Annotated in this window: 99 protein-coding genes, 4 tRNA genes, 3 pseudogenes and 1 riboswitch (1 of these 107 running past the window's edge); of the genes and pseudogenes, 51 read left to right on the forward strand and 55 right to left on the reverse strand. The window is 71.2% G+C overall.

Annotation, left to right across the window (positions count from 1 at the left end):
* A pseudogene (locus AB0H32_RS06820) lies at positions 1-463 on the reverse strand (hypothetical protein); the annotation flags it as partial.
* A 466-nt stretch (positions 464-929) separates the two neighbouring features.
* Between AB0H32_RS06820 and AB0H32_RS06825 the strand changes: the two are divergent.
* From AB0H32_RS06825 to AB0H32_RS06850, 6 genes are all read left to right on the forward strand, one after another.
* A complete protein-coding gene (locus AB0H32_RS06825; RefSeq protein ID WP_361115370.1) occupies positions 930-2966 on the forward strand; it encodes a thioredoxin domain-containing protein in 2037 nt (678 codons plus the stop codon).
* A gap of 215 nt (positions 2967-3181) precedes the next feature.
* Positions 3182-4450, forward strand: coding sequence for a glycosyltransferase (locus AB0H32_RS06830; protein ID WP_361115373.1), 1269 nt, complete (start codon positions 3182-3184; stop codon positions 4448-4450).
* On the forward strand, positions 4447-6099 hold the full coding sequence (locus tag AB0H32_RS06835; RefSeq protein WP_361115376.1) for a phospholipid carrier-dependent glycosyltransferase: 1653 nt from the start codon (positions 4447-4449) through the stop codon (positions 6097-6099). The genes AB0H32_RS06830 and AB0H32_RS06835 overlap by 4 nt, the downstream gene beginning before the upstream one ends.
* A 182-nt stretch (positions 6100-6281) precedes the next feature.
* The gene (locus AB0H32_RS06840; RefSeq protein WP_361115379.1) at positions 6282-7103 is read left to right on the forward strand and encodes a YceI family protein; all 822 of its coding nucleotides are present in this window, start codon (positions 6282-6284) and stop codon (positions 7101-7103) included.
* A gap of 168 nt (positions 7104-7271) precedes the next feature.
* Positions 7272-7619 carry an STAS domain-containing protein gene (locus AB0H32_RS06845; RefSeq protein ID WP_361115382.1) on the forward strand — a complete coding sequence of 116 codons (348 nt, stop codon included), beginning with the start codon at positions 7272-7274 and terminating at the stop codon, positions 7617-7619.
* A gap of 55 nt (positions 7620-7674) precedes the next feature.
* Positions 7675-8142, forward strand: coding sequence for a PPOX class F420-dependent oxidoreductase (locus AB0H32_RS06850; protein WP_361115385.1), 468 nt, complete (start codon positions 7675-7677; stop codon positions 8140-8142).
* On the opposite strand, the gene AB0H32_RS06855 is transcribed toward AB0H32_RS06850, so the two are convergent.
* The 9 genes from AB0H32_RS06855 to AB0H32_RS06895 form a co-directional block, all read right to left on the reverse strand.
* A complete protein-coding gene (locus tag AB0H32_RS06855) occupies positions 8143-8898 on the reverse strand; it encodes a TetR/AcrR family transcriptional regulator (RefSeq protein ID WP_361115388.1) in 756 nt (251 codons plus the stop codon). It abuts the gene before it with no gap.
* Between the two features lie 149 nt (positions 8899-9047).
* Positions 9048-10433 (reverse strand): MFS transporter, encoded by a 1386-nt coding sequence (locus AB0H32_RS06860; RefSeq protein WP_361115391.1) that lies wholly within the window; start codon positions 10431-10433, stop codon positions 9048-9050.
* 84 nt (positions 10434-10517) lie between these two features.
* Positions 10518-12758 carry a glycosyltransferase family 39 protein gene (locus tag AB0H32_RS06865; RefSeq protein WP_361115394.1) on the reverse strand — a complete coding sequence of 747 codons (2241 nt, stop codon included), beginning with the start codon at positions 12756-12758 and terminating at the stop codon, positions 10518-10520.
* The gene (locus tag AB0H32_RS06870; protein WP_361115397.1) at positions 12755-14329 is read right to left on the reverse strand and encodes a bifunctional glycosyltransferase family 2/GtrA family protein; all 1575 of its coding nucleotides are present in this window, start codon (positions 14327-14329) and stop codon (positions 12755-12757) included. Before AB0H32_RS06870 ends, AB0H32_RS06865 begins: the two co-directional genes overlap by 4 nt.
* Positions 14330-14342: 13 nt before the next feature.
* Positions 14343-16007 (reverse strand): HAMP domain-containing sensor histidine kinase, encoded by a 1665-nt coding sequence (locus tag AB0H32_RS06875; protein ID WP_361115400.1) that lies wholly within the window; start codon positions 16005-16007, stop codon positions 14343-14345.
* The gene (locus AB0H32_RS06880; protein WP_361115403.1) at positions 16004-16744 is read right to left on the reverse strand and encodes a response regulator transcription factor; all 741 of its coding nucleotides are present in this window, start codon (positions 16742-16744) and stop codon (positions 16004-16006) included. The genes AB0H32_RS06875 and AB0H32_RS06880 overlap by 4 nt, the downstream gene beginning before the upstream one ends.
* A gap of 100 nt (positions 16745-16844) precedes the next feature.
* On the reverse strand, positions 16845-17207 hold the full coding sequence (locus AB0H32_RS06885) for an antibiotic biosynthesis monooxygenase (RefSeq protein WP_361115406.1): 363 nt from the start codon (positions 17205-17207) through the stop codon (positions 16845-16847).
* Between the two features lie 110 nt (positions 17208-17317).
* A complete protein-coding gene (locus AB0H32_RS06890) occupies positions 17318-18190 on the reverse strand; it encodes a DUF2797 domain-containing protein (RefSeq protein ID WP_361115409.1) in 873 nt (290 codons plus the stop codon).
* A gap of 132 nt (positions 18191-18322) precedes the next feature.
* Positions 18323-18697, reverse strand: coding sequence for an HGxxPAAW family protein (locus AB0H32_RS06895; RefSeq protein WP_361115412.1), 375 nt, complete (start codon positions 18695-18697; stop codon positions 18323-18325).
* Between the two features lie 84 nt (positions 18698-18781).
* On the opposite strand from AB0H32_RS06895, the gene AB0H32_RS06900 reads away from it, so the two are divergent.
* On the forward strand, positions 18782-19273 hold the full coding sequence (locus AB0H32_RS06900) for a helix-turn-helix domain-containing protein (RefSeq protein WP_361115415.1): 492 nt from the start codon (positions 18782-18784) through the stop codon (positions 19271-19273).
* A 224-nt stretch (positions 19274-19497) separates the two neighbouring features.
* Here the strand turns inward: AB0H32_RS06900 and AB0H32_RS06905 are convergent.
* Both AB0H32_RS06905 and AB0H32_RS06910 read right to left on the reverse strand, forming a co-directional pair.
* Positions 19498-19570 (reverse strand) — tRNA-Arg (locus AB0H32_RS06905).
* A 229-nt stretch (positions 19571-19799) separates the two neighbouring features.
* Positions 19800-19890, reverse strand: a tRNA-Ser gene (locus tag AB0H32_RS06910).
* Between the two features lie 183 nt (positions 19891-20073).
* Between AB0H32_RS06910 and AB0H32_RS06915 the strand changes: the two genes are divergently transcribed.
* Complete coding sequence (locus tag AB0H32_RS06915) at positions 20074-20553, forward strand: SSI family serine proteinase inhibitor (RefSeq protein WP_361115418.1); 480 nt, start codon at positions 20074-20076, stop codon at positions 20551-20553.
* 418 nt (positions 20554-20971) lie between these two features.
* Positions 20972-25639 (forward strand): PAS domain-containing protein, encoded by a 4668-nt coding sequence (locus AB0H32_RS06920; RefSeq protein ID WP_361115421.1) that lies wholly within the window; start codon positions 20972-20974, stop codon positions 25637-25639.
* Between the two features lie 79 nt (positions 25640-25718).
* Here the strand turns inward: AB0H32_RS06920 and AB0H32_RS06925 are convergent, their stop codons facing one another.
* A complete protein-coding gene (locus AB0H32_RS06925; protein ID WP_361115424.1) occupies positions 25719-26300 on the reverse strand; it encodes a TetR family transcriptional regulator in 582 nt (193 codons plus the stop codon).
* A gap of 126 nt (positions 26301-26426) precedes the next feature.
* Here AB0H32_RS06925 and AB0H32_RS06930 point away from each other — a divergent pair, with 126 nt between their 5' ends.
* A complete protein-coding gene (locus AB0H32_RS06930) occupies positions 26427-27650 on the forward strand; it encodes an MFS transporter (RefSeq protein ID WP_361115427.1) in 1224 nt (407 codons plus the stop codon).
* Positions 27651-27720: 70 nt separating this feature from the next.
* Here the strand turns inward: AB0H32_RS06930 and AB0H32_RS06935 are convergent, their stop codons facing one another.
* From AB0H32_RS06935 to AB0H32_RS06970, 8 genes and pseudogenes are all read right to left on the reverse strand, one after another.
* On the reverse strand, positions 27721-29376 hold the full coding sequence (locus AB0H32_RS06935) for a long-chain fatty acid--CoA ligase (protein ID WP_361115430.1): 1656 nt from the start codon (positions 29374-29376) through the stop codon (positions 27721-27723).
* A 98-nt stretch (positions 29377-29474) separates the two neighbouring features.
* Positions 29475-30068 (reverse strand): SigE family RNA polymerase sigma factor, encoded by a 594-nt coding sequence (locus AB0H32_RS06940; RefSeq protein WP_361115433.1) that lies wholly within the window; start codon positions 30066-30068, stop codon positions 29475-29477.
* A 159-nt stretch (positions 30069-30227) separates the two neighbouring features.
* Positions 30228-31394 (reverse strand): lipid-transfer protein, encoded by a 1167-nt coding sequence (locus tag AB0H32_RS06945; protein ID WP_361115436.1) that lies wholly within the window; start codon positions 31392-31394, stop codon positions 30228-30230.
* Between the two features lie 293 nt (positions 31395-31687).
* A pseudogene (locus AB0H32_RS06950) lies at positions 31688-32092 on the reverse strand (MaoC family dehydratase); the annotation flags it as partial.
* Complete coding sequence (locus AB0H32_RS06955; protein ID WP_361115439.1) at positions 32082-33113, reverse strand: acyl-CoA dehydrogenase family protein; 1032 nt, start codon at positions 33111-33113, stop codon at positions 32082-32084. The gene AB0H32_RS06955 and the pseudogene AB0H32_RS06950, both read right to left, overlap by 11 nt.
* 1 nt (position 33114) lies before the next feature.
* Entirely contained in the window at positions 33115-34074 is a 960-nt protein-coding gene (locus AB0H32_RS06960) for an OB-fold domain-containing protein (protein ID WP_361115442.1), read from the reverse strand.
* Positions 34071-35222, reverse strand: a complete 1152-nt coding sequence (locus AB0H32_RS06965) for an acyl-CoA dehydrogenase family protein (RefSeq protein WP_361115445.1) — start codon at positions 35220-35222, stop codon at positions 34071-34073. The genes AB0H32_RS06960 and AB0H32_RS06965 overlap by 4 nt, the downstream gene beginning before the upstream one ends.
* Positions 35223-35502: 280 nt before the next feature.
* Positions 35503-35823, reverse strand: coding sequence for a hypothetical protein (locus AB0H32_RS06970; protein ID WP_361115448.1), 321 nt, complete (start codon positions 35821-35823; stop codon positions 35503-35505).
* Between the two features lie 367 nt (positions 35824-36190).
* Here AB0H32_RS06970 and AB0H32_RS06975 point away from each other — a divergent pair, with 367 nt between their 5' ends.
* On the forward strand, positions 36191-37057 hold the full coding sequence (locus AB0H32_RS06975) for a bifunctional DNA primase/polymerase (protein ID WP_361115451.1): 867 nt from the start codon (positions 36191-36193) through the stop codon (positions 37055-37057).
* A gap of 136 nt (positions 37058-37193) precedes the next feature.
* Here the strand turns inward: AB0H32_RS06975 and AB0H32_RS06980 are convergent, their stop codons facing one another.
* Positions 37194-38711, reverse strand: a complete 1518-nt coding sequence (locus tag AB0H32_RS06980) for a serine/threonine-protein kinase (protein WP_361115454.1) — start codon at positions 38709-38711, stop codon at positions 37194-37196.
* A gap of 395 nt (positions 38712-39106) precedes the next feature.
* Positions 39107-39193: transfer RNA gene (locus tag AB0H32_RS06985), tRNA-Ser, on the reverse strand.
* A gap of 336 nt (positions 39194-39529) precedes the next feature.
* On the opposite strand from AB0H32_RS06985, the gene AB0H32_RS06990 reads away from it, so the two are divergent.
* Positions 39530-40051: a hypothetical protein gene (locus AB0H32_RS06990; RefSeq protein WP_361115457.1), complete on the forward strand. Its 522-nt coding sequence runs from the start codon at positions 39530-39532 to the stop codon at positions 40049-40051.
* Between the two features lie 100 nt (positions 40052-40151).
* Here the strand turns inward: AB0H32_RS06990 and AB0H32_RS06995 are convergent, their stop codons facing one another.
* Positions 40152-41630: a trypsin-like peptidase domain-containing protein gene (locus AB0H32_RS06995; RefSeq protein WP_361115460.1), complete on the reverse strand. Its 1479-nt coding sequence runs from the start codon at positions 41628-41630 to the stop codon at positions 40152-40154.
* A gap of 314 nt (positions 41631-41944) precedes the next feature.
* On the opposite strand from AB0H32_RS06995, the gene AB0H32_RS07000 reads away from it, so the two are divergent.
* From AB0H32_RS07000 to AB0H32_RS07010, 3 genes are all read left to right on the forward strand, one after another.
* Entirely contained in the window at positions 41945-42772 is an 828-nt protein-coding gene (locus AB0H32_RS07000; protein ID WP_361115463.1) for a glycerophosphodiester phosphodiesterase, read from the forward strand.
* A 204-nt stretch (positions 42773-42976) separates the two neighbouring features.
* Positions 42977-43615: an ATP-binding protein gene (locus AB0H32_RS07005; RefSeq protein WP_361115467.1), complete on the forward strand. Its 639-nt coding sequence runs from the start codon at positions 42977-42979 to the stop codon at positions 43613-43615.
* A gap of 182 nt (positions 43616-43797) precedes the next feature.
* On the forward strand, positions 43798-44760 hold the full coding sequence (locus AB0H32_RS07010; protein ID WP_361115471.1) for a DUF5926 family protein: 963 nt from the start codon (positions 43798-43800) through the stop codon (positions 44758-44760).
* Positions 44761-45003: 243 nt separating this feature from the next.
* On the opposite strand, the gene AB0H32_RS07015 is transcribed toward AB0H32_RS07010, so the two are convergent.
* Positions 45004-45615, reverse strand: coding sequence for a hypothetical protein (locus AB0H32_RS07015; RefSeq protein ID WP_361115475.1), 612 nt, complete (start codon positions 45613-45615; stop codon positions 45004-45006).
* A gap of 55 nt (positions 45616-45670) precedes the next feature.
* Positions 45671-46336, reverse strand: coding sequence for a bifunctional DNA primase/polymerase (locus AB0H32_RS07020; RefSeq protein ID WP_361115478.1), 666 nt, complete (start codon positions 46334-46336; stop codon positions 45671-45673).
* Between the two features lie 612 nt (positions 46337-46948).
* Here AB0H32_RS07020 and AB0H32_RS07025 point away from each other — a divergent pair.
* The 4 genes from AB0H32_RS07025 (at position 46949) to AB0H32_RS07040 (ending at position 52935) form a co-directional block, all read left to right on the forward strand.
* The gene (locus AB0H32_RS07025; protein WP_361115481.1) at positions 46949-48361 is read left to right on the forward strand and encodes a PP2C family protein-serine/threonine phosphatase; all 1413 of its coding nucleotides are present in this window, start codon (positions 46949-46951) and stop codon (positions 48359-48361) included.
* Positions 48362-48531: 170 nt separating this feature from the next.
* Positions 48532-50019 (forward strand): aminopeptidase P family protein, encoded by a 1488-nt coding sequence (locus AB0H32_RS07030; protein ID WP_361115484.1) that lies wholly within the window; start codon positions 48532-48534, stop codon positions 50017-50019.
* A gap of 138 nt (positions 50020-50157) precedes the next feature.
* Positions 50158-51522 (forward strand): PLP-dependent aminotransferase family protein, encoded by a 1365-nt coding sequence (locus tag AB0H32_RS07035; RefSeq protein ID WP_361115487.1) that lies wholly within the window; start codon positions 50158-50160, stop codon positions 51520-51522.
* Between the two features lie 69 nt (positions 51523-51591).
* Positions 51592-52935: an MFS transporter gene (locus tag AB0H32_RS07040; RefSeq protein ID WP_361115490.1), complete on the forward strand. Its 1344-nt coding sequence runs from the start codon at positions 51592-51594 to the stop codon at positions 52933-52935.
* A 187-nt stretch (positions 52936-53122) separates the two neighbouring features.
* On the opposite strand, the gene AB0H32_RS07045 is transcribed toward AB0H32_RS07040, so the two are convergent.
* Positions 53123-53701, reverse strand: a complete 579-nt coding sequence (locus AB0H32_RS07045; protein ID WP_361115493.1) for a GNAT family protein — start codon at positions 53699-53701, stop codon at positions 53123-53125.
* Positions 53702-53739: 38 nt separating this feature from the next.
* A complete protein-coding gene (locus AB0H32_RS07050) occupies positions 53740-54186 on the reverse strand; it encodes an ATP-binding protein (protein WP_361115496.1) in 447 nt (148 codons plus the stop codon).
* Positions 54187-54450: 264 nt separating this feature from the next.
* On the opposite strand from AB0H32_RS07050, the gene AB0H32_RS07055 reads away from it, so the two are divergent.
* The 9 genes from AB0H32_RS07055 (at position 54451) to AB0H32_RS07095 (ending at position 64317) form a co-directional block, all read left to right on the forward strand.
* Entirely contained in the window at positions 54451-55278 is an 828-nt protein-coding gene (locus AB0H32_RS07055; RefSeq protein WP_361115498.1) for a hypothetical protein, read from the forward strand.
* A 175-nt stretch (positions 55279-55453) separates the two neighbouring features.
* Entirely contained in the window at positions 55454-56185 is a 732-nt protein-coding gene (locus AB0H32_RS07060) for a YcnI family protein (RefSeq protein ID WP_361115501.1), read from the forward strand.
* Positions 56186-56275: 90 nt separating this feature from the next.
* Positions 56276-56929 (forward strand): SCO family protein, encoded by a 654-nt coding sequence (locus AB0H32_RS07065; protein ID WP_361115504.1) that lies wholly within the window; start codon positions 56276-56278, stop codon positions 56927-56929.
* 38 nt (positions 56930-56967) lie between these two features.
* Positions 56968-57432 carry a copper chaperone PCu(A)C gene (locus AB0H32_RS07070; protein WP_361115652.1) on the forward strand — a complete coding sequence of 155 codons (465 nt, stop codon included), beginning with the start codon at positions 56968-56970 and terminating at the stop codon, positions 57430-57432.
* 13 nt (positions 57433-57445) lie between these two features.
* On the forward strand, positions 57446-59380 hold the full coding sequence (locus tag AB0H32_RS07075) for a copper resistance protein CopC (protein WP_361115507.1): 1935 nt from the start codon (positions 57446-57448) through the stop codon (positions 59378-59380).
* Positions 59381-59388: 8 nt separating this feature from the next.
* A complete protein-coding gene (gene efeB / locus AB0H32_RS07080) occupies positions 59389-60672 on the forward strand; it encodes an iron uptake transporter deferrochelatase/peroxidase subunit (RefSeq protein ID WP_361115510.1) in 1284 nt (427 codons plus the stop codon).
* Positions 60673-60754: 82 nt separating this feature from the next.
* Positions 60755-61687 carry a prephenate dehydratase gene (gene pheA, locus AB0H32_RS07085; RefSeq protein WP_361115512.1) on the forward strand — a complete coding sequence of 311 codons (933 nt, stop codon included), beginning with the start codon at positions 60755-60757 and terminating at the stop codon, positions 61685-61687.
* 552 nt (positions 61688-62239) lie between these two features.
* The gene (serS, locus tag AB0H32_RS07090) at positions 62240-63517 is read left to right on the forward strand and encodes a serine--tRNA ligase (RefSeq protein WP_361115515.1); all 1278 of its coding nucleotides are present in this window, start codon (positions 62240-62242) and stop codon (positions 63515-63517) included.
* Positions 63514-64317 carry an HAD-IIB family hydrolase gene (locus AB0H32_RS07095; protein WP_361115518.1) on the forward strand — a complete coding sequence of 268 codons (804 nt, stop codon included), beginning with the start codon at positions 63514-63516 and terminating at the stop codon, positions 64315-64317. The genes serS and AB0H32_RS07095 overlap by 4 nt, the downstream gene beginning before the upstream one ends.
* 532 nt (positions 64318-64849) lie before the next feature.
* Here AB0H32_RS07095 and AB0H32_RS07100 read toward each other — a convergent pair.
* From AB0H32_RS07100 to AB0H32_RS07125, 6 genes are all read right to left on the reverse strand, one after another.
* A tRNA-Ser gene (locus AB0H32_RS07100) sits at positions 64850-64934 on the reverse strand.
* 260 nt (positions 64935-65194) lie between these two features.
* Positions 65195-65449 carry a hypothetical protein gene (locus AB0H32_RS07105; protein ID WP_361115521.1) on the reverse strand — a complete coding sequence of 85 codons (255 nt, stop codon included), beginning with the start codon at positions 65447-65449 and terminating at the stop codon, positions 65195-65197.
* A gap of 78 nt (positions 65450-65527) precedes the next feature.
* On the reverse strand, positions 65528-66247 hold the full coding sequence (locus AB0H32_RS07110; protein WP_361115524.1) for an ABC transporter permease: 720 nt from the start codon (positions 66245-66247) through the stop codon (positions 65528-65530).
* 10 nt (positions 66248-66257) lie between these two features.
* Positions 66258-67169, reverse strand: coding sequence for an ABC transporter ATP-binding protein (locus tag AB0H32_RS07115; RefSeq protein ID WP_361115527.1), 912 nt, complete (start codon positions 67167-67169; stop codon positions 66258-66260).
* A complete protein-coding gene (locus AB0H32_RS07120) occupies positions 67166-68083 on the reverse strand; it encodes an ABC transporter permease (protein ID WP_361115530.1) in 918 nt (305 codons plus the stop codon). The genes AB0H32_RS07115 and AB0H32_RS07120 overlap by 4 nt, the downstream gene beginning before the upstream one ends.
* Positions 68073-69035 (reverse strand): ABC transporter ATP-binding protein, encoded by a 963-nt coding sequence (locus tag AB0H32_RS07125; protein WP_361115655.1) that lies wholly within the window; start codon positions 69033-69035, stop codon positions 68073-68075. Before AB0H32_RS07125 ends, AB0H32_RS07120 begins: the two co-directional genes overlap by 11 nt.
* Before the next feature lie 240 nt (positions 69036-69275).
* Here AB0H32_RS07125 and AB0H32_RS07130 point away from each other — a divergent pair, with 240 nt between their 5' ends.
* The 6 genes from AB0H32_RS07130 to AB0H32_RS07155 all read left to right on the forward strand — a co-directional run bounded on the left by AB0H32_RS07130 (position 69276) and on the right by AB0H32_RS07155 (position 75562).
* Positions 69276-70118 (forward strand): M24 family metallopeptidase, encoded by an 843-nt coding sequence (locus AB0H32_RS07130; RefSeq protein ID WP_361115533.1) that lies wholly within the window; start codon positions 69276-69278, stop codon positions 70116-70118.
* Positions 70119-70129: 11 nt separating this feature from the next.
* The gene (locus tag AB0H32_RS07135; protein ID WP_361115658.1) at positions 70130-71881 is read left to right on the forward strand and encodes an SDR family oxidoreductase; all 1752 of its coding nucleotides are present in this window, start codon (positions 70130-70132) and stop codon (positions 71879-71881) included.
* A gap of 40 nt (positions 71882-71921) precedes the next feature.
* Positions 71922-72869, forward strand: coding sequence for a MerR family transcriptional regulator (locus tag AB0H32_RS07140; RefSeq protein ID WP_361115536.1), 948 nt, complete (start codon positions 71922-71924; stop codon positions 72867-72869).
* A gap of 121 nt (positions 72870-72990) precedes the next feature.
* Entirely contained in the window at positions 72991-73539 is a 549-nt protein-coding gene (locus tag AB0H32_RS07145) for an RNA 2'-phosphotransferase (RefSeq protein WP_361115539.1), read from the forward strand.
* A gap of 148 nt (positions 73540-73687) precedes the next feature.
* Positions 73688-74590 carry an LLM class flavin-dependent oxidoreductase gene (locus AB0H32_RS07150; RefSeq protein ID WP_361115542.1) on the forward strand — a complete coding sequence of 301 codons (903 nt, stop codon included), beginning with the start codon at positions 73688-73690 and terminating at the stop codon, positions 74588-74590.
* Positions 74591-74674: 84 nt separating this feature from the next.
* Entirely contained in the window at positions 74675-75562 is an 888-nt protein-coding gene (locus AB0H32_RS07155; protein WP_361115545.1) for an HAD hydrolase family protein, read from the forward strand.
* Between the two features lie 217 nt (positions 75563-75779).
* Here the strand turns inward: AB0H32_RS07155 and AB0H32_RS07160 are convergent.
* The 4 genes and pseudogenes from AB0H32_RS07160 to AB0H32_RS07175 form a co-directional block, all read right to left on the reverse strand.
* Positions 75780-75980: pseudogene (locus AB0H32_RS07160) on the reverse strand (GAF domain-containing protein); the annotation flags it as partial.
* A gap of 102 nt (positions 75981-76082) precedes the next feature.
* Positions 76083-79664 carry a thiol reductant ABC exporter subunit CydD gene (cydD, locus tag AB0H32_RS07165; protein ID WP_361115548.1) on the reverse strand — a complete coding sequence of 1194 codons (3582 nt, stop codon included), beginning with the start codon at positions 79662-79664 and terminating at the stop codon, positions 76083-76085.
* Between the two features lie 59 nt (positions 79665-79723).
* The gene (cydB, locus tag AB0H32_RS07170; protein WP_361115551.1) at positions 79724-80743 is read right to left on the reverse strand and encodes a cytochrome d ubiquinol oxidase subunit II; all 1020 of its coding nucleotides are present in this window, start codon (positions 80741-80743) and stop codon (positions 79724-79726) included.
* Positions 80744-80758: 15 nt separating this feature from the next.
* Positions 80759-82267, reverse strand: coding sequence for a cytochrome ubiquinol oxidase subunit I (locus tag AB0H32_RS07175; protein WP_361115554.1), 1509 nt, complete (start codon positions 82265-82267; stop codon positions 80759-80761).
* 209 nt (positions 82268-82476) lie between these two features.
* Between AB0H32_RS07175 and AB0H32_RS07180 the strand changes: the two genes are divergently transcribed.
* On the forward strand, positions 82477-82851 hold the full coding sequence (locus tag AB0H32_RS07180; RefSeq protein ID WP_361115557.1) for a cyclophilin-like fold protein: 375 nt from the start codon (positions 82477-82479) through the stop codon (positions 82849-82851).
* Positions 82852-82873: 22 nt separating this feature from the next.
* Here the strand turns inward: AB0H32_RS07180 and hisC are convergent, their stop codons facing one another.
* Positions 82874-83953 carry a histidinol-phosphate transaminase gene (gene hisC / locus AB0H32_RS07185; RefSeq protein WP_361115560.1) on the reverse strand — a complete coding sequence of 360 codons (1080 nt, stop codon included), beginning with the start codon at positions 83951-83953 and terminating at the stop codon, positions 82874-82876.
* 429 nt (positions 83954-84382) lie between these two features.
* Between hisC and AB0H32_RS07190 the strand changes: the two genes are divergently transcribed.
* The 3 genes from AB0H32_RS07190 (at position 84383) to AB0H32_RS07200 (ending at position 88076) form a co-directional block, all read left to right on the forward strand.
* A complete protein-coding gene (locus tag AB0H32_RS07190) occupies positions 84383-85495 on the forward strand; it encodes a LacI family DNA-binding transcriptional regulator (RefSeq protein WP_361115563.1) in 1113 nt (370 codons plus the stop codon).
* A gap of 436 nt (positions 85496-85931) precedes the next feature.
* The gene (locus AB0H32_RS07195) at positions 85932-87011 is read left to right on the forward strand and encodes a metallophosphoesterase (protein WP_361115566.1); all 1080 of its coding nucleotides are present in this window, start codon (positions 85932-85934) and stop codon (positions 87009-87011) included.
* Between the two features lie 192 nt (positions 87012-87203).
* Positions 87204-88076, forward strand: coding sequence for a hypothetical protein (locus AB0H32_RS07200; protein ID WP_361115569.1), 873 nt, complete (start codon positions 87204-87206; stop codon positions 88074-88076).
* A 348-nt stretch (positions 88077-88424) separates the two neighbouring features.
* On the opposite strand, the gene thiC is transcribed toward AB0H32_RS07200, so the two are convergent.
* Entirely contained in the window at positions 88425-90227 is a 1803-nt protein-coding gene (gene thiC, locus AB0H32_RS07205; protein ID WP_361115572.1) for a phosphomethylpyrimidine synthase ThiC, read from the reverse strand.
* Positions 90220-90393, reverse strand: a riboswitch (TPP riboswitch). Its footprint overlaps the gene before it by 8 nt.
* Positions 90394-90464: 71 nt before the next feature.
* Between thiC and AB0H32_RS07210 the strand changes: the two genes are divergently transcribed.
* Complete coding sequence (locus tag AB0H32_RS07210) at positions 90465-91952, forward strand: YibE/F family protein (RefSeq protein WP_361115576.1); 1488 nt, start codon at positions 90465-90467, stop codon at positions 91950-91952.
* Between the two features lie 94 nt (positions 91953-92046).
* Here AB0H32_RS07210 and AB0H32_RS07215 read toward each other — a convergent pair whose 3' ends face one another.
* The 4 genes from AB0H32_RS07215 to AB0H32_RS07230 form a co-directional block, all read right to left on the reverse strand.
* The gene (locus AB0H32_RS07215) at positions 92047-92484 is read right to left on the reverse strand and encodes an SsgA family sporulation/cell division regulator (protein WP_067000511.1); all 438 of its coding nucleotides are present in this window, start codon (positions 92482-92484) and stop codon (positions 92047-92049) included.
* Positions 92485-92584: 100 nt separating this feature from the next.
* Positions 92585-93472 carry a helix-turn-helix domain-containing protein gene (locus AB0H32_RS07220; protein WP_361115580.1) on the reverse strand — a complete coding sequence of 296 codons (888 nt, stop codon included), beginning with the start codon at positions 93470-93472 and terminating at the stop codon, positions 92585-92587.
* A gap of 201 nt (positions 93473-93673) precedes the next feature.
* Positions 93674-93886, reverse strand: coding sequence for a DUF5326 family protein (locus tag AB0H32_RS07225; protein ID WP_361115583.1), 213 nt, complete (start codon positions 93884-93886; stop codon positions 93674-93676).
* 166 nt (positions 93887-94052) lie between these two features.
* Positions 94053-94370: a cupin domain-containing protein gene (locus AB0H32_RS07230; protein ID WP_100827154.1), complete on the reverse strand. Its 318-nt coding sequence runs from the start codon at positions 94368-94370 to the stop codon at positions 94053-94055.
* Positions 94371-94430: 60 nt separating this feature from the next.
* Between AB0H32_RS07230 and AB0H32_RS07235 the strand changes: the two genes are divergently transcribed.
* The 5 genes from AB0H32_RS07235 (at position 94431) to AB0H32_RS07255 (ending at position 98141) form a co-directional block, all read left to right on the forward strand.
* Complete coding sequence (locus AB0H32_RS07235) at positions 94431-94808, forward strand: phage holin family protein (protein ID WP_361115588.1); 378 nt, start codon at positions 94431-94433, stop codon at positions 94806-94808.
* A gap of 7 nt (positions 94809-94815) precedes the next feature.
* Complete coding sequence (locus AB0H32_RS07240) at positions 94816-95307, forward strand: low molecular weight protein-tyrosine-phosphatase (RefSeq protein WP_361115591.1); 492 nt, start codon at positions 94816-94818, stop codon at positions 95305-95307.
* Entirely contained in the window at positions 95304-96449 is a 1146-nt protein-coding gene (locus AB0H32_RS07245; protein WP_361115594.1) for a cystathionine gamma-lyase, read from the forward strand. Before AB0H32_RS07240 ends, AB0H32_RS07245 begins: the two co-directional genes overlap by 4 nt.
* Before the next feature lie 215 nt (positions 96450-96664).
* Entirely contained in the window at positions 96665-97570 is a 906-nt protein-coding gene (locus tag AB0H32_RS07250; protein WP_361115597.1) for a LysR family transcriptional regulator, read from the forward strand.
* An 88-nt stretch (positions 97571-97658) separates the two neighbouring features.
* Positions 97659-98141 (forward strand): NUDIX hydrolase, encoded by a 483-nt coding sequence (locus AB0H32_RS07255; protein ID WP_361115600.1) that lies wholly within the window; start codon positions 97659-97661, stop codon positions 98139-98141.
* Positions 98142-98153: 12 nt separating this feature from the next.
* Here the strand turns inward: AB0H32_RS07255 and AB0H32_RS07260 are convergent, their stop codons facing one another.
* Both AB0H32_RS07260 and AB0H32_RS07265 read right to left on the reverse strand, forming a co-directional pair.
* Positions 98154-99296 (reverse strand): globin domain-containing protein, encoded by a 1143-nt coding sequence (locus AB0H32_RS07260; protein ID WP_361115603.1) that lies wholly within the window; start codon positions 99294-99296, stop codon positions 98154-98156.
* Between the two features lie 585 nt (positions 99297-99881).
* Positions 99882-100514, reverse strand: a complete 633-nt coding sequence (locus tag AB0H32_RS07265) for an HAD-IB family phosphatase (protein WP_361115606.1) — start codon at positions 100512-100514, stop codon at positions 99882-99884.
* Positions 100515-100665: 151 nt separating this feature from the next.
* Here AB0H32_RS07265 and AB0H32_RS07270 point away from each other — a divergent pair, with 151 nt between their 5' ends.
* Positions 100666-101532 carry a GNAT family N-acetyltransferase gene (locus AB0H32_RS07270; protein ID WP_361115609.1) on the forward strand — a complete coding sequence of 289 codons (867 nt, stop codon included), beginning with the start codon at positions 100666-100668 and terminating at the stop codon, positions 101530-101532.
* Between the two features lie 71 nt (positions 101533-101603).
* Here AB0H32_RS07270 and AB0H32_RS07275 read toward each other — a convergent pair whose 3' ends face one another.
* Together AB0H32_RS07275 and AB0H32_RS07280 are read right to left on the reverse strand one after the other, a co-directional pair.
* Positions 101604-102023, reverse strand: a complete 420-nt coding sequence (locus AB0H32_RS07275; protein WP_361115612.1) for a heme-binding protein — start codon at positions 102021-102023, stop codon at positions 101604-101606.
* A 159-nt stretch (positions 102024-102182) separates the two neighbouring features.
* Positions 102183-103391 carry an MFS transporter gene (locus AB0H32_RS07280; protein ID WP_361115616.1) on the reverse strand — a complete coding sequence of 403 codons (1209 nt, stop codon included), beginning with the start codon at positions 103389-103391 and terminating at the stop codon, positions 102183-102185.
* Between the two features lie 143 nt (positions 103392-103534).
* On the opposite strand from AB0H32_RS07280, the gene AB0H32_RS07285 reads away from it, so the two are divergent.
* Positions 103535-103993 (forward strand): MarR family transcriptional regulator, encoded by a 459-nt coding sequence (locus AB0H32_RS07285; protein ID WP_361115619.1) that lies wholly within the window; start codon positions 103535-103537, stop codon positions 103991-103993.
* A gap of 9 nt (positions 103994-104002) precedes the next feature.
* The gene (locus tag AB0H32_RS07290; protein WP_361115622.1) at positions 104003-104455 is read left to right on the forward strand and encodes a GNAT family N-acetyltransferase; all 453 of its coding nucleotides are present in this window, start codon (positions 104003-104005) and stop codon (positions 104453-104455) included.
* A gap of 48 nt (positions 104456-104503) precedes the next feature.
* Here the strand turns inward: AB0H32_RS07290 and AB0H32_RS07295 are convergent, their stop codons facing one another.
* Positions 104504-105889, reverse strand: coding sequence for a serine hydrolase domain-containing protein (locus AB0H32_RS07295; protein WP_361115625.1), 1386 nt, complete (start codon positions 105887-105889; stop codon positions 104504-104506).
* A 62-nt stretch (positions 105890-105951) separates the two neighbouring features.
* On the reverse strand, positions 105952-107430 hold the full coding sequence (gene dnaB, locus AB0H32_RS07300; RefSeq protein ID WP_361115628.1) for a replicative DNA helicase: 1479 nt from the start codon (positions 107428-107430) through the stop codon (positions 105952-105954).
* Positions 107431-107889: 459 nt separating this feature from the next.
* On the opposite strand from dnaB, the gene AB0H32_RS07305 reads away from it, so the two are divergent.
* On the forward strand, positions 107890-109227 hold the full coding sequence (locus AB0H32_RS07305; protein WP_361115631.1) for an MATE family efflux transporter: 1338 nt from the start codon (positions 107890-107892) through the stop codon (positions 109225-109227).
* Between the two features lie 138 nt (positions 109228-109365).
* On the opposite strand, the gene rplI is transcribed toward AB0H32_RS07305, so the two are convergent.
* From rplI to rpsF, 4 genes are all read right to left on the reverse strand, one after another.
* Complete coding sequence (rplI, locus tag AB0H32_RS07310; protein ID WP_361115634.1) at positions 109366-109812, reverse strand: 50S ribosomal protein L9; 447 nt, start codon at positions 109810-109812, stop codon at positions 109366-109368.
* 18 nt (positions 109813-109830) lie between these two features.
* Positions 109831-110067 carry a 30S ribosomal protein S18 gene (gene rpsR / locus AB0H32_RS07315; RefSeq protein ID WP_003949403.1) on the reverse strand — a complete coding sequence of 79 codons (237 nt, stop codon included), beginning with the start codon at positions 110065-110067 and terminating at the stop codon, positions 109831-109833.
* Between the two features lie 57 nt (positions 110068-110124).
* Positions 110125-110709, reverse strand: coding sequence for a single-stranded DNA-binding protein (locus AB0H32_RS07320; protein ID WP_361115637.1), 585 nt, complete (start codon positions 110707-110709; stop codon positions 110125-110127).
* Between the two features lie 81 nt (positions 110710-110790).
* On the reverse strand, positions 110791-111081 hold the full coding sequence (gene rpsF, locus AB0H32_RS07325; protein ID WP_005482942.1) for a 30S ribosomal protein S6: 291 nt from the start codon (positions 111079-111081) through the stop codon (positions 110791-110793).
* A 274-nt stretch (positions 111082-111355) separates the two neighbouring features.
* Between rpsF and AB0H32_RS07330 the strand changes: the two genes are divergently transcribed.
* The 3 genes from AB0H32_RS07330 to AB0H32_RS07340 all read left to right on the forward strand — a co-directional run bounded on the left by AB0H32_RS07330 (position 111356) and on the right by AB0H32_RS07340 (position 114117).
* A complete protein-coding gene (locus AB0H32_RS07330; protein ID WP_361115640.1) occupies positions 111356-111676 on the forward strand; it encodes a hypothetical protein in 321 nt (106 codons plus the stop codon).
* Between the two features lie 204 nt (positions 111677-111880).
* The gene (femX, locus tag AB0H32_RS07335) at positions 111881-113002 is read left to right on the forward strand and encodes a peptidoglycan bridge formation glycyltransferase FemX (RefSeq protein ID WP_361115643.1); all 1122 of its coding nucleotides are present in this window, start codon (positions 111881-111883) and stop codon (positions 113000-113002) included.
* An 83-nt stretch (positions 113003-113085) separates the two neighbouring features.
* Positions 113086-114117 (forward strand): alanine racemase, encoded by a 1032-nt coding sequence (locus AB0H32_RS07340; RefSeq protein WP_361115646.1) that lies wholly within the window; start codon positions 113086-113088, stop codon positions 114115-114117.
* 97 nt (positions 114118-114214) lie between these two features.
* On the opposite strand, the gene AB0H32_RS07345 is transcribed toward AB0H32_RS07340, so the two are convergent.
* A protein-coding gene (locus AB0H32_RS07345; protein ID WP_361115649.1) for a glycosyltransferase 87 family protein crosses the window boundary here: on the reverse strand, positions 114215-115343 show its 3' portion. Its footprint extends 404 nt past the window's final position; the window shows 1129 of its 1533 coding nt (coding positions 405-1533); its start codon lies beyond the right edge, outside the window; its stop codon occupies positions 114215-114217.

The raw sequence follows: 115343 nt of genomic DNA on the forward strand, positions 1-115343 counted from the left end.
CGGAGAGGTCGGTGATCATGATTTCGTGGTACGTCGGCATCCCGGTCGCCCCCGCGCGGTGGTGGGCGGCGGGCAGGTGGGACCCGGCCACCTTCACCACGGTGGCGGCGGCGCCCACCACGCCCGCGGTGACGCCCGCGCCGAGGGCCGTGCCGGCTCCCGTGCCGAGGGACAGGTCGGCGACGGCGGCGCCGGCCGCGGCAACGGCGGCCACCAGCAAGGCGGTTCCGGCGCCCTGGCGCGCATAGCGCTGGCCGAAGGTGAGGCGGCCGGCCTCGGTGACGGCGAGCGCGCGCGTGTAGGCCTCGTACTCCTCGGCGGCCGGCTGTGCGATGGCGTCCAGTGCGCCGCGGGCCCGCGACAGCAGCAGCCGTCCGTCGGCCCGCCCGCCCAGGCGGCGCACCTCCTCCTCCACGGCCCGCGCCAGCAGCCGCTCGGCCTCCGCCCGATGGTCGTCCCGCATGTCACGTCCCCCTCCGGCGGCATCCATTGCTTATGAGTGTGCTTCGGGGGTGACGCGAAGGCGAGGGGTCGGCGATCACCGGGTGGTGCCGGGGGAGGGCGGGGTTCCGGGCGGAAGTGACCTGTGGGCTTGTCGACCGTTGTTCCGCTTGTGGAGCAAGTGGTCGACGAATGGGAGGCTTGTGCACGGCCATGTCGTGTCAGAGACGCACGGAACGATCCCGGTCGCGTCGTACGCCAGGACGTCCGACGATGGCCGGCGGCGCGACGGTCACGGCGTTCGGTACCAGTTACGGATCAACGAGCGGACCGCACGGCAGCGGGGCTGTCACATCGTCGCCGTCGCTCGCTGAGTCGTGCGCCCGGGCGTTAAGGGGCGGCAGACCTGGGACCACTCCAGGGTGCACCCCGTGTGGAAGACCGAGCCGTCGGGGGACTGACCGGTACTGGTGGGGCAGGATGGAGGTATGCCGAACCGACTGGCTCACGAGACGTCCCCGTACCTGCTCCAGCACGCCGACAACCCCGTCGACTGGTGGCCCTGGTCGGGTGAGGCGTTCGATGCAGCACGGACGGCGGGCAAGCCCGTTCTGCTGAGCGTCGGGTACTCCAGCTGCCACTGGTGTCATGTCATGGCCCACGAGTCCTTCGAGGACCAGGCCACCGCGGACTACCTCAACGAGCACTTCGTCAGCGTCAAGGTCGACCGTGAGGAACGCCCCGACGTCGACGCCGTCTACATGGAGGCCGTCCAGGCGGCCACCGGTCAGGGCGGCTGGCCCATGACCGTCTTCCTCACCCCGGACGCCGAGCCCTTCTACTTCGGGACGTACTTCCCGCCCGCCCCCCGGCACGGCATGCCCTCCTTCCGGCAGGTGCTGGAGGGCGTCCGGCAGGCCTGGGACGACCGGCGCGAGGAGGTCGCCGAGGTCGCCGGGAAGATCGTGCGCGACCTCGCCCAGCGGGAGATCAGCCACCACGGGGACGAGGCGCCCGGCGAGCAGGAACTCGCCCAGGCCCTGCTCGGGCTCACCCGGGAGTACGACCCGCAGCGCGGCGGGTTCGGCGGTGCGCCGAAGTTCCCGCCGTCCATGGTGCTGGAGTTCCTGCTGCGACACCACGCCCGCACCGGCGCCGAGGGCGCCCTGCAGATGGCCCGGGACACCTGTGAGCGCATGGCCCGGGGCGGGATCTACGACCAGCTCGGCGGCGGCTTCGCCCGCTACTCCGTCGACCGCGACTGGGTCGTGCCCCATTTCGAGAAGATGCTCTACGACAACGCCCTGCTGTGCCGGGTGTACGCGCACCTGTGGCGGGCCACCGGATCCGACCTCGCCCGCCGCGTCGCCCTGGAGACCGCCGACTTCCTGGTGCGGGAACTGCGCACCGGGGAAGGCGGGTTCGCCTCGGCCCTGGACGCCGACAGCGACGACGGGAGCGGGCGGCACGTCGAGGGCGCGTACTACGTGTGGACCCCCGAGCAGCTCCGCGCCGCCCTCGGCGACGAGGACGCCGACCTCGCCGCCCAGTACTTCGGGGTGACCGAGGAAGGCACCTTCGAGCACGGGCAGTCCGTCCTTCAGCTCCCGCAGAGCGAGGGTGTTTTCGAAGCCGGGAAGGTCGCTTTTGTCAAGGAGCGGCTGCTGGCGGAGCGGGCCGGGCGTCCGGCCCCCGGCCGGGACGACAAGGTCGTCGCCGCCTGGAACGGGCTCACGATCGCCGCGCTCGCGGAGACCGGCGCCTACTTCGGCCGCCCCGACCTCGTCGAGGCCGCTCTCGGCGCCGCCGACCTCCTCGTACGCGTGCATCTCGACGAGCACGCCCGGCTCGCCCGCACCAGCAAGGACGGCCGCGTGGGCCCCAACGCGGGCGTGCTGGAGGACTACGCCGACGTCGCCGAGGGCTTCCTGGCGCTGGCGTCCGTGACGGGGGAGGGGGTGTGGCTCGACTTCGCCGGGCTGCTCCTCGACCATGTGCTCGCCCGCTTCGCCGACCCGGACAGCGGCGCCCTGTACGACACCGCCTCCGACGCCGAGCAGCTCATCCGGCGCCCCCAGGACCCGACCGACAACGCCACCCCGTCCGGCTGGACCGCGGCGGCCGGCGCCCTGCTGGGCTACGCCGCCCACACCGGCTCCGAACCCCATCGCACCGCGGCGGAACGGGCGTTGGGTGTCGTCAGGACCCTCGGGCCGCGCGTTCCCCGGTTCATCGGCTGGGGGCTGGCCGTCGCGGAGGCTCTGCTCGACGGGCCCCGGGAGGTCGCCGTCGTCGGGCCGTCCCTCACCGAGGAGCGGACAACTGCCTTGCACCGCATCGCGCTTCTGGGCACCGCGCCGGGCGCGGTCGTTGCCGTGGGGACTGCGGACAGTGATGAGTTCCCGCTGCTCACGGGCCGTTCGCTCGTGGCCGGTGAACCATCGGCGTACATCTGCCGTAATTTCACATGTGAGGTGCCGACGACGGATCCGGAACGACTTCGCGCGGCACTGAACACCCGCTGACCTCGGGTGGTTCGCGGGGAGCGGAGCGCGCGAACTGTCCCGATGTGAGCAGGTGTCCGGATAGGTCCCGCTACCCGCACCCCCGTTCCGAAACACGCAATTTATCGGAAGAACTCCCGCGCTTCACGGGTCACACCTAGCCTCTCCACAGCGGCGCGACGGGTGTGACTCACCGTTGTGCGCACAGGGGGTAATGGGGATCTGGGGGGATCTTTTTGCTGACGTCTGTCTTCGTCGCTGCCGTTTCACTGGCTCTGTTCTGGATGGCCGCCTTCACTCTGTGGTGGCAGATGCACGCGTGGCGCACGCCCGAGGTGCTGGCCTCCACCCGGTTCAGCAGACCGGACGGGGACGAGCACGTCTCCTTCTCGCTGCTGCTGCCGGCCCGGCACGAGCAGGCCGTGCTCGACCACACCATCCAGCGGCTGCTGGAGTCCACGCACACCGACTTCGAGATCATCGTGATCGTCGGGCACGACGACCCCGAGACCACGGCGGTGGCCGAGCAGGCCGCCGCCCGCGACCCGCGGGTACGGGTGGTCGTCGACACCCACGAGAAGAAGAACAAGCCCAAGGCCATGAACACGGCGCTGCCGCACTGCCGCGGCGACGTCGTCGGGGTCTTCGACGCCGAGGACCAGGTCCACCCGGAGCTGCTCGCCCACGTCGACCACGCCTTCAGGACGACCGGAGCGGACGTCGTCCAGGGGGGCGTCCAGCTCATCAACTTCCACTCCAGCTGGTACAGCCTGCGCAACTGCCTGGAGTACTTCTTCTGGTTCCGCTCCCGGCTGCACCTGCACGCGCAGAAGGGGTTCATCCCGCTCGGCGGCAACACCGTCTTCGTGCGGACCGACGTCCTCAGGGAAGCGGACGGCTGGGACCCCAACTGCCTCGCCGAGGACTGCGACCTGGGCGTCAGGCTCTCCAGCGTCGGCAAGAAGGTCGTCGTCGCCTACGACTCCGACATGGTCACCCGTGAGGAGACCCCGGGCTCGCTGATGTCGCTGCTCAAGCAGCGCACCCGCTGGAACCAGGGCTTCCTGCAGGTGTACCGGAAGAAGGACTGGAAGCAACTGCCCGCCCTCAGGCAGCGGCTGCTCGCCCGGTACACGCTGATGACGCCGTTCCTGCAGGCCTTCTCCGGCGTGATCATCCCGCTCAACGCGGCCGTCGCGCTCTTCCTCGACGTGCCCGTCGCAGTCGCCTTCCTCACCTTCCTGCCGCTGGTCACGGCCGCTGTCACCTTCGTCTTCGAGGTGGTCGGACTGCATGACTTCGGCAAGCAGTACGGCCTCAGGGTCCGCCTCGTCCACTACGTGAAGCTCGTCGTGGGCGGCCCCTTCTACCAGGTCCTCCTCGCCGGTGCCGCGATCCGCGCAGTGTGGCGCGAACAGCGCGGCCGGAACGACTGGGAGTTGACCACTCATGTCGGCGCGCACCTCACCGCGGCCGAGCCCATCCGAGAGGACGTTCCTGCGTGACCTCCACTCTTCCCGCGGTGACCGCCGAGACGGTCCCCGCGCAGAGCCGGCCTGCGCCTGAGGGGCGTTCGACCGGCCGAACAAGTCCGCCGGAGCGGCTCCGCTCCTCGCGCTCCGACCTGCTGCTGTGCGGTCTTGTGCTGGTGGCGATCCTCGTCGTCCAGGGCTGGAACATCGCCGACTACCCGACCCTCAGCGACGACGAGGGCACCTACCTCGCCCAGGCCTGGGCCGTCCAGCAGGGCAGGGGCCTGGCCCACTACACCTACTGGTACGACCACCCGCCGCTCGGCTGGATCCAGATAGCCCTGCTCAGCTGGATACCCTCGGCGCTGAGCCCCGGCTCGATGACCGTCGGCTCCATGCGGGTCGTCATGCTCGTGATCAGCGCCGTCAGCGCGGTCCTGGTCTACGTCCTCGGACGGCGGCTGTCCCTGCCCCGCTGGGCCGCGGGGCTCGGCATGGCCTTGTTCGGGCTCTCCCCGCTCGCGGTCGTGCTCAGCCGTGAGATCTTCCTCGACAACATCGCCGTGCTGTGGCTGCTGCTGGCGTTCTGCCTGGCCGCCTCGCCCAGCCGCCATCTGTGGCATCACTTCGGCGCGGGCCTCGCGGCCGCCGCGGGCGTGCTCACCAAGGAGACGATGCTCGTCGTCCTGCCCGCCCTGTTCGTCACCATGTGGCGGCACAGCCACCGAGACACCCGCAAGTTCGCGCTCACCGGAGCCGTCACCGCCTGCGTGCTGATCGGCTTCTCCTACCCGCTCTTCGCCCTGCTCAAGGGCGAGCTGCTCCCGGGCGCCGGGCACGTCTCGCTGTGGGACGGCATCAAGTACCAGATGTCCAGGCCGGGTTCTGGCTTCATCCTGGACGCCTCCTCCGGCTCCCACGGCGTGCTGCACTCCTGGCTGTACTACGACCGGGTGCTGCCGCTGGGCGGCCTCGCCGGAGCCCTGCTGCTGATCGTCACCTGGCGCTGGTCGGTCACCGCCCGCGCGCTCGCCGGACCGGCCCTGACCGTGGCGATCCTGGCCGCCGTGGCCATGCGGCCGGGCGGCTATCTGCCCGCCATGTACATCATCGGCGCCCTGCCCTTCCTCGCCCTGGTCCTGGCGGGCGGCGCCGCCTCCGTCGCCCACGCGGTGCTGCGCCGGTGGCGCGCCGAGGGCGAGAAGCGGTACGTCACCGGCGGGCGGTACGTACTCGCCGCCGTCCTCGCCGTGGCCGCCGGCGCCTACGTCCTGCCGCACTGGTACGACGGCGACCGCACCGCCGTCACCGCCGACGCCAACAAGCCCTACCGGCAGGCCTCCACCTGGCTGAGCACGCGGGTCGAGAACCCGCAGCACACCCGGGTCCTCGTCGACGACGCCCTCTGGCTGGACCTCGTGCACGCCGGATACCGGCCCGGGCTCGGCGCCATCTGGTTCTACAAGGCCGACCTCGACCCGGCCGTCACCAAGACCATGCCGCACGGCTGGCGGGACCTCGACTACGTCGTCGCCTCACCGACCGTGCGCCGCGACGCCAAGGACCTGCCGAACGTCAGGGCCGCCATCCGGCACTCCGAGCCGGTCGCCACCTTCGGCACCGGGGACGACCGCATCGAGATCCGGCAGATCCGGACGGCAGCCGCGGGAGGCGCGCGATGAGCAGCCACGAGTACACCGCGCCCGTCCCGGGCCCGGACGCCGTCACCGCGAGTGAGCCGGAGGGGCGCGCCGGTGTCGAGGGGCCGAGCGCGCGGAGGCCCGAGGGGCCGAGCACGGTCGGGCCTTCCACACCGGCTGGAGCGCCCCGGAGGCGAACGAGCATCTGAATGGAGAGAAACGGGATGGGACTGACCGCGAAGATCCGTACCCGGGACGGATGGGCCGTGTCGCATGCGGTCGTCACGGTGACCGACACGACCGGCAGCCAGGTGCTGCGCGCCGAGACGGACCCCGAGGGGACCGTGCGGGACGCCACCGAGCTGGTACCGGGGGCGTACACGGTGATCGTGACGGCCGTCGGGTACGCGCCCGCCGCCTCCAGCGCGATCGTCACCGCCGGCGGACGGGCCGAGGTCGGCACGGTGACGCTGGCCCGGCAGGGCGGCACCGAGCTGCCGCCGCCCGGCTCCTGGACCATCGACCCGGTGCACTCCTCCGTCGCCGCCGTCGCCCAGCACCTGGGGATCTCCAGCGTGCACGGCCGGTTCTCGGAGTTCGCCGGGAGCATCGAGATCGCCCCGGACGACGTCACCGAGTCCCGCGTGGAGGCGGTGATCCGGGCCGCGTCGGTCGACACCGGCAACGCGATGCGCGACACGCACCTGCGGTCCGCGGACTTCCTGGACGTCGAGCGGCACCCGGAGATCGCCTTCCGCTCGACCGGCCTGACCCAGGCCGGACCGGACCGCTGGACGGTCCACGGCGAGCTGGCGATGCACGGGGTCGTCCGGCCGGTCGACCTGGACCTGGCCTACCTCGGCACCGGCTCCGACCCGTGGGGCGGCACCCGCGCCGCGTTCCGCGCCACCGCCGAACTGCACCGCGAGGACTTCGCGATGAACTACAACCAGGTCCTCCAGGCGGGCATCGCCGCCATCGGCACGACCCTGAGGGTCGAGCTGGACATCCAGGCGGTCCAGGGCGACTCCCTGCCCGCCGTCTGACATCCGCGGGCCGCCGGGCGGGCACCGTCCTGCTCCATTGCGGTGAAGTGGCGATCATCCGGCGCCGGCCCACCGGGCTGCTTCCACCGCCCGGTGGGCCATGGTCAAATGGGACCGTCGCAAGCGGAACCCGAGACCACCGTCCGCCCGCCAGGTGAAAGTGCCGCCGTGACCTTCCTCCCGTCCTCGTGCGCGGCCCGCGACCTGCCCGGCCGCAGCCTGCTCACGCTTCCGCCGGAGATCGACGTGTGCAGCGCACCCCTCCTGTACGCCCGCATCGTCTCGGTCGCCCACGCCCGCCGGCTGCGTCTGCTGGTGCTGGACCTGACCCGCACCGGGTTCATGGACTCCCAGGGCGCCCACCTGATCCACGACGTCCGACGGCTGCTGTGCCCGCACACCGAGGTCCGGGTGGCCGCCCGCCCTGAGGGCCTGCCGAGCCGCGTCCTGACCCTGACCGGAGTGCGCCGGGACGTCCCGGTGTACGACGACCCGGCCGAGGCCCTGACCGTCTGAGCCTGTGCCCGACAGGGTCAGGCTCAGAGAGCCGTCCTCGCCCTAGGCTGCGCCCATGGCACCGAACATCGCGACGAACACCCGTGTATCGCAGGCCGGCCTGCTGGACTTCGTACGCCCCCGCCACCGCGCCATCCTGCTCACCCGGCGGGCCGACGGCAGCCCCCAGGGCTCCCCGCTGACCTGCGGGGTCGACGACTGTGGCCGGATCGTGGTCTCCACCTACCCCGAGCGCGCCAAGACCCGCAACGCCAGGAGGGACCCGCGGGTCAGCCTGATCGTCCTGAGCGACGAGTGGAACGGCCCCTGGGTCCAGATCGACGGCACCGCCGAGGTCGTCGACAGCCCCGACTCCGTCGAGCCCCTGGTGGAGTACTACCGCAACATCGCCGGCGAGCACCCCGACTGGGACGAGTACCGCGAGGCGATGGTCAAGCAGGGCAAGTCCATCATCCGTGTGACACCCGAGCGGTGGGGACCGGTGGCGACCGGCGGCTTTCCGGCGCGGCCGGCCGCCGAGTAGTCAGCCCCGCTCGACCATCGCCTCGATCCCGGCGACCAGCAGGTCCAGGGCGAAGGTGAAGTCCCGGTCCATCATCTCGGCGACCGTGTCCCCGCCGCGGGCGTCCATGATCTCCTGGGACTCCTGGAGAACGTCCGCGGCCTCGGGGTCCTCCCGCGCCGACCTCATGGCCTGCTGGAAGTAGTCGTCCGGGGTCAGACCGGAGTCCGCGATCCGGGACATGAACTGGCCCTCCAGCGTGCCGTAGCCGTACACGAACTGGAACACGGCCGAGATCGCGCCCATCACCCGGTGCGTCGGCAGCCCGGCGCGCCGGATGACGCGCTGCACGCTGCGGGAGAAGGCGAGCGCGTTGGGGCCGATGTTCAGGTACCGGCCGGCCAGCGGCGACAGCCAGGGGTGGCGCACCAGCAGCGCCCGGTACTCGGTGGCCAGCGCCCGCAGCTGCTCCCGCCAGTCGCCCCCGTCCCCGGCCACGGGCAGCCGCAGCTCGCCGAAGGCCGCGTCCAGGGCGAGTTCGAGCAGGTCCTCCTTGGTGTCCACGTACCAGTACAAGGACATCGCGGTGACGTTCAGCTCGGCGGCCAGCCGCCGCATGGAGACCTTCGCCAGCCCCTCGGCATCCAGCAGCCGCACGCTCACGGCGGTGATCCGCTCCCGGTCGAGCCCCGAGGGCTGCGCACTGCGCCCGCCGCGCCGCGCCTCCCCCGCCAGCCACACACTGGCCCGCACCGACTGCGCATCGTCCTTCGCCATCGGCGCACCTTTCTCGAAAACCACGGCCACTTTTCAAAGATGCTAGACACCGAAGGGGCGCGGGACCGTGCTCGATGCGCGGCTCCGCCGCGTGGGCGCGATCAACCACGGACGACCCGCAGCCGCACACATACCCATCCCCCGGACTCCTAGGCGACACTCCGCTCAGCCCGTCGCAAAAGCCCCGCCGCGACAGCCCCGCCCACCAGCACGGCAACCGCCCCCACCAGCTGCCCCGCTCCGAGCCCGGCCGACAACGACTTCCCGGACGCCACCGAAGAGCTGAGCACGGCCCCCAGAACGGCAACCCCGAGCCCGTTGCCGAACTCGGCGAGCGTGCCGTTGATCCCCGCCCCGACCCCCGCCTTCTCCGGAGGAATCGCGCTCATGATGGCGTGCGCCATGGCCGGGTTGGCGACAGCGCATCCCGCCCCCATCAGCAACAGCCCGACCAGCGTCCCCGCGTAGCCACCGGAGGCGACCTCGGCGATGGAGACCAGCCCCGCCGCCATCAGCACCATCCCGAGCGCTATCGACACCGGCGTGCCCAGCCGCCGGACCCACCTCGCCGACAGCCCGGTGAAGTTGAGCAGCACGACCGACAGCGCCAGCGGAGCGGTCCGCAGCCCCGCCTCCAGCGGCCCGTACCCGAGCACGAACTGCAGGTGCTGGGTCAGCAGGAACAGCGCCCCGCCCATCCCGAAGGTGATGAGCACCGCACCCGCGACCGCTCCGGTGAACCTGCGGTCCCGGAAGAAGTGGAGATCGAGCATCGGCTCCTCGACCCGGCTCTCCCAGTACGCGAACAGCGCGAGCACCACGACCGCCACGGCCGCGGTACCGAGCACGCGCGGCGAGGTCCAGCCATGACCGGGGCCGGAGATGACCGCGAAGACCAGAGCGGCCATGCCGATGGTCGACAGCAGCGCACCCAGCAGGTCCGGGCGGTCGCCGCGCGGGCTCTTCGACTCGGGTACGAGGATCGCCACCGCGACCAGCCCGAGCGCCGCGACCGGGATGTTGACCAGGAAGATCGCGCCCCACCAGAAGTGGTTCAGCAGGAAGCCGCCGATGAGCGGGCCGACCGCGAAGCCCAGCGCGTTGACCGCGCTCCAGATGCCGATCGCCTTGGGCTGTTCCCCGGGCGCGAAGATCTGCATCGCCACGGCGAGCGTGGTGGTGATCAGCAGGGCCCCGCCGATCCCCATGCCCGCCCGGGCGGCTATCAACTGGCCGGTGGAGTGGGCGAGTCCGGCCACCAGGGAGCCGACGCCGAACAGCGCGAGCCCCGCGAGCAGCATCTTCCTGCGGCCGTAGCGGTCGGCGGCGCTGCCCGCGGTGAGCAGCAGGCCGGACTGCACCAGGGAGTAGGCGTTGATCATCCACTGGATGTCGGAGGTGGCCGCGTGCAGCTCGCGGGTGAGCGAGGGGATGGCCACGTTCAGGACGGTGTTGTCGAGCAGCACGGTGAGCTGGGCGAGACAGATGACGCCGAGGATCAGCCAGCGCTGGGGGTGGCCTTGGGAGGTGGACATGCTGTACACCGTATAGCGGCTGCTATACGGTGTACATCGACTTTCGGCCGGGCTACTCGGTCAGCCGGTCGGTCGCTTGCCCGGTCAGCTGCTCGCCTTCCGGGTGAGGTCGTAGAAGGTGGCCGAACCGACCGTCACCTTCTTGAAGTTGCTCTCGACCCACGACGAGATCCGGGACCCGGTGCCGCTGTTGCCACCACCGCCCCCGCCCCCGCCGAAGCCACCGCCGGCGATGAAGTAGTGGATCTTTCCTTCCGCCACGTACTTCTTGAACTGGGCCAGGGTCGGGGACGGGTCGGTGCCGTTGAAGCCGCCGATCGCCATGACCGGATCACCGGTGGCCAGCTGGTAGCTCGCGGCGTTCTGGGAGCCGACGGACGCGGCGACCCAGGTGTACTTCCCCGCGTCCTTCTCCAGCAGCTGCTTCGCCGCGGAGCTGACGTTCGCGCCGTTCAGCAGGCCGCCGGCACCTCCGCCGCCCATACGGCCGCCTTCGCCCATACGGCCGCCTCCGGGGAAGCCGTTGCCGTTCTGCTGCCCCTGGCCCTGCCCCTGGCTGTTGCCGTTCTGCCCCGGCATGCCGCCCCCGGGCAAGCCCCCGCCCGGGAAGCCCTGGCCCTGGCCGCCCGGCAGGGTCCCGTTGCCGTTCTGCCGGCCCTGGCCTTGACCCTGGCCCGGCATTCCGCCGCCGAAACCGCCGCGCGTTCCGCCGCCCTGGCCGCCACCCGGACGGCCGCCGCCGAAGCCCATCATGCTCGCGCCCGCCGGGCCGGCCGTCGGGATGGAGCCGGTGTGCGCGGAGTTCACCGTGCTGAGGGTGTACGCCGTCGGACCGGCCAGCGCCGCCAGCAGGCCCACCGCCGCCGCGCCGAGGGCGAGCTGCCGCGAGAGGCGGCCGGCGAAGACCAGGCCGAACGCGGCCGCGAGCCCGCCGACCAGGACCAGCCACTTCAGCCAGGGCAGATAGCCGGAGGTGCGGTTGAGCAGGACGTAGCCCCAGGCGGCCGCGGCCACCACGGCGGCGGCCAGCACGATCGACGCCCAGGTCTCCTTGCGCTTCTCCCACAGCAGCCCGGCGCCCATGCCGGTGACGGCCGCGAGATAGGGGGCGAGGGCCACCGTGTAGTACTGGTGGAAGATGCCCGCCATGTAGCTGAAGACGACCATCGTGATCAGCAGCGAGCCGCCCCACACCAGGAACGAGGCGCGCGTGACGGACGTACGCCGTGCCTTCCGGGTCGCCCACAGGCCCGCGGCCAGCAGGATCAGCGCGGCCGGGAGCAGCCAGGAGATCTGGCTGCCGATCTCGTCGCTGAACATCCGCTCCCAGCCGGTGGCGCCCCAGCGGCCGGTGCCGCCCGCGCCGCCACCGCCACCGCCACCGCCGCCGCCCACGCTGCCGGTCTCGTCGCCGTTGATCCGGCCGAGGCCGTTGTAGCCGAAGGTCAGCTCGAGGAAGCTGTTGTTCTGCGAACCCCCGATGTAGGGGCGGGAGGAGGCCGGCCACAGTTCGACGATCGCGACCCACCAGCCGCCGGCCACGACGAGCGCGACGGTCGCCAGGCCCAGCTGCGCCAGCCGCCTCCGCAGCCTCACCGGACCGCACACCGCGTAGACGACGGCCAGCGGCGGCAGGATCAGGAACGCCTGCAGCGTCTTGGCGAGAAACGCGAAGCCGATCGCGACCCCCGCCCACACCAGCCACCTCGTCCGCCCGTCCTCGACGGCCCGTACGACGAAATAGCAGGCCAGCGCCATCAGCAGGGCCAGCAGCGCGTCCGGGTTGTTGAACCGGAACATCAGCGCGGCGACGGGGGTGAGCGCGAGCACCGCGCCCGCGACCAGACCGGCAGCGGGGCTGAACCGGCGCCGTACCCCCGCGTACACGACCGCCACCGTGCCCACGCCCATGAGGACCTCGGGGGTGAGGATCGCCCAGGAGTTCAGGCCGAAGATCCTGACCGACAGCTCCATCGGCCACATGAAGGCCGAGGGCTTGTCCACGGTGATGGCGTTGCCGCCGTCCAGCGAACCGAAGAAGAACGCCTTCCAGGACGTGCTGCCCGCCTGGACGGCCGCCGAGTAGAAGGAGTTGGCGTAGCCGGAGGCGCTGAGGTTGTACAGGTAGGTGACGAGAGTGACGGCGAGCAGGCCGAGGAAGGCCGGGCGCGCCCAGCGCGGGTCCTCGGGGCGGCCGCGCCACACTCTGCGGGCGAAGGGCCGCCCGGGCCCGGCGGGCTCCGGGGCCCGCGGGGGTGCCGTGGGCGGCGGGCCCCAGGCGGCGGGGTCGTCCTGCTGGGCCGGCCGGTCGTAATGGGTGGTCATCGGGGCTCCCCCGGGTCGGTGTCGTGAGGGCGCACCGGCTGCAGCCGCATGGTGGCGTCCCTCCAGTTGCCGTCCGCGGCCTCACCGGCGCGGACCTGGGTGGTCTGGTACGGCTGCTCGTACTCCTGCTCGTACTCCTGCTCGTACTCCTGCCGGTACTCCTGCTCGTACTCCTGCTCGTACTCCTGCCGGTGCTCCTGCCGGTACTGGTGCTGGTGCTCCTGCCCGTACGGCATCGGGCGCTGCGGGAGCGGTCCGTACGGAGCCGTCGTGCGGTGGGCGGGCGCGGCGGGGTGGTGCGCCGCGACCACCGCCGAGTCCCGGCCGGGCTCCTGGCGGTCCGGGAACACCCAGGCGCGGAAGAGCAGGAAGCGCAGGACGGTCGCCGCGAGGTTGGCGGCGATGAGGACGGCCAGCTCGGTGGAGTGCGCCGGGTTGCCGGTGGCCGCGTTCAGGGCGGCCAGGGAGCCACTGGTCAGGGCGAGTCCGATGCCGAAGACGACCAGGCCCTGCGCCTGGTGCCGCACGGCGCCGCCCCGGCCGCGCACCCCGAAGGTCAGCCGGCGGTTGGCTGCCGTGTTGGCGACCGCCGAGACGAGCAGGGCGAGCGCGTTGGCGACCTGCGCGCCGGAGAGCTGCCGGAAGGCGCTGTAGAGGAGCAGGTAGAAGAGGGTGGACAGGCCGCCTACCACGCAGAACCCGACGAGCTGGCGGGCGAGCCCCTTGGGCACGTCCTGGATCTCGCGGTCGCGCGGGTCGTCGCCGAAGGGCCGGGTGAGCCGGTCCAGCGGCAGTGAACCGGTGGCCAGGGCCTTGCCGATGCGCCACACGCCCCTGAGGTCGTCGGTCGCGGTCCTCACGATGTGCACGGTGGAGTCCGGGTCGTCGACCCAGTCGACCGGCACCTCGTGGATCCTGAGCCCCGCCCGTTCGGCCAGCACCAGCATCTCGGTGTCGAAGAACCAGCCGGTGTCCTCCACCAGCGGCAGCAGCACCTGGGCGACATCACGGCGTATCGCCTTGAAGCCGCACTGCGCGTCCGAGAAGCGGGCCTGCAGCGAGCCGCGCAGGATCAGGTTGTAGGCCCGGCTGACGAACTCCCGCTTGGGGCCGCGTACGACCCGGGACGCGCGGGCGAGCCGGGAGCCGATCGCCAGGTCCGAGTGGCCCGAGATCAGCGGCGCCACCAGCGGCAGCAGGGCGTTGAGGTCGGTGGACAGATCGACGTCCATGTAGGCGAGGATCGGCGCCGCGGACGCGGACCACACGGTCCTGAGGGCGCGCCCGCGGCCCTTCTGGTCCAGCCGGAAGGCGGCGACCTCGGGGATCTCCGCCTCCAGCCGCGCCGCCACCAGCGGGGTGGCGTCCGTCGACGCGTTGTCCGCGATCGTGATGCGGAAGGGGTACGGGAAGGTGCGCGCGAGGTGCTCGTGCAGTCTGAGCACGCACGGCTGGAGGTCCTTCTCCTCGTTGTAGACGGGGATCACTACGTCCAGGACAGGCGTACCGGCGTCTGTGGCCGGGAGGTGCTCCCGCGCCGGCAGGGTGCCGGGAGAAGAGTCGGTTCGCATGAACCGACTCTCGTCAGGCGCCCTGTTGCACCGATGTGGTGGCGCTGTGCTGTGCCTGTGAGTGCACCTGCCAGGCGCTTTCGGGCGCGGGGTGCGGCAGGGCCGGGGCGAGCGCGGGCAGATGCACGGTGAACACCGTGCGGCCCGGAACGCTGTCCACGGTCACGGCACCGCCGTGCGCGGCCGCGACGGCCTGCACGATGGCAAGGCCCAGGCCGGTGGAACCGGTGGCCCGGGAGCGCGCGGAGTCCCCGCGCGCGAACCGCTCGAAGACATGCGGCAGCAGGTCCGGCGGGATCCCCTGCCCGTTGTCCTCGACGTCGATGCACATCCAGGGCCCGCGCCGCTGCACGCGCGCGGTGACGGTCGTCCCCGGCGGGGTGTGGTTGCGGGCGTTGCCCAGCAGGTTGACGAGCACCTGCTGCAGGCGTGCCGCGTCCGCGGACACCGGTGCGGGCTCGTCGGGCAGGTCGAGCCGCCAGTTGTGGTCCATGCCGGCCGCACGGGCGTCGCTGATGGTGTCCACGACGAGCGGGATGAGGTCGGTCTGCTCGAACTGCAGCGGGCGCCCGGCGTCGAGCCGGGCGAGCAGCAGCAGGTCCTCCACCAGGAAGGTCATCCGGCCGGCCTCGGACTCGATCCGCCCGAGGGCGTGCCGGGTGTCGGGCCCGACCTGTTCCCGCCCGCGCCGGGTCAGCTCGGCGTATCCGCGGATGGAAGCGAGCGGGGTCCGCAGTTCGTGGCTGGCGTCGGCGACGAACTGCCGCACCCGCGTCTCGCTCTGCTGGCGGGCGTGCAGGGCGCCGTGCACATGGTCGAGCATGCGGTTGAGGGCGGCGCCCACCTGGCCGACCTCGGTGTGCGGGTCGCACTCGGACTCCGGGACGCGCTCGCTGAGGTTCACCTCGCCGGTGTGCAGGGTGAGTTCGGAGACCCGGGTGGCGGTGGCGGCGACCTTGCGCAGCGGGCGGGTGGCGACACCGACGAGGACGTACCCGGCGATACCGGCGGCGACGAGCCCGGCGGCGGTGACGCTGATCTCGACGAGGATCAGCGTGTTGATGTTGTCGTCGGTCTCCTTGGTCGGGATGGCGACGTAGTAGGTGCCGTTGGGCCCGCTGACGTACTGCGCGCGGTAACTGCCCAGGCCGGGGATGTCCACGGTGTGCTTGCCGTTGTCACGGGGGACGGTGTCCAGAGCCGCGAGCTGCGCCTTGGTCAGCGGCTTGGCGCTCATCGAGAAGTCGTCGTCGGACTTGTGGCCGACCTTGCCGTCGGTCGTGTCGCCGTTCTCCACCTCGGCCACGAGCGTGTGCTGCGAAGGCTGCGGCGCGCGGCTGACGAACTGAGTGAGATCGACCGGATGGCCGCTCTGCTGTCCGCTCGGCCGACCGCCGGGCCCGATGGCGTCCTTGCCCTGGCCGGGCGGACCGAACTGCCCGGACGCCCGGGCCCCGACCTCGCGCAGCTGGCCGTCCAGCTGCGCGTACAGATGCGTGCGCAGCGCCAGCGTCGTCACCGTCCCGATCACCGCGCACACCACGGCGATCAGCACCACGGACGCGACGACGAGCCGGGTCCGCAGGGTGCGCGGCTGTCCCTTCCCCACTCTCGGCTTCACTCGATCGGGGGGACCCCCATGCCGCTTCTGCGGACGCGGCCGTCGTCGCCCTGTCATGAGGCGGCGGGCTTGATCAGATAGCCGGCGCCACGCCGGGTGTGGATCATGGGCTCCCGGCCGGCGTCGATCTTCCGCCGCAGGTAGGAGATGTACAGCTCGACCACGTTGGCCTGGCCGCCGAAGTCGTACGACCACACGCGGTCCAGGATCTGCGCCTTGCTGAGCACACGCCGTGGATTGCGCATGAGGAAGCGCAGCAGTTCGAACTCGGTGGCGGTGAGGTGGACGGACTCCCCGGCCCGCGAGACCTCGTGGCTGTCCTCGTCCAGGGTCAGGTCCCCGACGACGAGCACGGAGTCGGACCGGCGGTCGGCGGCCCCGGACCGGCGGATGAGCCCGCGCAGCCGCGCCACGACCTCTTCCAGGCTGAAGGGCTTGGTGACGTAGTCGTCGCCGCCCGCGGTGAGTCCGGCGATACGGTCCTCGACGGCGTCCTTGGCGGTCAGGAAGAGGACGGGCACGTCCGGCAGTTCGCGGCGCAGCCGGCCGAGGACGGTCAGCCCGTCCATGTCGGGCAGCATCATGTCCAGGACGACGGCGTCGGGCCGGAACTCGCGGGCGGTCTGCAGGGCGCCCTGCCCGTCCCCCGCACTCCTGATCTGCCAGCCCTCGTAACGAAGAGCCATGCTCAGCAGTTCGGTGATCGACAACTCGTCGTCCACCACAAGCACTCGGACGGGGCTCCCGTCCGGCCTCAGCAGTTCGGTGCGCCCCTGGGGCGAGGTCGTGGTCATGGTGGACACCTTGTCGGGGCCCTCTGAGAGCGCCCTTTCACATGTCTGTGATTTCCCTGAGAAACACACAGGCGCTTCTCAGGGAACGCCTGGGAGGTGCTCACGTACGCGTGAACCCGTGGCTGTGCTCGACCCGGGCGATGTGGATCACGTACTGCTCGTACCACCGTTCCCGCCCGCGCTCTTTGGCGGCGAGGTGCTCGGGGTGCCGGCGCCACTCCTCGATCCCGGCGAGATCCCGGAAGTAGGCGACGGAGACGGCCAGTCCGCCGGGGGTGTGGGCGAAGTCCTCTCCGAGGAAGCCGGGGACGTCCCGCACCAGCTCGGAGAGGCGGCGGGCGGAGTCGGCGTATCCGTCTGGGTCGCGGCCGGTGCGGGTGGAGGTGAACACGACGGCGTAGTAAGGGGGTTCGTGGGCGGAGGCGGGGGCGGGGCCGACAGGGGCAACGGGCTGATCGCTCATGTCGGCCACGATGACCGAAGGCGCCCGCGCGGGTCCATGGGCCTTGCCCAAAGGGATCCGTACGGGATCCAAGTCTTGACCTTCGCTCTTCGGGCCGTGGCGCGTGCGCGTCAGAACAGCCCGTCCTGCTCCCGTCTGAACCCCCGCACCGGGACGGTGAACGCGTCGGCCGCCTCGGGCAGCGGGGCGAGCCCCCACCCGGTCATCAGCCGGGTGTCGAGGACGACGACCCCGCGCCCGGCGACGGCCAGATGCAGATCGGGTCCCGCGGCCGCGACCAGCTCACCGCCGACGGCCCCGCCCGGTACCAGCTCGACGACGTCACCGACGGCCGCCGGCACACCGGAGAGCCCGAAGCGGCCCGCATGATCGACCGGTCGGCACGGCTCCCGGGTCAATGACTCGGGCCATGCGTCGAGCGCGACGGCCCGCGCGTGCAACTCCCGTACCTCGGCGGACCGCTCGGTCTGCGTCCCCGGCAGCGCCGCCCGCACGGCCCTCTTGTCGGCGTACGCGATCCGGTCCGGGACCCCGAGGGCGGCCCGCAGCAGTTCCTCGGTCCGGCGTGCGGCCATCAGCGGACCCGTGCCCAGCCAGGTGAAACAGACGGCGCCCTGCTCCAGCAGCCGCGCCGGCCCCCGCTCGACGGCGGTGATCCCGACCTTGACCATGCCGGGGCCGAACCAGGCCAGATAGACGCGGTAGGGCCGCGGATCGTCGGCGAGGGTGTCGGCGGCCACGGAGTGCGCCCGGTCCAGCCGCGCGCACTCCTCGCACCGGGCCCCCGTGCTCCGCCCCGGCACCGTGGCCCGCACCGGGCAGGCATGCCCCCGCGCCCCGGCACACCGTCGCACCGAGCCGTCCGCCACGGCGAACGCGACCCGCTTCCCCCACGGCAGCGCGCTGCGCCGCCCGCCGTCCCACACCAGCGCGGGGCCGTCCGGCGTCCAGCGCAGCCCCGAGCATGTCCACACGTGTGCCATCACCCATGAGCCTAGGAGGCGGGTCCGACAACGAAGTACGGACGGCCCGTCCGACAACGAGGTACGCACGGCCCGCAGGCACGGCCGGGGGACGCGATCCGCCCTCGGTCCGGCCCGCGGCCGGCGGTACGTTCACTCGATGGACGACACGGCCACCGATTCGGCGCCCGTCTCCCCCGGGACCGCGGGCCGCCGCGCCGCGGTCACCGCAGGCCGCCCCCGCCCGGCCAGCCGGCAGCCGACGCACCCGGCGTGTCCCTGCCGAACCTGAGTGTCCCGGACGCGCATCCCCCACTGCTCCCGCGGCCGCACCCCCGGCGGCTTGCCCCAGCCGGACAGATGAAGGGCCCAGGTGACCAGGACGCTCACGCCCACGATCGCCAGCCCGCCCACGAGGGCCGGCACGGAGACCGTGCACACGCCCAGACCCACCACAGCGCTTCCGACGGTCGCGATACCGACGCCGGTCCAACCGGCGACCGTGTGACCCTCGTCGTACAGACTCATGGAGCCGCCTCCAGGGACAAGATTCCCTCACGGACTAAGCAATTTACTCAACCGAATATCTCACGAGCTAAGGGATTTGAACAGATGGACGGCACGCCCCGACCGCCCGCCACCCCGGCACAGGCGCTGTCGGCGATGGACCACCTCATCGCCGCCCACGTGATCGGACAGCAGGAACTGGCCCGGCGGCTGGGACTGAACGTCACCGACCTCACCTGTTTCGCCTTCGTCCTGGAGGCCGGGGAGAACCTGCTCACGGCCGGCGACCTCGCGGCCCGCGCGCACGTCACCACGGGCGCGGTGACCGGCATCCTCAACCGCCTCGAACGCGCCGGCTACGTCACCCGCCGGCCCGACCCCGCCGACCGCCGCCGGGTCCGCGTGGCCGCCGTGCCGGCCGCCGTGACCCGTGTCGAGGCGGTGTACGCGGGCCACTACAAACGCCTCACGGCCCTGTTCGCCGACTACGGCCCCGGGGAACTGGCCGTCATCACCGACTGGTTCACCCGCGCCACCGCCCTGGCCCACGAGTACCTGGAGAAGCTGAACAGGAACGACCCGGAAGAGGAGTGCTGACCCCGAACGCCAAAGGCCCCGGACCGCTCCAGGGCCTTTGTCCGATCCGGATCCTCCGGGCCGTTCCGCACCACGCGTGAGCCGCTTCGGGCCGACCGGTCACGCGTGGTGCCGCGTCACTCTGCGCAGCACAGCTCGCTCCCGGCCGCCGGGAAAGCAGGCTCTCTCCGAGCCGCCCCGAAAACGCCAGAGGCCCCGGATTTCTCCGGGGCCTCTGATCTCTGTGCACTCGGCAGGATTCGAACCTGCAACCTTCTGATCCGTAGTCAGATGCTCTATCCGTTAAGCTACGAGTGCTTGTTCTTTTGTTCTTGTCTTTCCGCTCCCGGCCCTTCCGGCCCGCTCGCGGCGACAGGAAGAACATTACATGACTGCCGCCGTCATGTGAAATCCGATTCGCATACCCCTTGCGACCTGCGGAAACGCTGATGAGGCCGGGGATGGAGCGCGGAGGCAGCGGCGAGGCGCGCGGGTCGGAACAACGCCGAAGCCCCGGTCCTGAGGACCGGGGCTTCGGTATCAAGTGCGGAGGCGGAGGGATTTGAACCCTCGATGGGATTTGCGTCCCAAACCGCATTAGCAGTGCGGCGCCATAGACCGGACTAGGCGACGCCTCCAGCACAACCACTCACGCGAGCGCGCGATTGGTGCGTGCAGATGATGACACAGTCGAGCGCGGTGTCACCAATCGCCCCCCACGGTACTAGGCGCAAGGCCCGCAGAGCAAAGGGCTTCGCCCGGCGAGGCGGCGGACGGCAGGCCGGGCGCAACGTCCGGGTGCCGTGGGCGTTGGGCAGGGCATGGTCTCTGTCCTGTCGGCCGTCGCGCGCGGCGCCCTGAAGCCGTCCCTCGCCGCCGTCTCGGTCTCGTCCCTGATCGCCCTCGCCGCCGTACCCGCCGCGGCCGCGCCCGCCGGCCCCCCGCCCGTCCGGCCCGAGGACCGGGCCGGTGATCACCTCACCGTCGTCGTGCGGAACGCCGGCGCCGGGCTGGACGGGACGTACGACGTGTCCTGTCACCCCGCGGCCGGGGATCACCCGGACGTGGCGGGCGCCTGCCGGGTCCTCGACGAGCACACGCGGTGGGGGCGGGACACCTTCGCCCCGGTGGCCCCGGGCAGCACCTGCACCATGCTCTACGGCGGTCCGGCCACCGCCCATGTCACCGGCGTCTGGGCGGGGCGGCCGGTCGACGCCTCGTACGACCGCAGCAACGGGTGCGAGATCGGGCGGTGGGACCGGATGGTGCCCTACCTGCCGAGGATCGGCTCGCCCGTGTAGACCCGGCGCGGGCCCGGCGGCGCGGGCCCGACGGCGCAGGCCCGGCGCGGGCCCCGACGGCGCGGGCCCGGCAAGAACCCGGCAAAGGCCCGGCAAGAGCACGGCATGGGCGGCACCCGGGCACCGGCGATTTTCGGCCGTACACGGTGCGCGGTCCAAGGCGCCTCCGGCGGGGTCACCGATGTCGTACAGGTCCCGCAAAGGTCCGGCGAAGGTCTCGCGGAGCTGGGACGGGGCCGACCGCGGAAGGGGCGGATACGGTCACATGTTCGTCGTCACTTCCCCGTGCGACCTCCCTCTCATCCGGCGTCGCGAGCGCAACCCGTGCCCTTAGACTCCCTCGCGTGACACGCTGCGGGCCGCTTGGCAAGATGGCCCGAGCGGTCGGCAAGGTGCGGTAACAGGGAGGAAGCGTCTCGTGAGCAGCAGGCCATCCCGAGGCGCTGCTCGCCTCGCAGCCATACTCGACGCGCTGCCCGACGCGTTGGTCCTGGTCAACGCCAACGGAACCGTCGTCAACGCGAACACCATCGCCCTGGAGGCCTTCGAGGCGCCGGGGACCGCGCTCGTCGGGCGCGGCCTGCTCGACCTGCTGCCGCAGTTCGACTCCAGGCTCATCCCCGGCTCCATGCGGCGCCCCGATCACATGGACCCGGGCGGCCGGACCAAGCCGACGCGGATGATCGCGCGGCGGACGGACGGGACCGAGTTCCCGGTCGAGGTCACGAGCGCGAACCTGGAGAACGGTCAGCAGGCGTACGACGGTTACGGCTACACCGGGGACGAGCTGCTGATGCTCGTCGTCCGCGACCTGTCCGGGACCGTGGACACCGAGGCCGAGCTGGCCCGTTCGCAGCGGCAGACCGAGATGATCCTGCGGGCGGCCTCGGAGGGTGTCGTGGGGACCGACACCGACGGGCGGATCGTGCTCGTCAATCCGGCCGCCGCCCAGATACTGGGGTACCGGGCCGGTGAGCTGGGCGGCAAGGAGCTGCACACCCTCGTGCTGCACTCCCGCGCCGACGGCTCCCCCTTCCCGTACGAGGAGTCGCCGCTCGCCGACACCCTGCGCTCCGGGCGCAAGCACCGGGTGCGCGGGCAGGTGATGTGGTCCAAGGGCAAGGAGAAGGTCGCGGTCGATCTGACCACCGCGCCCGTGCGCGACGGCGACCAGCTCGTCGGCGCCGTCATGACCTTCACCGACCGGCGGCCCTACGACGCCCTCGCCGAGGAGAAGGCCGCGCTGGAGAAGGCGCAGGCCGAGGAGGTGGAGCGGCTCACCGAGGAGCACGCCTCCGACCTGACCGCGCTGCGCCAGCAGCACGTCACCGAACTCGACGAACTGCGCGAGCGGCACCAGGAGGAGCTGGCGTCCGGCGAGGAGCGGTACGCCGCGCTCGGCGAGCGGGAGAAGGACCGGTACGAGGCCCTCGCCGGGCGCCACGAGCAGCTGCTCACGCTGCTCGGCCGGTCCCTGCGCGGGCCTCTGGACGAGCTGCGGCGCGACCTGTCCGCCCTGGCCGCGGACGACGCCGGGCAGCTGTGGCCCGAGGCCAACCAGGTGCTGCACCACCTCTCGGCCGGGTACTCGCGCATCACCACCCTCATCGACAACGTCCTCGGCTATCAGCGCCTGGACACCGGCACCGAGGACATCACCCGTACGAAGGTGATGCTCGACGCCGTCGTGGCCGCCGGTGTGGACGGGGCCGTCGAACTGATCGGGCCGGGGCGCGTGCAGTTCGCCGTGCACGCGCCGCCCATCGAGGCCGAGGTCGACCCGCAGCGGCTCGCGACCGCGCTCGCCCATCTTGTGGCGGACGTGGCGGGCGTGGACGCCACCGGCAACGCTCCCGTCTCCGCGGGCGGTTATCTGGACAACACCGTCGTGGTCGCGGCCGCGCAGCGCGGTGAGGTCGCACGGATCGAGGTGCGCGGGCCGTACGCCGGGGGAGACCCGGTGCACGAGCCGATCGTGCGCGGGATCGTGCGGGCGCACGGCGGTGTGCTCCAGACCCACGAGGTGCCGGGCATGAGCGGCAGCGCGTACGTGCTCGAAGTACCGCTCGGCGGCGGAGCCGGCGCGGTCGCCGACCTGGTGCCGGACGCCGAGGACTCCTCCGCCGAAGGCACCGAGGGCGCCGGCCTCGCCGAACAGGGTTCCGGCGGTGGACGGCGGCGGGCCCGGCGGGCCTCCACGGACGCCTTCCTGGAGAGCGACGTTCCCGGTGAGTCCGGGGAGCCCGGTGGCGGCGAGGCGGAGGCGTCCGCGCCGACCGGCCGGCGCCGCAGGCGTGCGACGGCGAGTGGCGAGGCGGCGGATCCGGTCCCGGGCGAGGGCGCGGAGACCGCGCCGACCGGCAACACCGGGACCGGGCGGCGGCGCGGACGCCCCGCCGAGAGTGACGCCGGTGGCGCCGGTGACGGTGAGGACGTGGCCGAGGGCGCCGTGGTGACGGCGGCGGAGCATGCCGCGGGAACGGCCGCCGCGGGCAACGGGCTCGGCGCCGCCGTACCGCCGCAGGGCGTGCCCGCACCCGCCACGGGACGCCGGGCCCGGCGCGCCGACGAGCCGCAGGCCGCCCTGCCGCCCGCACTGCCCGCGGCCGGCACCGAGTCGGCACAGCCCGATACGGCCGAGGGCGCCCAGCCGACCGGACGGCGCCGGCGTGCGCTGGCCGCCGCGGCCGAGCGTGCCGCGGCGCAGGAGCCGGGGGCCCGTACGGTCTTCGCCCTGCCGCCGGCCGCGGCCGACCGCTCGCCCGACTCCGCGGACCCGGCGACGGGCGCGGGCACCAGCACGGCCATGGGTGCGGGCGCAGGTACGGCTCCGGCGGACACGGCTCCGGTGGCTCCCGGCGGTGCCGCTCCGGGGGCGCAGGTCCCTGGTCAGCTACAGGTGCCCGGGCCCGGTCGGGCTCCGGCGCCCGGTCGGATGCCCGTGCCCGCCGAGGGAGTTCCCGGCGACGACGGCCGGCATGACGCCGTACCGCTCGACCAGTCCGAGGACCACACCCCGCCCCAGCCGCACCCCACCACCGCACCGACCGGTCGCCGTCGGCGGACCGTGGCCCAGTCGGCGGGTACGGATCCGGTACCGGCTTCTCCCGGACATCCCGGGCAGCCCGCGCCGACCGGTCAGCCCGGCCAGGTTCCGCCGGCCGTGCCGGCCGCCGCAGGCCAGGCCGCTTCGGGTCAGCCGACCCCGGGCGCCGGCGTTGCGGCGCAGGGTACGGCCGGACAGGGCGTCCCCGTCCCGACCGCCGGGGCACCGGTACCGGCACCCGGAGCCGTGCAGCCTCAGGAGCCGGGGCAGGTGGCCGTACCGGCGGGGCCGGCAGGCCTGCCCGGCGTGGCCGCTCAGGCGGATGCCGCCGCCCAGACCGGCGTGCCCGCCCAGACCGGCGTCACGGCTCAGCCCGGTGTCGCCGCTCAGGCCGGCCCCGGTCAGCAGGCGGTCCTGCCCGACGCATCCGTGCCCAACGCCTCCGTGCCCGCGCAGGGCACCGCAGGTCAGGGTGTGCTCGTGCCGCCGGGGCAGCCGGTTCCGGCACAGGCCGCGCCCGGCCGGCCCGTTCCCGCCCAGGTGACCCCCGGCTCGCCGGTGCCCACCGCGGCGGGGCAGAACACGCCCGCGGCCGGGACCCCGACAGCGGACCGGCCCGCCCAGCCGCTTCCCGCGGAGGCGGCCGCCGGCCAGGCGCCTGCGGCGCAGACCGCCTCGACCCCGGCCGCCGGAACCCCCGCGGCAGCGATCCCGCAGCAGTGGCCCGGTGCCGACGACACCTCCGGCGCCGGCGTCCCCGCCCCGCAGGCACCCGCCGCGGCGCAGCAGCCCGGTACCGCCACTCCGGCACCCGGCACCCCGCTCCCTCCGGAGCACAGCAATGGCCGGCCGTCGCGGGCGGCCCAGCCCCTGCCCTCCGAGGCCTCGGGGGCCGCGACCGACCCGAACTCCACTCAGGGGCGGGCCATCAGCGTGCGGACGCTGGGGCAGGGCGTGCCGTTCTCGCGGCAGGCCGCGCAGGTGCAGCAGCCGACCGCGACCCCGCCTCCGCACACGCCGGGCGGTTCCGGCCGCCGGCGCAAGCTGGGCACACCGCCCGACCCGGCCGCGCGCCCGGAGACGCAACAGGAGCAGGCGGCCCGTCCGCATCCGCCGGCCGGACAGCCGACCGCGCAGCCCTCGCTCGCGGGACAGTCCCGGCTCGCCCCGGCCACCGAGGGCGCCGGACGCTCGTACGCCATAGGGGCTCCGGACGCGAACGCGGCCGAGGGACCCGAACCGCTGGACGGTCCCGGCGGGGCCGTCGAGATCGCGGACACCCCGCGGCCGCAGCCGCTGGACGACGAGCTGCCCCCGGAGCCGCTGGACAACCCGCGCCGGCTGCTGGTGTGGCCGGCGCCGGACGTGACGACCCAGCAGGCGCTCAGCGACTGCGGCTACCGGCCGGTCGTCGTGCACTCCCGCGAGGAGGTCGACGCGCAGATCGCGGCCTTCCCCGCCGCGCTGTTCGTGGACCCGCTGACCGGGCCGATCACCCGTACCGCGCTCCAGTCGCTGCGCCAGGCAGCGGTCGCGGCCGAGGTGCCGGTGCTGGTCACGGCGGGGCTCGGACAGGCGACGCGCGAGGCGGCGTACGGCGCCGATCCCGCCGTGCTGCTGAAGGCGCTGGCGCCGCGCGACAGCGAGCAGCATCCGCCGCGGGTGCTGCTGATCGAGGAGCACGCGGAGATCGCGCTGGCGCTGACCGCGACGCTGGAGCGGCGCGGGATGCAGGTGGCGCGGGCCGCGAGCGACGACGACGCGGTGACGCTGGCGGGGCAGTTCCATCCGAACCTCGTGGTGATGGACCTGATGCAGGTGCACCGGCGGCAGGCCGGGTTCACCGGGATCATCGACTGGCTGCGCGCACACGGGCAGCTCAACCGCACCCCGCTCGTCGTCTACACGGCCGCGGTCGATCAGGCCGACCTGCCGCGGCTGGCCTCGGGCGAGACGGTGCTGTTCCTCGCGGAGCGGTCCACCAGCGGCGAGGTGCAGTCCCGGATCGTCGACCTGCTGGCGCGCATCGGCACCAACTAGGTCCGGCACCAACTAGGTCCAGCACCGATCACGTCCGGCACCGACCGGGTTCACCGACCGGTGGGCGGCTCGGCGGCGGTCAGCAGGCGAACAGCCTGCGGGCCGCCTCCTTGATCGAGGCGCGCAGGCGCTCTCGGTCGGTGTCTCCGGTGCCCGCGAGGATGCGCCGCATCTGCGGGACCACCGCCGTCCAGTTGGTCAGGGCGGTCAGCAGGATGAGCAGATCGCCGGCCGGAATGGCGTCCGTGACGACGCCCCGGTCCTGGCCGTCCCTGAGCGCGGCGACCTTGCGGCGGTAGTGGTCCTGCCGGGCGGGCTCGTCGGGGAGCTCGGTCGTGCCGTACTCGATGCCCTCCCAGAACAGGAGGCGCAGCAGTTCGGGGTGGGCGGAGTGGTAGTCGAGCAGCTGGTCCACCCAGTCGTCGATGTCGTCCGGGTCGACGGGGACGGCCGCGGCCAGGTCGACCATGCACCGGCCCAGGACCTGCGAGAACAGCTCCGCCTTGTTGCCGTAGTAGGCGTAGATCAGCTGCTTGTTGGCCTTGGCCTCGCTCGCGATGCGGTCGATGCGGGCGCCCGCGATGCCGTGCCGGGCGAATTCGGCGACCGCCGCCTCGAAGATGCGGGCCTTGGTGGCCTCGGGATCCCTGACTGCTGCCATGCGGCCAGAGTACCGCCCTTGTAACCAACTATTTGGTTGACAGGGAATCCGCCGCGGGTGCACTCTGTCCAAGCATCCAACCAACCAGTTAGTTGTTAGAGTCGCCCCCAAGGAGTGCCTCCGCTCATGCCGTCAGCGACCACCACCCGCCAGGCACCAGAGGTCGGGGATCTCGCCCAGGACCGGGCCGGCGCCTCCGGCCCGCTCTTCCTTCTGCTCATAGCCGTCTGCACCGCCGTCACGGCCGCCAACATCTACCTCGCGGCCCCGCTGCTCCCCCTGATCGCCCACGACTTCGGCACCGCCCCCTCGGCCGTGACCTGGATCGCCTCGGTCGCCCAGTTCGGCTACGCGGCCGGGCTGCTCTTCTTCGCCCCGCTCGGCGACCGCGTCGACCGGCGCCCGCTGGTCGCCCTGCTCTCCGTGGCCACGACGGCCGCCCTGGCGCTCGGCGCGGCCGCGCCGGGCACCGCCGCCCTCGCCGCCGCCGTCTTCGTGGCCGCCGCGGCGACCGTGATCCCGCAGCTGCTCGTCCCGCTCGTCGCCGAGCGCGCGCCCGCCCACCGCCGTGCCCGCCATGTCGCGGCCGTCATCGCCGGCCTGTTCACCGGCATCGTCGCGGCCCGGGTCGTCGGCTCACTGGCCGGACAGGCCTTCGGCTGGCGATGGGTGTTCGCCGGGTCCGGCGTGCTGACCCTCGCGCTGGGCCTGGCCACCGCCCGCGCCCTGCCGAGGGAGCAACGCCGCCGTACCGGGCCGCTGTTCGCCGGCCTGACCGCGCTGCCCGGACTCGTCCGCAGCTCGCCGGACCTGTGGCGGGCGTGCGTCCGGCAGGGCGGGATGTTCGGCGCCTGGAGCGCACTGTGGACCTCGCTGGCCCTGCTGCTGACCGGCCCGGCGTACGGTCTGTCCACCGCGACCGCCGGTCTGTTCGGGCTCTTCGGTCTCACGGCCAGCGCGGTGGCCCCGCTCGCCGGCGGCCTGGTCGACCGCTTCGGCGCCGCGAAGGTCGTACGGTCCGCGTATCTGCTCGCCGCCGTCTCCGTGCCGCTGTTCTGGCTCGGCGGGCAGACGCTGATCGCGCTGTTCGCGGCCGCCGTCGCCGTCCACGCCGCCCTGGTCGCCTCCCACGTCGCCAACCAGACGCTGGCCCTGACGACCACCTCCGCCCCGGCCACCGCCAACACCGCCTATGTCGTGGCCGGCTTCACCGGAGGCGCCCTCGCCTCGACCCTGGCGAGCCTGGCCTTCGGGCACTGGGGCTGGAGCGGGGTCACCGCGGTGGCGGGGCTGTGGCTGGTGCTGGGGTGGGTGACCACGGCGGTACGGCGCCAGGACACCTGTTGGTAGTCACGACGCAGGCCCTGGGCCCCGTGTCCCAGGGCCTGCGTGCTCCGCCGCGGCACCCACCCCCGAGCGGTCAGAGGCTGGTGACGTCCAGCTCCCCTTCCGCGTACTGCCGGCGCAGCACCTTCTTGTCGAACTTGCCCACGCTCGTCTTCGGCACCGACTCGACGACGGTCCAGCGCTCGGGCAGCTGCCACCGGGCGATCTTGCCCTCCTCGGCGAGGAAGGTGCGCAGGGTCTCGAAGTCGGTGCTCGCGCCCTCCTTGAGGACGACCGTGGCCAGCGGGCGCTCGCCCCACTTGTCGTCGGGTACGGCGACCACGGCGGCCTCGGCGACATCCGGGTGGGACATCAACGCGTTCTCCAGCTCGACCGAGGAGATCCACTCGCCGCCGGACTTGATGACGTCCTTGGCGCGGTCGGTGAGGGTGAGGAAGCCGTCGGCCGAGATGATGCCGACGTCGCCGGTCTTCAGCCAGCCGTCCTCGCTGAACTTGTCGGCGGGGCGCAGCGGTTCGGCGTCGGGGCCGTTGTAGTAGGCGCCCGCGATCCAGTTGCCGCGCACCTCCAGTTCGCCCGCGGACTCGCCGTCCCAGGGCAGGCGCTCGCCGCCGGGGCCGGTGAGGCGGGCCTCGACGCCGGCCGGGAAGCGGCCCTGGGTGAGGCGATAGGCGAACTCCTCCGCGGTGCCGACCGCGTGGGCCGGCGGGCGGGCCACCGTGCCGAGCGGGGAGGTCTCCGTCATGCCCCAGGCGTGACAGACCCGCATGCCGAGCTTGTCGAAGGCCGCCATGAGGGAGGGCGGGCAGGCCGCGCCGCCGATGGTGACCTGGGAGAGGGAGGAGACGTCCCGGGGGCGGGCGGTCAGCTCGGCGAGCAGGCCCTGCCAGATGGTAGGGACGGCGGCCGCGTGCGTCGGCTTCTCCCGCTCGATCATCTCGGCGAGCGGGGCGGGCTGCAGGAAGCGGTCGGGCATCAGCAGGTTGACGCCGGTCATGAAGGTGGCGTGCGGCAGACCCCAGGCGTTGACGTGGAACTGGGGCACCACGACCAGCGAGGTGTCCTGGTCGGTGAGGCCCATCGACTCGGTCATGTTCACCTGCATGGAGTGCAGGTAGATCGAACGGTGGCTGTACACCACGCCCTTGGGGTCGCCGGTCGTGCCCGAGGTGTAACACATCGCGGCGGCCTGGCGTTCGTCCAGCTCGGGCCAGTCGTAGGTGGTGGGCCGGCCCGCGATCAGCTCCTCGTACTCGTGCACCTGCGCGGTGGCGCCCGCGAGCGGGGAGCGGTCGCCGGGGCCGGAGACGACGATGTGCTCCACCGTCGGCAGCTTGGACAGCAGCGGGGCGAGCAGCGGGATCAGCGAGCCGTTGACGATGATCACCCGGTCGGCGGCGTGGTTGACGATCCACACCAGCTGCTCGGCTGGCAGCCGCAGGTTGAGCGTGTGCAGCACCGCGCCCATGGACGGGATCGCGAAGTACGCCTCGACGTGCTCGGCGTTGTTCCACATCAGCGTGGCGACCCGGTCGTCGCCGCGGACACCGAGTTCGTCCCGGAGGGCGTTCGCCAGCTGCACCGCGCGCACTCCGGCGTCGAAGAAACTGCGCCGCTGCGGCTCGCCCTCCCCGGTCCAGGTGGTGATCTGGGACCGGCCGTGGACCAGCACCCCGTGCACGAGGATACGGGTGACGGTCAGCGGTACGTCCTGCATGGTGCTCAGCACGGCGTCCTCCTGGGCGACATTGCCTACGGGGGTAGAGGTTGCGCCCGATTCTTCTCACATACCGCGCGGTATGTCACTAGGCGGAGGGAAACTGGGGCCTAGCGCACAAGCCCCAGCTCGGGGTCCTCGCGCAGCTTGCCCAGCGCACGCGAGACCGCCGACTTCACCGTGCCCACCGAGACCCCGAGCACCTCGGCCGTCTGGGCCTCGCTGAGATCCTCGTAATACCTGAGGACGACCATCGCGCGCTGCCGTGCGGGCAGCCTGGTGATCGCCCGCCACATGGCGTCGTGCAGCGCCTGCCGCTCGGCCGGGTCGTCGGCGCCGGACACGTGCTCCGGCTCGGGCAGCTCGTCGCAGGAGAACTCGTCCACTCTGCGCTTGCGCCACTGCGAGGTGCGGGTGTTCAGCAGCGCCCGGCGCACATAGCCGTCCAGCGCCCGGTGGTCCTCGATCCGCTCCCAGGCCACATAGGTCTTGGTGAGCGCGGTCTGCAGCAGGTCCTCGGCATCGCTGGGGTTCGCGGTCAGCGAGCGCGCGGTGCGCAGCAGGACCGGCTGACGGGCCCTCATGTACGACGAGAACGACGGGTACGTGGGGGTCCCCCCGCTCGAGCGCAGCCGAGAGTGGGGCAAGGTCTGTCCCGGTGGTGCGGCGGCGGCCGAGGCGCTGGTGCAGACGGGTGTGGTCATGGCTCCACGCTATGAGCGGACGAAGCTCCGGCGGATCGGTCCCAGGTCCCGAAGCAGGGTCCCCCTCAGGTTGTACGGGTGGGGTCCTCCACACCTCCTGAAGGTGGAGTATCCGGCCGCCGCTTGTACGGGTCCGACCCTGAGGATCGTCCCGAGGGCTCATCCGTCGGCCGTCAGGACCAGCCCGGACGTCGGCACCCCGGTGCCGGCCGTCACCAGGGTCCGGGTCGTGCCCGGTATCTGGTTCACCGCCGTGCCCCGCAGCTGGCGCACCGCTTCCGCCACGCCGTTCATGCCGTGCAGATACGCCTCCCCGAGCTGGCCCCCGTGGGTGTTCAGCGGGAGCCGCCCGGCGGCCACGAAGTCCGCCGCCTCCCCCCTGGCGCAGAACCCGAACTCCTCCAGCTGCATCAGCACGAACGGCGTGAAGTGGTCGTAGAGGATGCCCACGTCGATGTCGGCCGGGCCCAGCCCGGACGTCCGCCACAGCTGGCGGGCGACCACGCCCATCTCCGGCAGACCGGAGAGGTCGTCCCGGTAGAAGCTGGTCATCTGCTCCTGCCCGCGGCCCGCGCCCTGGGCGGCCGCCGCGATCACGGCGGGCGGCCGCGGCAGGTCCCGGGCCCGCTCCAGGGACGTCACCACGAGGGCCTGCCCGCCGTCGGTCTCCTGACAGCAGTCCAGCAGCCGGAGCGGCTCGACGATCCAGCGGGAGGCCGCGTGGTCGGCGAGGGTGATGGGGCGACCGTGGAAGTAGGCCGCCGGGTTCGTCGCCGCGTACGTGCGGTCGACCACGGCCACGTGCCCGAACGCCTCGGGCGTCAGCCCGTAGGTGTGCAGATACCGCTGGGCCGCCATGGCCACCCAGGAGGCCGGGGTGAGCAGCCCGAACGGCAGCACCCAGCCGAGCGCCACACCCTCCGCCGAGGGCTCCCGGTGCTGCACGCCCGCGCCGAATCTGCGGCCCGACCGTTCGTTGAAGGCCCGGTAGCAGACCACCACCTCGGCCACGCCCGTCGCCACCGCGAGCGCCGCCTGCTGCACGGTCGCGCAGGCCGCCCCGCCGCCGTAGTGGACGCGGGAGAAGAAGGACAGCTCGCCCATCCCGCAGGCCTGGGCCACGGTGATCTCCGGGCTGGTGTCCATCGTGAACGTCACCAGGCCGTCCACGTCCGCCGGTGTGAGCCCGGCGTCCGCCAGCGCGGCCCCCACCGCCTCCACCGCCAGCCGCAGCTCACTGCGCCCGGAGTCCTTGGAGAACTCGGTGGCCCCGATGCCGACGATCGCCGCCCGGCCGCCGAGACGGTCCCGTGCATGCACGCTCATGACGCGGCCTTCCGGTCCTGGGACGGGGCGGATACGGGCCTCCGGCCCGGAGCCGGGTCGTCTGCGGGCGTCCGTGCCGAGGCCGGGTCACCTGCGGGCGTCCGTGCCAAGGCCGGATCGCCTGCGGGCATCCGTACCGAGGCCGGATCGGACGCGGGCATCCGTGCCGAGGCCGGATCGGACGCGGAAGTCCGTGCCGAGGCCAGGTCACCTGCGGGCATCCGTACCGGAGCCGGGTCACCTGCGGGCGTCCGTGCCGAGGCCAGGTCGGACGCGGAAGTCCGTGCCGGAGCCGGGACGGTGACGGTCACCGTGCCGGTCACATGCCGGCCCAGGGCGTTGGCCCCGACCACGCGCACCGTCGCCGTGTCGCCGTCGACCTCCTCGATCCGGCCCGTCAGCACCATCGTGTCCCCGGGATGGTTGGGCGCCCCCAGTCGGATGGCGACCTTGCGCAGGATCGCCGTCGGGCCGAAGTGGTCCGTGATGTACCTGCCGACGAGCCCGTTGGTCGTCAGGATGTTCATGAAGATGTCGGGGGAGCCCTTCTGCCGGGCCAGCTCCGCGTCGTGGTGCACGTCCTGGTAGTCGCGGGAGGCGATCGCCCCGGCCACGATCAGCGTGCGGGTGACCGGGATCTCCAGCGGCGGCAGCTCGGTGCCCGCCTGCGGCCTCCCGGCGCGCTCCTCACTCCCCATGCGCGATCAACTCCCCCAGCTCCTGCAGTACTTCCGCACCGCATCCCAGGTAGGCGTCCAGCTGCCGCCCCCACAGGAAGTGCCGGTGCACCGGATGGTCGAGGTCGGCTCCCGCCCCGCCGTGCAGATGCTGGCCGGTGTGGACGACCCGCTGCCCCGCCTCCGAGGCCCACCAGGCGGCGGTCAGCGCATGCGTGGCGTACGGCAGCCCCGCGTCCCGTCGCCAGGCGGCCTCGTACGCCGTCACCCGTATCGCCTCGGTGTCCATGTGGGCGTCGGCGGCCCGGAGCTGGACGGCCTGCCGGGTGGCGAGCGGCCGCCCGAACTGCTCCCTGGTGTTCGTGTGTGCCACCGCCCGCGCCAGCGACCCGGCGCACACCCCGGCCTGGAGCCCGGCGAAGGCGGTGCGCGCGGTGGCGAGGACGTCGGCGCAGGCGTCGGCGCCCGGGCCGCCGAGGGGTTCCGCCGACGCCCGCTCCAGGGTGAGGCGGGCCGCCGACCAGGGGGCGGTCAGCTCCACCGGGGCGATCCCGGTGCCCTCGCCGAGCGGGGCGAGCCACAGCCGGCGGCCGACGTCGGCGACCAGGACGTGGGTGGCGTCCCGGAGCCAGGGGACGACGGGCACGGATCCGGTCAGCTCACCGTGCGCGAGAGCCCGTACGCCTCCCTGGGCCGCAAGCGCGCCGCAGACCACCACCGAGCCGTCCTCGATGCCCGGCAGCAGCCGCTCCCGCTGCTCGGCGGTGCCGTGGGCGGTGACCGCCAGGTGGCCGTACACGCAGGTCGCCGCATAGGGCACCTGGGCCGTCGTACGCCCCTGTTCCTCCAGGAGCAGCACCAGGCCGAGCAGGCCCAGCTCCGCCACCGCGCCGACCAGGCCGGCCGTGCACAGGGCCTTGAACAGCTCGGGGTCGCTGCCGGTGCCGGCGGACTTCAGCCGCTCGTGGGTGGAGAGGTCGCCGAAGATCCGTGCGGCCAGGTCGCGAGCCTCGGCCTGGGCCTCGGTGGGTGTGAAGTCCATGTCAGCCCTCCCCCTCGACGACCCGGAAGACCGGCAGGACCAGTGCGCCCTGCTCGTCCTCGTGGCTGCGGAACTCCACCCGGACCGGCAGGCCGATGCGCACCTTGTCGTACGGCACCCCGACCACGTTGCTCACCATGCGCACGCCCTCGGCGAGTTCGATCAGGCCGACCGCGTAAGGTCCCGCCGCGTCAGCGGCACGATCGGATTCCGTGAAGGCCGGGAAGGGCGGGTGGTGCATCACCACGTACGAGTGGACCGTGCCCTCGCCGCTCGCCTCGACGGCGTCCCAGTCCAGGCAGCCGCAGGCGTTGCAGCCGGGCAGCCAGGGGTGGCGCAGGGTGCCGCAGCCCGTGCAGCGCTGGACCAGGAGCCGGTGTCCGGCCACGCCCTCCCAGAAGCCGGCGTTGTCCCGGTTGACCACCGGACGCGGGCGCGCGGGACGCCGGTCCGGGGGTTTTCGGCGCGCCGGGGCGTACTTGAGGATGCGGAAGCGGTGGGTGCCCGCCAGCTCACCGTCCACCCGTACGTCCGTGCGGGTCGTGACGAAGTACCCCGTGCCCAGCCTGGTCGTCTTGCGGCCGGAGACCGACTCGATCACCGCGTCGAAGGTGACCTCGTCGCCCGGGCGCAGGGGCCGCAGATACTCCTGCTCGCAGTCGGTGGCCACCACCGACGTGCAGCCCGACTCGTCCAGCAGGCCGAGGAGTTCGTCGAAGGCGCCGCTGCGGCCCTCGTGGCCCGTCAGGCCGCCCATCGTCCACGCCTGGAGCATGGTGGGCGGGGCGATCGCGTCGGGTCCGCGGTAGGCCGGACCGGTGTCGCCCATCGCCTCGCACCAGTGCCGGATCATCGGCAGGTTCACCGGGTCCTTGCCCGCTGCCGCGACGGCGGCGGGCAACCCCTCGTACTCCCTGAGCCGCGCGCCCAGCGCGTCGGGCCCGACGCCCTCCTCGCTCACCTGCGCCCCCTCGTCATCCCGAGCCGCATCGTCGCGACGATCTCCCGCTGCACCTCGCTCACCCCGCCCCCGAACGTGTTGATCTGTGCGGCCCGGTTCAGCCGCTCCAGCTCGCCGTCCCCGAAGACCCCCGGGGAGCCGGAGCGGACCAGTCCCGCCTCCCCGGCGATCTCCTGACACATGCGATACGTCGCGACAGCCGCTTCCGTTCCCGCGAACTTCACCCCGCTCGCCTCGCCGGGGGTCAGCCGGCCCGCCCCCACGTCTGCCACCAGACGCCAGCTGAGCAGGCGGTTCGCCGCCAGCCGGGCATGCGCCTCGGCCGCCCGGAGACGCACCCACGACTCGTCAATCCTTCGCCTTCCATTCACCGGATCGGGGGTACGGGCAGCGGCGAGCGCCGCTGCGAGGAAGTCCTCGGCCTGCATCCCGGTCGCGGCGAGGGCGACCCGTTCGTGGTTGAGCTGGCTGGTGATCAGCGACCAGCCGTCGTTCTCGGCGCCGACCAGGTTCCGCGCGGGGACGCGGACGCCGTCGTAGTACGTGGCCGTCGTGGTCTGCCCGCCCACGGTCTCGATCGGCGTCCAGGAGAACCCGGGGGCGTCGGTGGGGACGAGGAGGAGCGAGATGCCCCGGTGCCGGGGCGCCCCGGGGTCGGTGCGGCAGGCGAGCCAGATCCAGTCGGCGTGCTGGGCGCCCGAGGTGAAGATCTTCTGCCCGTCGATCCGCCAGTCCTCGCCCTCCCGTACGGCCCGGGTCCGCAACGCGGCGAGGTCGGTGCCGGCCGAGGGTTCGGTGTAGCCGATCGCGAAGACCAGGTCACCGCTCAGGATCCGGGGCAGGAAGTGGGCCTTCTGGCGCTCGCTGCCGTACTTCATCAGCGTGGGGCCGACGGTGTTGAGCGTGACCATGGAGACGGGGGCGCCGGCCCGGTACGCCTCGTCGAAGAAGACGAACTGCTCGTCCGCGCCCCTGCCCCGGCCGCCGTACTCGACCGGCCAGCCGAGGCCCAGCCAGCCGTCGGCGCCGATGCGGCGCAGCAGGGCGCGGGCGTCGGCAGGTTCGCCGTCTACGGGCATCAAGGTCCTGAAGTAGGCACGCAGTTCGGCGCGCAGGCGCTGGTGGCGCCCGGTGGGGGCGAGGTGCACGGCGGACCCTCCCGGCCTCGCTTACCTGACAGGACGATTTCTGACTGTCCGTCAGATACGTGTGCCTGTCAAGGTCGCGGGCTCCGTGCCCGCACGCCGGAGAACGCGCGAGCACGCCGGGGAACGCGCGCACCCTGGGGAACGCACGAGCGCGCCGGGGAACGCGCACACGCCGGGGAACGCACCTGCGCGGCGGCACCGAAGTACCGCCGCGCAGACGCTTCATGACCCCGAAGCACACCCCACGAGGACCCTCACCACAAGGGGCCTCGGCCCGGCCTCACCCCCACAGGGGGGTGAAGTGGACGGCGAGGTTCCCGTTCCCCTGCTGGATACCCGTGAAGGCGGAACCGTTGACCTGTGCGGTGTTGCTCTGGTTCGAGGCGTGGGAGCCGACCGCGTTCTGCTGGGTGGTGGACGAGTTTCCGTTGTTGTTGTGGCCGACACCGCTGCCGATGATGCCTGCCACACCGGTGTTGGCGCTCGATCCGTTGTCCGCGATGGCGCCGTTGTCCGCGGCAGCGACACCGGCGAAGAGGGCGGCTGCGAGCGGGAGTGCGGAGACGGCGGCGAGAACGCGGGCGGTACGGATACTTGCCATGGTGTTCCTCCAGAACCGAGCACTGTGCGGCCCTAGGGCCGGCACTGCGTGAAGTACGGCTGCATCCAAGGCAGTTGGCCGACCGCCTCGGCGTTGTGGACGACGTCGCGAATCCAGAGTTGCCCTCCGAATCCCCGGCCAACCACCTCGGAAGCCGCGATTCGCACGCAAGCGTGATGACAAGTCGATAAACCCCTATCGCCATCTTTAGGCACTTCACGTCACATCACATGACAGAGGGCTCCTTCACTGCCCAAGCATCACAAGAGGTGAATCGTTTCGGCGCTTTTCCGGCCATCCTTTCCACCCCGGCGCGCCGCCACCGATCCCCCTTCCTTTTTTCGAACGCGTGTACGAGCATGGATGCATGGCCACCACCGACCGGCAGGCCACGACGCTGGCCCTCGCACACGCCCTGTCAGCCGCCGAACGCGGACTGGCCGTCCTCCCCCTGTCCCGGACGAAGCTCCCGGCCCTGCGCTCCCCGCACCGCGACGACCCCGGCCCCGTGCCCTGCCACGGCGAGTGCGGCCGCTTCGGCCACGGCGTGTACGACGCCTCCGCCGACCCGGTCCGCATCCGCGAACTGTTCGCCGCGGCGCCCTGGGCCACCGGCTACGGCATCGCCTGCGGACTGCCCCCGTACCACCTCATCGGCGTCGACCTGGACACCAAGTCCGGCACGGACTCCTCCGCCGCCCTCAGCGAACTGGCCCTGCGGCATCTGTTCACGATCCCCGAGACGGTCGTCGTCCTCACCCCGAGCGGCGGCCGCCATCTGTGGCTGACCGGCCCGCCGGACGTCGTCGTCCCCAACTCGGCCGGCCGGCTCGCCCCCGGCATCGACATCCGGGGTGCCGGCGGCTATCTCGTGGGCCCCGGCTCCCGCACCGAGCACGGCGTGTACGCCGCCGCGCCCGGCACCGCACACCTGGCGCCCGCCGCCTGCCCGCCCGCCCTGCTACGGCTGCTCCTGCCCCCGCCGCGCACCACGCACCCGGCGCCGCCGCCCGCCGGCGACCACGGCCGGGGCCTGGTGGCCTTCGTCCTCTCCGCCCACGACGGCCAGCGCAACACCCGCCTCTTCTGGGCGGCCTGCCGCGCCTACGAGAACGGCCTCGGCCCCGCCCTGCTCACCCCGCTGATCGAGGCGGCCCTGAACACCGGCCTGACCGAACGCGAGGCCCGGGCGACGATCGCGTCGGCGGCGCGGATGACGGGACACCGGCCGTGAGGCGCGGACAGCGGACACGCGCACGCTCACGCGGCCTCCCGAGAGGGCCCTCGAGGTGGGTTCGCGGTCACCGGGTGACGATCACGGCGAGGAGTGCCCTGCGCGCCTGGGGGAGCGACGGCGCCTTCCCCGTGGGTCAGCCGTCGTTGCTCAGGCGGACGCCGTTGGCGGCGGTGTCGAAGTCCTGCCGGTACGTGTGCCATTGCGCGTCCGGCGCGGACAGGTAGATCACGTACTGGGTGCCGTCGGCGCCGGCGAAAGCCAACTCCGCCGCCCGGTACTTCCGTTCCCTGCCGTCGAAGGTGAACTCCCAGTACCCGGCGGGCCGCCCACGGAAGGTCGTCGCGGCCATCCTCACCCGTTCGTAGCCGGGGTTGTCGCGACGGGTCTGGTCCTCCTCCGTCTCGCGCCAGTGCCGCAGCGGATCGGTACCCGCGAACCGGACGACGTTGACCCTCAGGCCCACCAGGCCCGACGAGTCGATGTAGGCGACCTCGCCACCGTGCAGCGTCTTCCTGCTCCAGCCGTCCCGCACCGGCACGGAGATGCCGGTGTCCGCCTGCGCGAGGTGGTAACCGGCGGGCAGCGGCGGCGGGGTGGGGCCGGTGCTCGGAGCGGGGACGGAGGCCTTGGCCCCGGCGGGACGGGCACTCGGCCCGTCCGCACTGTCCCTGAGCCACCACAGTGCGCCGCCTGCCACACAGGCGGCGAGTGCCACCGCCAGGACCGACCGCGTCACCGTACGGCGGCGGCTGCCGCTGCCCTTGCGTCCAGGAGGCGCGGGATCACCGGCACGCTCCGGCCGCGTGGGCGGATCGACAGGAGCGGTCCGTGTGACGGTCGCGTCGCCCAGACGACGTTCGACCTCGTGCACGTCCATCCGCTGCCCGGGGTCCTTGACGAGCAGACCCTCGATCACCGGGGCCAGCTCCCCGGCGCTGCACAGCGGCTCGTACGCGTCGGTCGCGATGGCGTACGCGGTCTCGATCGGGGTGTCACGGTGGAAGGGGTGCCGCCCCTCGACCGCCTGGTACAGCGTTGCCCCCAGGGCCCACAGGTCACTGGCGGGACCGGGACCGGTGGTCCCGCTCCTGAGGCGCTCGGGCGCCAGGTAGCGGATGGAACCGATCAACTCGCCGGACTTGGTCAGTGACGACGTCCCCGACTCCATGGCGATCCCGAAGTCGGTGAGGACGATCCGCCCGTCGCGGCCGAGGAGAACGTTGGCGGGTTTGACGTCCCGGTGCAGGACACCCGCGGCGTGGGCGGCGCGCAGGGCGGCTGCCATGGCACCGCCGATCCGGGCGGCTTCGGCGGGCGGCAGCGCACCCCGGCGCTTCAGGACATCGCTCAGGGTGTCCGACGGTATGTACTCCATGACGATGCACGGCAGTCCCTCGTCATCGACGACGTCGTGCACCACGATCACGTTCGGGTGGGAGATCCGGGCGGCGCTGCGGGCCTCACGGCGGGTCCGCTCGTGGAGCGTCCGGATCTCCTCGTCGTGCAGGTGCGGGGGTATGCGCAGCTTCTTCACGGCGACATGGCGGCCGAGCAGCTTGTCCTCGGCACGCCACACGGTGCCCATGCCACCGCTGCCCACCCGCTCCACCAGCAGATACCGGTTGGCGACGAGCCGCCCAAGATCGGACACCGCGAGACCGTCCCCCTTCTCCGACTTCTCTGCTTCCCATTCGCGAACAGTCGAGGTCGAGAAGGCACGATAACCCATCCGAATATCGAATATCTGGACACGACCGCCACTCGATCAGGAACTCCCGGCGCGCTGCGTGCAGACGGCGAAGGACACCCACGGCAGCCCGCGCCACCGCACTCCGGGGGTCCGCACCCGCCGCAGCATCCCGCCGGTCGCCTGCGGGCACCTGCGCCGCCGGCCCCAACGACCGTTGCCGACCGGCGGAAACGACCTCAGCCGTTCCCACCCGGAATCCGGCGGATCACCCGCCCCGCCCCCGAACAGCCCCCACGCAGAAGGGGTGCCCCTCCCCGAGAGACACCCCTTCTGACCTGCAAGGCTCATGGCCTGTGCGGAGGCGGTGGGATTTGAACCCACGGTGACATCGCTGCCACGACGGTTTTCAAGACCGTTCCCTTAGGCCGCTCGGGCACGCCTCCCCGCTCCCGCCGGAGACCGGCGGCGCGGGTACAGATTACCGGCCCGCCGCCGGGTCGTGGGGGCGTGCCCGTCATGGGACCCACCGGCGGTTGCCGCCCCGGCCCCTTGTGGAGATGCCGTGGCGGTTCAACCGCTGCGACCGCCGGAGCCGGTGGGCGTCGGGCGGGCGCGCGTTACCGTGCGGCTCAAGCATGGGCGTGTGGCTGCCCTGGACGCATGCGCCACACGAGGACTCACGGGGGAGACACCGATATGGCAGAAGCCGGACGGCATTTCGGCGGGCCGACGGACGCCGGGGGGACCGGCATGAAGGTCTCCGCGCCGGGGGCACGGTGATGGGGCGCCTGCGAGACGCCTGGGGCCGCTGCCGGGACCGCTGCATGGGCACCAAGTACCCCGGCAGCGGGGTCACTCCGCTTCCCGCCGAGGAGGTCCGGGCCGCGCTGCTCGCGCTCAACGGGACGGGGGTGCCGTTCCGTGTGCGTCACGGCTTCGGCGGGCAGGAGGCCGATCTGGTGGCGGAATGGCGGCTCGTGGTGCCTGCCATGGACGACTCCCTCGGCAGCAGGCAGGTGGAGCGGACCATGAAGGCCCGCATGCGCCTGGTCGCCGCCGGGTGCGAGGTGCATGTCCTGGAAGAGGTGCGGGAGGTGGCGCTGTCCGGGAACCCTCCCCGGCCGGGTATGACGCGCCAGTGGAGCCGTGGACCCTATGTCAGGCGGCAGTGGACGTACGAGCGGGGCCCGGACGGCCGTCGGCAGAAGGTGGTCCTGTTCGACTCGCGGGACATGCGCGATCGGCTGCGGAACACGGTCCTCGGCGCGGGCTGGACCTGGCGAGGAGTGCTCGGACTCTGATCGGCCGTCGGGCCTCCACGGGAGTCGGGCCCCTGCGGGACGGGACAACGAGAGGGGCGCCTCTCCCCGAGAGGCGCCCCCTGGCCGTGTCGCCGGTGGGTCAGCTGTCGCCGGCCCGCGCCGCCAGCGTCAGGTCGACCGTGTGCTCCTGGCCGCCCCGCTGGTAGGTGATCGTGACCTTGTCGCCGGGCTTGTGGGTCCAGATCTCGCCGATCAGGGTCGGCCCGCTGTCGATCACGTTGTCGTCGAGCTTGGTGATGACGTCCCCGGGCTTGAGGCCGGCCTTGTCCGCCGGGCCGCCCGACTCGACGGCCGAGGAGCCGCCCGTGCCCTGGTCGGTGATCTTCGCGCCGTTGGTGGACTCCTCCAGCGAGACGGAGGCGCCGATCTTGGCGTACACCGGCTTGCCGGTCTTGATCAGCTGCTGGGCGACGTACTTGGCCTGGTTGATCGGGATCGCGAAGCCGAGGCCGATCGAACCGGACTGGCCCGAGCCGAATCCGCCGCTGCTGCTCGACTGGATCGCCGAGTTGATGCCGATGACCGCGCCGGAGGCGTCCAGCAGCGGACCACCCGAGTTGCCGGGGTTGATGGACGCGTCGGTCTGCAGGGCGCTCATGTAGGAGGCCTTGCTGCTCGAGCTGCCGTCGCTGGAGGCCACCGGGCGGTTCTTGGCGCTGATGATGCCCGTGGTGACCGTGTTGGACAGCCCGAAGGGGGCGCCGATGGCGATGGTCTCGTCGCCGACGGCCACCTTGTCGGAGTCGCCGAGGGCGAGCGGCTTGAGGTCCGAGGGGGCGTTCTTGAGCTTGATGACCGCCACGTCGTAGCCCTGGGCATGGCCGACGATCTCGGCGTCGTACTTCTTCCCGTTCGGGAAGGTGGCCGTGAGCTTGCCGCCGTCCACCGCGTCCGCCACCACGTGGTTGTTGGTGACGATGTGGCCCTGGGTGTCGAAGACGAAGCCGGTGCCCGTACCGCCCTCGCCGCTGTTGCTCTCCGCCTCGATGGTGACCGTGCTCGGCAGCGCCTTGGAGGCCACGTTGGCGACGGTGCCGGGAGCACGCTTGACCTGCGCGGCGCTGCCGTCGGAGGCGGAGACGGTGGTGGAGCCGCTGCTGTCGTTGTCCTTGGCCAGGGTGTAGCCGAGGCCGCCGCCCAGGCCGCCCGCGACCAGCGCGGCCACCAGGACCGCCGCGACCAGCCCGCCGCGCCCGCTGCGGGGCTTGGGGGCGGGCTGCTGGTACGACGCACCCCAGCCGGCGCCCGGGACACCGGGGCCGCCGTCGCCGTAGGAGGCCGTGACCGGGGGCGGGGGCGGCCAGGAGCCGTCGGGGGCGGGGCCGGGGTGGCCGGCCGGGGGCTGGTATCCGTCGGACGGGCTCTGCTGGGCCTGCGCGGCCGGTGCCATGTCCTGTACGGGCGCGCCCGCGGTGCCGGGGGGTACGGGCGGGAGCGGAGCCGTCGGCGCGTTCCCCTCGGGCTCGGAGCCCTGCGGGGAGGCGGCGGGAGATGCCATCGGCACGGGAGGTGCGGACGGCGCCGGGGGTACCGCGTTGCCCTCGTTCTCGGTGCTCACAGCTCTTCTCCTCGATCCACGGCTGTCGTCATGGTTGCAGTCGGCCGCACTCGGCCGCACTCGGTCACGCGCGTTCACGCTGCTGTCGGTCCCGCGTGAAGCGGCCGTGCACGGTCCAGTGTGGCGCTTGTATGCAGTCAGCTTTTCCCATGGGCCGTCAGAGCACCATAAGCGGTGCCTGTGGGTCCGGGACCATTCTTTATATAGAATCTTTCGGGCGAAAGTTATACAAACCAGCAGGGTGTACGCCCTGCTCGCCGCACGGACGCACCTGCGCCGCCCCGCGCGTCCCGCGTCGGTGGGACCATGACGCGGTGACCCACGCACCACAGCACCACATCCAGGTCGTCGCCCACCGGGGGGCCTCCGAGGACGCGCCCGAACACACGCTGGCCGCCTACAAGAAGGCCATCGAGGACGGAGCGGACGCTCTGGAGTGCGACGTACGGCTGACTGCCGACGGCCACCTGGTCTGCGTCCACGACCGGCGGGTGAACCGCACCTCCAACGGCCGCGGGGCCGTCTCCGCCCTGGAGCTGGCCGATCTGGCCGCCCTGGACTTCGGCTCCTGGAAGACGCGCGACGCCTGGCGCGGACGGGACGAGGAGCCCGACTGGGAGCACCGGCCCGAGGACCGCGAGGAGACCTCCGTCCTCACCCTGGAGCGGCTGCTGGAGCTGGTCGCGGACGCCGGACGGCGGGTGGAGCTGGCCATCGAGACCAAGCACCCCACCCGCTGGGCGGGGCAGGTCGAGGAGCGGCTGCTGCTCCTGCTGAAGCGGTTCGGGCTGGACGCACCGGCCTCCGCCGCCACGTCGCCGGTACGGATCATGAGCTTCTCGGCGCGCTCGCTGCACCGCGTGCGTGCCGCCTCGCCGACGATGCCGACGGTCTACCTGGTCCAGTTCCTCTCGCCCCGGCTGCGCGACGGGCGGCTACCGGCGGGCGTGCGGATCGCGGGCCCCTCGATCCGCATCGTGCGCAACCACCCGGGATACGTGGAGCGGCTGAAACGCTCCGGCCACCAGGTCCATGTGTGGACCGTGAACGAGCCCGAGGACGTGGACCTCTGTGTCGAGCTGGGCGTCGACGCCCTCATCACCAACCGCCCGCACGCGGTGCTGCGACAGCTCGGCCGCTGACCGCCGGAACACAGGGGCACAGGAACGCCGGTCACCGCAGAGCGGAGGCCAAGAGCCGGGTAAGGACCGCTCCGCACCTCTTGACCGGACCGCCGGGCTCCAGCATTCTCGCTTCTCGGCCACACCATTGAAATTCAGCCACACAACGAGACGCCCGTCACAGGGAGTGCTCCGGCGCGTTCGCTCCGTGTTCGATCGTTGCGAATGCGTCACCGGAAGGGGATTGGCCGGTTTCCGGTACAGGCCAATGGGGCATCCACACCGTGGCGTGGGGCAAAGGAGGTCTCGGGGGTGGCGTTGGTGGTGGCACAGGAGGTGCCCACGTCGTCGAGCATGGCCGTACCCCATGGCCCTGCGGGCGTGGGAAAGGCTCGGCACCGGATGCGGTCGCAACTGCGCAGCGGGGGCGTATCGGAACCGGTCATCGACGACGCCGTACTGATCCTTTCCGAACTCTTGAGCAATGCCTGCAAACACGGGCGTCCCCTGGGCGACGCTCCGGCCGGGGACGGCGACGTGCGGGCCGCCTGGCGGGTGGACACGCGCGGGCGGCTCATAGTCGAGGTGACGGACGGCGGCGGCCCGACCCGCCCGGCTCCGGCGACCCCGTCGGTCACCGCGCACGGCGGCCGCGGGCTGAACATCATCACGGCCCTCGCCGACGACTGGGGCGTCCGGGACGACACGCAGGGCGAGGTCACGGTCTGGGTCGTGGTCCACGAGGACGTGCACGATCCGGATGCCGGGTGCCGGCGCGGCGATTTCGCTACGCGCGTCACCTCTTCCGCGGTTCCGGCCATGGCGGAGCTGGACTTCGCGGACGCGTTCGACGACCTGGACTGAGCCCCCGCGGGAGACGAGAACCGCCGCGGCCCGTGCCGGCTCCGCGCGGGCGCGGAGGCCGTCCACAGGTTCTCACCGTCGGCTCGCCCACGTGTCCGTTGTCCACAGGTTCCCGTCGGTCGTGGCGCGAACGGCTAGGCTCCCGCCCGTACGAGACGGTCCGTAACCGGGAGACACCCACGATGGCCAAGAAGCGACCCCAGACGAAGGCCAAGCCGCAGATCACGGACGGAGAGATCCCGGTTGTCGGCGCCCGCGAACCCTGCCCGTGCGGCAGCGGCCGGCGCTACAAGGCCTGCCACGGCCGGGCCGCCGCACACGCCGTGACCGAGCTGGTGCGCCGCCCGTTCGAGGGACTGCCGGGCGAGTGCGACTGGGTGGCGCTGCGCGAACTGGTGCCGGCCGCGACGGTCGAACTGCCCCTCAAGGAGGGCCTGCCCGAGGGCATCCCGTCGGTCACGCTCGCCACGGTGCTGCCGATGGCCTGGCCCGCCCTGCGCCGCGACGACGGCTCGGTGCTGCTCGGCCTGCAGAACGACACGCCCTCCGGCGACATCAGCCGCGACCTCGCCGACACTCTCCAGCGCGCGCTCGCGGCCGCGCCCGGCACGCCGGTGGAGGGCCGCCGCGCCCCCGCCGACGGTCCGCGGCTGCAGGATCTGCTCGACCCGGAAGGCGCGTTCGAGCCAGTTGTGCACAGCGGCTTCGAGTTCTGGGTGCCCGACGCGGAGAACGCCACCCCGGAGGTGGCCGCGTCCCTGGAGCGGGCCAACGCCGCCGCCATCCCGACCGTGAAGCTCTCCGGCGTGGATGCCGCCTACTGGTGCAAGACCACGGACAAGAACCACCTGCGCTGGGTCATGCCGTATCCCGAGGAGCAGCTTCTGGACGCTCTCGCCCGGCTGCACGCGGCGGGCCGCTCCAGCCTCGGCGAGGGCACCCGGCTGGTGGGTTCCTTCCGTGCTCACGGCCTCACGGTGCCGGTCTGGGACCTGCCGAGCGGCGTCACGGCCGAGGACGTGGAGAAGCCGGCCGCCGAGTTCGCCGAGCGGCTCGCCACCGCTCTCGCCGCCGACGAGCCGCTCACGGCCGACGAGCGCCGGGCGCGTGGCGGATTGACCAACCGGCAGGTCACGCTCAGCTGAGTCGCTCTCGCACACGCATCACGGCTGACCGACCGTTCAGCCGTGATGCCTACCCCGGAACGGGTGACTCCTGTCACAACTCCCCGTCTCTGCAGGGAAATCCGTGTCCGAATAGCCGAGATCGAATTTGCGAACCGCCGATCTCTTGTTACCGTTCCAGTAGCCCGGTTGCTGGTGCATCCCCCGTCGCCAGCAACCGGGTCTTTCCATGTCCGCCCACGGTGTACACCGCCCTGCGGAGCGTCAACTCCCCTTCGGATCCTGGGAGTTGCTGGCCGAGCGCAGCAGCAGCGGCCCTTCGGCCCCGGGTGTGGCGAACTCACTGACGGCCGTGTAGCCGTCCAGCGCGCCCCGGGTGTGCTCGCGCGGTGTGTCACAGGTGGCGGGCTGGTCGTCGGAACCCGTGGGGCAGCGCGCCTGCACGGTCCGGCCGCCCGGCCCCATCAGACTCAGCACGGAGTCCACGGCCCGGCCGGTGGCGTTGCGGTAGTAGGTGCGCGCCCAGGTGTCCGCGCCCTGGGTCAGCACGCAGGTCTGCGCCTCGATCCCGTCCGGAGAGGTGAGTTCCGGCCCGCAGCGGGCGGCGGTGGCCAGGCCCAGCCCGAGCAGCAGCGGGGAGCGGGTAGGGGCGGCGGGGGGCAGTTTCGCGTCGTCGGGGGAGGGGGTGGCGGCGCCGTGGCCGCCCTTCCCCCCGGATCCCGGCACGTCGCCCACCTGCCCCGCGGACGCCACGGCCAGCGGCAGCGCGACCGCGGCCGCCACGACGCCCACGAGGGCGAGCAGACGGAGTCTGCGGGGATCCGGCCCGCCGCGGTGCGACGAACGAGTGCCATGACCCCCAGAAATGCGCAGCATGTAGCGGAAGATAACGACCACGGGCGGGCAAAACGCCCGGCCGCGCCCGACACCCCTACAACTCGGGCGCGCTCACACCCGTACGAGTGAGGGCGTCGACCACGGCGTCCACGACGGCCTCCACGTCGGGCACCCAGGGCGTGGCCGAGCCGGGCAGCGGCGCGCGCTCCCAGCGGACGGCGCCCTGGCCGGTCCCGGAGGGGGGCAGGGCGAGGTAGCCGCCCTCGCCGTGGAAGCGCAGCGAGCCGGGCACGAAGTCCTTGGCGTACAGCAGCTCGCCCAACTGCTCCATGGAGTACGGCCTGACGAGCACCGCCCAGCGGGTGGGTGCGGCGATCACCGGGCCGAGGCGCATGCCCCGCCGGTCGAGCAGGTCGAGGGCGTGGGCCGCGGCGGGCGCCGGCAGACTGACCGCGCAGGGCGCCTGGCCGCCGGTGGCCAGGACGATCGGCGCGTCCGGCCGGTTGGCCCACCACCAGCGCACCATGCGCGCGTCGGTCGTGGCGGCGAGAAGACCGGGGTCGAAGGGGTGCGCACCGGGCACCGTGCACTCCGGGTCGGGGCAGCCGCAGCGGGCCCGTCCCTGCGGGTCCGGGGCCACGCCCGGGAGTACGGGCCACTGCCATTCCGTCGCGAAGGTCAGGGCCGCGCTGATCAGCTCAGGCCTCCCGTCGTTCCGCCTGGACAGGAGCCTGCGTCGCCTTTTGAGGATCTCGCGCATCAGCGCTCGTTCCTTTCCGTTGCACCGCTGGCAACACCGTGGACCACATCACACCATGTGTCGATCACTTCACTGTGCGTACCTGTTGGCGCATCACACCCCTGCGCATGACAGAGGGAACCCCAGGGGGTCGAGCGTTGACCGCGTCCGCGTCCATGGTGCGTCCATCAAAAGCACGGCTGCGGCGTGGGGGTGGCGAAGTATGGCGTTTTGCCGTCGCGCGTATTTCTCTCCGCCTCCGCCACGGGAGGATGGGGCTCGGTCGTCGGTGGCTATGACGCCCGGGTCCGTCGCCAGGTTCCGGGTGGTCCCCAACCACCCCTGGCCTTCTCCGAGTACGTACCCATCACGACCGCTGTGACGCTCCGTGGAGCAAGGCCAGTCGACCGCAATGAACCGATACCTGAGGCAGTTTTAAGCCAACTTGACAGTAAGGCAAGGGTTTCGGAAGAAACCCACATCAGACCCATGGACACCAGGAAACCCTGCAGGACAATGCTGGACATCCCCTTACGAGTGCGTGTACATGTGGAGACACTGCTAGCGGCGCAGAATGACATGGGGGTTTGCGATGCTTCTGAGCAATACGCACCGGTCTGAAGGCCGGACGCCATGAACGCCCCCCACCCTCCGAAAGTGGCTGGAATCGATCCGGCACTCCCCACGCCTGCACACACTGTCGCGCCCGCACCCCCCACCCCGGACGCCGGCCCGTCCCCGGACGCCGCTCCCGCCCTGCCCGCCCCCACCGGCCCCGCCCCCGGCACCCTCCTCCAGGACCGGCTGGCCGGCTGGGTCTCGGACCTCACGACCCTGCACGAACTCACCGAACGCCTGTCCCGCACGGACGCCCTCGAACCCGCCCTCCAGGAGCTGCTGCGCGCCGGATCCGCCCTCGTCGGCGCCCGTCGCGGCCTGGTCGTCCTGGAACCCGGCGACGGACTCGGCCCCTGCACCACCATCGGCCTCGGCCTCGGCCGCGCCGACCTCGGCCACATCGAGACCGTGCCGCGCGGCTCGCTCCACGGCGCCCTCCTCGACACCGGCGCGGGCGCCGAGATCGTGCACGCCGACCTGTTCGCCGAGGACGGCCTCGACCCCCGCCATCGCGAGGTGGCCGCCCGCCTCGGTTACGCCGCCAGCTACGCCCTCCCCCTGTCCACCGAGTCCGCCGGCCGCCTCGGCGCCGTCGTGTGGCTGTACGACGAGCCCGCCGAACCGGAGGAGCGCCGCCGCCACCTCGTCGGCCTGTACGTCCGCCACGCCGCCGAGCACCTCGCACGGCTGCTGGAGGTCGAGCGCACGCGCGCGTGCGTGGCGACGATCGCCGAGGAACTGCTCCCCTCCCGGCTGCCCCGCGTGGCCGGCGTCCAGCTCGCCGCCCGGCACCGCACCGGCCCGCGCGGTGGCGGCGACTGGTACGACGCGCTGCCGCTGCCCGACGCCGCCCTCGGCCTCTCGGTCGGCTCGGTCACCGGTTCCGGCCCCAGCGCGGTGGCCGCCATGGGCCGGCTGCGCGCCTCCCTGCGGGCCTACGCCGTGATGGAGGGCGAGGACCCGGTCGCCGTCCTGTCCGACCTGGAGCTGCTGCTGCGGCTGACCGAGCCCGCCCGCTCGGCCACCGCCCTGTTCGCCTACTGCGAACCCGCCCTGCGCAAGGTCACCCTGGCCGGCGCCGGGCACAGTCCACCGCTGCTGATCGGCGAGCGGCGCACCGAGTTCGCCGAGACCTCCGTCTCCGCGCCGCTCGGCATGCTCGCCTGCTGGGAGGCGCCCAGCGTGGAGATCCAGGCGGAGGCGGGAGAGACCGTCCTGCTCTACACCGACGGGCTGCTGCACCGTACCGGCGACCCGATGGACCGTGCCTTCGCCCGCCTGCACGCGGCCGCCGCGAGCATCCCGCGCACGCTGCGTCACGATCCCGGTGCCGTCGCCGACCACGTACTGCACACCGTGCTGCCGGACGGACTGGACGCGGCCGACAGCGAGGAGGACGTGGTGCTGCTGGCGGCCCGCTTCGACTGAGAGCGTGTGAGAGCGCTCTCACACCGCCTGGCATGGGCGGCCATAACAGGTCTTCCGGCCCGGGACCGCTCCCGGTGCGACCGTACGATGATGGAGGTCCCCCCGCTCGGCCACAAGCGTGAGCGTCGCGGGCCGTGGGGGAGATCACCTGCCGTACCGAGGAGGATCACGTGTCCGACGAGCTCAACCCGGCTCTTTCCGATGCCGCCGCCACCGCGGCCGGCCCGGAGGCCGAGTCCGAGGAGCCCATCAAGCAGCGGAAGAACGGCCTGTACCCGGGCGTCTCCGACGAGCTGGCCGAGAACATGAAGTCCGGCTGGGCCGACACGGAACTGCGTGGCCTGGAGCCGATCGCGCAGGCCGCCGAGACCGCCCGCCGCCGCGCCGCACTCTCCGCGCGCTTCCCCGGCGAGCGCCTCGTCATCCCCGCGGGCAACCTGAAGACCCGCTCGAACGACACGGAGTACGCCTTCCGCGCCTCCGTCGAGTACGCCTACCTCACCGGCAACCAGACCGAGGACGGCGTCCTCGTGCTGGAGCCGACCACCGAGGGTCACCAGGAGACGATCTACCTCCTGCCCCGCTCCGACCGCGAGAACGGCGAGTTCTGGCTCTCCGGCCAGGGCGAACTGTGGGTGGGCCGCCGCCACTCCCTCACCGAGTCCGAGGCGCTCTACGGCATCCCGGCATCGGACGTGCGCGAGCTGGCCGACCGGCTGCGCGAGGCCACCGGCCCGGTCCGCGTGGTGCGCGGCTACGACGCCGGCATCGAGGCGGCCCTGACCGACAAGGTCACCGCCGAGCGCGACGATGAGCTGCGCGTCTGCCTCTCCGAGATGCGGCTGGTCAAGGACGAGTTCGAGATCGGCGAGCTGCAGAAGGCCGTCGACTCCACCGTGCGCGGCTTCGAGGACGTCGTGAAGGTCCTCGACAAGGCCGAGGCCACCAGCGAGCGCTACATCGAGGGCACGTTCTTCCTCCGCGCGCGCGTGGAGGGCAACGACATCGGCTACGGCTCCATCTGCGCGGCCGGCCCGCACGCCTGCACGCTGCACTGGGTGCGCAACGACGGCCCGGTCCGCTCCGGCGATCTGCTCCTGCTCGACGCGGGCGTGGAGACGCACACGCTGTACACCGCGGACGTCACGCGCACGCTGCCCGTCAACGGTACCTACAGCGACATCCAGAAGAAGATCTACGACGCCGTGTACGAGGCCCAGGAGGCCGGTATCGCGGCCGTCAGGCCGGGCGCCAAGTACCGCGACTTCCACGACGCCGCCCAGCGGGTGCTCACCGAGAAGATCGTCGAGTGGGGCCTGGTCGAGGGCCCGGTCGAGCGGGTCCTGGAGCTGGGCCTGCAGCGCCGCTGGACCCTGCACGGCACCGGCCACATGCTCGGCATGGACGTCCACGACTGCGCGGCCGCGCGCACCGAGACGTACGTGGACGGCACGCTGGAGCCCGGCATGGTGCTCACCGTCGAGCCGGGCCTGTACTTCCAGGCCGACGACCTGACGGTGCCCGAGGAGTACCGGGGCATCGGCGTCCGCATCGAGGACGACATCCTCGTCACGGAGGACGGCAACCGGAACCTGAGCGCCGGGCTGCCCCGGCAGTCGGACGCGGTCGAGGAATGGATGGCATCTTTGAAGGGCTGACGTCACACTGAATGGCCGGGTACCGGTGGGTACCCGGCCATTTCGTGTGTACGTACGTCGTGGCCGGTCGCGCCCGCGCGTCCGAGCCGCATGTCGAACGCTGCCCCGTGGGGGGCGCGGGTCTCACGTGGGGGGAACGTGAACGACTTCTGGTCCGCAATCGGCGTCGACCTGCATCTCGAACCCGACGCGGCGGACGGCCGCCGGGTCGGGCTGGAGCGCGCGCTCCGGGGCGCCGTGCGGGACGGGCGGCTCGCGCCCGGCACCCGGCTGCCGGCCACCCGGCGGCTCGCCGCCGAACTCGGCATCTCGCGGGGAACGGCCAAGGCCGCCTACGACCAGCTGGTCGCCGAGGGATACCTGATGGCACGGCAGGGCTCGGGCACCCGGGTCGCCCCGCTGCCCTCCGTCGGCTCCGAGGCGCCGCAGGCTCACGCACGCACGCGTGCACCGCGTTTCGACCTGCGGCCCGGCAGCCCCGACGTGGGCGCGTTCCCCGCGGCGGCCTGGCTGCGCGCCCTGCGCCGCGCCATAGCGACGGCGCCCTCCCTGGCGTACGACTACGGCGACCCGCGCGGCCGCATCGAACTGCGCACCGCGCTCTCGGGGTACCTGGGGCGGGCGCGCGGGGTGCTCGCGCCGCCGGAGCGGATCGTGATCACCTCCGGGTACGTCCAGGGGCTCGCGCTCCTCACACGCGTGCTGGAGGGCGCCCCGCTCGCCATGGAGGACCCCGGGCTGCCCTTCCACCGGGAGGTGGTGCGGCGCAACGGCGGGACCGTGCTGCCGGTGCGGGTGGACGAGCGCGGGGTCCGTGCCGGGGAGCTGGGCGAGGCGGCCGCCGTGGTGGTCACCCCGGCCCACCAGTACCCGACCGGCGTCACCCTGCACCCCGAGCGGCGGCGCGCGCTCACCGACTGGGCACGCGCGGGCGGCGGGCTCATCGTCGAGGACGACTACGACGGCGAGTTCCGCTACGACCGCCAGCCCGTCGGCGCACTGCAGGGCATGGCGCCGGGCCAGGTGGCGTACCTGGGCACCGCCTCCAAGACGCTCGGCCCGGCGCTGCGGCTCGGCTGGATGGTGCTGCCGCCGCACCTGGTCGACGCGGTCGCCGACGCCAAGCTGCACAGCGACCACCACACCGAGACCATCGGCCAGCTGGCGCTCGCCGAGCTGATCGACAGTCACGCCTACGACCGGCACGTACGCGCGTGCCGGCTGCGGTACCGGCGCCGCCGGGACCAGTTGCTGGACCGGCTCGGGGCGCGGCAGCGCGTACGCGGCATCGCGGCCGGGCTGCACGCGCTGATCGACGTGCCCGACGAGGCCGACGCCCTGGCCCGCGCCGAGGCGGAGGGGCTGGCGCTCGGCGCGCTCGGCGACCACTGGAGCACGCCCGGCGAGGGCCGGCCGCAGGGCCTGGTCGTCGGCTACGGCACCCCGCGGGAGCGGGCGTACCCGGAGGCGCTGGAAGTGCTGGCCAAGGTGTTGGGCGCCTGAAAATGGGCCACTGAAGCAGCGTCCGATTGGGTCTGCTCCAGGGTCCACCGGGCCCCTACCGTCAACGGTATGAAGACTCGCCCGCAGCGCTTCCTGGCCCTCGCCCAGCTCGCCAACTCCGTTGGCGACGGCGCCTTCTACGTCACCTCGGCGCTGTACTTCACGCGCGTCGCCGGTCTCGACACCGCGCGCGTCGGCCTCGGACTGACGCTCGCCTGGGCGGTGGGCTCGCTGGTCGGGGTGGTGCTCGGGAGGCTCGCGGACCGGCGCGGTGCGCGCGGAACGGCCGTGCTGCTGGCGCTGGGAACCGGGTCGGCGGTCGGCTCGTTCCTCCTGGTGCGGGGGTTCGTGCCGTTCGTCCTCGCCGCCTGTGCCTACGCCTGCGCGCAGTCGGGTCTGGCAGCCGCCCGCCAGGCGCTGCTGGCGGGGCTGGTGCCGGCCGGGGAGCGGACCGGCATGCTGGCGCGCCTGCAGTCGACGCTGAACGGGGGACTCGCGATCGGCGCCGCGGCAGGCGGGCTCGCGCTGAACGCCGGGACGGCGGCGGCGTACCGGGCGGTGTTCGCGCTGGACGCGGTGTGCTTCCTGGTGTGTGCCCTGATCCTGCTGCGGCTGCCGGCGGTGGCACCCGCGGTCGAACCCGCAGCGGCCGTCGAGGAGCAGCGCGAGCGTCCGGCCGTCGTGGAAGGGCGCGAGCGTCCGGCCGCCGACGAGCGGCGCGAGCAGCGGTTCGCCGTGCTGCGCGACCGGCCGTACGCGCTCGTCGCGCTGCTCAACGCCGTGCTCCTGCTGCGGATGCCGCTGCTCAGCCTCGCCCTGCCGCTGTGGATCACGGAGCGGACGGAGGCGCCGGCCTGGCTGGCCTCCGCACTGTTCGTCCTCAACACCGGGGTCGTCATGCTGTTCCAGGTGCGGGCGGCCCGGGCCGTCACCGGCCTCTCGACGGCCGTACGCGTGCTGCGCCGGTCCGGGGTCGTGATGCTCGCGTCCTGCGCCGTGTTCGCACTGTCGGCGGGCCGGTCCGCGTGGCCCGCAGCTCTGCTCCTGGTGGCCGGCGCGCTGCTGCAGGTCGTCGCGGAGATGCAGCAGTCGGCGGGCTCGTGGCAGTTGTCCTTCGACCTGGCCCCCGCCGACCGGATGGGCGAGTACCAGGGCTTCTTCGGCACGGGCGTGACGGTGGCCCGCACGCTCGGGCCGCTGGTGGTGACCTCGCTGCTGCTCGGCTGGGGCACACCGGGCTGGCTCCTGCTGGGCGCGCTGATGCCGCTGGCGGCCTGCGCGATGGGGCCGGCGGCACGCCGGGCCGCCGGCCGCCCGCGGCAGACGGTCACCGAGCCGAAGGCGAAGGCGGTGCGGGAGCAGAAGCCGGCGTGGGAACCGGCGGCGGAGCCGAAGCCGGCGCCGGTGGGCTGAGCGGCAACGTGTCCGGGAGCGGAGTCCCCGCGAGCAGACCCGCGGGGCCCGGCGCTCAGTGGTCGAGCTGTTTTCCGTGTTTACCGGCATGGCGGGGAAACACGGAACGCGGCTTCGGTCCGAGGGGCATGACCCGGCAAAGCGTTGTGCGGCCGAAGCTGCAAAGAGGAAGGCGGGAAAGGCGGGCTCACATCACCGGGGCGTGGTCGTGCAGTACCCGCTGGAAGAGCCGACAGTCCCGCCACTTCCCGTTGATGTGCAGATAATTCGGGGCAAGCCCGATCGGTTCGAAACCGGATTTCTGAAGAACCCGCTGTGAACCGGTGTTCTCGGTCAGCGTCGACGCCTCGATCCGGTGCAGTCCCAACCGGTCCCGGGCGATACGGCAGACCTGCTGCACCGCGGCGCTGGCCAGCCCCCTGTTCTGCTGGTCGGCGGCGACCCAGTAGCCGAGGTAGGAACTGCAGAAAGGGCCGTGGGAAATCCCGGACAGGGTGATCGCCCCCACGATTCGTCCGTCCGGAGCCTCGAACACCCACGGCACCACGCCACCTTCGGCGGACTGCCGCAGCAGCCCCTCGATGCGCTCCGCCTGTCCTTCGGCGGTGAAGAAGGAATCCGGCCTGACCGGCTCCCACGGTTCGAGGTGTTTTCGGTTCTCCGTATAGGCGGAGGCGAGCGCGAAAGCGTCGCCCGATGCGAGCGGGCGCAGGATCACGCCGCCCGCTATTTCCTCGTCTCCGATGGTTCTGCGGTCGGTGAGCATGGGCGCACTTTAACCGCGCGGGCTCATCAAGGGGACCGTCATGCCGTAAGCAGAGAAGGATCTTTCTTCCACTTGAGAATCTTGTCGAAGCTCACCACCGTCCCGCCCCGGCCCGGTTTGGCACCGATGTGGACGTGGTCGGCGAGTTCTCTGATCAGACAGAGCCCGCGGCCGTGCTCGGCGTCCGTACGGGCGGGCCGGATGTCCTGCGTCCGGATGAATCCGGGCCCGGCATCGGCCACCTCGATCCGGCACTTCTCACCGTCCAGATACGCGGTCACCCGGTAGGCCTCCGAGCAGTCTCCGAGCGCGGTGCCACCGCCGTGCTCGACGGCGTTCGCGCAGGCCTCGCTGAGCGCGACGGACAGGTCGAACGAGACGTCCGGGTCGACGCCCGCCGTCTCCATCGTGCCGATCAGCAGCCGCCGGGCGAGCGGGACGCTCGCGGCCTCGCGGCGCAGATGGAGTGACCACCAGATGCTCATGCTCCAGCCTCCTGGCCGCGGCTCGACATACCGATACCTATTGCCGCCCGAACGCGACCGTAAGCACACCCTTGACGTGACTCCGCCCATTCAGGCGATGCGCCCCGGGAGGAATCGGTGTATGAGGGCATGAATTTCGAGCGGAGGCTGATCTTCCAGGCGTTACGGCGATCTTTCGGCGGCAGCGGCGATCTTCCTTGCCGTGGCGGAATCGCGTGGCCTGCCGCAGGGCTCGGGTAGGGCCAGTGCGATGATGAGCCCGCCATGACTGCCCCACGCCCGCGCACGACGCGCCCCGGAGCCGGCCTCCGGATGCTGCGGGCCGCGGTGTTCGCCGCGGCCTGCGTCGTGCTGGCCGCGGCCGGGCACACCCTGGCCTCCTGCGCGCGCGTGCCCCTGTGGACGCTCGGCGCGGGCTTCCTGGGCTCCCTGCTGCTCGTGGCACCGCTCACGGGTCGGCAGCGCTCGCTGCCGGGCATCGCCGCGCTCCTCGCGCTCGGCCAGACCGTGCTGCACACGCTGTTCGGGCTGGGTCAGCACGGGGCCGCCGCCACGATGCCGATGGGCCCGGCGGACGGGTCGCAGAGCAGCGGCGCGCTCGTCGAGCGGGCCGCACGGCTCCTGTGCGGGTCCAGCCCGTCGGCGCTCACCCCCGGGCACGCCTACCGGCTGCTGCTCGACGCGCACCTCATCGGCTCCTCGGGGCGGACCGCGGGCACCATGCCCGCCATGCCCCACATGGCCGACGCCACCGGCTCCCCGGCGTCGCTGCTGCCTTCCCTGCCGATGCTGCTCGGGCACGTCCTCGCGGCCCTCGCCGCCGGCTGGCTGCTGCGCCGTGGCGATCTGGCCGTGCTGCGGCTGATCGAGCTATCGGCGCATGGGGTCGCGGAGGGGGCGCTCGTACGATCCCTGCGCGCGGCGCTCGCGCTGGCGCACGCCCTGTGCGCCGGACTGCTGCCCACGGCCGAGCCCTGCCCGCGCGGCCGTCGTACTGCCCGGGACGAGGCGCCCGCCCCGCACGCCACCGCACTCCAGCACACGGTGATCCGGCGCGGCCCGCCCGCCGCCGCGTTCCTCCTCGCCGCCTGACGCGAGGCGACCGCACTCCGCCGGAGCCGGAAACGGACAACCGGACGGGAGGGGCCGCCGTCGCGCGGCACGCGCGCGTGCGCACATCGACCAGCGGGATCACCAGTGGTCCCGCCGCGCGCACGCGTACTCCTGATCACCACCGGAACTCACTCGGAGTGGAGTGCTCCCTGCCATGAAGGCTTCTCGCATCGCCGCCGCCACCGCCGTCGCGGGCTCGGCCGTCCTCGCCCTGTCCGCCCCCGCCTTCGCGCACGTCACCGTGCAGCCCGAGACCCCGGCGGCCAAGGGCGGCTACGCGGTCGTCGACTTCAAGGTCCCCAACGAGCGCGACAACGCCTCGACCACCAAGCTCGAGGTGAACCTCCCGGCCGACCACCCGCTGGCCTCGGTCATGCCCCAGCCGATCCCGGGCTGGAACGTGCAGGTCACCAAGTCCAAGCTGGACAAGCCCCTGACGATGCACGGCGAGAAGATCGACGAGGCCGTCACCAAGGTCACCTGGACCGCCGACGGCAAGGGCATCGAGCCCGGCTACTTCCAGAAGTTCCCGCTCTCCGTCGGCGCGCTGCCCGAGAACACCGACCAGCTCGTCTTCAAGGCGATCCAGACGTACTCCGACAAGGAGGTCGTGCGCTGGATCGAGGTGCCGCAGGAAGGCCAGGGCGAGCCCGAGAACCCGGCCCCGGTGCTGGAGTTGTCCGCCGCCACCGGCGACCACCACGGCGGCTCCGCGGCCGAGGACGCCTCCGACAAGGGCGACGGCAAGACCGGGAAGACGACCGCCGCCGAGGATTCGAAGGGCGGCAGCGACACCACCGCGCGCGTGCTCGGCGCGGTCGGCATCGTCGTCGGCGCCGCGGGTGTGGCCTACGGCGTCCTCGCCGGCCGCCGCCGGACCGCCTGACCCACCGTTCCGCACGCACACCAGGGGTCGTGCGACGCTGTCGTACGACCCCGGTGCGCGCCGGAGTTCTCACATCTGGGACATTTCTCTATGCGCAAGAAGACGTTCGCCGCGGCCACGCTGCTCGCCGCCGCCACCCTGACCCTCTCCGCCTGCGGCAGCGGCAACGACGGCAAGTCGCCCGTAGCCGTGGTCTCCGAGGAGACCGACTCGGGCAAGGCCGCGACCATCCTCGACCAGCCGTTCGAGAAGCCGGACCTGGTCCTCACCGACACGCACGGCAAGAAGTACGACCTGCGCGCCGAGACCAAGGGCCACCCGACCCTGGTCTACTTCGGCTACACGCACTGCCCGGACATCTGCCCCACGACGATGAGCAACATCGCCGTCGCCAAGAAGGCGCTGCCCAAGGCCGAGCAGGACAACCTCAGGGTCGTGTTCGTCACCACCGACCCCGCCCGCGACACCCCCGCCGAACTGGGCAAGTGGCTCAAGGGCATCGATCCGCAGTTCATCGGTCTGACCGGCGACTTCTCCACCATCCAGGCCGGCGCCCGCTCCCTGGGCATCTCCATCGAGCCGACGACGAAGGACAAGAACGGCAAGACCGTCTCGGTGCACGGCACCCAGGTCATCGCCTTCTCGCCGAAGACCGACGGCGGGTACGTCCTGTACGGCGAGGACGCGACGGTCGACGACTACACGAAGGACCTGCCGAAGCTCGTGAAGGGAGCCAAGCCGTGAGGCGGGCGAGCCGTGCCGTGCGGCGTGCCGTCCTGCCCATGACCGCGCTCGCCGCCGCGACGGCCCTCGCGGGCTGCGGTTCCGGCTCCTCCGGCTCACCGGGCTCCTCCGGCTCCTCGGACGCCTCGAGGGCCGAGCTGTCCGTGAGCGCGTCCTACATGCCCCAGCCGGTCTCCGCCGACATGGCCGCCGGGTTCCTGACCATCGCCAACAGGAGCGGCGCGAAGGACGAGCTGACCTCGGTCAGCAGCGACATAGCCGGGCAGGTCACCATGCACAGCACCGTCGGCGGGGCCATGGAGGAGAAGACCTCCTTCGCCGTCCCGGCCCATGGTCAACTGGTGTTCAAAAGCGGTGGCAACCATCTGATGTTCGAGAAGCTGAAGCGCAAGCCCGAACAGGGCCAGAAGGTCACCCTGAAGCTCACCTTTGCCAAGTCCGGGCCCCTCACCGTCGAGATACCGGTGAAGTCCGCCACGTACAACCCGTCGACCGGACACTGAGGGAGGGACCACCTTGACCCGGACCATCACCCCCCGCCTGCGGACCCTGGTGCTGCTGCTCCTCGCCGTCACCGGCGCGCTGCTCGCGGGCGCCGGACCGGCGTCCGCGCACGCCGCGCTCACCGGCAGCGACCCCGCCCAGGGGGTGGTGGTCGACAAGGCGCCGACCCAGGTGTCGCTCACCTTCTCCGAGAAGGTGGCGATGAACGACGACTCGCTGCAGGTCCTCGACCCCAAGGGCAAGAAGGTCGAGGTCGGCTCGCCCGCCAACGTCAGCGGGACGACGTACGCCGTGCGGCTCAGGAGCGGCCTCGCCAAGGGCACCTACACGGTCGCCTACCAGGTCGTCTCGGCGGACAGCCACCCCGTCTCCGGCGCCTACACCTTCTCCATCGGGGCACCCTCGCAGACCGTCGTCTCCGGCGTCGGCACCGCGGCGGGCGGCGGCGTCGTCGGCTGGCTCTACGCGATCGGACGGTACGTCTCCTACGGCGGGTTCATCGTGCTGGCGGGCGGCGCCGCCTTCGTGCTGGCCTGCTGGCGGCGCGGCTCCGGCGTCCGGGCCATGCAGCGGCTCGTGGTGGGCGGCTGGCTCGCGCTCACCGCGGCCACCCTGTGGCTGCTGCTCCTGCGCGGCTCCTACACGAGTTCGGGCAAGGTCGGCGACATCTTCGACCTGAACCTGCTCGGCCAGGTGCTGCAGACCAAGACCGGCGCCGCGCTGGTCTCCCGGCTGCTGCTGCTCGCCGCCGCCGCGCTGTTCATCGCCGTCCTCTTCGGCGCCTACAACCGGCGCGAGGAGGCCGAGGAGAAGAGCGATCTGACCTTCGGGCTCTCGATCGGCGGAGTGGTCGTGGCCGCGGGCCTCGCGGCGAGCTGGGCCATGGCCGAGCACGCCTCCACCGGGCTCCAGCCGGGCATCGCCATGCCCGTCGACGTGGTCCATCTGCTGGCCGTCGCCACCTGGCTGGGCGGCCTCACCGCCCTGCTCGTCGCTCTGTACCGGGCACCCGCGAACGCTCCGATCGAGGCCGCCGCCGTCCAGCGGTTCTCCCGCATCGCGTTCGGCTCCGTCCTCGCCCTGGTCGCCACCGGCACCTACCAGTCCTGGCGCCAGCTCGGCTCCTGGTCGGCGTTCACCGGGACCGAGTACGGCAGGCTGCTGCTGGTCAAGATCGGGCTGGTGGCACTACTGGTGGGCATCGCGTGGATCTCCCGGCGCTGGACCGGACGACTCGTGGACATCACGAACACGGCCGCCGACACCAAGAAGGCGAAGCAGCGCGAGAAGGAGCACGTCTCCGCGGCGAAGGCCGCCAAGGACGCCGGCGCCGCCAAGGGGCCCGCCTCCGGTGACGGCAAGCGGGCCGCCCAGCTCGCCCGGCAGCGGGCCGCGGTGGACGCCGCCCGGCAGAAGCAGCTGCGGGACGCCGACCCGAACCGCTTCGGCCTGCGCCGCTCGGTGCTCGCCGAGGCGGGCGTCGCGCTCGTGCTGCTCGCCGTGACCACCTGGCTGACCCAGACCGAGCCGGGCCGCACCGAGCAGGAGGCCAGAGCCGCGACCTCCTCGTCCGCCAGCTCCTCCTCGGCCTCGTCGTCCTCGTCCGGCGCGCTGACCCTGGACATGCCCTTCGACACCGGCGGCACCGACGGCAAGGGCCTCGTCCGGATCGACCTCGACCCCGCGCGCGTGGGCGGCAACGAGATGCACGTCTACGTGCAGCGGCCCAACGGACGCGCCTTCGACGTCCCCGAGGTGAAGGTCGCCTTCACCCTCACGGAGAAGAAGATCGGACCGCTTCCCGTGACCCCCGACCACATCACCACCGGCCACTGGTCGGCGAGCAGCGTGCAGATCCCCATGGCCGGCGACTGGAAGATCGCCGTGACCGTGCGGACCTCCGACATCGACCAGACGACCGTCTCCAAGAACGCGCAGATCGGCTGAACCCCACCATGCCCGACCAGTCCATCCCCCAGGCCCGGACGTCCGACTCCCCGGTGCGGGAGCCCGCTTCCGGCAGTGTCCGGGGCGTCTCCCGGCGTGCGCTGCTCGGAACCGCCGGCGCCACCGGGCTCGTACTCGGCGCGGCCGGCGGGGCCGTGGGCTACGCGTCGGCACCCGCCCGGGCCACCCCGCTGACCTCGGTGGGCTCCGCCCGGGCGATGTTTCACGGGAAACATCAGCCCGGCATCACCGAGGGTCTGCAGGCCCGCGGCCACCTGGTCGCCTTCGACCTGGCGGCGGGCGCGGGCCGCAAGGAGGCGGCAGCCCTGCTGCGCCGCTGGTCGTCGACGGCCGAGCGGCTGATGGCGGGCGAGGCCGCCCCGCACGACGACACCGACGTGGCCCGGGACGCGGGCCCGTCCTCGCTGACGATCACCTTCGGGTTCGGCCACAGCTTCTTCGGGAGGACCGGCCTGGAGAAGCAGCGGCCGGGCGCCCTCGATCCGCTGCCCGACTTCTCCTCCGACCACCTCGACAAGACCCGCAGCGACGGCGACCTGTGGGTCCAGATCGGCGCCGACGACGCCCTGGTCGCCTTCCACGCCCTGCGCGCGATCCAGAAGGACGCGGGCGGCGCGGCCCGCGTCCGCTGGCAGATGAACGGTTTCAACCGCGCCCCGGGTGCCACCGCCCACCCGATGACGGCCCGCAATCTCATGGGACAGCTGGACGGCACCCGCAATCCGAAGCCGGCCGACACCGACTTCGACCAGCGGATCTTCGTGCCCGCCTCGGGCGGCCCCGCGTGGATGGCGAACGGCTCGTACGCCGTCGTACGCCGCATCCGCATGCTGCTGGACGACTGGGAGAAGCTGTCGCTGACGGCCCAGGAAGCAGTCATCGGGCGCCGCAAGGCCGACGGGGCGCCATTGTCCGGAGGCTCCGAGACGACCCCGATGGACCTGGAGAAGGCCGACGCCAAGGGCGAGTACGTCGTACCGGTCAATGCGCACGCCCGGATCACCCGGCCCGACCGGAACGGCGGCGCGGCCATGCTGCGGCGCCCGTTCTCCTACCACGACGGCATCGACGCGGCCGGGACGCCGGACGCCGGTCTGCTGTTCGTCTGCTGGCAGGCGGACCCGCTGCGCGGCTTCGTCCCCGTGCAGCGCAAGCTCGACCGCGGGGACGCGCTGTCGAAGTACATCCGGCACGAGTCGAGCGGGCTGTTCGCGGTGCCCGGCGGCGCGGCCACGGGAGAGTACGTGGGCCAGCGGCTGCTGGAAGGGTGATTCCGCGTTTGAAACCACCCGGTCGGGTGGCGTCCGTGAGACGCGAGCGACGCGCGTCATCGCGGCCATTAGGGTGAGGGACATGCCAGCGAGCTATGCGTATCTCGGTCCCGAAGGCACCTTCACCGAAGTCGCCCTGCGCACGCTTCCCGAGGCGGCCACCCGGGAGCTGATCCCCTACGTGTCGGTGCAGTCCGCGCTGGACGCGGTACGCAACGGCGAGGCCGAAGCCGCCTTCGTGCCCATCGAGAACTCCGTCGAGGGTGGCATCACCACCACCCTGGACGAGCTGGTCGCGGGCGCGCCGCTGATGATCTACCGCGAGGTGCTGCTGTCGATCACCTTCGCGCTGCTGGTCCGGCCGGGCACCGAGCTGTCCGACGTCAAGACGGTCTCCGCGCATCCGGCCGCCCAGCCGCAGGTCCGCAACTGGCTGAAGAAGAACCTCCCTGACGCCCACTGGGAGTCGGCCGCCTCGAATGCCGACGCCGCTCGGCTGGTCCAGGAGGGCCAGTACGACGCCGCTTTCGCGGGCGAGTTCGCCGCCGCCCGGTACGGCCTTCGGGCCCTGGAGACCGGGATCCACGACGCGGAGAACGCACAGACCCGGTTCGTGCTGGTCGGGCGCCCCGCCCGGCCCGCCGCGCCGACCGGCGCCGACAAGACCTCGGTGGTGCTGTGGCAGCGGGACGACCACCCCGGCGCCCTGCGCGATCTGCTCGGCGAGTTCGCCACCCGGGGCATCAACCTCATGCTGCTGCAGTCCCGGCCGACCGGCGCGGGCATCGGCAACTACTGCTTCTGCATCGACGCCGAGGGCCATATCTCCGACCGGCGGGTGGCCGAGACACTGATGGGGCTGAAGCGGATCTGTCTCCAGGTGCGCTTCCTCGGGTCCTATCCGCGCGCCGACATCCAGCCGGGCGAGGCCCGGCCCACCCTGACGGGGACCTCGGACGAGGAGTTCGTGGCGGCGGCCGACTGGGTGGCGCGCTGCCAGGACGGCCGGTTCTAGCCAGGTCGTAGACTGCTCCGAGCCAGTCCTACCTGCATATCTTCGTTATCCACAGAAGTTATCCACAGGTCCGCTTCTCGACCTGGGGACAAGTCGACAGAGGCGGGCGACCCAGTCGACAAATCGCCCTGGAAGTCCTTGTTGGGGCTGCCGTCCCGCAAGTCACCCTTCGTCCACTCGTTTCCTTTGATTCATCTTTTGGAGCGACCTCATTCCACCCGAAAGTGGGTGTCGTCGCTGTTTGGACGGGGAATTCTTCAGTCCGGCCGACAGTTCCGGAGTGATCCATTCCGAAGTCCACAGACTTTCCGCACAGCCTGTGGATAACTTTCCCCGGGGTGTGGATTCCTGTGGACAACGGCGCCCCCAAGTGCCGTTCTCCACAAGGGAATCCAGTCAACCCACCGTTCACCTGCTGCTACGTTCCAGGGAATGAGACGGGTTTTATTGACCGACACCGACACTCTGCGCAATTACCCCATAACGGCACGTAAGGCATGAGCCGCAATAGTGAGTCGTGGCCTGCGAGCTCGCACCGGTAGCCTTGGCCACGTGATTGACCTTCGCCTGCTCCGTGAGGACCCCGACCGTGTGCGCGCGTCCCAGCGCGCCCGTGGAGAGGACGTCGCGCTCGTCGACTCCCTCCTGTCTGCCGACGAGCGGCGCAGGTCCTCCGGCGTCCGCTTCGACGAACTGCGCGCCGAGCAGAAGCAGCTCGGCAAGCTGATCCCCAAGGCCAGCGGTGACGAGAAGGCCGAGCTCCTCAAGCGCGCCGAGCAGCTGAAGGCTGACGTCAAGACCGCCGACGCCGAGCGCGACGCCGCCGATACGGAGACCCAGGAGCTGCTCCAGCGGCTCGGCAACCTCGTCCACCCCGACGTGCCCGTCGGCGGCGAGGAGGACTTCGTCACGCTGGAGACGCACGGCACCATCCGGGACTTCGGTGCCGAGGGCTTCGAGCCCAAGGACCACCTGGAGCTGGGCCAGCTCCTCGGCGCCATCGACGTCGAGCGCGGCGCCAAGGTCTCCGGCTCCCGTTTCTACTTCCTCACCGGCGTCGGCGCCCTGCTGGAGCTGGCCCTGGTGAACGCGGCGATCGCCCAGGCCACCGCGGCCGGCTTCACGCCGATGCTCACCCCTGCGCTGGTCCGCCCGCAGTCCATGGCCGGCACCGGCTTCCTCGGCCAGGCCGCCCAGGACGTCTACCACCTCGACAAGGACGACCTCTACCTGGTCGGCACGTCCGAGGTCCCGCTGGCGGCGTACCACATGGACGAGATCATCGACGCCGACAAGCTGCCGCTGCGCTACGCGGGCTTCTCCCCGTGCTTCCGCCGCGAGGCCGGCTCGCACGGCAAGGACACGCGAGGCATCTTCCGCGTGCACCAGTTCGACAAGGTCGAGATGTTCTCGTACGTCACTCCCGAGGACTCGCAGGAGGAGCACAAGCGCCTGCTGGAGTGGGAGAAGCAGTGGCTGACCTCGCTGGAGCTGCCGTTCCGCGTCATCGACGTCGCCTCCGCCGACCTCGGCGCCTCTGCCTCGCGCAAGTACGACTGCGAGGCCTGGGTCCCGACCCAGGGCAAGTACCGCGAGCTGACCTCGACCTCGGACTGCACCGAGTTCCAGTCCCGCCGTCTGTCGATCCGTGTCCGGGAGGGCAAGCAGGTCCGCCCGCTGGCCACGCTCAACGGCACCCTGTGCGCCGTACCGCGCACGATCGTGGCGATCCTGGAGAACCACCAGCAGGCCGACGGCTCCGTGTACGTGCCCAAGGTGCTGCGCCCGTACCTCGGCGGCCGGGAGGTCCTGGAGCCGGTCGCCAAGTGAGCGCCGGATTCCCCTTCCGCCTCATCGCCACCGACCTCGACGGAACGCTCCTGCGCTCCGACGAGTCGGTCTCGCAGCGCACCCGTGAGGCGCTCGCCGCGGCCACCGCGGCGGGCGCCGCGCACATCGTCGTCACCGGCCGCGCGGTCCCCTGGACCCGGCACATCCTCGACGACCTCGGCTACGAGGGTCTCGCCGTCTGCGGCCAGGGGGCACAGGTGTACGACGCCGGGCAGCACCGCCTGCTGACGTCCGTGACCCTGGACCGGCAGCTGGCGGGCGTCGCCCTGGCCAAGATCGAGGCCGAGGTGGGGCCGCTGCACCTCGCGGCGAGCCGCGACGGCCTGGACGGCGAGGTGCTGGTCGGGCCGGGGTACGCGGTCACCGGCACGCTCCCCGCGATCCCCCTCACGGACGCGTCCGACCTCTGGGCCGCCCCGCTGAACAAGATCTACATCCAGCACCCGACGCTGGGCGACGACGAGCTGGTGGAGGCGGCCCGCCGGGCGGCCGGGGGCTTCGTCACCGTCGCCTTGGCGGGCGAGGGCATAGTGGAGCTGCTGCCGCTCGGCCTGTCCAAGGCCACGGGCCTGTCCCTCGCGGGCCGCCGCCTGGGCCTGAAGGCGGCCGACACGATCGCCTTCGGCGACATGCCGAACGACATCGCGATGTTCGCCTGGGCCGCCCGCGGGGTGGCCATGGCCAACGCCCACGAGGAACTGCGGGCGGTGGCGGACGAGGTGACCGCCTCGAACGAGGAGGACGGCGTCGCGGTGGCCCTGGAACGCCTCCTGCCGTAGGGGCGGCGCCGCTCGGCCGCGTGCTCGTCCCCGGTGCGGCTCGGTGCAGGACCTGCGCCGCTCGGGCGAACGGTCCATCCCGGGTGCGGGTCCGCCGTGGTTGCTCGCGCAGTTCCCCGCGCCCCTTCAGGGCGCTGTGACCGCCGTGGGCAGCCATCCACTGCCGGCGCCGCGAAAAGCCACGTACCACGACCGGCCACCGCTGCCCGTGGACAGCCACGCACCACTACCGCTGCCCCCCGTGGACAGCCGCGCACCACTACCGTTGCCCCCCGTGGACAGCCGCGCACTGCTGCGCCTGCCACTACCGCTGCGCCCAGGATCGGCCGCGCACTGCTGTGCCTGCCGCTACTGCTGCCCCCGGGGTCGGCCACGTATCGCCACCGCCGTGGGCAGTCGTTCCGCAGGGCGATGGGGGTCCCCCCGCTCGAGCGAAGCCGAGAGTGGGGGAGGGTGGGCACGGCCTGCAGCGCCGGGTATCGATCTGACGGGCCCCAGGCCCTGACGGCCAGGACGAAGTGGCAACGTCTTGCGGAGGATGCACGGATCGAACGTGCGCGGGGTCGCCCCCGACCACGGCTTAGCAAGCCGGTGCCTTACCACTCGGCCAATCCTCCGGGTGGGCGGCCCACGCGAGAGCGATATCGCGTGCTCGAAGCGGCCGCCCCGGGCAGTACCCGTGGCTTCACGGAGAGGTAATGGCTACTCCGGAGCCGGCCTCGGACTGCCCTGTCGGGAGCTGGGCGTACTGCCGTGCATGGACATCGCCCACCTCCACTCCCAGATCGTGACGCCGGGACACTCCCGGCGGAAGGGGCACAACCACTGTGCCCCGCCGCCGAGTTGGGCGCCACTGAATTAACCGCGGACCGTCCTGTCAGCGACCGTCCAGCCGGCGCCGCCACCTGCGCCGACGCGCCTTGCTGAAGAACCAGCCCGCCGGTGGCTCGTCGGACCGCCACGGCTGCGGCTCCGGCTCCTCGGCACGCCAGCGGGCGGCGAGCATCCGGGCCCGGGCGGACGGCTCGGAGGTTCCGGCGGCCCGTACGAAGCTCTCGTCCAGGACCAGCTCGTCCCAGACGTCGCCGTCGGCCCGCCCGAGGGCGTCGTGCTGCGGCGTCTCCTCTGCCATCTGCGGCCTCCTAGCCGTACATCCGGTTTGCCCAGTGTGCCCGGACCGAGGTGAAGCCCGCGTCAGGACCGGGGCCCGTCACTCCTCACCGGCGAGGGTCAGCGTCCGCAGCTTCTGGCCGGCGTACCAGGTGGCGAGCACGGTGACCACGACCAGCAGCACCGTCGCCGTGGGCAGTCCGACGTCCGAGGTCACCAGGTCCCCGCCGGCCACCTTGTGGGCCACGGCGAGCGACCACTGCTGGACGCTGAGGGTGCGCGCGCCGGACACCAGGGAGCCGAACAGGGCCTCCCAGACGAGGGCGTAGACGAGCCCGAAGACCACCGCGTGCCGGGACACCGTGCCGAGCAGCAGGAACATCGCCGCATAAGCGATCGACGCGACCAGTGCGGCCACCGTGTAGGCGACGGCGATCTGCTGACCGTTGCCGTTGAGGATGAAGCCCGCGATGAGCGTCGGCAGGGCCGAGAACACCATCGTCACGGCGATCGCCACGATCAGCTTGGTGAAGATGATCGTCGGGCGCTTCAACGGCTTGGACAGCAGGTAGACGACGGAGCCGTCGTCGATCTCCGGGCCGATCGCGCCCGTGCCCGCGATGACGCCGATGATCGGCACCATCGTGGCGAGCCCGAGCCCGCCGAGCAGGTCGGCGGCCGTCTGGTCGTCGGCGCCGGCGAGGCCGCGGACGACCACGGAGATCACGATCAGCAAGAGGGGCAGGGCGCCCAGGATGAGGGCCCGGCGGCGGCCGAGCAGGGCTCGGTAGGTGAGCCGGGCGACTGTGGGGTCGTACATCTTCGGCCTCCTACGCCGCGACCAGGTACGAGAAGACGGACTCGAGGGACTCGTCGGACGGCGAGACCGTGAGCAGCCGGATGCCGTGGTCGCGGGCGACCCGGGGCAGCAGGGCCGTGAAGCGGCCGAAGTCGACGGCCTGGATGCGCAGCGCTCCCTCGGCGTGGTCGACCTCGATGCCGGAGGTCGACGGGTCGGCGATCAGCGCGGCCGCGAGGGCGCGGTCGTCGCTGGAGCGCACCAGGTAGCGGTGCGGGCGGTCGGTCATCAGGCGGCGGATCTTGCGGAAGTCGCCGCTGGCCGCGTGCCGCCCGGCGACGACGACCTCGATGTGCCAGGCGAGCTGCTCGACCTCTTCGAGGATGTGGGACGAGAACAGCACCGTGCGGCCCTCGTCGCCCATGCGCCGCAGCAGCTCCATGAGCTGCATGCGCTGGCGCGGGTCCATGCCGTTGAAGGGCTCGTCGAGCAGCAGCAGGGAGGGGTCGTGGACCAGCGCGGACGCCATCTTCACGCGCTGGCGCATGCCCTTGGAGTACGTCGCGATCTTGCGGTCCTGCGCGTACTCCATCTCGACCGTCGCGAGGGCCTTCTGGGCCGCCTTCGCGCCCAGGCCGTGCAACTCGGCGTTGGCGACGACGAATTCGCGGCCGGTGAGGAAGTCGTACATCGCCTCGCGCTCGGGGACGATGCCGATGTGCTGGTAGATCGACTCGTTGCGCCACACCGGCTGCCCGTCCAGGGTCACCGAGCCGGTGGAGGGGGCCAGGAAGCCGCCCATCATGTTGATGAGCGTGGACTTCCCCGCGCCGTTGGGGCCGAGCAGGCCCGTGACGCCGGGGCCGATGGTCATGGTGATGTCGTTGACGGCGACCACGTTGCCGAACCAGCGGGAGACGTGGTCGATGCTGAGCGTGGTCACAGGCCCACCTTCTTGTAGCGGCGCACGAGGAGGCCGTAGCTCGCGGCGACGAGGCCGAGGACGACGAGCACGTAGACCACGCCCTCGCCCTTCGTGGGACCGATCCCGCCGGGGAACGCCGAGGTCGCGCCGAGGAACGCGGACTGGAGTCCGTCGATCAGCGTGACGGGCGAGAAGAGGCCGATCCAGGGGATGGCGTTCGTGCTGTTCTGGTTCTCGGCGATGGCCTGGAGCGTGGAGACCGCGCCGTAGGAGATCGTCATGACGGCGATGACGGCCGCGATGCCGAAGCCGCGCCGGGGGGTGACCGAGGCGATGACCAGGCCGATCCCGGCGAAGAGCAGCGAGAGCAGTGTCACGGAGACGAGTCCCTGGGCGAATCCCTCGGTCTGGTGGGCGAAGTCGAGCTTCGCCAGCAGCGCGCCGACGTAGAGCACGATCAGCGGGGCACCGGTGAGGATGAACAGCGCGGAGGCCAGCGCCGCGTACTTCGCGCGCACGTAGTCGGCGGTCTCGATCGGCCGCGAGAAGTACAGCGGCACGGTCTTGAAGCGAAGGTCGCGCGAGACGGACTGGGGAGCCTGCGAGGCGACGTACAGGCTGATGACGGCCTGCATGATGATCGCGTAGCGCGTGTAGTCGACGGGCAGGTCCTTCGCCTTCGTGGCGACCGCGACGGCGACCATGATGGCTGCCGGCACGCACATCACCACGAACAGCAGCATCGGCAGCACCTTGGACTTGATCGAGCGACCGAGGCCGTAGGCGCCGCGCAGCGACTGCGAGTAGAGCGAACGGGTGGCGTAGGAACGACCAAGACGGGAGCCGTCGTAGTTGCGGTAGCCGATGTTGTGGATGCGGGTCTGGTCACCCTGCGGTGCGACAGGTGTCCGCATGGGCTGCTCAACTGCCATGGCCGACCGCCTCCTTCCGCTGCTCTTCCTCGCTCGTGAAGACCTCCGCGATGTGGTGCCGTCGCTGCTCCATGCGCACCAGGCCGAGGCCCAGGTCGGCGACGACGTCGCGCACCAGGTCGTACGTCTCCTCGCCCTGTGCGGTCAGCAGCAGGATGTGGCCGGCACCCGGCAGGCCGCTGCCGGCCTCGACGGTCACCCCGCGCGCGTGGAGCGCCTCGCGCACCGTGCCGGTGCCGTCCGGGTGGTCGTCGCTGTCGGTGACCTCGATCGCGAGAGTGGTCGTGGTCTGGGTGAAATCGGTGGTGGAGCTGGAGCGCAGCAGCTTGCCGCCGTCCACGACGACGACGTGGTCGCAGGTGCGCTCCAGTTCGCCCAGCAGGTGGGAGGTGACCAGGACCGAGATGCCGAAGTCGGTGTGGATGCGGCGGATCAGGCCGAGCATCTCGTCGCGGCCGACCGGGTCGAGGCCGTTGGTCGGCTCGTCCAGGAAGACCAGCTGCGGGTCGTGCACCAGGGCCTGGGCGAGCTTCACCCGCTGTTTCATGCCGGTCGAGTAGCCGCCGATGGGACGGTAGCGCTCCTCGTACAGACCGACATGGCGCAGGGTGTCCGCGGTGCGCTCGCGCGCGGCGGTGGGGGGCAGGCCGGACATGCGCGCCATGTGCACGACGAACTCGGTGGCCGAGACGTCGGGCGGCAGGCAGTCGTGCTCCGGCATGTAGCCCACGCGCTCGCGGATGGCGGCGCCCTTGGTGGCGACGTCGAGGCCGAGCACCTCGGCGCGGCCCTCCGTCGCGGGGGACAGACCCAGCAGGATCTTGATGAGCGTGGACTTGCCGGCGCCGTTGGCTCCGACGAGTCCGGTCACACCGGGTCCGATGTCCACGGACAGCCGGTCGAGCGCGGTCACCCGGGGGAACCGCTTGCTCAGGCTTTCGGTCGCGATCACAGTCACGTCTTCGACCGTAGTGATGCGGGCCACGCCGGTCGTCAGACCACAGAGCCGTCTTGGCGTCAGCCTCGAGTATTACGGGGCCTTAAGGGATCCCCTGCCTGAGAGTTATCCACAATCGCTCACGGAGCGTCGTCCACAGGCCTTGATCCCGCCTATTGACGCCGCCTCTAACAACTGTCACATTCACCAGTGTCAAGTTACGGACGCGTACCGCAGTCGACGGGACGGGGCGGCATGACGACGGCAGTGAGCAGCGAACTCTCCGTGGAGTTGCAGGGATTCAGGCGGGTGCAGCGCCTCGCGTACGAGTGCGCGGAGGCGGTCGCGGCACGTCTGGAGCCGGGCGTGACCGAGCGCGAGGCGGCGCGGATGCAGCGGGAGTGGCTGCGCGAGCGAGGGGTGCGGGACTGGTTCCACCTGCCCTTCGCCTGGTTCGGCGACCGCACGGCGTTCGTGGACTTCCGCATCCCGCTGCAGTTCTTCCCGACCGACAGGGCCCTGGAGCCCGGGATGCCGTTCATCCTGGACATGGCCCCGGTCTACGAGGGACACACGGCCGACATCGGCTACTCGGGCTCCCTCGGCGTCAACCCGGTGCAGGACCGGCTGATGGCCGATCTGGAGGCGCACCGCGAGCTGATCCTGCGCGAGGTGCGCGAGCGGCGGCCACTGCGCGAGATCTACGAGGACGTGGACCGGCTCATGGTCCGCCAGGGCTACGCCAACCGACACCGGGCGTACCCCTTCGGCGTGATCGCCCACAAGGTGGACCGGGTGAAGCAGCGCCGCTGGTCCCCGCACCTGTTCGGGTTCGGCGCACAGTCCCTGAAGGGCCTGGCCGCCGACGCCCTGCACGGCCACCGCGAGGGCTGGTCGCCCCTGTGGTCGCCGTACCGCTTCTCCGACCACCCGCCGCAGCCGGGCCTGTGGGCGGTCGAACCGCACCTCGGCTTCCGGGGTACGGGCGCGAAGTTCGAGGAGATCCTGGTGGTCACCGACTCCCGGGACCCCGAGCAGAGCGCGTTCTGGCTGGACGACGATCTGCCGCACGTGCGGCGCTGGGCGGAGGAGAAGTGACGACACCTTCGATGCTGAAGGGTGCGCGTGAGCGCCGGGTGCGGACGGGCGGGGTCGAACTGTGCGTGGCCGAGCTGGGCGATCCGGAGCAGCCGACCGTGGTGCTGGTGCACGGCTACCCGGACAGCAAGGAGGTCTGGTCGGAGGTCGCCGCACGCCTCGCGGACCACTTCCACGTCGTCCTGTACGACGTCCGGGGACACGGCCGTTCCACGGCACCGCAGCCGCTGCGCGGCGGCTTCACCCTGGCGAAGCTCACGGACGACTTCCTGGCGGTCGTGGACACGGTGAGCCCGGACCGCCCGGTGCACCTCGTCGGCCACGACTGGGGCTCGGTGCAGTCCTGGGAGTTCGTCACGGTGGGGCGGACCGAGGGCCGCATCGCCTCCTTCACGTCGATGTCCGGACCCTCCCTGGACCACTTCGGGCACTGGATCAACGCACGCGTGAAGCGCCCCACCCCGCGCCGGGTGGGCCAGCTCCTCGGCCAGGGCGCCAAGTCCTGGTACGTCTACCTGCTGCACACGCCCGCCCTGCCGGAAATGGCCTGGCGCGGCCCGCTCGGCAAGCGCTGGCCCAAGATCCTCCAGCGGGTCGAGAAGGTCCCCGGCGACGGTTACCCGACCGCGTCCCTGCCCTCCGACGCGGCACACGGCGCCTGGCTGTACCGGGACAACGTCCGCGCCCGGCTGCGCAGGCCGCGCCCCGACGCGTACGCGCACGCGCCCGTGCAGCTCATCACGCCCCAGGGAGACGCGTTCCTGTCCGAGCGGCTCTACGACGACCTCGACCAGTGGGTGCCGCAGCTGACCCGGCGCACGCTTCCGGCCAAGCACTGGGTCCCGCGCACACGCCCCGATCACCTCGCGGCATGGATCGAGGAGTTCGTGACGTCCGTGGAGGGCGGCCGCGTCGAGCCGACCGCGACCGGCCGCCATGCCGAGCGCTTCGGCGGGCAGTTGGTGCTGGTCACCGGTGCGGGCAGCGGCATCGGGCGGGCCACGGCGTTCGCGTTCGCGGAGGCCGGCGCGCGCGTGGTGGCCGTCGACCGCGACGCCGAGGCCGCCGCCCGCACCGCCGAGCTGTCCCGGCTGATCGGCGCGCCCGAGGCCTGGTCGGAGACCGCGGACGTCTCCGACGAACAGGCCATGGAGAAGCTCGCCGAGAAGGTGCATCGCGCATACGGCGTGCTGGACGTGCTGGTCAACAACGCGGGGATCGGCCTGTCCGGATCGTTCTTCACCACGACCACCGACGACTGGCGCAAGGTCCTGGACGTCAACCTGTGGGGCGTGATCCACGGCTGCCGTCTGTTCGGAGCGCGGATGGCCGAGCGCGCCCAGGGCGGCCACATCGTCAACATCGCCTCGGCGGCCGCGTACCAGCCCTCCCGGGCCCTGCCCGCCTACAGCACCTCCAAGGCGGCGGTCCTGATGCTCTCGGAGTGCCTGCGCGCCGAACTGGCCTCGCAGGACATCGGAGTCACGGCGATCTGCCCGGGCATCGTCAACACGAACATCACGTCCACGGCCCGCTTCACCGGGGTCGACGAGGCCGAGGAGCGCCGCCGCCAGAAGCACTCCGCTCGCCTGTACGGGCTGCGCAACTACCCACCGGAGAAGGTCGCCGAGGCGGTCCTGGAGGCGGTGACCCACAACAGAGCGGTGGTACCGGTGACCCCGGAGGCCCGCGGCGCACACCTGCTGTCGCGTTTCATGCCGGGGGTGTTGCGGGGGCTCGCACGGGTGGAGCCGAAGCTGTGACCGGCAGGCCCCGCCTCCGGTCACCGCACAGGACCCCCGTATGACCGGCCCTCGGGCCGCCAGGACCTACCGCATCGAGGACCTCGCCCACCACACCCGCACCACCGTACGAACCATCCGTGCCTACCAGGACAAAGGTCTCCTCCCCCGCCCCGAACGCCAGGGCCGGGCCAACCTCTACTCCGACATCCACCTCACCCGTCTCCTCCAGATCGCCCACCTCCTCGACCGCGGCTACACCCTGGCCTCCATCAAGGAACTCCTGGACGCCTGGGACACCGGCCGCGGCCTGGGCGGCGTCCTGGGCCTGGTCACCGAGGTGGAAGGCCCGTGGACCGACGAGGAACCGGCCCGCATCACCCGCGACGAGCTGAACGCCCGCTTCGGCGGCGCCCCCGACGACGACGCCGTGGCCGAGGCCCTCGACCTCGGCGTGCTGGAACCGGTCGACGGCGACGAGCACACCTTCCTCGTGCCGAGCCCCCAGGAGCTGTCCGTGGCGGCCGAGTTGCACGCGGCCGGTGTGCCGCTCGCCGCGATCTCGGACCATCTCAGGGAGTTGAGGGTCCAGGTCGAGCACATTGCCGCCCGTTTCCTGGAGTTCACCACTGAATACGTCTTCGCCCGCTATCTGGACGATCCCGGTCACCGCACGGACGCGCAGGCGGCGGAAGCCGCCTCATGGGTGCGCCGACTGCGCCCCCTGGCCCAGCAGACCGTGGACGCCGAACTGGCCCGCGCCATGCGCGTGTTCGCCGTCCAGCACCTGCGCACCCACCTGGGCACCGAGGGGCGGCGGGAAACCCGTCAGGAGACGCGGTCCATCGGTCTTCCCGCCGAGACGATCAGCGCTGTGGAGAGCCTCGTTGGCCGTGAACGTGCGTCCGCCTTCATCGCGCTGGCCGCGGAACGGGAGGTCAGGGCACGGATCTTGGACGACCTCGTCCCACCGGGGCACTCCCGCAGCGATCTTGGCGAACCATCCTGAACCGACCGTCAGTTGTCCACAACTTCTCCAATTACCCTGTGGATAACCGCACTTGGCTGTGGACCAAACCTCGGGGCGAAAATAGCCTGCGTGATCCGCGTCTCTCCCGCACTCTGAGGGCATGGATGAAAGACGCACCGTAAAGGTGTCGAAATACCTCTCGAAGCACCTGCGCCACCAGCCCGAGCGCATCGGCCTCTCACTCGACGCGGGCGGCTGGGTCGAGATCGACACGCTGATCGCCGCGGCCGCGGCGCACGGCTTCCGCTTCTCGCGCGAGGAGCTCGACCACGTCGTGGCCGTCAACGACAAACAGCGCTTCGCCATCGAGGGCACCAGGATCCGAGCCAGCCAGGGCCACAGCGTCGACGTCGACCTCGGCCTGCCCCCGGCGACCCCGCCGCCGTACCTCTACCACGGAACCGTCGCCGCCTACCTCGACGCGATCCGTACCGAGGGCCTCAAGCCCATGAACCGGCATGCCGTCCACCTCTCGGCGGACCGCGAGACCGCCACCCGGGTCGGCGCCCGCCGAGGCCGCCCCGTCGTACTCTCCGTGGACGCCGGCGCCATGCACCGCGACGGCCACGTCTTCCACCGCAGCGCCAACGGCGTGTGGCTCACCCAGGCCGTACCGCCCCGCTACCTGCGCCTCCCCGGCCGGCACTGACACCCCTCGCCGTCGCACACGCGGACCGTACGCGCGCGGAGCGCACACACGCGGAGCGCGTCCCGCAGGCCTGCTCGCCCCGTGGCCCCGCAGGCACGTACGGTGAGCACTTTCGGCCATTGCAGCGGGCCCCCGTACCCTCGGACGCATGAGTCTGCGTCTGAGCACCGTGATCCTCCCGTACCGCCGCTGGAGCGAGGGCGGCCGTTCGGCCTGGGTGCGGGCCGAGCAGCTCGGTTTCCACACCGCGTACACCTACGACCACCTGTCCTGGCGCAGCTTCCGCAACGGCCCGTGGTTCGGCGCGATCCCGACGCTGACCGCCGCCGCGGCCGCCACCGACCGGCTCCGTCTGGGCACGCTGGTCACCTCACCGAACTTCCGGCACCCGGTGACCCTCGCCAAGGAACTGATCTCCCTGGACGACATCTCCGGCGGCCGTATCACCCTGGGCATCGGCGCGGGCGGCACCGGCTTCGACGCCACCGCCCTCGGCCAGGACCCGTGGACGCCGCGCGAACGGGCCGACCGGCTCGCCGAGTTCGTGCCGCTGCTCGACCGGCTGCTCACCGAGGACGTCGTGTCGTCGCCGGGCCGGTTCTACTCGGCGCACGAGGCGTGCAACATCCCCGGCTGCGTCCAGCGGCCCCGGCTGCCCTTCGCGGTGGCGGCCACCGGCCCGCGCGGACTGAAGCTCGCCGCGCGGTACGGACAGGCGTGGGTCACCACCGGCGACCCGAAGCTGTACGAGAACGGCACCCCGGAGCAGTCCGTCGAGGCGCTGCGCGGTCAGATGGAGAAGCTGTCCGAGGCGTGCGCCGCGACCGGCCGGGACATGGCCGGGCTGGACAAGATCCTGCTCACCGGATTCACCCCGGACCGCGGCCGCCCGCTGCAGTCCCTGGACGCCTTCGTGGACTTCGCCGGCCGCCACCGGGAGTTGGGCTTCACCGAGATCGTGATCCACTGGCCCATCCCGGACTCGGACTTCGCCGCGGAGGAGAAGGTCTTCGAGCAGATCGCCATGGAGGGGCTCGCCCAGCTGGCGTGACCCGGTGGCAGGCGTCGCCCGTCAGCCATCCGTGATGTGTCTGTGAACTCATCCGTGCGCACTCCCGCACGGCCGTGCGGGCATATGCGCGAGAATGGCCCGGTGACCTCAGCGACCAGACAGCCCGGGACCCCGGCCGCCGCCCTACGGCCGCGGCTGATCGCCACCGACCTCGACGGCACTCTGCTGCGCGACGACAAGTCGGTCTCCCCGAGGACGGTCGCCGCGCTGGCCGCCGCCGAGGAGGCGGGCATCGAGGTGTTCTTCGTCACCGGCCGCCCGGCCCGCTGGATGGACGTCGTCAGCGACCACGTCCACGGCCACGGTCTGGCGATCTGCGGCAACGGCGCCGCCGTCGTCGACCTGCACGGCGGCCCCGGCGCCCACCGGTTCGTGAAGGTGCGCGAGCTGGCCCGGAAGAACGCGCTGGACGCCGTACGGCTGCTGCGCGACGCGGCACCAGGCACGGTGTTCGCCGTCGAGCAGACCTACGGCTTCCACCAGGAACCGGCCTATCCCAAGCTGCACATGGAGATACCGGACAACCTCCTGCCCGCCGAGGCCCTCCTCGCCTCCGACGGCCCGGACAACGACCAGCCGGTCCTCAAGATCCTCGCCTACCACCCCGGCCTCGACCCGGACGCCTTCCTCGCCCTCGCCCGCCTCGCGGTCGGTGACCGCGCCAACGTCACCCGTTCCAGCCCCAGCGCCCTGCTGGAGCTCAGCGGCCCGGGCGTCTCCAAGGCCAGCACGCTCGCCCTGTGCTGCGCCGAGCGCGGCATCACGCCCGAAGAGGTCGTCGCCTTCGGGGACATGCCCAACGACGTCGAGATGCTGACCTGGGCCGGCCGGTCGTACGCGATGGGCAACGCCCACCCGGACGTCGTCGCCGCGGCCTCGGGCCGTACGGTCGCCAACAACGAGGACGGCGTGGCGGTCGTGATCGAGCAACTGCTCGCCGAACGCATCTGACCCCGCCCCCCCGGCGGCGCGGCCTCCGACGGGGGCCACCGACAGGACCTAGGGAAGATCCTCCGGCAGGACCGCGGGAGGATCCTCCGGCAGGACCGCGGGAGGATCCTCCGGCAGGACCCCGGGAGGAACCGCCGACAGGTCCCCGGGAAGATCCTGTGGCAGGACCTCGCGCAGGGATCTCGGGGAGAGGCCCCGTTCGGGGGCCTCCAGCGGGGAGCTTGCCGATGATCTCGCCCTGCACCCGGATCGGGACACCCGGGAAGCTGCTCATCGGCGGGTGGCGTGCTGGGAAGCCGCACGAGCGCGGATCCCGGCTCGGATCGGCCGGTCCGGCCGGCCGGACCGGCACCGGCACCGGCACCGGCACCGGATCCCGAATGAGCGCACCGGTCAGCCCCTGCTGCCCGTCCGACACGGTGGGCGGCCGACGAGGGGTCGGGCGAGGGCTCGGCAGACATGCCTCGAGAGTATTTAGTCCCTTTTGCCGGGCAACCCGGAGCGATGCGCGTGTGCCCCGTCATCGGGCCTGTGCGAGCACCTCCGCCGCCGCCTCCCGGCGCGCCATGGCACGCAACGGCCCGTCCACGGCGGCCAGCTCCGCGTACGGGCCCCGCTGCACCACCCGGCCCCCGTCGAGCACGACCACCTCGTCCACCGCGTCGAGCCCCGCCAGCCGATGGGTGATCAGCAGCGTCGTACGGCCCTCGGTGGCGGCCAGCAGATCCGCGGTGAGCGCGTCCGCCGTCGGCAGGTCCAGGTGCTCGGCGGGCTCGTCCAGGACGAGCACGGGGAAGTCGGCGAGCAGCGCGCGGGCCAGCGCGAGGCGTTGGCGCTGCCCGCCGGACAGCCGCGCCCCGTGCTCGCCGATGAGCGTGTCCAGGCCGTCGGGCAGCCCGTCCACCCAGTCCAGCAGCCGGGCCCGGGCCAGCGCGTCGCGCAGGTCGGCCTCGGTGGCGTCCTTCCGGGCGAGCAGCAGGTTCTCGCGCACGGTGCTGTCGAAGAGGTGCGCGTCCTGGGCGCACAGTCCGACGAACCGGCGGACGTCGTCACCCGCCAGCGCGTACGCGTCCACACCCGCGAGCGTGTACGAGCCGGCCCCCGGGTCGAGGAAGCGCAGCAGGACCTGGGCGAGCGTCGTCTTGCCGGAGCCGGACGGCCCGACCACGGCGATCCGGCGCCCCTGGTCCAGGGTGAGATCGAGCCCGGCGAGCGCGTCCCGGTGCTGCCCCGGGTGCCGCGCGGTCAGGTCCTTGAGTACGACCGGGAAGGGCACGGCGGGCGCCTGCCGGGGCTGCGCCGGCTCCCGTACGGGTTCCGGCGCGTCCAGTACCTCGAACACGCGCTCCGCGCTCCGTCGCACCCGCTGCCGGAAGCGCACGGCGAGCGGAAGCCCCAGTACGGCCTCGAAGGCGGCCAGCGGGGTGAGGACCACCACGGCCATCGCCACGCCGCCGAGCCGGCCCGCAGCCACCGCCTGGGCGCCCAGCAGCGCCGTGGCGGTGACGGTCAGCCCGGAGACCAGCGCGGTGAGCCCGTCACCGAGCGCGGTGACCGCCGCGGCACGCGAGGCGATCCGGGTGAGCGTTCCGTCGGCCTCCCGGGCCGCGGCCGTACGGGCCGGCAGGGCCCCGGCGACGGCCAGTTCGGCGGTGCCGGTGAGCAGGTCGGCCACACGGGTGGCGAGCATGCCCCGGGCGGGCGCCAGCCGCCGCTCGGTACGCCGGGCCGCTGCTGCGGTGATCATGGGGACCCCGACGCCGGCCACCAGGAGGCCGGCCGCGAGCGCGACCCCGGCCGGGGGCAGCAGCCAGACCGTGAAGGCGACCGAGGCGGTCGAGACGGCCACCGCGACCCCGGCGGGCAGCAGCCAGCGCAGCCAGTAGTCCTGGAACGCGTCCACGTCGGTGACCAGCCGGGTCAGCAGATCGCCACGGCGGGCCGTCCGCAGCCCCGCGGGCGCCAGCCGCTCCAGGCGCCGGTAGACGGCGACCCGGGTGTCGGCCAGCATCCGCAGCACGGCGTCGTGCGACACCAGCCGCTCGGCGTACCGGAAGACGGCCCGCCCGATCCCGAAGGCCCGTGTCGCCGTCACGGCCACCATCAGATAGAGCACCGGCGGCTGTTGCGAGGCCCGCGAGATGAGCCAGCCGGAGGTGGCCATCAGCCCGACGGCACTGCCGAGCGCCAGGCTCCCGAGCAGCAGCGCGAGGAACAGCCGGCCGCGTCGGGGCCCGGCAAGTCCCCGGACCCGGGCAAGCACGCTCCGGGGACGCGCCAGGGGCTGCTCTGTAGGGCCGCTTGCCAGGTGGCCGCGTGGCGATGGGGATTCCCCCGCGTGAGCGCAGTCGAGCGTGGGAGTGGGTGTGGGTGGGCGAAGGCGGGGGTCCAGGGAATAGGGATCCAGGGGATGGGAGTCCAGGGGGTGCTCCCCCCTGGAAGGTCGACTGCCGCTCCGGGCCGTCGACGGTTCCTTGCCCTCCAGCCGCACCACCCGGTCCGCCGCTTCCAGTAGCGCCGGCCGGTGTACCACCAGCAGCACCGTGCGACCCGCCGCAAGCCTGCGCACCGCCGCCGCGACGTCGGCCTCGGTCGCCCCGTCCAACGCGGCCGTCGGCTCGTCCAGCAGCAGCACGGGGCGGTCGGCAAGGAAGGCCCGGGCCAGCGCGAGCCGCTGTCGCTGGCCTGCGGACAGCCCGGCCCCGTCCTCCCCGAGCACCGTGCCGGCTCCCTCGGGAAGCGCGTCCACGAACTCCAGCGCACCGGCCTCCCGGAGTGCCTCGCGGACGGCGGTGTCGTCCGCGTCGGGCCGGGCCAGCCGTACGTTCTCAGAGATGGTCCCGGCGTACAGGTGCGGCCGTTGCGGCACCCAGGCGATCCGCGACCTCCATTGCTCCAGGTCGGCCTCGGCGAGATCGACGGCCCCGACGCGCACCCGGCCCTCGCTGGGCCGCACGAACCCCAGCAGCACGTTGAGCAGTGTCGACTTGCCCGCCCCGCTCGGTCCGACGAGGGCCACGGTCTCGCCGGGCTGCACGGTCAACGACACGTCGGTCACGGCGTCCGCCGACCGCCCCGGATAGCGGACCGTCACTCCGTCGAAGGTCACGGGGCCCGCGGGCACCGCCGCGGTCCCGGACGCCGGGACCGGTGTCTCCAGGACGGCGAAGATCTCCTCGGCCGCCGCGAGCCCCTCCGCCGCCGCGTGGTACTGCGCGCCCACCTGGCGCAGCGGCAGGTACGCCTCGGGGGCCAGCACCAGGATGACCAGACCGATGTACAGGTCCATGTCGCCGTGCACCAGGCGCATGCCGATCGTCACGGCGACCAGCGCCACCGACAGGGTGGCCAGCAACTCCAGCGCGAACGAGGAGAGAAAGGCGATCCGCAGGGTCCGCAGGGTGGCCTGGCGGTACTCACCGGTGATCCGGCGAATGGAGTCTGCCTGGGCCTTGGCCCGGCCGAACACCTTCAGTGTGGGCAGACCGGCGACCACGTCCAGGAAGTGGCCCGAGAGCCGGGACAGCAGCCGCCACTGACGGTCCATCCGGGACTGCGTGGCCCAGCCGATCAGCATCATGAAGAGGGGGATCAGCGGCAGGGTGCCGACGATGATTGCCGCGGACACCCAGTCCTCGGTGACGATCCGCGCGAGCACGGCTGCCGGGACGACCACCGCGAGCCCCAACTGGGGGAGGTACCGCGAGAAGTAGTCGTCCAGGGCGTCCGCCCCGCGTGTGGCCAGGGTGACCAGGGAGCCGGTTCGCTGACCGCTCAGCCACCCGGGACCCAGGTGGGCGGCGCGTCCCAGCAACCGCCCGCGCAGCTCCGATTTCACCGCGGCGCTGGCGCGGTGTGCGGCGAGTTCGGTGAGCCACGCGACAACCGACCGGCTCGCGGCCACGGCAGCCAACAACAGCAGGGGGGCGCGCAGTTCAGTGACCGACTGCCCGTGCCGGAAGGCCCCGACCACCACCTCGGCAATGAGCATGGCCTGGGCGATGACCAGCCCGGCGCCGACGGCCCCCAGGCCGACGACCGCCACCAGAAAGAGGCGGGTGGCGCGGGCGTATCGCAGGAGGCGCGGATCGATCGGTTTCACGTGAAACATGCCCTTCGGCCCAGAGGGTGTGTTTCACGTGAAACACACCCTCGGCGGACTCAGTGTGCGGCGCCGGCGGCAGCGTCAGGAGCGATGTGCTGCGTGCCGATCCGCTTGCGGAACACCCAGTAGGTCCAGCTCTGGTACAGCAGGACGAGTGGCGTGGCGATGGCCGCGCACCACGTCATGATCTTCAGGGTGTACGGGCTCGACGAGGCGTTGGTGACGGTGAGGCTCCAGTCCCCGTTGAGCGTGGACGGCATGACGTTCGGGAAGAGCGACAGGAAGAGCATCGCCACCGACGCCACGATGGTCACCCCGGACAGCGCGAACGACCATCCCTCGCGGCCCGCCTGATTGGCCACCAGAGCGGCCACCAGAGCCACGACCGCCACGATCAGGGCCACCAGGCTCTTGCCATCGCCGCTGTCGGCTTGTGTCCACAGCAGGAAGGCGCTCGCCAGAACGACGGTGAGGAGACCGACCCACAGCGCCAGCCTGCGGGCCCGCAGCCGTATGTCACCGACCGTCTTGAGCGCGGTGAACACCGTTCCGTGGAAGGTGAACAGGGTGAGTGTCACCAGCCCGCCGAGCAGGGCGTACGGGTTGAACAGGTCCCCGAGGCTGCCGACGTACTCGAAGTGCCGGTCGATCTTCACGCCCCGCACGATGTTCCCGAAGGCCACGCCCCACAGGAACGCCGGGATGAGCGAGGTCCAGAAGATGGCCGTCTCCCAGTTGCGCTGCCAATTCTCCTCAGGCCGCTTCGCCCGGTACTCGAAGGCGACGCCCCGGACGATCAGGCAGACCAGGATGGCCAGCAGGGGCAGGTAGAAGCCGGAGAAGAGGGTGGCGTACCACTCGGGGAAGGCGGCGAAGGTGGCACCGCCCGCCGTGAGCAGCCACACCTCGTTGCCGTCCCAGACGGGCCCGATGGTGTTGATCAGCACACGGCGCTCGGGCCGGTTCCGGGCCAGCAGCTTGGTGAGGATGCCGACCCCGAAGTCGAAGCCCTCCAGGAAGAAGTAGCCGGTCCATAGGACGGCGATCAGGACGAACCAGACGTCGTGAAGTTCCATGACTGTCCCCTCGGCCTAGTACGAGAAGGCCATCGGCTTGTCGGCGTCACGGGTGTCGCCGCCGATCTTCGTGGGCGGGTTGAGGTCGGCCTCCGTCAGCTCGGGCGGGCCGGCCTTGACGTACTTCGCGAGCAGCTTGACCTCGACGACCGCGAGGATGGCGTAGAGGGACGTGAAGACGATCATCGAGGTGATGATCTCGCCCTGGGAGACACTGGGGGAGACCGCGTCCCGGGTCTGCAGCACGCCGTAGACGGCCCACGGCTGACGGCCCATCTCGGTGAAGATCCAGCCCCACGAGTTGGCGATCAGCGGGAAGGCCAAGGTCCAGGTCGCGATGCGCCAGTACCAGGGGCTCAGCTTCGGCCCGAGCGCCTTGTTCTTGAAGAGGACCAGGTTCGGCACCTCGTCCTCGCCGACCCTCAGATGCTTGGGGAGCATGAACTTCTTGCGGGTCAGCCAGAGCCCGGCGAGACCGATGGCGAAGGAGGCCATGCCGAAGCCGATCATCCAGCGGAAGCCCCAGAAGGCCACCGGGATGTTGGGCCGGTAGTCGCCGGGCCCGAACTTCTGCTGCTCGGCCTTGTTGACGTCGTTGATGCCGGGAACGTACGAGGTGAAGTTGTCGTCGGCGAGGAAGGACAGCAGGCCCGGTATCTCGATCGCGACGGTGTTGTGGCCCTTCTCGACATCGCCATAGGCGAAGATCGAGAACGGTGCCGGCTTCTGGCCGTCCCACAGCGCCTCGGCAGCCGCCATCTTCATCGGCTGCTGCTTGAACATGACCTTGCCGAGCACATCACCGCTGACCGAGGTGAGCAGGCCGGCTATGACCACGGTGACCAGGCCCAGCCGCAGCGAGGTCTTCATCTCGCGGATGTGCTTCTTGCGGGCCAGGTGGTAGGCCGATATGCCCACCATGAAGGCACCGCCGGTCAGGAAGGCCGCGGACAGAGTGTGGAAGGCCTGGCTGAGCGCGGTGTTCTGGGTCAGCACGGCCCAGAAGTCGGTCAGTTCGGCGCGCCCCTTCGCCTGGTCGATCTTGTAGCCGACGGGGTGCTGCATCCAGGAGTTGGCCGCGAGGATGAAGTACGCCGACAGGATCGTGCCGATCGAGACCATCCAGATACAGGCGAGATGGATCTTCTTCGGCAGCTTGTCCCAGCCGAAGATCCACAGGCCGATGAAGGTGGACTCGAAGAAGAACGCGATCAGCGCCTCGAAGGCGAGCGGGGCGCCGAAGATGTCACCGACGAAGCGCGAATAGTCCGACCAGTTCATGCCGAACTGGAACTCCTGCACGATGCCGGTGACCACACCCATCGCGATGTTGATCAGGAAGAGCTTGCCCCAGAACTTCGTCGCCCTGAGGTACCTCTCGTTCTCCGTACGCACCCAGGCCGTCTGCAACCCCGCCGTGAGGGCGGCCAGGGAGATCGTCAGCGGGACGAACAGGAAGTGATAGACGGTGGTGATGCCGAACTGCCATCGCGCCAGCGTCTCCGGCGCCAAAGCCAAATCCACGTCGTCAGCTCCTTACACTTCGCCGTGGTCGCGGCATTTTGCCCCTTTTGTCACGTACATCACGGGAGCAACCGGGACACGCTTGTGAACGCGTTCACATTCACAAGCCATTATGACGCACCGATTTTCGCCAATCGAAGGGGGGTCCCCCCTTCGCCTCGGCGTCAAGACCTTGGCAGCGACTTCAACATATTGTTGAATTGCAGGCCATGCAGATACGGATCTCGTGGCCTGCCGGCCACCTCACCGCGACCCTTGAAAACACACCGACCGCGCAGGCCCTCGCCAAGGCGCTGCCACTGGTCTCCACCGCCCACACCTGGGGCGATGAGGTCTATTTCGACACGGGTGTGTCTGTTTCACGTGAAACGGACGCCCGGCAGGTCGTGGAGCCGGGCACCGTGGCCTTCTGGACGGACGGCGATGCGCTCGCCCTCCCCTACGGCCCCACCCCGATCTCGCGAGGCGACGAGTGCCGCCTCGCGAGCCCGTGCAACGTCCTAGGAAGCGTGGATGGGGACGCCGCTGTGCTGGCGACCGTGCGCGATGGCGACCCCGTACGCGTGGAACTGATCGACGCCTAGCGCCACGGTCCCATGACGGGAGCTACAGCTCCTTGCGGAACCCTTCCGCCACCTTCAGGAAGATGTCGTTCGCCTCGGTCTCCCCGATCGTCACCCGCACGCCCTCGCCCGGGAACGGCCGGACCACCACGCCGTGCTGCTCGCAGGCCGCCGCGAACGCGACCGTGTGCTCCCCCAGCCGCAGCCACACAAAGTTGGCCTGGGTCTCCGGCACCGTCCACCCCTGGGCGCGCAGCGCGTCGACCACGCGCGTGCGCTCGCAGACCAGCGAGCCGACCCGGCCCAGCAGCTCGTCCTCGGCCCGCAGCGAGGCGATCGCCGCTTCCTGTGCGAGCTGGCTGACGCCGAAGGGCACCGCCGTCTTGCGCAGCGCCGCCGCCACCGGCTCGTGGCCGATCGCGAAACCCACCCGCAGCCCGGCCAGGCCGTAGGCCTTGGAGAAGGTGCGCAGGACGCAGACGTTCGGCCTGTTCCGGTACAGCTCGACACCGTCGGGCACCTCGGGGTCACGGATGAACTCACGATAGGCCTCGTCGAGGACCACCAGCACATCAGCGGGCACCCGGTCGAGGAACCGCTCCAGCTCGGCCCGCCGCACCACCGTGCCGGTCGGGTTGTTGGGGTTGCAGACGAAGATCAGACGCGTCCGGTCGGTGATCGCGTCCGCCATCGCGTCCAGGTCGTGCACGTCGCCCGGCGTGAGCGGCACCCGCACCGACCGGGCCCCGCTGACCTGGGTGATGATCGGGTAGGCCTCGAAGGAGCGCCAGGCGTAGATCACCTCGTCGCCGGGCCCGCTGGTCGCCTGGATCAGCTGCTGGGCGACGCCCACCGAGCCGGTACCGGTGGCCAGGTGGGAGAGCGGGACGCCGAAGCGCTCCGACAGCTCGTTCATCAGCCCGGTGCAGGCCATGTCCGGGTAGCGGTTGAAGTCGGCCGCAGCCGCGGTCACGCTCTCCATCACGCCGGGCAACGGCGGATAGGGGTTCTCGTTGGAGGACAGCTTGTAGGCGACCGGACCGCCGGACGCGGCGGGCTTGCCCGGCTTGTAGGTGGGGATACCCTCCAGCTCGGCGCGCAGCTTGGGGCTCGTCTCGCTCACCGCAGTCCTCCTCGCGACCACCGGCGGCCCGTCGACGCCACCGGCTTCCAATACTCCTCACCATATGAGGATTCGGCGCCGGTGCGTACAGATGCGGGACAGCAAGAGGCGAACATCATCGCGTCCACCGGCATCGGGGGCATCGCCGTACGAAGGCGTACGTATCGGGGGGCGCGCCGTACATATATCTATGCGCCGGTAGCTCACGCCGTGGCGCGCATCCCTCGTGAAGGTGAGTTGAGACCTCTTCGAGACATCGGACACTTGGCAGGCTCATGCGCGTCGACAAGTCACGTCTTGGCATGAGAGCGCTTAACTGACTTACTTTCTAAGGCAGTTATCCCTTGATGACCATGCAGAAACGTACCTGTCAACGCGTGCATATGCGTCCGCACTACCCCACCGTATGAGCCCTACTATCGGCTCGCCATGACAGCAGCAGGGAAGCACCAGGTGAGCCGCGCGGAAACCTCACGTCGAGGCAGTCGGCCGGGCCGGGCGGGCATCAGAGACGTGGCCGCCGCCGCCGGGGTCTCCATCACGACCGTCTCCGATGCCCTCAACGGCAAGGGCCGGCTCCCAGATGCCACCCGACGCCATGTCCGCGAGGTCGCCGACCGGCTGGGATACCGTCCCTCGGCCGCCGCCCGCACCCTCCGTACCGGCAAGTCGGGGCTGATCGGCCTGACTGTGACGACGTACGGGGATGAACCTTTCACCTTCACGGAGTTCGCGTACTTCGCCGAGATGGCCCGGGCCGCCACCTCGGCCGCGCTCGCCCGCGGCTATGCCCTCGTCATCCTGCCCGCGACCTCCCGCCACGACGTGTGGTCCAACGTGGCTCTGGACGGCACGGTCGTCATCGATCCCTCCGACCAGGACCCGGTCGTCAGCGAACTGGTCCGCCAGGGTTTACCGGTCGTCTCCGACGGCCGCCCGGCCGGCTCACTCCCGGTCACCGCGTGGGTCGACAACGACCACGAGGCCGCCGTCCTCGGCATCCTCGACCACCTCGCCGACGCCGGCGCCCGCCGGATCGGCCTGCTCACGGGCACGACGACGGACACGTACACCCACCTGTCGACCACCGCCTACCTGCGCTGGTGCGAGCGCGTGGGCCAGGACCCGGTCTACGAGGCGTACCCGGCGCACGACCCGTGCGCGGGCGCCGTAGCAGCCGACCGGCTGCTCGCCCGGCCCGACCGGCCGGACGCCGTCTACGGCCTCTTCGACCCCAACGGCACCGACCTGCTCGCCGCCGCCCGCCGCTACGGCCTGCGCGTCCCGGACGACCTGCTGCTCGTGTGCTGCAGCGAGTCCACGGTGTACGCCAACACCGAGCCGCCCATCACCACACTCTCCCTCAAACCGCGGCGGATCGGCACGGCCGTCGTCCAGCTCCTCATCGACGCCATCGAGGGCGTCGAGTCGGACCACCCCGTCGAACAGGTGATACCGACCGAACTGATCGTGCGTACCTCGTCCCAGCGGCGCCCCCCGCGCACGACCGTCAGCCCGCCACGGACCCCTGAGAAGGGGTAAGGGCGCAATCACACGCGGCCGGGCCAGGTTCGGCGGGGACATGGTCCGGCCGCCCTCCGTGCCCGGTGCGGCCACCCCGGGCACGGGCGCTCGCGGCCCGCAGCTCACGAGAGCGGCCGCCCGGTTCACCCGGGACGGCCGCTCGGCGCGCGCCGGTCGGCCGCACGGGTCGGCCGCCCCGTTTTGTGCGGCCCGGTGCGAGCCGCAGGGAACGGCCGAGCGACCCACCGTGCGGCCGCCAGGTGACCTGCTGCCGGTCGAAGCCCTGCCCAAACGGGGCGAAAGCCGCGGTGAACTGGAGTCTTGCTCCGATTCACCACCCCTGGGTCATCACATGGCGCGACGGGCATTCCTATGATGGGCCCACGACACCGCGGGCCGCTGCGACCAGGCAGTCCGAAGCGGTGCAGATGCGGCGCGATGGTGGAGGGGTCGGATGACTCAGGGGGCCGGTCAAGGACCCGAGGTGGAGCGAACGGCGACGGTGCGCGACTTCCGGGTGCCCGCGTACGTCCACGAAACCGGTCCGGTCGCCAGCCACCCCGCCGACACCGTCCCGCCCGTGGCCGAGAGCTACCCCGAGGGGTACACGCCCACCCAGCGCGACCTGCCCGTCATCAACCGCGGCGACACCCTCCAGGTCTCCCTCGAACCGGTACCGGCCCCCGCCGCACCGGCGCCCCGGCCCGCGGCGGGCCCCGGCCCGCTGTACGTCGTCGGTGACGTCCACGGCTACCTCGACGAACTGGTGGCCGCCCTGCAGGAGAAGGGGCTGATCGACGCCGCCGGCCAGTGGTGCGCGGGCACCGCCCGGCTGTGGTTCCTCGGCGACTTCACCGACCGCGGTCCGGACGGCATCGGCGTCATCGATCTCGTGATGCGGCTTTCCGCCGAGGCCGCTGCGGCCGGCGGCTACTGCAAGGCACTCATGGGCAACCACGAACTGCTTCTGCTCGGCGCCAAGCGGTTCGCCGACACCCCCGTCAACTCCGGTGCGGGCACCGCCACCTTCCAGGCGGCCTGGCTGCTCAACGGCGGGCAGAAGACCGACATGGACCGCCTCCAGGACCACCACCTGCAGTGGATGGCCCGCCTCGACGCGGTCGAGGAGGTCGACGGGTATCTGCTGGTCCACTCCGACACCACCGCCTACCTCGACTACGGCGACTCGATCGAGGCGGTCAACGACACCGTCCGCGAGACGCTCACCCGCAACGACGCGGACGAGTGCTGGGACCTGTTCCGCAAGTTCACCAAGCGCTTCTCCTTCCGCGACGAGGGCGGCGCCGACGCCGTGCGCTCCCTCCTCGATACGTACGGCGGCACCCGCGTCGTTCACGGCCACAGCCCCATTCCGTATCTGCTCGGCGAGGTCGGTTCAGAGGACGGCGAGGAAGGCGGTGGGCCGGTGGTCGAGGGACCGCACGTCTACGCCGAAGGACTCGCCATCGCCATGGACGGTGGCGTGACCATGGCCGGAAAACTGCTGGTCCAGCAACTTCCCCTGGATAACTGAGCATTCCCGGGGCATGCGCCGGTCGGGCGCTCCACGAACGGATGCGCGCAGGTCGGCACGCAATTTCTGGCAACCCCCTGTCACCGTGTGCCGTCACGGCTCTACCATCGGCTTATCCGTAGCAGGCTCCCCTCCGTTTCTGCCCGACGGCTCGCCGGTGTGCGAGCCCCAAGCCCTACGGAGCATCGGGGGATGCACATGAACAGCGTTCCGCAGCACCTGCTGAACGAGGACCGTCAGGAATTCGAGCGGATCCTCGATGAGGCGCTGCGCTCCGCAGCACATCGCCCGGAACTGGCCGCTGTCGGACAGCGGCTCAACCCCGAGCAGCTGCGCACCATGGCGCTCAACGCCACCGCACTCATCACGGCGGCCGCGGCGAGCGAGTACCAGCACTACGTGACGGTCCGCGAGGAACTGCGCCACCCGGCGCCGACCGCCCCCTCCGCCGCCCACGACTCCGCTTCCGCCGACCCGGCCTCGGGCACGACGGGGCTCGCCACCACACTCGGCGAGGCCACCGAGACGGCCGAGAGCGCCGGAGCGGGCGCCATCGCCGTGATCGCGGTGCTGGCTCCCGTCCTCGCCGGAACCGCCGCCGCGATCTTCCTGCTCGTCGGCTACATCCTGAAGATGCTGGACCCCGGCCAGGGCTTTGGCCAGACCATGCTCACCACGGGCTGGGTCTTCGGCGCCGTGGCCGCGGCCGCGATCCTCGTCGCCGCGATCGGGCTGCTGCTCACCGCCCTGCGCAACAGCGCCGCGGCGGACGCCGAAGGCCACGACGCGGCGAGCGAGGCGGTGGCCAGAGCCAGGGAGGCCTGGCGGAACGCCCTGCTGGAGCGCGGCATCCTGCCGTTCCTGCGGGACGCACTCGCCGAGCCCGACACGGCGGTGCTGCACCCGACCGTCCCGCCCGCCTCCACCAGCCGCATGCCACGCCTCGGCTACGACCGGCCCGGATTCAGCAGCCCCGACGACGGCTCGGCCTCCGGCCGCCCGAGCTTCAGCAGCCCGGACTACACGAGCCCCGACTTCGGCGGCCCGGAGCACCAGCCGGAATAGTCCGCGGCCCGCGGCCCGCGCCCCGCCGAGGGGCGCAGACCGAACGGCACCGGCCGCACGGCCGGCCGGCGTCTGGCTCCGGTCGGCCGTACCCCGCGGTGCCTTCACCGCACGCGCCTCAGCCGGCACCGGCAGAGAGGCCCGACTGCCCACGGCCGCGGCCCCTTCGGCTTCTGCACCATGCCCTCCTCGATCTCCGCCCGGCTGCCCCCGTGTTCGCACCGGATGTCCTGCGAGACCGGCTCTGACACGCAGCTGTGGACCTCTGTGGAGCGGCGACGGTCTGACAAGAACGCCACCCGGGACAGCTGTCGCGCCGTCCCGGGTCAGCGCCTTGCGAGCCGCGTATCAGTCGGCGATCGGCAGATACACCCGGTTTCCCGCCTCGGCGAACTCCTTCGACTTCTGGAGCATCCCCTCCGCGATCTCGTCCTGCGACGCCCCCTCGGACGCCGCGCCCCCGAACCGCTCCGTGATGCTTTGGCTGATCTTCATGCTGCAGAACTTCGGCCCGCACATGGAGCAGAAGTGGGCCGTCTTGGCGGGCTCGGCCGGCAGCGTCTCGTCGTGGAACTCCCGTGCCGTGTCGGGGTCCAGCGCGAGGTTGAACTGGTCCTCCCACCGGAACTCGAAGCGGGCGTCGGACAGCGCGTCGTCCCACTCCTGCGCACCCGGGTGCCCCTTGGCGAGGTCGGCTGCGTGGGCCGCGATCTTGTAGGTGATGACGCCGGTCTTGACGTCGTCACGGTTGGGCAGGCCCAAGTGCTCCTTGGGAGTGACGTAGCAGAGCATCGCCGTGCCCCACCAGGCGATCATCGCGGCACCGATGCCGGAGGTGATGTGGTCGTACGCCGGCGCGACGTCCGTGGTCAGCGGGCCGAGCGTATAGAACGGAGCTTCATCGCAGATCTCCTGCTGAAGGTCGATGTTCTCCTTGATCTTGTGCATCGGGACGTGACCGGGGCCCTCGATCATCGTCTGTACGTTGAAACGCTTGGCGATCTGGTTGAGTTCCCCGAGGGTGCGCAACTCCGCGAACTGCGCCGCGTCGTTGGCGTCCGCGATCGAGCCCGGCCTGAGGCCGTCGCCCAGCGAGTACGTGACGTCGTAGGCGGCGAGGATCTCGCAGAGTTCCTCGAAGTTCTCGTACAGGAACGACTCCTTGTGGTGCGCCAGGCACCAGGCCGCCATGATCGAGCCGCCGCGCGAGACGATGCCGGTCTTGCGGTTGGCGGTGAGCGGGACGTACGGCAGGCGCACGCCCGCGTGGACGGTCATGTAGTCCACGCCCTGCTCTGCCTGTTCGAGGACCGTGTCCTTGTAGATCTCCCAGGTCAGTTCCTCGGCCTTGCCGTCGACCTTCTCCAGCGCCTGGTAGAGCGGCACCGTGCCGATGGGGACGGGGGAGTTGCGCAGCACCCACTCGCGGGTGGTGTGGATGTTGCGGCCGGTGGAGAGGTCCATCACCGTGTCGGCGCCCCAGCGGGTCGCCCAGGTCATCTTCTCCACCTCCTCCTCGATGGAGGACGTCACGGCGGAGTTGCCGATGTTGGCGTTGACCTTCACCAGGAACCGCTTGCCGATGATCATCGGCTCGATCTCCGGGTGATTGACGTTGGCCGGCAGGACCGCGCGGCCCGCCGCGATCTCCTCGCGGACCACCTCGGGCGAGACGTTCTCCCGCAGGGCCACGAACTCCATCTCCGGCGTGATCTCGCCCCGGCGGGCGTAGGCGAGCTGCGTGACCGCCTCGCCGTCACGGCCGCGACGCGGCTGGCGCGGACGTCCCGGGAAGACCGCGTCCAGGTTGCGCAGCCCGCCTCGCGGCGAGGTGTGCTTGATCCCGTCGTCCTCGGGACGGACGGGACGGCCGGCGTACTCCTCGGTGTCGCCGCGGGCGATGATCCAGTTCTCCCGCAGGGGCTGCAGGCCCCTGCGGACGTCGGTGTCGACGAGTGGATCGGTGTACGGGCCCGAAGTGTCATACAGCGTGACCGACTTCCCGTTGGTGAGGTGCACCTGGCGGACCGGCACGCGCAGGTCGGGGCGGGTGCCCTCGACGTACGCCTTGTGCCAGCCGATGGACTTCCCGGCCTCCTGGGACTTCTCGTCCTGGGCGGAGGCAGGCGTGCGTGCGTCCTTGTTGGTCATGAGACCTACTCCCTACGCCGGCATTACCCGGTAACAGGTTCGGCGGTCGACGCAGCGGTTTCCGTCTGCCGATGTTTCCCGTGAAAGTTCGTTCCACGTGAAACATCGCGAATACGGAGGTCAGCGCCCTCTCAGCCCGGTGCTCCGAGCTCCCGCGTGTGCAAAGGTGCCTCCACGCTAGCGTCAATTCGGGCGCGGTGAACAGGGGGCCCCTGTCGTTCTTGCGATGATCTGGCGGTGACCACGACGGAGCAGTACCCGTACCCGCCTCCTGAGCCGCCGCGCCGGGGCGGCTCAGGAGAGGGCGGCGGACACGGCCATGACGGCCACGCGACCGGTGACGGACACGGCCAGGACACCAGGGCGGCGCACGGGCACGGACACCCGCACGCCCCGGGGCCGAGCGGCGGCCACGGCCATGGCCACTCGCACGGGCACAGCCACAGCCATGGACCCGCCACGCCTGTCTCCAAGCATCTGCGCAAGGTCATCGCGGCGATCCTGATCCCGTTCACCGCGGCGGTCGTCGTCGGCCTGGCGGTGCTCTGGCCCGGGGGAGCGCCGCCGCACGAGCGCACCGGCGTCGGCTTCGACCGCCAGACGCAGCGGGCCACGGTCGCCCAGGTGGTCGAGGTGAGCTGCAAGTCGGTGAACGCCTCGGGGGGCTCCTCGGCCGGCGACCCCTCCACCGCCGAGGGCAACTCGGCGCAGCAGGAGGCGAAGGGCACCTGCAAGAAGGCGATGGTCCGGGTCGACACCGGCAAGGACAAGGGCCGTACCTTCACCGAGATCGTGCAGCCGGACCAGTCGCGGCAGCTGCACCAGGGCGAGAAGGTCGTGGTCGCCTACGAGCCCTCGGCGCCGAAGGACCTGCAGTACTCCGTCACGGATGTGGACCGGAAGTTCCCGATGGCACTGCTGGCGGGGATCTTCGCGCTCGCCGTCGTGGTGGTGGGCCGGATGCGCGGTGTCATGGCGCTGGTCGCCCTGGCCGTGAGTTTCATGGTGCTCACGTTCTTCATCCTGCCCGCAATCCTGCAGGGCTCGAACCCGCTGCTGGTGGCCGTCGTCGGGTCGAGCGCGATCATGCTCATCGCGCTCTACATGTGCCACGGGCTGTCGGCTCGCACGTCGGTCGCGGTGCTCGGCACGCTGGTCTCCCTGCTGCTGATCGGCATTCTCGGCTCGGAGTTCATCGATTGGGCCGCGCTCACCGGCAACACGGACGACAACACCGGTCTGATCCACGGTCTGTATCCGTCGATCGACATGAGCGGTCTGCTCCTGGCCGGCGTCATCATCGGTTCGCTGGGCGTCCTGGACGATGTGACAGTGACCCAGACGTCGGCGGTCTGGGAGCTTCACGAGGCCAACCCGGCGATGGGCTGGCGCGGGTTGTACCGGGCGGGCATCCGCATCGGCCGCGACCACATCGCGTCAGTGGTCAACACCCTGGTCCTCGCCTACGCCGGTGCCGCGCTGCCGCTGCTGCTACTGTTCTCGATCGCGCAGAGCAGCGTGGGCACCGTGGCCAACAGCGAACTGGTGGCCGAGGAGATCGTGCGCACGCTGGTGGGGTCGATCGGCCTGGTGGCCTCGGTCCCGGTCACCACCGCGCTCGCCGCCCTGGTGGTCTCGGCCGACCGGCCCGGACCGGGCACGGCCCCCGCAGGGGCCCAGCTCGCCCCGGCGCGCGGCGGCAGGGGCCGGCGCCGGAAGCGGTGACCCGGACCCAACCCCGGGAACCCACAGGAGAAGCGTTCCTGCACGGTCTCAGGCGGCCATACGGAGCGCCCGGCGCCCCGTTGCCGTGGCCTCTTCAGCCTGCGCTCTGTTCCTCGGCCAGAATCCTGTCCAGGGCCTCGTCGAGATGCGCGTCGAAGTCGGCCAGCGCACCCTCCTGGCCGAGCGGCACCAGCTTGTCCGTACGGTCCAGGAAGGCCACGAGCGGCGGCGCCGAGGAGCGGAACAGGGCCTGGTCGCCCCCGACCTGAAGCCGGATCAGCACCTCGCCCAGCAGCTCGGAGTCGGCGGGTGCAATGTGCACGTCCCCCTCGCCGCACGGCCGCCCCACCCCGTCGATCAGCAGCTCACGACCGAAGGCCCAGGTCACCGGGGCGTCACCGGGCAGATGGAAGGTCAGCCGCACGGCATAGGGATCACAGGTCTCGTACCGCAACTCCACCGGAATGCGGAAGGAGAGCTCCTCCGACACGAGAAAGCTCATCATGACCTCTGCCTGTACGGATTCGCGCATCGCCTACCCCGTCGTATGACATTGATTGGCCGGGATTAACACCCTCCGACCGTGGTCAAATCTTGCTCAACGTACACGACAGATCACAAGGAGTGAGTTTTCAGATACTGATAGAGAGCGCCAGCGAGCCCAGATGGCGCCCGATGTCGGCCTGCAGCCGGTGGGCGGCGGGCAGCAGCCGGTCGCTCTGGTGGAAGGGGAGCGACAGGGCGACCGTGGACGCCGTGGTGCCGATGGTGACCGGAATCGCCGCGCAGACCGTCCCGAGCGCGTACTCCTGACGCTCCACCACCGGCTCCATCCGCGGCATTCTGGCCAGGCGGCGCAGCAGGGCGTGGTTGTCACGCACGGTGTACGGAGTGAGGTACTGCACGGGATAGCGGGCCAGATGGTCGCGGCGGGCCTCCTCGTCCAGCTGGGAGAGCAGACACTGCCCGACCGCGTGCGCATGCCCGGTCTCACGGAAGTCGGCCCACTCCTCGACAGCCGGTGTCTCCGGCGAGTCGGACACACAGACGACCTCGATCTCGCCGTCCCGGTACATCGCGTAGTACACCGGCACACCAAGGGCATCGCGCCAGTGCGCGAGAGTGTCGGCCACCGTGCTGCGACGTTTCTGCTGCGCTCCGCTGCTACTCAGCCGCTCGGCCGCGTCGCCGAGGAAGAACAGCCCTTTCTCGCGGCGCAGATAGCCCTCGTGCACGAGGGTGCGCAGCAGGTGATAGGTCGTGGGCAGAGCGAGGCCGGTCTCGCGGGCCAGTTGTTTGGCAGGAGCGCCGTACTCGTGGGCCGCGACGGTCTCCAGCAGGCGCATGGCGCGCTGGACGGATCCGATGAGCGTCGCGGCGGGCGTCTGCCCCGCGGCATCGCCGGAGTCCGGTTGTCCGGGGACGGCTGTGGCGGGTGGCCGCTGCACGGGAGGTGTGCAGGAACGCGGCCGGGTGAGGGGTGCGTGTGGTTCTGCCGGTGCGGTGTCGACCGTGGCCAAGGGGCACTCCCGAAGCGCGAGGGTGGGGCAGCCCGTGCGGAGACGCACGGGTGGGGGTGTACGCCGCCCTGCGGGGCCCGGGCCCCGCTTGGGGTTCCGGACTCTAACCGCCCGCCACCGCATGCAGACGGCCCGCCGGGGAAACTTCCCTCCCGCGAGGGAACCGGTGACTCCCGTTACCGCTCACCGGTCCCGCGATCCTCACCAGTCGCTGCGCGACGAGGAGTTCGACATGAACTTCCGCACGATGTAGATCAGTCCGCCGACCAGGGCGACGAAGATCAGCGCCTTGAAGAGCAGGCCGATCACGAAGCCGACCACGCTCGCTATCAGGCCGCCGAACACGACCAGGGCGATGACCGGCACCGCGACCCACTTCACCCACCACGGCAGCCCCGCGAAGATCTCTCGCATTGCCCTCGTCCTTTGCGTTCCGTTGCGTTCACGGCGTGCTGCACGCTCTCGTGGACGCAGTTCCCGATGTCTGCACTCGATGCTAGGGCCACCAGGGGGTCCCGCGGAGGCCTCGCGTCCCTTGTCCTCCCCTGACCCGACCCCTAGGGAATCCCGGGGCCCGGGCTCAGGCCTCAGGCGGAGAGAAGACGACCAGAACCCTCAGGTCCTCGCTGATGTGGTGGAACTTGTGGGCGACCCCGGCCGGCACGTACACCACGCTGCCCCGCGCCACCTGGGTCGTCTCCAGGCCGACCGTGATCGATGCCCGGCCGCTGACGACGAAGTACACCTCGTCCTGGTTGTGCGGCTTCTGCGGGTCGTGCTCGCCCGCGTTCAGGGCGTACAGGCCGACCGACATGTTCCGCTCCCGCAGAAACTGAAGGTAGGCCCCCTCGTTGGCGGCGCGCTCCGCCTCCAGTTCGTCCAGCCGGAATGCCTTCATCGCCGTCGCCCGTCCTCGCCCCACTGCTCACCGTAGATCTGGTCTGCCACGATCAGACACATGAAGAATTTCGTAGTCAAGACAATCGCCAACGCAGGTGCCCTGGCGGTCGCCGTGTGGCTGCTCGACAAGATCACCCTGACCGGTGACAGCACGGGCAAGAAGATCGGCACGCTGATCGTCGTCGCGCTGATCTTCGGCCTGGTGAACTTCCTGGTCAAGCCGATCGTGAAGGTGCTCACCTTTCCGCTGTTCATTCTGACCCTCGGGCTGATCACCCTGATCGTCAACGCGCTGATGCTGCTGCTGACGTCGTGGGTGTGCGGCAAGCTCGACCTGAGCTTCCACGTGGAGGGCTTCTGGACGGCCGTGGTCGGCGGTCTGATCATCTCCGTCGTCTCCTGGGCGCTGCATGTCGTCCTGCCCGACGAGGACTGAGCAGGCCATGACCTACCGCGTCTGCTTCGTGTGCACGGGGAACATCTGCCGCTCCCCGATGGCCGAATCCGTCTTCCGCACGCGCGTCGAAGAGGCCGGTCTCGACAGCCGGGTGGAGACCGGCAGCGCCGGCACCGGCGGCTGGCACGAGGGGGAGGCCGCGGACCCGCGCACCGTCTCGGTCCTCGAGGAGCGCGGCTACGGCACCGGCCACACGGCACGCCGCTTCGAGGCCTCCTGGTTCGCCGGCCTCGACCTCGTGATCGCCCTCGACACCGGTCATCTCAAGGCCCTGCGCCGTCTGGCGCCCACCGAGGAGGACGCGCGCAAGGTGCGCCTGCTGCGTTCGTACGACCCCGCGGCCGGCGACGACCTCGACGTGCCCGATCCGTACTACGGCGGCCTGGACGGCTTCGAGGAGTGCCTTGAGATGGTGGAGGCGGCGAGCACTGGCCTGCTCGCCGCCGTACGGGAACGACTGGAGGGACGGGCCGCATGAGCGACGCCACCAAGGACGACCACACCGGTGACGGCACACGCGCGGTCCGGGCGGGCCTGCCCGAGGCGGTGAAGCACGAGCCGACCCTGCCCGGGCCGGTGTTCGCCGCGCACTTCCATCTGCCGGGCGAGGTGACGGGACCGTACTCCTACGGCCGCGACGACAACCCCACCTGGACGCTGCTGGAGCGCGCCATCGGCGAGCTGGAGGCGCCCGGGCGGGACGACGTCGAGACGCTGGTGTTCGCCTCCGGCATGGCGGCGATCTCCGCGGTGCTGTTCTCCCAGCTGCGCGCCGGTGACGCGGTCGTGCTGCCCTCCGACGGCTATCAGGTGCTGCCCATGGTCCGCACCCAGCTGGAGGCGTACGGCATCGAGGTGCGCACCGCGCCCACCGGCGGTGACGCCCAGCTGGAGGTCCTCGACGGCGCACGCCTGCTGTGGATCGAGTCGCCGTCGAACCCGGGGCTCGACGTGTGCGACATCCGGCGGCTGGTGGAGGCGGCACATGAGCGGGGCACGCTGGTGGCCGTCGACAACACCCTCGCCACCCCGCTCGGGCAGCGCCCGCTGGAGTTGGGGGCCGACTTCTCCGTGGCCAGCGGCACCAAACAGCTGACCGGGCACGGTGACCTCCTGCTGGGCTACGTCACCGGACGCGACGCCGATGCGATGGCCGCCGTACGCCGCTGGCGCAAGATCGTCGGCGCGATCCTGGGCCCCATGGAGGCCTGGCTCGCGCACCGCTCCATCGCCACGCTCCAGCTGCGTGTGGACCGGCAGAACGCCACCGCACTCGCACTCGCCGAGGAGCTGCGCAAGCGGCCCGACATCTCCGGGCTGCGCTATCCGGGGCTGCCCGACGACCCCTCCCACAAGGTCGCCTCACAGCAGATGCGCCGTTACGGCTGCGTGGTCTCCTTCACGCTGCCCTCGCGGGCCCGGGCCGAGCGTTTCCTCGCGACGCTGCGCCTGGTCGAGGACGCGACGAGCTTCGGCGGCGTCCGCTCCACGGCCGAACGCCGTGGCCGCTGGGGCGGGGACGCGGTCCCGGAGGGCTTCATCCGCATGTCCGTCGGCGCCGAGGACCCCGAGGATCTGGTGGCGGACGTCCTGCGTGCCCTGGACGAGTCCGCCGAGTGAGCGGAGGGCCTGTCTGCGGGCCTTCCGGGGCGGTCCGAGCCTCCCCCCTCGTGGCTCGGACCGCCTGCGGTTCCGCGCGCGAAGAACCGTGCGAACAAGGCTAGTTGACTCTCTGTCAGTGTCCAATCACGGTAGCGACAGAGACCTATCGACTTATTTATAGTTGGTGCCTGCCTGGGGGCCGGAGAAGGGGCAGGGAAAAGGGAGAACACGCCATGGATCTGGCCTTGCTGCGCACTTTCGTGACCGTGCACCGGGCCGGCTCCTTCACCCGCGCCGCCGCCCTGCTGGGCCTCTCCCAACCAGCTGTGACCTCGCAGATCCGCACCCTCGAACGTCAGCTGGGCCGCCCCCTGTTCCTGCGGCAGGCCCGTGGGGTGACCCCCACGACCATCGGCGACGAACTCGCCCACAAGGCGGCGCCCCACCTCGACGCCCTGGTGGAGATAGCCGAGAGCGGCCTGGACGACGAGTCCTCGCTACGGACGCTGCACCTGGCCGGCCCGCCGGAGTTCACCGCCGAACGCGCGCTTCCCGCCCTGACGGAACTGACCGGCGACGACGGCCAGGGCTTCGCTCTGCGCACCTCCTTCGGCACCGCGGAAGAAACGCTGGAGGGGCTGGCCGCCGGACACCATGACCTGGCCATCAGCACCGCCAGGCCCCGCGGCGCCCTGCTGACCGCCACCCCGCTGTGCGACGAGGAGCACGTGCTGGTCGCCGCCCCGCGCTGGGCCGAGCAGATCGGCCCGGGAGCGCTGCGCCTCAAGGGGGCACCCGCCCTGGAGAACCTGCCCGTCGTCGAGGTCCACGAGTCACTGCCCTTCGTCTCGCGCTACTGGGCCTCCGTCTTCGACTCGCGCCCGGCCGCCTCGGGCACGGTCATCGTCCCCGATCTGCGCGCCGTGCTCGCCTGTGCGATCGCCGGCGCCGGACTGGCCGTGCTGCCCCGATATCTGTGCGCGTCGGGCCTCGACCGCGGCGAGGTCGTCACGCTGCACGACCCTGCGGTGCCACCGCTGCGCACGTATTTCCTTGTCGTGCGTACGGGCACGCTCGCCATGCCCCATATCGCGCGGGCCCACGAGTGGCTCCAGAGGGCGGCCACGAGCTGGTGCTGAGCCTCCTTTTCGCGAGGTTGACGCGATGCGCTCGACCGGTGGCGTTGCGCGATGTTTCACGTGGAACCAGCCGGGCCACATTTCTCCCATGACCGTCCGACCCGTGGTCAAGCGCACCGCCCGTGCCGTTCTTCTGGACGGTGACGACCTGATCCTGATCAAGCGCACCAAGCCCGGTGTCGATCCCTACTGGGTCACTCCCGGTGGCGGGGTCGAACCCGCGGACCCGACCGTCGTCGACGCCCTGCACCGCGAGGTGTACGAGGAGCTCGGCGCCAAGATCACCGACGTCGTGCCCTGCTTCGTGGACACCGTGGAACACATCGGTGAGGACGGTGGCGCGACCGGCGTGAAGGTACAGCACTTCTTCGTCTGCCGGCTGGAGTCCATGGATCCCTCGCTGCGCCACGGCCCCGAAATGGAGGAGCCGGCCGGCGAGTACGAGATCGTCCGCGTGCCGTTCACCCGGGTCGGCATCGCTTCCGTCCACCTCGTCCCGTTGTCGCTGCGGCACTATCTCGACGGCAACATCGAGGGAGTCCGTGCCATGCACGCCCCCGACCTCGGATAGCCGGTAACCCTCTCAGTAGCCGACGGCGACCAGGTCCTCGACCGAGTCGTGCCGTATGCGGTCCGAGGGAATCCCGCTGTTGCGCAGTGCGTCGACGCCGCTGCGGATCATTCCGGGCGGTCCCGAGAGATAGGCGTCGTACTCGTTCCAGGGGCCGTACTCCCTTATGGCGTCAGGAAGCTGGAGATGGCTCTGCTGGTCGATGACCGCCCGGACCGAGAGCCACGGGTGGCTCTGCTGGAGCCTGAGCATGGTGTCGATGTCGTAGAGGTCATGGTCGGTGCGGGCGCCGTAGAACACCTCGACCGGACGGCGCTCGCCGTGCTCGGCGACATCCTCGACCAGGGCCTTGATGGGCGCTATGCCGGTGCCGCCGCCCAGGCAGAGCAGTCCGCTGGCGGTGGTGTGGTCGACGGTCATCGAGCCGGCCGGCGGACCGAGGCGTATGACGTCTCCGGGCCGGGCGCGGTGCACCAGCGCGTTGGAGACCCAGCCTGCCGGAACCGCCTTCACATGGAACGTCAGCAGGCCGTCCGAGCGGGGAGCCGAGGCAAAGGAGTAGTGCCGCCAAACCCGGGGCCACCAGGGCGTCTCCACGCTGGTGTACTGCCCGGCGAGGAACGGGTACGGATGGTCGGGGCGGACGGTGAGGACCACGACGTCGGAGGTCCGGAGGTCATGGGCGACGACCTCGGCATGCCACCAGGCAGGGGCTCGCAGTTCGTCCGCCGCCGCGGCGTCGATCATCACCTGGGAGATCGTCGTGTAGGCCCGTACCCAGGCCGCCTCGGTCTCCGGGTTCCAGACGGCGGCGTACTGGCTCAGGGCGCCGATCAGGCATTCGCCCACGGCCGGGTAGTGCTCGGGCCGGGTGCCGTACTTGCGGTGCCCGCGACCCAGGTTCTGCAGGTAGTCGACGAGGACGGGCACGTTGTCGATGTGCTCGGCCGCGGTGAGCAGCGCCCTCAGTAGCCGCTCCCGCTGGACGTCCATGGCGGCCGGGAACATCGGCCGTACCTCGGGATGGCGGACGAAGAGAAGCGCGTAGAAGTAGGAGGTGACCTTGTCGGCGACGGGAGCGATCTCGGCCATCGTGCGCCGGATGACGAGAGCGTCCGGGGAGGCGTTGCCCACGGACGCGGCGGAGGACTGCACGGGTATGGGCTGAGGGCCGGCTGGGCGCGACGGGAAGGGCCCGGCGAGCTGCGGGGCAGATGCCCCGGGGCCGTCGGTCGTGGGGCGGGCCGCGCCTGCTTCGGGCGGCCCGCCTGTGGGTCGTACCACGGTGAGTCCGTGGTCCTCTGCCGGTTCCTGATCACCGTCCGGCGGCGGATCCGATGGCGTCGGGCGCGGCGTGAACCAGCCGCCACCGCCCGCTGTGCTGTTCTCCCCCGATGTGGTGGTCGGCGCGTCCATGGTGTGCCCTCGCCTCGAACATCTCTCGGTCGGTCTGCGCACCTCCTCCTGGAAGGTGCATGCTTTCCCCCGGCGGGCGGCCAGCCGTAGCACTTTCTCCGCAGCATCCCATCCCGAGCAGATACCGCGGCCGTGCACCCGGAAACGCGGGTACTCGATCTCTTCGTCCCGTTAGGCTGTCTGCCCTGCTCTCGGCCCGCACGGGATGCGTGTGCTCCATCCCGGACGTGAACCGGAGTCGACCCTACCGGCCGTGGCCAGGCACACAAGCCCCGTCTTGCGTACTCACGAAACGAACGAGGCGCGCACCGTGAATTCCTTCAATTAGCGGACGGCCCTCGCCAATTCATAGGCATCCCACAGGTCCCGTCCCGTGTAGGAGTACGTGGCGAGCCCGGACAGGTGGCCATCCGCATTCACCGCCACGGAAACCGGTACGGCAGCAAAGAGATCCTTGTCCGAGAGCGAATCGCCGTACGCGACACAGTCCGCCCGCGACACCCCGAACTGTTCACAGAGCCGATCCGCGATGGTCACCTTGGCCGCGGCGCTGAGCACCCCGGCCGGATCGACGGGCTCGGTGAACGGCACGGTCGGGAAGCGCGAACCGTGGGCCGCGTGCGCACCCCAGCCGAGGAGTCGTTCCACAAAGAAGGACGGTGAGAGCGACACGACGGCGCAGTAGTCGCCCGCGTCCCTGATCTCCGCCCAGACCTCGCGGATCCGGGCCAGCCACGGAGCCGCTTCGAAGGCCGCGCTCACATGCGCCTCGGTGAGATCTGTCCAGAGGTCGTACACCCTGGTGGCATACTCCGGCGGACCGACCCTCCCCTCGGCCATCGCCCGGTCGAGGGCCACGGTCTCCGCCTCTCTGCCCAACTGGCGCGAAATCTCCACCGGCGCGGTGGTGCCGTGCAGCAAAGTGCCGTCAAGGTCGAAGAGATGAAGTCTCGCCATGGGGCCCGAGGCTAACGGGCTGCCGATGTTTCACGTGAAACACTCACGCCTGTCTACGGCTTGTGGGATTGGCCACGACATGGCCAAAAGCGCCTGCGTCCTCGTCGAAACAGGTGGACGTCAGGGGCGCCGGTCGGACAGCCTGACCTGCGTGCCGACTCCTGCTCTCCCCGCTCTGCCCATCCGCCGTCTGACGCTCCGGGATCTCCCTGCCTGCGCCGACTTGTCCGAAGATCGGGGGTGGCCACGCGAGGAACACAAGTGGGGCTTCCTCCTCACGGCCGGCAAGGGCTACGGCATCGACGACCCCGAGGGCGGACTCGTCGCCGCCTGCGTCGTCACGGAGTACGGCTCCTGGGACCGGTCGGATCTGGGCGCCATCGGCATGGTCCTGGTGGCCGAGCGCCATGCTGGGCAGGGCGTCGGACGCCGCCTGATGCGGCATGTCGTGTCGGCCATGGGCACCACACCGCTGACTTTGCATGCCACCCCGAACGGGCGCCCGCTCTACGAGGAGCTGGGTTTCAAGGTCATCGGCCGGGCGGAGATGCTGAAGGGCCGTTTCACCCCCGGTGGACCGGAATCCCGGGTGGCGACACGTGCTGCCACCGCGGAGGACCTTCCCTCGATCGTCCAGCTCGACGAGGAGGTGTTCGGTGCCGATCGCACTCCCCTCATCACGCGCCTGCCCGCCTTCGCCGACCAGTTGCGCGTGGCCGAGGACGGCGGCCGGATCATCGGCTACACGGCAGCCTGGCCCAATATGGACACCCATGTCGTCGGCCCGCTGATCGCCCGGGACACACAGACGGCCCAGGCCCTCATCGCCTCGCTCGCGTCCCGCACGGACCGCCCGCTGCGCACCGACATCGACGTACGTCACGAGGAGCTGCTGGCCTGGGCGAAGGCGCGCGGCCTCGCCCCGGTGGCCTTCAACGCGGTCATGACCTACGGCATCACGGATCTTCCGGGGGACTGGACGCGACGGTTCGCACCGCTGACGGTGGCCGCGGGCTGAAGGCGCGCACGGCACACGCCGGCCCACCGCTGCAGAGCGGGGGCCGGCGTCGTCACGCTCGGCGAGTCTGATCAGGCGAGCGCCCGGACGGCCGCGGAGGCGAAGCCGTGGTCCTGCTCCGGCGCTCCGCCACCGACGCCGATCGCGCCGATCAGACGGCCGTCCCGGTGGACGGGGATGCCGCCCGCAATGAACAGCAGGGGCCTGTCGAGAGCCGTGGGCAGCGTGTAGAAGGGGCCTCCGGGCTGCACGGCGTCGACCAGCTCTGCGGTGGCCGCGTTCAGCTGGAGCGCCGTGTACGCCTTGCGGGTGCTGGTCTCGCCGGAGATGAGTACGGCCCGGTCGTCCCGGCGGAAGGCGAGCAGGTGACCGCCGGCGTCCAGGACGGTGACGCTGACGGTGACCCCGGCCTCCTCGGCCGCGCGCCGGGCCGTGGCGACGAGCAGTTCGGCGTCCTCGATCGTGAGAGGGGCGGCGATGGCGGTGCTCATGGAGCGTTCTCCTGGGTGCGGTGGTGCGTGCGGGTGAGGTGGTGACGCCTGGGCCGGGCGGTGCGCGCCCGGACGTCCGGGCCGGCATGGGCCGGGGCGATGCGCGCCCCGACGTCCGGACCGACCGGGTTCGAGTGGTGAAGCTGTCCGGCCTGCGGCTCAGTGGTGAACGGGTGTCCGGTGCGCGGTGGGCGTCCGGGAGGCCACTACGGCGCTGCGTGCGCTGTCGCGGCGCTCCAGGGCGGCCGAGAGGACAGCGAGGACCAGGGCGGCCGCGGCGAGGGCGGCGCCGACCCAGTTGGGGGCCGTGTAGCCGAAGCCGGCCGCGATCACGATGCCGCCGAGCCAGGCGGAGAGGGCGTTGCCCAGGTTGAAGGCGCCGATGTTCACGGCCGACGCCAGCGTCGGGGCGCCGTGCGCCTGGTCGAGGACGCGCTTCTGCAACGGCGGGACGGTCGCAAAGCCGAGGGCGCCGATCAGGGCGATGGTCATGGCAGCCGCGATCTTGTTGTGCGCGGTCAGCGTGAAGAGCGCGAGGACGACGGCCAGGGCACCCAGCGAGACGTACAGCATCGGCATCAGCGCGCGGTCGGCGAACTTGCCACCGATGAGATTGCCGCCGACCATGCCGAGGCCGAACAGGACCAGCAGCCAGGTGACCGACCCGTCGGCGAAGCCCGCGATGTGGGTCATCATCGGCGCTATGTAGGTGATGGCCGCGAAGACACCGCCGAAGCCCAGGACGGTCATCGCCATGGCGAGCAGGACCTGGGAGTTCTTGAAGGCGGCCAGTTCGTGCCGCAGGTGCACGCCCTGCAGCCGCGGCATCTCGGGCACCAGCTTGACAATGCCGGCCAGCCCCACGAGACCCAGCGCGGCGACGATGCCGAAGGTGACCCGCCAGCCGATGTTCTGCCCGATGAGGGTGCCCAGCGGGACGCCGACGACGTTGGCGACGGTCAGGCCGGTGAACATCATGGCGATGGCGCCGGCCTTCTTGTCGGGAGCCACCAGCTCGGCCGCGACGACCGAACCGATGCCGAAGAAGGCTCCGTGGGCGAGGGAGGCGACCACCCGTCCGATCAGCATGATCCCGAAGGTGGGCGCCACGGCGGAGAGCAGGTTTCCGGCGATGAACAGACCCATCAGCAGCATCAGCATCCGCTTGCGCGGGACCTTGGTGCCGAGGAGGGTCATCAGCGGGGCGCCGATCACCACACCAAGGGCGTATCCGGTCACGAGCAGGCCCGCCGTGGGGATGGACACCCCGAAGTCACCCGCCACCTCGGGCAGCAAGCCCATGATCACGAACTCTGTCGTTCCGATTCCGAAGGCCCCGATCGCGAGGGCCAGAAGCGCGAGAGGCATGGAGGGGTACACCTTCCCAAACGATTGCAGGAGCGCTTTACAAGCGTTCACAATAATTGCAGACGCGGGTTAATCGCAAGCGCGGACTATTGCGGGTGTGCTCTACCCTGGATGCAGCCGCTCCGGGACGGAGGAGAACGCCGATGACAGCGACGGACCCCGCGCTCACCGCCCTTGCCCAGGGCTGGTGCGCCCTCTCCCTGCTGCACGGGAGGATCGAGGCGCACATAGAGCGCGCCCTGCAGGCGAAGCACGACCTGAGCGTGCGCGAGTACTCCCTGCTCGACGTGCTCAGCCGGCAGCACGACGGTGAGGGCGGCCATCTCCAGATGAAGCAGATCGCCGACGCGGTCGTCCTCAGCCAGAGCGCCACCACCCGCCTGGTGACCCGCCTGGAGGACCGCGACCTGCTGGAGCGCTACCTGTGTCCCACCGACCGTCGCGGTATCTACACCAACGTCACCGCTGCGGGGCTGCGGCTGCTGGAAGAGTCGCGGCCCACCAATGACGCCGCGCTGCGCGAGGCCCTGGACGAGGCGGCCCGAAGCCCCGAGCTGGCCCCGCTGGTACGGGTCGTGGAGTCCCTGAACGTGCCCGCATAGGGTGCGGCCATGGGAGATCTTGAAGTACGCCGTGCGACCACGGACGACCTGCCGGTGATCGTCGCCATGCTGGCCGACGATCATCTGGGCGCCCAGCGCGAGTCACCCGATGACCTGACGCCGTACCTGGCTGCGCTGGAGCGGCTGAACGCGGATCCGAATCAGCACCTTGTGGTCGCCGTCCGCGACGGCCGAGTGGTCGGCACTCTCCAGCTCACGATCATCCCCGGGCTCTCCCGCAAGGGAGCGACCCGCTCGATCATCGAAGCCGTCCGCATCCACGCCGACGAACGCGGCAGCGGTCTGGGCACACAGCTCATCGAATGGGCAACCGAGGAATCCCGTCGCCAGGGCTGCCAGTTGGTGCAGCTCACCTCCGACCGCAGCCGCACGGACGCCCATCGTTTCTACGAGCGGCTCGGCTTCACCGCCTCGCACGTGGGCTTCAAGCTTCAGCTCTAACGACGAGCGGGGCGGCGTTTCACGTGAAACGCCGCCCCGGCCGACCGGCTAGTCCGCGATCCCCCGCCAGCCCTGCGGGTCCACGCCACCGGGCACCCCGGCGTCCTCCTCGTAGGGCTGCCGGGTGAACACGAACGACCCGAGGTCGAGATGGCTCAGGGAACCGTCCGCTCGCCGTACGGGACGGAGCAGCTCTCCGGCGTAGTACCCCTCCAGGCCCGTCCACGTCCCGTCTCCGTTCGAGCGGAAACGTGCCCGGCGTCCGCCACCGGCCAGCGGTCCCAGGGCAAGCAGCCCGTCGGCCGTCGCCCGCAGGGCGAAGGCATGGGTCCCCCAGTACCACTGCCCCGCCAACTCCAGTACCGCCGGGTCCACTGCACGCAGCGGCCGCCAGGGCTCGGGGATGCGCGGTTCCGCCTCGGCGACGATACGCACCAGGTCGGCACCCACCGCCCCGAGCAGCGGGCCGCTGGTGCAGTTCGCCAGCACCACCGCCGCCACATCGTCGTCCACGCCGATGGTGAGGTTCGCGAGGAAACCCGGGAGTGAGCCGGAGTGCCCCACGAGGAGCCTGCCGTCACGGTGCTGAAGCTGCATACCGAGCCCGTAGGTGGCCCCGTCCACCACATCGGCGGCTTCCGCGGGCGCCGCAGGTGTCCGCATCTCACGCACCGATTCCGCGCTCAGCACCCGGTCGTCTCCCCCGGCCAGGAAGGCGGCGAACCGCGCGAGATCCCCGGTGGTGGACCACAGCTGACCGGCGGGCGCCATCCGGCCGAGGTCCTCCAGCGGCTCGGGCAGCAGCGCGTCCGCCCAGGGGTGCACGGCCCAGCCACCTGCATGCGGCGCCTGCGGCTGGGCGCTGGTGCGGTGCAGACCGAGCGGTTCGAGTACCTCACGGCGCAGCACCTCCTCCCAGGGGGCGCCCCGGAGCTCCTCCACCAGTGCGCCGAGCAACGTGTAGCCCGGATTGGAATAGTGGTGGCGTCGTCCGACGGGGTGCAGGAGGGGCTGCTCACCGAGGACATCACTCAGCTCGGGGCGCAACGAGCCCGGGGTCCGCTCCCACCAGGGCCCGGGGGACTCCGCCGCCAGGCCTCCGGTGTGTGCGAGCAGTTCGGCGATCGTCGCCTCGCCGGCGCCGGTGCCCGGCAGATGCTTCTCCAGGGGATCACCGAGATCGAGCAGACCCTCGTCACGCAGCCTCAGCACCAGCACGGCGGTGAACGTCTTGGTGATGGACCCGATCCGGTACTGCACGGTGTCGTCGGGGGCGTGCCCGTCCACCGAACTCCGGGCGCCCTGCCAGACGGTCCGCCCTCCCCGCACGACCGCGGCGACCAGCGACGGCGCCCGTCCTTCGGTCTGGGCTACAGCGATCCGGTGCAACAACGCCCGGCGGGTCTCCGGGAGCAGCTCTTCCTCAGATGTCATGGGCCCAGTCCATCCGCTGACGGCCCAGACGTCGAGTTCAATTCGCCGGTTGTCCGGCCGGGTCAGGTCTGCGCCATGTCCACGAATCGGGAGTAGTGGCCCTGGAAGGCGACGGTGATCGTCGCCGTGGGACCGTTTCGGTGCTTGGCGACGATCAGGTCGGCCTCGCCCGCGCGCGGGGACTCCTTCTCGTAGGCGTCCTCGCGGTGCAGCAGGATGACCATGTCGGCGTCCTGCTCGATGGAGCCTGACTCACGCAGATCGGAGACCATCGGCTTCTTGTCGGTGCGCTGTTCGGGACCACGGTTCAGCTGGGAGAGCGCGATGACCGGGATCTCCAGTTCCTTGGCGAGCAGCTTGAGGTTACGGGACATGTCCGAGACCTCCTGCTGACGGCTCTCGGCGCGCTTGGAGCCGCCGGACTGCATCAGCTGGAGGTAGTCGATGACGACCAGCTTCAGGTCGTTGCGCTGCTTCAGGCGCCGGCACTTGGCCCGGATCTCCATCATCGACAGGTTCGGGGAGTCGTCGATGTAGAGGGGCGCGGCGGAGACGTCCGGCATGCGTCGGGCGAGCCGGGTCCAGTCCTCGTCGGTCATCGTTCCGGACCGCATGTGGTGCAGGGCGACGCGGGCCTCGGCCGACAGCAGACGCATGGCGATCTCGTTGCGGCCCATTTCCAGCGAGAAGATGACGCTGGGGAGGTTGTTCTTGATCGAGGCGGCTCGCGCGAAGTCCAGCGCGAGGGTCGACTTACCCATGGCGGGACGGGCCGCGATGACGATCATCTGGCCGGGGTGCAGACCGTTCGTCAGCGAGTCGAAGTCCGTGAATCCCGTGGGCACACCGGTCATCTCGCCACTGCGCGAGCCGATCGCCTCGATCTCGTCGAGGGCGCCCTCCATGATGTCGCCGAGCGGCAGGTAGTCCTCGCTGGTGCGCTGCTCGGTGACCGCGTAGATCTCGGCCTGGGCGCGGTTGACGATCTCGTCGACGTCGTCGTCGGCCGCGTATCCCATCTGCGTGATGCGGGTGCCGGCCTCGACCAGGCGGCGCAGGACCGCTCGTTCGTGGACGATCTCCGCGTAGTACTCGGCGTTCGCCGCCGTGGGCACCGTCTGGACGAGGGTGTGGAGGTACGACGCGCCGCCGACCTTGTTGATCTCACCGCGCTTGGTGAGTTCGGCGGCAATGGTGATGGGGTCGGCCGGCTCGCCCTTCGCGTAGATGTCCAGGATCGCCTGGTAGATCGTCTCGTGCGCGGGCTTGTAGAAGTCGTGGCCCTTGAGGATCTCGACGACGTCGGCGATGGCGTCCTTGGACAGCAGCATGCCGCCCAGAACGGACTGCTCGGCGTCCAGGTCCTGCGGGGGCACCCGCTCGAAGGAAGAGCCTCCGCCGTCCCAATCGCCGTTCTCCCGGCCCCGGTCGTGCTGCTCGTCACGACCCCGGCCGGCCTCACCCCTCCGACGGGCGGTCGGCAGACGATCGCTGGGCCCGCTGTCCGCCCACGGATCGTCCAAGGGCTCGGAAATGCTCACCGAGCCACCTCCTCCCGTCCGCACGGCGGACCTCGCCGTGCCCTCTTTTGTACGGCACGACACTGACAAATCGAGAGGCCCAACTCCGGTTCTGACGCGTCGTTTTTGTGACGTTTCCCGGGTCGAGGGAAGGAGCGGGCGCCGGACCACGGTAGGCCCCTCGGCACCGTCAGCCAATCTGGTTATCCACAGGCCATGTGGACGACGGCCCCGATGCTGTGGAGAACCCGCCGAAACCTGTGCACGACCCGGTGGACAGCGCTGTGAACAAGCCCTCGATCCCACCATGAAGACCGCGCTGACCTGCATCTTTGCCATCCACTGGCTGTGCAGAAGAAAAACTTCCCCAGTCGGCCCAAGATCGCTTCGAACGGTGCACGAAAGTGCACCGGTCACGATGGATAGTAAGGGGCACTGGCCAATTGCATCTCTTACCTGTGGACGATTAGATTGGTGCTCATGACACAGGCTCCCGCGACACCCCAGGCCACCCGCCGGCGGCACGACCGAGAGATCGTCACGCTGGCCGTTCCGGCCTTCGGCGCACTCGTCGCCGAGCCTCTCTTCGTCATGGCCGACAGCGCGATCGTCGGCCACCTCGGGACCGCTCAGCTCGCCGGTCTCGGTGTGGCCTCAGTCCTCCTCACGACGGCCGTGAGCGTCTTCGTCTTTCTCGCCTACGCCACCACGGCCGCCGTGGCACGACGGGTCGGCGCCGGCAATCTTCAAGCGGCCATCCGTCAGGGCATGGACGGCATCTGGCTGGCCCTCCTCCTCGGCGGGACGGTCATCGCCCTCGTCCTCCCGTTGGCTCCGGGCATCGTGGATCTCTTCGGCGCATCGCCCACCGCGGCCCCCTTCGCCACCACGTATCTGCGCATCTCCGCACTCGGTATCCCGGCCATGCTGGTCGTCCTCGCCGCCACCGGTGTGCTCCGCGGTCTGCAGGACACCAAGACCCCGCTGTACGTCGCCGTCGCGGGCTTCGTCGCCAACGCCGGACTCAACGCGGGACTCGTCTATGGCGCCGGACTCGGCATCGCCGGCTCCGCCTGGGGCACCGTCATCGCCCAGTGCGGCATGGCTGCCGTCTACCTGAACGTGGTCGTCCGCGGAGCCCGGCGGCACGGCGCCTCCCTGCGCCCGGACGCCGCCGGCATCCGGGCCTCGGCACAGGCCGGAGTGCCCCTGCTCGTGCGCACGCTGTCCCTGCGGGCGATCCTGGTGATCGCCACGGCCGTCGCGGCACGTCTCGGTGACGCCGACATAGCCGCCCACCAGATCATCCTGTCCCTGTGGAGCCTGCTGGCCTTCGCCCTCGATGCGATAGCCATCGCCGGGCAAGCCATCATCGGCCGCTATCTCGGTGCTGACGACGCCCGAGGCGCCCGTGAGGCCTGTCGCCGCATGGTCCAGTGGGGCATCGCCACCGGTGTCGCACTCGGCCTGCTCGTAGTGGCGGCCCGGCCGCTGTTCCTCCCGCTGTTCACCGGAGACTCCCTGGTCAAGGACACCGCGCTGCCTGCTCTGCTGATGGTGGCCCTCTCCCAGCCCGTCTGCGGGATCGTCTTCGTCCTGGACGGTGTACTGATGGGCGCCGGCGACGGACCGTACCTGGCCTGGGCGATGGTGATCACTTTGGCGGTGTTTGCCCCTGTGGCGCTGCTCGTCCCCACACTGGGCGGAGGTCTCACCGCCCTGTGGGCCGCCATGACACTCATGATGACGGTCAGGTTGGCCACCCTGTGGCTGCGCGCCCGATCGGGCCGCTGGATCGTGACGGGCGCAACGCGTTGACCGTTTCACGTGAAACATGAGCGGACCGCAACTCCGGCGTCGGAGCGACGTGCACCTCAGGCATGGGAAAGGGGCCGCACCCCGTCAAGGGTGCGGCCCCTTTCACCGGCTCAAGCGAGCGCAGCGATCACGCGGCGATCAGGCCGCGACGACCTCGACGTTGACCTTGGCGGCAACCTCGGGGTGCAGACGCACGGACGTCTCGTGGGCGCCCAGGGTCTTGATCGGGGCGGACAGCTCGATGCGGCGCTTGTCGACCTCGGGGCCACCGGAAGCCTTGATCGCGGAAGCGATGTCGGCCGGGGTGACGGAACCGAAGAGACGACCGGCGTGGCCGGAGCGGACGGCCAGACGGACCTTGACGCCCTCGAGCTGGGCCTTCACAGCGTTGGCCTGCTCGATGGTCTGGATCTCGTGGATCTTGCGGGCGCGGCGGATCTGCGCGACGTCCTTCTCGCCACCCTTGGTCCAGCGGATAGCGAACTTCCGCGGGATCAGGTAGTTGCGAGCGTAACCGTCCTTGACGTCGACGACGTCGCCCGCGGCACCGAGGCCGGAGACCTCGTGGGTGAGGATGATCTTCATGTGTCTGTCACCCTTCCCTTATCGCGCGGTGGAGGTGTAGGGCAGCAGCGCCATCTCACGGCTGTTCTTGACGGCCGTGGCGACGTCACGCTGGTGCTGCGTGCAGTTGCCGGTCACGCGGCGGGCACGGATCTTGCCGCGGTCGGAAATGAACTTCCGCAGCATGTTCGTGTCCTTGTAGTCCACGTACGTGACCTTGTCCTTGCAGAAAGCGCAGACCTTCTTCTTCGGCTTGCGCACAGGCGGCTTCGCCATGGTGTTTCTCCTGTGTGATCAAGAAGTGTGGGTACGACCCGCCCTCGGTCCGAAGACCTAGAAGGGGGGCTCGTCCGAGTAGCCGCCGCCACCGCCGCCGCCGGAGTTTCCACCCCAGCCGCCGCCACCCTGGTTACCACCGGCGGGAGCGCCGGAGGCCCACGGGTCGTCAGCCGGAGCGCCGCCGCCCTGCTGGCCGCCACCGGAGCCGCCGCCCCAGCCGCCGCCACCCTGGCCGCCACCGCCGCCGTAACCACCCTGGCCACCGCGGGCGCCACCGGCGGTCTTGGTGACCTTGGCCGTGGCGTTGCGGAGGCTGGCGCCCACTTCCTCGACGTCCAGTTCGTAGACCGTGCGCTTGACACCCTCACGGTCCTCGTAGGACCGCTGCTTCAGCCGGCCCTGCACGATGACGCGCATGCCTCGCTGGAGCGACTCGGCGACGTTCTCCGCCGCCTGACGCCAGACCGAGCAGGTCAGGAAGAGGCTCTCGCCGTCCTTCCACTCGTTGGTCTGACGGTCGAAGGTGCGGGGAGTGGACGCGACGCGGAACTTCGCGACCGCCGCACCGGACGGGGTGAAGCGCAGCTCGGGGTCATCGACAAGGTTGCCGACGACCGTGATGACGGTCTCGCCTGCCATGGGGGAACCTCTCGGCGGGTTTGCTGCTCTGGCTGCTTGGTTGCTGCTACTCGAATCCCGAGATCAGCTGAGCGGGAGAGCTCAGTGGGTCTCGGGGCGGAGGACCTTGGTCCGGAGGACCGACTCGTTCAGGTTCATCTGGCGGTCGAGCTCCTTCACGACCGCAGGCTCGGCCTGCAGGTCGATGACCGAGTAGATGCCCTCGGGCTTCTTCTTGATCTCGTACGAGAGACGACGACGGCCCCAGGTGTCGACCTTCTCGACCTTGCCGTTGCCCTCACGGACGACGGAGAGGAAGTTCTCGATCAGGGGGGCGACAGCGCGCTCCTCCAGATCGGGGTCGAGGATGACCATCACCTCGTAGTGACGCATGTGGAACCCACCTCCTTTGGACTCAGCGGCCACGGTCGTTCCGTGGCAGGAGGGTTGTGATGCGTACGCAACGGTATCGGCCACCACTGACAATCGAGGGGCTCCGCTGGGAATCCCCGCAGTGACCTGGAAAGGCCTGGGCAGACACCGGTGCAGACGGTACAGACTACCTGCACACCGGCTTCCGGTTGAAATCCGGCCGTGGGGGCCGCCAATCTGTACACATCGGGTGTGTAAGGCGCTACAGTGCGCCGCGATCCGCAGGAGGTGCCTCATGGCACAACAGCAGGCATTGCGACCCAACACCGCCGGATCCCTGTTCGCCACCGACGGCAAGCCCCATCCGCTCCAGGACGGTTTGGCGATCGCCACGCTGGCCCTCGGCGTGCTGGCCTTCGCCACGTCCTTCTTCCCCGGTCTTCATCTGCTCGCGTCCTGGTGCGGCCTGCTGGGGATCCTCACCGGCATGTACGGACAGTGGATCTCGGAGACCACGCGGCAGCGCTTCGGTCTGATCCTGGGTCTCGGTGCCTCCGGAGTCGGCTTCATGCTCGGCATGGCGAACGGCGGGCTGTTCGGCGGGCTCATCGGCTGACCCTCCCGAACGGCGGTCCGGCACCTCCCGGACGCCCCGGATCCGGCACCTTCGCCGGACACCGTGAAAGCGCCCCGGCGGCCCACAGCCGGGACGCTGGTGCCGTACGCCCAGTCGGGGCGCTTGCCAGGCGCAGTAGGCTTCGGCGCGAGAGCCGGAGCCCCTGTACCCATGGGGACACACCAGCCCGAGGAGCGCCCCGACATGAGCCTGACCCTGAGGACCATCAGCCGCGAGCAGCATCTGGCCTACATCCAGAGCCTGCCGGCGGCGAGCCACATGCAGGTCCCGGCCTGGGCAGATGTGAAGGCGGAGTGGCGCTCGGAGAGCCTCGGCTGGTTCGACGAGCGTACGGGCGAGATGGTCGGCGCGGGCCTGGTCCTCTACCGCCAGCTCCCCAAGATCAAGCGCTACCTCGCCTACCTCCCCGAGGGCCCGGTCATCAACTGGTTCGCGCCGAACCTGGACGACTGGATCCAGCCGATGCTGGCCCACCTCAAGCAGCAGGGCGCCTTCTCGGTGAAGATGGGTCCGCCGGTGATCATCCGCCGCTGGAGTGCAGAGACGATCAAGCGGGGCATCCAGAGCCCCGATGTGAAGCGCCTGCGCGACATGGAGGCCGACTTCATCGAGCCGCGCGCCTTCGAGGTCGCCGACAAGCTGCGCCGCATGGGCTGGCAGCAGGGCGAGGACGGCGGAGCCGGCTTCGGCGACGTGCAGCCCCGCTACGTCTTCCAGGTGCCGCTGGCCAACCGCTCCCTGGAAGAGGTCCACAAGAACTTCAACCAGCTGTGGCGCCGCAACATCAAGAAGGCCGAGAAGGCCGGTGTCGAGGTCGTCCAGGGCGGCTACCAGGACCTGGCCGAGTGGCAGCGGCTGTACGAGATCACGGCCGTGCGCGACCACTTCCGGCCGCGCCCGCTGTCGTACTTCCAGCGCATGTGGACGGCCCTCAACACCGAGGACCCCAACCGCATGCGGCTGTACTTCGCCCGCCACAACGGCGTGAACCTGTCCGCCGCGACCATGCTGATCGTCGGCGGCCACGTCTGGTACTCCTACGGCGCCTCCGACAACATCGGCCGTGAGGTCCGGCCCTCGAACGCCATGCAGTGGCGGATGCTGCGCGACGCCTACGCGCTCGGCGCCACCGTCTACGACCTGCGCGGCATCTCCGACTCGCTGGACGAGACGGATCACCTGTTCGGCCTGATCCAGTTCAAGGTCGGCACGGGCGGCCAGGCCGCCGAGTACCTCGGCGAGTGGGACTTCCCGCTGAACAAGCTGCTCCACAAGGCGCTCGACATCTACATGTCGCGCCGCTGAGCCGCGGACGTTTGATTCCATAGGCTTTGCAGCCTTCACACCTCTGATTCACCGCAGCCACAAGAAAGGTTCCGGGTCCGGCCATGGCGCTCACGCTCTACGTCGACACCGCGCGCTGGCGGGCGCACCACAAGCACGTGCAGGAGCAGTTCCCGGGCCTCGTCCCGGTCTGCAAGGGCAACGGCTACGGCTTCGGACACGAACGGCTGGCCGAGGAGGCGACGCGCCTGGGCGCGGACGTCCTCGCCGTCGGCACCACGTACGAGGCCGCGCGCATCAAGGACTTCTTCGGCGGTGACCTGCTGGTGCTGACGCCGTACCGGCGCGGTGAGGAACCCGTCCCGCTGCCGGACCGGGTCATCCGCTCGGTGTCGTCGATCGACGGCGTGTACGGCCTCGTGGGCGCCCGTGTCGTCATCGAGGTGATGTCCTCGATGAAGCGGCACGGCATCAGCGAGCAGGATCTGCCGCAGCTGCACGCCGCCATCGAGAACGTCCGGCTGGAAGGCTTCGCGATCCACCTGCCGCTGGACCGCACCGACGGCTCGGACGCCGTCGAGGAGGTCATCGGCTGGATGGACCGGCTGCGCGCGGCCCGACTGCCGCTGCACACCATGTTCGTCAGCCATCTCAAGGCCGAGGAACTCATCCGGCTCCAGCAGCAGTTCCCGCAGACCCGGTTCCGCGCCCGCATCGGCACGCGGCTGTGGCTGGGGGACCACGAGGCCACGGAGTACCGGGGCGCCGTCCTGGACGTCACGCGCGTGGCCAAGGGAGACCGTTTCGGCTACCGGCAGCAGAAGGCGGCCTCCGACGGTTTCCTGGTGGTCGTGGCGGGCGGTACGTCGCACGGGGTGGGCCTGGAGGCCCCCAAGGCCCTGCACGGCGTCATGCCACGCGCCAAGGGCGTCGCACGGGCCGGCCTCGCCACCGTCAACCGGAACCTTTCTCCGTTCGTCTGGGGCGGCAAGCAACGCTGGTTCGCCGAGCCGCCGCACATGCAGGTGTCGATCCTGTTCGTCCCGTCGGACGCCCCCGAGCCGACGGTCGGCGACGAGCTGGTCGCCCATCTGCGGCACACCACCACACAGTTCGACCGGATCGTGGACCGCTAGGTCCTGTCCGGGCTGCTGGAGCGCGAAGGCCGTACACGAATCGCTCGTGTACGGCCTTCTTCACGCTCCAGCGGGGGCCCGCCGAAAGGGTGTTCGCTCAGAGCGAACGGTCCTTCTGCGGCTGCGGTTCGGGCCTTCCCCAGTCCACCTGAGGCGCGTCGAAGTGGGCGGCGTGCCGTGGGGGATGGGCCGCCGCACCGAGTACGAAGACGTCCTCCGCGCCGTCGAGCACCCCGCCCGACGGGTCGTCGTCCCCGGACCGGCGCACCACGTCCCGCTCGGGCATGAGGATGTCCCGCACAACGACGGCGCACAGGTACAGCGTGCCCAGCAGGTGCATCGCGATCGCCCAGTGATACCCCTGCGTCGGCAGGCCCTTGTGCGCGTCTCCGCTGGTCGTGTAGGCGAGGTACATCCAGATGCCCAGGAAGTACGCCACCTCGCACGCCTGCCAGATCAGGAAGTCCCGCCACTTGGGCCGGGCGAGGACCGCGAGCGGCACCAGCCACAGGACGTACTGCGGGGAGTAGACCTTGTTGGTGAGGATGAAGGCCGCCACCATCAGGAAGGCGAGCTGGGCGAAGCGCGGTCGGCGCGGGGCGGTGAGCGCGAGTGCCGCGATGCCGAGGAAGCACAGGACCACCAGTACGGTGGCCGCGGTGTTCACGAAGTCGGTGGTGGGCGGGTTGCTCGAGTTCTGCGCCCAGATCAGCCAGAAGGAGCCGAAGTCGACGCCCCGGTCATGGCTGAACGTGTAGAACTTCGACCAGCCCTGGAAGGCGAAGAGCATCACTGGCAGATTCACGACCAGCCATGCGACCACCGCGCCACCGGCTGCCTGGAAGAACTCCCGCCATTTGCCGGCCCGCCAGCACAGCACGAGCAGCGGACCGAGCAGAAAGACCGGGTAGAGCTTGGCGGCCGTGGCGAGCCCCAGCAGGACTCCGAAGGCCAGAGCCCGTCCCCGCGACCACATGAGCATCGCGGCGGCCGTGAGGGCCACCGCGAGCAGATCCCAGTTGATGGTGGCGGTGAGCGCGACAGCGGGCGCCAGAGCGACCAGCAGTCCGTCCCAGGGGCGGCGGCGATGGGTGCGGGTCACACAGACGGCGATGACGGCCGCGCACACCATCAGCATCCCGGCGTTGACGAACCAGTACCACTGCTCCTGGTGCTGGATGCTGCCGCTGCCGGGCGTGAGCCAGGCGGCCACCTCCATGAACACA

This window comes from Streptomyces sp. NPDC020362 (genome assembly GCF_040642095.1).
In the GTDB taxonomy this organism is placed as follows: Bacteria; Actinomycetota; Actinomycetes; order Streptomycetales; family Streptomycetaceae; genus Streptomyces.

Bases quoted from the DNA above. Each gene is read 5' to 3' on its own strand.
- AB0H32_RS06895 (WP_361115412.1), bottom strand. From the start codon at position 18,697: ATGAGTCTGTACGACGAGGGTCACACGGTCGCCGGTTGGACCGGCGTC.
- AB0H32_RS06915 (WP_361115418.1), top strand. From the start codon at position 20,074: ATGGTCTCTGTCCTGTCGGCCGTCGCGCGCGGCGCCCTGAAGCCGTCC.
- AB0H32_RS06900 (WP_361115415.1), top strand. From the start codon at position 18,782: ATGGACGGCACGCCCCGACCGCCCGCCACCCCGGCACAGGCGCTGTCG.
- AB0H32_RS07070 (WP_361115652.1), top strand. From the start codon at position 56,968: ATGACCGCGCTCGCCGCCGCGACGGCCCTCGCGGGCTGCGGTTCCGGC.
- AB0H32_RS07230 (WP_100827154.1), bottom strand. From the start codon at position 94,370: ATGAAGGCATTCCGGCTGGACGAACTGGAGGCGGAGCGCGCCGCCAAC.
- AB0H32_RS07015 (WP_361115475.1), bottom strand. From the start codon at position 45,615: ATGCTGCGCATTTCTGGGGGTCATGGCACTCGTTCGTCGCACCGCGGC.
- AB0H32_RS07110 (WP_361115524.1), bottom strand. From the start codon at position 66,247: ATGTACGACCCCACAGTCGCCCGGCTCACCTACCGAGCCCTGCTCGGC.
- AB0H32_RS07180 (WP_361115557.1), top strand. From the start codon at position 82,477: ATGCAGATACGGATCTCGTGGCCTGCCGGCCACCTCACCGCGACCCTT.
- AB0H32_RS07010 (WP_361115471.1), top strand. From the start codon at position 43,798: ATGGCCAAGAAGCGACCCCAGACGAAGGCCAAGCCGCAGATCACGGAC.
- femX (WP_361115643.1), top strand. From the start codon at position 111,881: ATGAGCCTGACCCTGAGGACCATCAGCCGCGAGCAGCATCTGGCCTAC.
- AB0H32_RS06875 (WP_361115400.1), bottom strand. From the start codon at position 16,007: ATGACAGGGCGACGACGGCCGCGTCCGCAGAAGCGGCATGGGGGTCCC.
- AB0H32_RS07055 (WP_361115498.1), top strand. From the start codon at position 54,451: ATGACTGCCCCACGCCCGCGCACGACGCGCCCCGGAGCCGGCCTCCGG.
- AB0H32_RS06975 (WP_361115451.1), top strand. From the start codon at position 36,191: ATGGCCACCACCGACCGGCAGGCCACGACGCTGGCCCTCGCACACGCC.
- AB0H32_RS07225 (WP_361115583.1), bottom strand. From the start codon at position 93,886: ATGCGAGAGATCTTCGCGGGGCTGCCGTGGTGGGTGAAGTGGGTCGCG.
- AB0H32_RS07265 (WP_361115606.1), bottom strand. From the start codon at position 100,514: ATGGCGAGACTTCATCTCTTCGACCTTGACGGCACTTTGCTGCACGGC.
- efeB (WP_361115510.1), top strand. From the start codon at position 59,389: ATGCCCGACCAGTCCATCCCCCAGGCCCGGACGTCCGACTCCCCGGTG.
- AB0H32_RS07330 (WP_361115640.1), top strand. From the start codon at position 111,356: ATGGCACAACAGCAGGCATTGCGACCCAACACCGCCGGATCCCTGTTC.
- AB0H32_RS07275 (WP_361115612.1), bottom strand. From the start codon at position 102,023: ATGAGCACCGCCATCGCCGCCCCTCTCACGATCGAGGACGCCGAACTG.
- AB0H32_RS06945 (WP_361115436.1), bottom strand. From the start codon at position 31,394: ATGAGCGTGCATGCACGGGACCGTCTCGGCGGCCGGGCGGCGATCGTC.
- AB0H32_RS06940 (WP_361115433.1), bottom strand. From the start codon at position 30,068: ATGACCACACCCGTCTGCACCAGCGCCTCGGCCGCCGCCGCACCACCG.
- AB0H32_RS06825 (WP_361115370.1), top strand. From the start codon at position 930: ATGCCGAACCGACTGGCTCACGAGACGTCCCCGTACCTGCTCCAGCAC.
- rpsR (WP_003949403.1), bottom strand. From the start codon at position 110,067: ATGGCGAAGCCGCCTGTGCGCAAGCCGAAGAAGAAGGTCTGCGCTTTC.
- thiC (WP_361115572.1), bottom strand. From the start codon at position 90,227: ATGACCAACAAGGACGCACGCACGCCTGCCTCCGCCCAGGACGAGAAG.
- AB0H32_RS07155 (WP_361115545.1), top strand. From the start codon at position 74,675: ATGCGCGAGAATGGCCCGGTGACCTCAGCGACCAGACAGCCCGGGACC.
- AB0H32_RS07005 (WP_361115467.1), top strand. From the start codon at position 42,977: ATGCGTCACCGGAAGGGGATTGGCCGGTTTCCGGTACAGGCCAATGGG.
- AB0H32_RS07060 (WP_361115501.1), top strand. From the start codon at position 55,454: ATGAAGGCTTCTCGCATCGCCGCCGCCACCGCCGTCGCGGGCTCGGCC.
- AB0H32_RS07245 (WP_361115594.1), top strand. From the start codon at position 95,304: ATGAGCGACGCCACCAAGGACGACCACACCGGTGACGGCACACGCGCG.
- AB0H32_RS07120 (WP_361115530.1), bottom strand. From the start codon at position 68,083: ATGGCAGTTGAGCAGCCCATGCGGACACCTGTCGCACCGCAGGGTGAC.
- rpsF (WP_005482942.1), bottom strand. From the start codon at position 111,081: ATGCGTCACTACGAGGTGATGGTCATCCTCGACCCCGATCTGGAGGAG.
- AB0H32_RS07140 (WP_361115536.1), top strand. From the start codon at position 71,922: ATGACCGGCCCTCGGGCCGCCAGGACCTACCGCATCGAGGACCTCGCC.
- AB0H32_RS07065 (WP_361115504.1), top strand. From the start codon at position 56,276: ATGCGCAAGAAGACGTTCGCCGCGGCCACGCTGCTCGCCGCCGCCACC.
- cydB (WP_361115551.1), bottom strand. From the start codon at position 80,743: ATGGAACTTCACGACGTCTGGTTCGTCCTGATCGCCGTCCTATGGACC.
- AB0H32_RS07285 (WP_361115619.1), top strand. From the start codon at position 103,535: ATGACAGCGACGGACCCCGCGCTCACCGCCCTTGCCCAGGGCTGGTGC.
- AB0H32_RS07025 (WP_361115481.1), top strand. From the start codon at position 46,949: ATGAACGCCCCCCACCCTCCGAAAGTGGCTGGAATCGATCCGGCACTC.
- AB0H32_RS07040 (WP_361115490.1), top strand. From the start codon at position 51,592: ATGAAGACTCGCCCGCAGCGCTTCCTGGCCCTCGCCCAGCTCGCCAAC.
- AB0H32_RS07130 (WP_361115533.1), top strand. From the start codon at position 69,276: ATGACGACGGCAGTGAGCAGCGAACTCTCCGTGGAGTTGCAGGGATTC.
- AB0H32_RS07135 (WP_361115658.1), top strand. From the start codon at position 70,130: ATGCTGAAGGGTGCGCGTGAGCGCCGGGTGCGGACGGGCGGGGTCGAA.
- AB0H32_RS07240 (WP_361115591.1), top strand. From the start codon at position 94,816: ATGACCTACCGCGTCTGCTTCGTGTGCACGGGGAACATCTGCCGCTCC.
- AB0H32_RS07105 (WP_361115521.1), bottom strand. From the start codon at position 65,449: ATGGCAGAGGAGACGCCGCAGCACGACGCCCTCGGGCGGGCCGACGGC.
- AB0H32_RS07045 (WP_361115493.1), bottom strand. From the start codon at position 53,701: ATGCTCACCGACCGCAGAACCATCGGAGACGAGGAAATAGCGGGCGGC.
- AB0H32_RS06865 (WP_361115394.1), bottom strand. From the start codon at position 12,758: ATGACCACCCATTACGACCGGCCGGCCCAGCAGGACGACCCCGCCGCC.
- pheA (WP_361115512.1), top strand. From the start codon at position 60,755: ATGCCAGCGAGCTATGCGTATCTCGGTCCCGAAGGCACCTTCACCGAA.
- AB0H32_RS06870 (WP_361115397.1), bottom strand. From the start codon at position 14,329: ATGCGAACCGACTCTTCTCCCGGCACCCTGCCGGCGCGGGAGCACCTC.
- AB0H32_RS06970 (WP_361115448.1), bottom strand. From the start codon at position 35,823: ATGGCAAGTATCCGTACCGCCCGCGTTCTCGCCGCCGTCTCCGCACTC.
- rplI (WP_361115634.1), bottom strand. From the start codon at position 109,812: ATGAAGATCATCCTCACCCACGAGGTCTCCGGCCTCGGTGCCGCGGGC.
- AB0H32_RS06860 (WP_361115391.1), bottom strand. From the start codon at position 10,433: ATGTCCACCTCCCAAGGCCACCCCCAGCGCTGGCTGATCCTCGGCGTC.
- AB0H32_RS07050 (WP_361115496.1), bottom strand. From the start codon at position 54,186: ATGAGCATCTGGTGGTCACTCCATCTGCGCCGCGAGGCCGCGAGCGTC.
- AB0H32_RS07200 (WP_361115569.1), top strand. From the start codon at position 87,204: ATGCACATGAACAGCGTTCCGCAGCACCTGCTGAACGAGGACCGTCAG.
- AB0H32_RS06990 (WP_361115457.1), top strand. From the start codon at position 39,530: ATGGGGCGCCTGCGAGACGCCTGGGGCCGCTGCCGGGACCGCTGCATG.
- AB0H32_RS07190 (WP_361115563.1), top strand. From the start codon at position 84,383: ATGACAGCAGCAGGGAAGCACCAGGTGAGCCGCGCGGAAACCTCACGT.
- AB0H32_RS07235 (WP_361115588.1), top strand. From the start codon at position 94,431: ATGAAGAATTTCGTAGTCAAGACAATCGCCAACGCAGGTGCCCTGGCG.
- AB0H32_RS07305 (WP_361115631.1), top strand. From the start codon at position 107,890: ATGACACAGGCTCCCGCGACACCCCAGGCCACCCGCCGGCGGCACGAC.
- AB0H32_RS07250 (WP_361115597.1), top strand. From the start codon at position 96,665: ATGGATCTGGCCTTGCTGCGCACTTTCGTGACCGTGCACCGGGCCGGC.
- AB0H32_RS06850 (WP_361115385.1), top strand. From the start codon at position 7,675: ATGGCACCGAACATCGCGACGAACACCCGTGTATCGCAGGCCGGCCTG.
- AB0H32_RS07280 (WP_361115616.1), bottom strand. From the start codon at position 103,391: ATGCCTCTCGCGCTTCTGGCCCTCGCGATCGGGGCCTTCGGAATCGGA.
- AB0H32_RS07255 (WP_361115600.1), top strand. From the start codon at position 97,659: ATGACCGTCCGACCCGTGGTCAAGCGCACCGCCCGTGCCGTTCTTCTG.
- AB0H32_RS07145 (WP_361115539.1), top strand. From the start codon at position 72,991: ATGGATGAAAGACGCACCGTAAAGGTGTCGAAATACCTCTCGAAGCAC.
- AB0H32_RS07020 (WP_361115478.1), bottom strand. From the start codon at position 46,336: ATGCGCGAGATCCTCAAAAGGCGACGCAGGCTCCTGTCCAGGCGGAAC.
- AB0H32_RS06890 (WP_361115409.1), bottom strand. From the start codon at position 18,190: ATGGCACACGTGTGGACATGCTCGGGGCTGCGCTGGACGCCGGACGGC.
- AB0H32_RS07295 (WP_361115625.1), bottom strand. From the start codon at position 105,889: ATGACATCTGAGGAAGAGCTGCTCCCGGAGACCCGCCGGGCGTTGTTG.
- AB0H32_RS07340 (WP_361115646.1), top strand. From the start codon at position 113,086: ATGGCGCTCACGCTCTACGTCGACACCGCGCGCTGGCGGGCGCACCAC.
- AB0H32_RS06930 (WP_361115427.1), top strand. From the start codon at position 26,427: ATGCCGTCAGCGACCACCACCCGCCAGGCACCAGAGGTCGGGGATCTC.
- AB0H32_RS07290 (WP_361115622.1), top strand. From the start codon at position 104,003: ATGGGAGATCTTGAAGTACGCCGTGCGACCACGGACGACCTGCCGGTG.
- AB0H32_RS06855 (WP_361115388.1), bottom strand. From the start codon at position 8,898: ATGGCGAAGGACGATGCGCAGTCGGTGCGGGCCAGTGTGTGGCTGGCG.
- AB0H32_RS06955 (WP_361115439.1), bottom strand. From the start codon at position 33,113: ATGGACTTCACACCCACCGAGGCCCAGGCCGAGGCTCGCGACCTGGCC.
- AB0H32_RS06840 (WP_361115379.1), top strand. From the start codon at position 6,282: ATGGGACTGACCGCGAAGATCCGTACCCGGGACGGATGGGCCGTGTCG.
- AB0H32_RS07195 (WP_361115566.1), top strand. From the start codon at position 85,932: ATGACTCAGGGGGCCGGTCAAGGACCCGAGGTGGAGCGAACGGCGACG.
- AB0H32_RS07215 (WP_067000511.1), bottom strand. From the start codon at position 92,484: ATGCGCGAATCCGTACAGGCAGAGGTCATGATGAGCTTTCTCGTGTCG.
- AB0H32_RS07150 (WP_361115542.1), top strand. From the start codon at position 73,688: ATGAGTCTGCGTCTGAGCACCGTGATCCTCCCGTACCGCCGCTGGAGC.
- AB0H32_RS06885 (WP_361115406.1), bottom strand. From the start codon at position 17,207: ATGAGCGATCAGCCCGTTGCCCCTGTCGGCCCCGCCCCCGCCTCCGCC.
- AB0H32_RS06880 (WP_361115403.1), bottom strand. From the start codon at position 16,744: ATGACCACGACCTCGCCCCAGGGGCGCACCGAACTGCTGAGGCCGGAC.
- AB0H32_RS07320 (WP_361115637.1), bottom strand. From the start codon at position 110,709: ATGGCAGGCGAGACCGTCATCACGGTCGTCGGCAACCTTGTCGATGAC.
- AB0H32_RS06925 (WP_361115424.1), bottom strand. From the start codon at position 26,300: ATGGCAGCAGTCAGGGATCCCGAGGCCACCAAGGCCCGCATCTTCGAG.